Source organism: Agrobacterium sp. ST15.16.055, assembly GCF_027956555.1.
GTDB classification, from domain to species: domain Bacteria; phylum Pseudomonadota; class Alphaproteobacteria; order Rhizobiales; family Rhizobiaceae; genus Agrobacterium; species Agrobacterium salinitolerans.
On sequence record NZ_JAQKGN010000001.1, the window covers coordinates 400,655 to 515,997 of the forward strand.

Genomic DNA, 115,343 nt, shown 5'->3' on the forward strand with positions numbered 1-115,343 from the left:
TGGAAAAAACCATCGTCTATTTCGATGCACTGCTGGCCGGTAAGGCTGTGGCGGAGGCCGTATGAGATGCCCCGCACAATCCTCGTCACGGGCGGGGCCGGATTCATAGGCAGCCACATCTGCAAGGCGCTTGCCCTCTCCGGCTTCAAGCCCATCGCTTACGACAATCTCTCGACGGGTCACGCGGATTCGGTTCGCTGGGGACCCTTTATCGAGGGCGACATTCTGGATCGCGGCCTTTTGAAAGCCACGCTCAGGGAGTTCTCACCGGCCTTCGTCATCCATTGCGCCGCCAATGCCTATGTCGGTGAGTCCGTCGAGGATCCACGCAAATATTACCGGAACAATGTCGGCGGGAGCCTTTCGCTGCTGGATGCCTGTCTCGACCAGGATATCGGCGGGCTGGTTTTTTCTTCCAGCTGCGCCACCTATGGCGTGCCGCCGCAATTGCCTATCCGTGAGGAGACGGCGCAGATGCCGGTCAATCCTTACGGGCGCACCAAGTTGATCTTCGAGATGGCGCTGGAAGATTATGCTGCTGCCTACGGTCTGCGTTTCGTGGCGCTGCGTTATTTCAATGCCGCCGGCGCCGATCCGGACGGTGAGCTTTACGAGCGCCATGAGCCTGAAACCCATCTGATCCCGCGGGCGCTGATGGCTGCGGCCGCAAGGCTGCCGCGATTGGATGTCTTCGGGGCGGATTACGACACCAGCGACGGCACCTGCATTCGTGATTACATCCATGTCAGCGATCTGGCCGACGCCCATGTTGCCGCCGTCAATTATCTTGCCGATGGCGGAGAGACGCTGCGCGTCAATCTCGGTTCCGGGCACGGTACATCGGTCGGCGATATCATCCGCGCGATCCACCGCGTGACGGGGCAGGAGGTTCCGGTCCATTTCGGCGCACGGCGCGCCGGCGATCCGCCGGCCCTGTTTGCGGATATAAAGCGTGCGGAAGAGACGCTCGGCTTTATTCCGAAGCGTTCGGATATCGACACCATCATCCGCACGGCAGGTCCCGGCTTCGGACTGGAGGTGCGGTCATGAAGATCCGTTCCGCCGCTTCCGTTCCATCGGCCCGTTCGGTCGCGGTTGCCAGCGACCTGAGGATGCAACCGGTCTTCACCGGCTGGAACCGGTTGGCCTATCGCCTCGGCATCGGTGGTTGGCTGGTGACGCTCGCCTGGTTCTGGATCTGGTGGCTTGATCGCGACCGCGTCATCGACTGGCCCTATTACACCGTCGTCACGATCACTCTGGCGTGGATCACGCTTCTGCCGTCCTACTTCATCTTCATCTTCCTGAATGCAAGGGTCGTGGACCGGCGCTCCCCTCTGCCACGGGGCAGGGTGGCGATGGTTGTCACCAAGGCGCCGTCGGAACCCTTCGCGGTGGTGCAAAAGACGCTTCTGGCCATGCTCGATCAGAGAGGGCTGGAATTCGACGTCTGGCTTGCCGATGAGGCTCCCGATGCGGATACGCTGAAGTGGTGTGGTGCGCACGGCGTTTTCGTTTCCACGCGACAGGGCGTTGCCGAATATCATCGCAAGACCTGGCCGCGGCGCACGCGCTGCAAAGAAGGCAATCTCGCCTATTTCTACGATCGTTACGGTTACGAGCGTTATGATTTCGTCGCTCAGTTCGATGCGGATCATGTGCCGGAGCCGGAATATCTCAGCGAGATCATCCGTCCCTTTGCCGATCCGAGAGTTGGCTATGTTTCGGCCCCGAGCATTTGCGACGCCAATGCCAGTGAAAGCTGGGCCGCGCGCGGCAGGCTTTATGCCGAGGCTAGTCTGCATGGCGCGCTGCAGCTGGGTTACAATAATGGCTGGGCGCCTCTGTGCATTGGTTCGCATTATGCCGTGCGCACGAAAGCCCTGTGCGAGGTCGGCGGTCTTGGCCCGGAGCTTGCCGAGGATCATTCCACCACGCTTCTGATGAACGCCGGCGGCTGGCGCGGCGTCCACGCCGTCAACGCCATCGCCCATGGCGACGGCCCGGTGACCTTTGCCGATCTCATCGTGCAGGAATTCCAGTGGTCGCGTAGCCTGATGACTATTCTGCTGCAATATTCAAGGCACTACGTACCGAAGCTGCCTGCGCGCCTGAAGTTCCAGTTCCTGTTTTCGCAGCTCTGGTATCCGCTGTTTTCCGGCTTCATGGCGCTGATGTTCTTGCTTCCCGCTGTTGCGCTGATACGCGGCGATGTACTGGTCAACGCATCCTATCCGGCGTTTCTGGCGCATTTCCTGCCGGTTTCACTAATCATGATCGTCTTTGCCTTCTTCTGGCGGGCCACGGGCGCATTCCGTCCGCACGATGCGAAGCTTTTCAGCTGGGAGGCCATGGTATTTCTGTTCCTGCGCTGGCCCTGGTCGCTGATGGGGGTGCTGGCGGCGATACGCGACACGATCCGTGGCGACTTCGTCGATTTCCGCATCACGCCCAAGGGCATGCAGGCAAAACCGCCGCTACCGCTGAGGGTTGTCGCGCCTTACATCGTACTGGCGGCGCTCAGCCTTGCGGCCATGGTTCTGGCGCCCCGTGAAAACGGGGCGGAGGGTTTCTTCATCTTCGCCGCCATCAATGTGGCGATCTATTCGGGCCTCTGCGTGTTTCTGCTCATCCGTCATGCCACGGAAAACGGCTTGCCCAGGCTGCCGGCATTGCGCGGTGGAGCGACTGCCGCAGCCTGCTCGTTGCTGCTGGCGGCGGGAAGTGCTGTAGAGCTCAGTTCCCATGCAATCGGCGGCCTGGAAGCTCTGTCGCATGGGCAGCCCTATGTGAGTTTTACCGAAACGCGGTTCACGGTCGCCGGCGCGGGTGTGGAAGGTGCGAGATCGGTGCGTCTGAAACTGCGCATTACCGTACCGGGCTTGCGCGAACCGCAGGAAATGCAGGCGGAACCCATCGTGACGCCGCCGCCAGCGGTGGCGCCCGGAGAGATCATGCTGGCCGACAATAGGGTCGGACAATGAAGGAGGAGGCTGTGATGAAAACAACAATAAGCAAATGCGGATTCTCCGCTTTCGTACTCTGTCTTGCGGTGGTCTTGCCAAGCGCGGTCCATGCTGCAGGCGGCACGAAGACGCCGAAACCGCTCAGAACCAGCGAGGTCGTGAAGATGTACTTCGATAAGACCTGGAAATGGGAAACGGGCGGCGGACGCTTCATTGCCGAAGACCGCAAATTCATCGCTGCGACGCAGGAAAAGGGCCAGAAATCCACCGGTAAAGGCCGCTGGACTGTCGACGCCAACGGCACGCTCTGCATGCGCGCCACCTGGAAAAGCGCCGCGGGCAAAGGCAAGGCCGATACCTGTTTCGATCACGGCCGCATCGGCAAGGTGATCTACCAGCGCAAGCAGGGCGGGCCATGGTACGTGTTCCGGCACAACCCGCCACGCCCAGGCGATGAATTCCTCAAACTCGTCCGCAAGGACGATGTCACGCCGAAGATCGCCGCATACGACAAGGCGATGAGAGCAACAAGGTAGGGAGTAAGGTGTCATGCAAATAACAAGAAGAAAACTTCTGTTCGCAGGTGGTGCCGCCGCAGCCTTTACCGCCGGCATGTATCCGGTGCTCAAGCTCGACGCACAGGGTGTAGCCCCCATGACGTCGACGGGCATGAAGACGCTTGCCGACAAAAGACCGACATTGCATGCGGACGGTATTCGTTTCGGCGCATACGATCCGCACGGCGATTTCACCGGCCAGGCCGGGGTGGCGACGGAACATCTGTTCCTGCCCTGGGAGGACGTGGATCTCGACAGTCTGGCGCTTGCGGATGCCTATGCGATGGAACGCAAGCGCAACGTGCTGATCACGGTCGAACCCTGGTCCTGGGACGTAAACTGGCGGCTCACCTCCGACGAATTGCGCCGTAAGGTGATGAGAGGCGACTACGACCAGAATATGCAGGCGATCGCCGCGCGCATGTCTGCGATGAAGAGCCCGCTGATCCTGCGCTGGGGACAGGAAATGGAGGACACGTCCGGCCGCTTCTCTTGGTCGGGCTGGAACCCGCGTGATTACATCGCGGCCTATAGACGTATGGTGGACATGACCCGTAAGGCGGTTCCCGGCGTCAAGGTGATGTGGTCGCCCAAAGGTATGGATGGTCTGCGGGCTTATTACCCCGGCGACAGTTACGCGGATCTTGTGGGTCTTTCGGTCTTCGGTCTCGAGGAGTACGATAAGATCGAATATGGCGCGCCGCAGACCTTTACCGACCTGTTGCGCAAGGGCTATGGACTTGTCGAAAACTTCAACAAGCCGGTCTGGGTTGCCGAATTGGGCTATGAAGGCGGCGATTCCTATGTTCGTCCGTGGATGAACGACGTGACGCTGAAGCAGGCGGATTTTCCAAAACTGGAAGAAGTCGTCTATTTCAATGACAAGGATGTTCATCCCTGGCCGCACAATCTCGGCAGACCTGATTGGCGCGTGGTCAGACCGGCCAAGGTTTGATTGCCATCGATACCAGCGAGCGGCGATGCCGCTCGCCCGCAGCTTCGATATTATTGATCCGCTGAAAGCACCGCCTCCGCCTCATAGATGGCGCAGGCGATGTGATAGAAGGTGCTTGCCGGCGCCGGCTCATCGAGCATCGGCTTATCCGCTGGCCATTTGTCGAACCACAGGCCCTTGACCGTGGTGTCGAGGAAAGGTTGCAGCGCGCCGATGGCGCTGAGACCGGAGGCGAGGTAACGCTGCCGCTCCTCGCCGCTCGTGACGCTCGCAAGCCGTATCGCCGCTTTCAGCCATTCCGTCTGCGGCCATAACCGCGCCAGCCCGTCATGCACCGAAAAATCGTCGTAGAGGCTCATCACCGCCACCTTGCGGCGCGGGCAGATGCCATGTTCTTCGCCGATCTGGAACAGCCGTTTTGCCTTCCTGATCGCCTCATCGTTTTCACGCAGGGCCCCCCAGCGCACAAGAAGCCAGGCCCATTCGAACTGGTGGCCCGGCTCCATGATCCGGCCTTTGTCGCTGTCATGGGGTGTCCAGTCATGGGCGAAGAACTCGCGCAACCCGCCATTGCCGCCATCGATGAAGCGGGTTAGCGCCAGACCGGCGATCTCATCTGCAAGCGCCGACCACGGGCCGTCCGGATCCTGCACCTCCCAGGCCAGCATCGCCTCGAAGAGATGCATATGCGGATTGGAGCAGAGCGGCGTGCGCGGCGGGTTCGCCTCCTCGAAACCTGCGACCGGATGTCTGTAGTCACGTTCAAGGATGGCGAGGATATCAAGCGCCCGGTCGCGCATCTCGTCCCTGCGCTCGGGAAGACTTGCGGCCGCCTGCGCGGCGGCGAAAAGCGCAAAAGCCTGATTGTAGAGATCGAAGGAGGGATCGATCAGCCTGCCGGTCTGGTCGGCAAGGTTGCCGTAAAGGCCGTTTTCAAGGCGATAGACCTTCTCGAACCAGGAAAGCCCGTGCTGGAGCGCGTCTTTCCACGGCCCCTGCCAGCCATGCTGGCCGGCGGCAGCGAAACAATAGGCCTGGCGCGGCTGCACGCGGGCGCGGCGGTCATCGGAAAAAATCGGTTTCGCATCCTGACCGAGACGCTCGTAAAAGCCGCCATCCGGGCGGGCCGATCCCGCCTCCCACCACAGGGGTAGGGCGTCCTCATCCAGCCATTTGCGTAATGTTCCGATCTCTTCGGCAAGCGCCTGCGCGATGCTCGGAAATTGCAATGTCATACGTCAACTCTCTGTTTTTACAGTTGAATAAAAAAGGACCAATAAAAATACGTCATCATGGAGCCAAGTAGACCATGGGACATATTGCGCTGCAACCGCAAAAATTATCGATCTCTATCCAAACTAACCGATAACAAGGCAGTCGGTTCCGTCGTCTCATCGGTGGGTCGATGCACGCTGTTGATTCGAAAGACCAAAATGTCAGAAATTACAACGCGAGTTTGATACTTCCTAAATTTCGTATTGCTTATTTGATCCCCTCCCGTATTTCGTAACAATGGTCTGGTCATTAGTGATTCGGTCTCCTTTTAACCTGGGCGGCGTTGGGGAAATAAAGGGGCGCAAGGCAGTGAGATTTTCTGCCTTTACTTCATTGCTGTTCTCCGTTGCGGTTCTTTCGGGCTGCAATACTCCCGCGGGCGTTCGGTCCTTCGGGGGCGCACAGATGTTGTCTCCGTCCGAGGCGTTGGTTTTCCCGCCGCCCGGTGGTCCCGAAATCGTGACCGTGGTCAACCGCACATATTCCAACGCCGTGGCGCAGCAGGTCATTTTGCGCTCTGAGGCCGCGACCCCCGGGCAGAACTATATCAAAGCCGAGTTTTTCGGTCCGCAAAAGGCAGGGGATACCGGTGGCGATGCGCTGACTTTTTCCGGTTTCAGGGCATCTTCCGTTGCGCGGGAGATCCGGTCCGAGTTTCCAGGCCAAAACATCGCCATGTCAGCAAATTACCTGCAGAACGGTTATGGCGCGTTCGCCTATGCCGCCGGCAGCGGCCGTGGCGACGATACCTGCCTTTATGGCTGGCAGGACATACGCTCGCCGGAAAGCATGCGGCAGGATTTCCGCAATCTCGGGCGCATCAAGGTGCGGCTGCGCCTTTGCCAGTCAGGCGCCAGTGTCGAGCGGCTGCTGGCGGTCATGTATAATTACACGATTACCGGCGCCTACGCCTCGCCAGGCTGGAACCCTTACGGCACGCCGCAGGCGGTGGATAAAAATCTCGGACGGCCGGGCCACCCGGTCTATCCCGTAGAGGCGGATGAGGTGCCCATGCGGCCCGGCGGCGAGGTGACCGCGAGCGTGCCGACCCGGCCCGTTCGTCGCACGGCTGCCGTTGCGCCGCCCGCCCAGCCGGAACCGCAGCCACTTCCGCCCGTTGCTGCAGTCAGTATCCCGTCGCCCGCATCGGCTGGCGCGCCCCTCCAGCCTGCAAGGCCTACGGTGGCGGGCAGGCGCGTCGATGGTGCGCCGGCGGATGGCGGCCGGCAACCATCGCAAGTCCCGCAGGTATCCATTCCGTCGCCCGCATGTCTGTCCGGTTCGGGGGTGACGCCAGGATGCAGGTGATCGCCGGAACCAGCGGGAAAGAGCACGCCAAGGCGAAGATCGCAAAAAATCCGGGCCGAAATTCCGGGTTGGGAAGACAACGGAAAGTTTCTAGATGAGCAAGGCCATCACAATCATTGTCTGGTTACTTGTTTCGGTTTGCGTTCTGGCCATCGTCACGATGCCGGTCAGCCTGCAGACGCATCTGGTCGCCACGGCGATTTCCCTCATTCTGCTGGCGACGATCAAAAGTTTCAACGGGCAGGGGGCTTGGCGTCTGGTCGCGCTCGGTTTCGGCACGGCCATCGTGCTGCGCTATGTCTACTGGCGCACCACCAGCACGCTGCCGCCCGTCAATCAGCTTGAGAACTTCATTCCCGGCTTTCTGCTCTATCTGGCGGAAATGTATAGCGTCATTATGCTGGCGCTCAGCCTCGTCATCGTATCGATGCCGTTGCCGTCGCGCAAGGCGAGGCCCGGTTCACCCGATTACCGGCCGACGGTGGATGTCTTCGTGCCGAGCTATAACGAGGACGCGGAGCTTCTCGCCAATACGCTCGCAGCGGCCAAGAACATGGATTATCCGGCCGACCGGTTTACCGTCTGGCTGCTGGACGATGGTGGCTCGGTGCAAAAGCGCAACGCCAGCAATATCGTCGAGGCGCAGGCGGCGCAGCGCCGCCACGAGGAGTTGAAGAAGCTCTGCGAGGATCTCGATGTGCGTTATCTGACGCGCGAGCGCAACGTCCACGCCAAGGCCGGAAATCTCAATAACGGGCTTGCCCATTCGACCGGCGAGCTCGTGACCGTGTTCGACGCCGACCACGCGCCCGCCCGCGACTTCCTACTGGAAACGGTTGGCTATTTCGAAGAGGACCCGCGGCTCTTTCTCGTCCAGACGCCGCATTTCTTCGTCAATCCCGATCCCATCGAGCGCAATTTGCGCACCTTCGAGACGATGCCCAGCGAAAACGAGATGTTTTACGGCATCATCCAGCGCGGCCTCGACAAGTGGAACGGTGCATTCTTCTGCGGCTCGGCCGCGGTGCTACGGCGTGAGGCGTTGCAGGATACCGAAGGGTTCAGCGGCGTCAGCATCACGGAAGATTGCGAAACGGCCCTGGCGCTGCATTCGCGCGGCTGGAACAGCATTTATGTCGACAAGCCGCTGATCGCCGGGCTGCAGCCGGCCACCTTCGCAAGCTTTATCGGCCAGCGCAGCCGCTGGGCGCAGGGCATGATGCAAATCCTGATCTTCCGCCAGCCCCTTTTCCGGCGCGGTCTCTCCTTTACGCAACGCCTCTGCTACATGTCGTCGACGCTGTTCTGGCTGTTTCCGTTCCCGCGCACCATCTTCCTTTTCGCACCGCTGTTCTACCTGTTCTTCGACCTGCAGATTTTCGTGGCTTCCGGCGGCGAGTTTTTGGCCTATACGGCGGCCTATATGCTCGTGAACCTGATGATGCAGAACTATCTCTATGGCAGCTTCCGCTGGCCGTGGATTTCGGAACTTTACGAATATGTACAGACGGTTCACCTCCTGCCCGCCGTCGTTTCGGTGATCTTCAATCCCGGCAAGCCCACCTTCAAGGTGACGGCGAAGGACGAATCCATCGCCGAGGCGCGGCTTTCGGAAATCAGCCGGCCGTTTTTCGTCATTTTCGCGCTGCTGGTGGTGGCAATGGCCTTTGCAGTTTGGCGCATCTACAGCGAGCCTTACAAGGCGGATGTCACGCTCGTGGTCGGCGGTTGGAACCTGCTCAATCTCATCTTCGCGGGCTGTGCGCTCGGTGTCGTCTCCGAGCGCGGCGACAAGTCGGCGTCGCGGCGCATAACGGTCAAACGGCGTTGCGAAGTCAAGCTCGAGGGCAGCGACGCCTGGGTGCCGGCTTCCATCGATAACGTGTCTGTTCATGGCCTGCTGATCAATCTCTTCGACAGCGCGACAACCATCGAAAAAGGCGCCACAGCCATCGTGAAGGTCAGGCCGCATAGTGAGGGCGTGCCGGAAACCATGCCTGTCAACGTGGTGCGAACGGTGAAGGGCGAGGGGTTCATCTCGATCGGCTGTACGTTTTCGCCGCAACGCGCCGTCGATCACCGCCTGATTGCGGACCTGATCTTCGCCAATTCGGAACAGTGGAGCGAATTCCAGCGGGTGCGCCGCAAGAACCCCGGCCTTATACGCGGCACCGCCATCTTCCTGGCGATCGCGCTCTTCCAGACGCAGCGCGGCCTTTATTATCTGGTCCGGACGCTTCGGCCTGCGCCCAGAGACGTCAAATCTGTCGGAGCGGTAAAATGAACGGCCGTAAACCCATCCGGGATTCTCTGGCAATATTGGTATGGGGAGCCGTCGCCACGGGCGCTATGGCGCAGTCGTCCCCTTTCGACATGTCGCCGGAACGGCCCACCCAGACTGCTCCGACACCCGAGCCGCCTGCCGCACCGTATCAGCTGCCGCCTGCCCAGATGCCGGCCCAGTCGTCGTTTCAGCCATCCACCCCGCCGCCATTTGCCGTTCAGCCCGCGCCGCAGTCGCAGCAGAGCCCCGCCGTTCCGTCGCCGCCGCCTGTTGCGGCTCCTCCGCGTCAGGAGGGCGCAGGACCTGCTCCAGCACCGTCGCTCAACGCCGACAGCCGCCGACGTTACATCCTGCCCTATGAAAAGCTCAGCCTTTCCGGTGAGATGGATCGGCGGCAATGGAGTATCTACCTGACGCCGGAACAGGTGAACGCCGCCGTTTCGCTCAATATCGGGTATCAGAACGCCATTGTCGTCGCGCCGGAAAGCTCGAATTTTCAGGTCAGCCTGAACAATGTCGCACTGGATCCGGCGCGTATCGAAGCGCCCGACAGCGAAGGCAATGTCTCCTTGACGATTCCGCCCGGTGTCTTGCAGGTCGGCTCTAATGTCGTGAGACTGGGCGTACAGCAACGCCATAGAACCGATTGCACGATCCAGTCCACCTATGATCTGTGGACCGATATTGACCCTGGCAATACCTATATCGGCTTTAATGCGGATGTCGCCGGAAGCTTTACCAATATCGACGATATTCAGGCGACCGGGCCGGATGGCAAGGCGATGACGTCGATCGAGATTGTCGCACCGGCACTCGGAAATCCGGCATTTGCGGATTCTCTCCTGCGCCTTTCACAGGCGCTGGCGCTCCGAACCCAGATGCCGAACCAGACGATCCGCTTCGTGGCTGCTCCTTCCCCTGAACGCAAGGCGGGCACGCTGACGGTCTTCGTCGGCACCGCCCGTGAGATCGCCGGGATCGCAGGAACGCTGCCACCCGAGGCTTCGGCAGGCGCTTTCGCCGGCTTCGGCGCTGCCGCGCCGGGCGCTCTTTCTCCGCTTTTTGTGAGCGGTCCCACCTCTCAGGCGGTGCAGGCGGCAATTGAAACGTTGTTTTCGTCGATATCGCGCACCCCCGGTGCGCAGCGAACGACTTTTTCGACCCGCAGCTGGCATGCGCCGGATGTGCCGCTCATCATGTCTGATCGTCGTATCGCGCTTTCCGAACTTGGTCTCGAAAGCACCGAATTTGGCGGGCGGCGTTTCCGCAACGAATTTTATGTCGGCATGCCGGCTGATTTTTACGCATCTGCCTATGGTGAGGCGTCGCTTCTCCTCGACGCCGCCTACTCGTCGCAGGTACTGCCGGGCAGCCATGTCGATATCTACGTCAATGACCAGATAGCCTCGACCGTGCCGATTTCCAACAATGGCGGCGGCATTTTCCGGCATCTGCCGATCAATGTGACGATGCGTCATTTCAAGCCCGGGCCGAACAAGGTGACCATCGAGGCGGTGTTGATGACGGCACAGGATCAGGCCTGCGCCCCCGGCGCGCCCGCCAGCGCGACGCCGCGTTTTGCATTGTTCGACACGTCGGAACTTCATATTCCGGACTATGCGCAGATCGGCCGCAAGCCGGATCTCGCCGCGATGGCGGGGGCCGGACAACCCTATCGGACCGGCGGAGCACCTGTTGCCCTGTCACTCGACCGTTTCGAAACCGATACCATGTCTGCGGCAGCGACGCTGATCAGCCGTCTGGCAAGCGTGGCGGGGCATCCCATCGACATTGAGACTGTCGCCTCGCCACTGGTGATCGGCGATCGCGACGCGCTGTTCGTCGGCACGATTTCGCAGTTCCCGCAGGCATTGATCGGCCAGTTCAATCTCGTTTCCTCCAGCCAGATCTCCTGGAAAATGGGAACCGGCGTCCAGCCGCCCGCCCAAAGCAGCGATACCCTTTTCAACGACTGGCGCGAGCGGGTGGATGGCGGTGTCTGGGAGGGGCAGGTGTCCTCCCTCGAGGAGTGGATGAAGCGGAATTTCGACCTGAGTTCGGATACGCTGCGCTTCCTGCCGGCAGCCGAGCAGCTCTATGCGCCGCCAAGCAATGTCTCCTTCATGCTGGCCCAGGGGCTGAGCCCCTCCGGCGAGGGGGTGTGGACGCTTGCCACTGCACCGACTTCAGCCGAACTTCGTGACGGGATGGCGGCGATGACACGGGAAAACCGCTGGAGCGGCGTGAGGGGACGTGTTGCCGCTTACGATGCCGCTGCCGAAAAGCTGGAGACAGTGGAGGTGGAGCGGCCTTATTTTTACGTCACACGGGCGTTTTCCCTTTCCAACTGGAGGCTGATCGCCGCCAACTGGTTGTCTTCCAACGTTCTTTCCTATTCGCTGGCGTTCATCGGTTTCGTGTCTCTCCTTGGCCTCGCCACTTTCGCGATGCTGCGCATGATGGGACGGCATAGATGAAGAGCGGAATTTCGAAACTGGCCGGTATTTTCTTCCTGTCCATGATGACGATGATTGCAGGTATTTCCGTCAGCCGCGCCGCTTCGGTTTCGCCGGAGGCGTGGTCCGCCTATAAAGGCGCGTTTCTCGATCCCGGCGGCCGCGTCATCGATACGGGCAACGGCAATATCAGCCATAGCGAAGGCCAGGGCTACGGCATGTGGCTTGCCGTGCTTGCCGACAACCTGTCCGACTTCGAGCTGATCTGGAGTTTCACGCGCACCGAGCTTTTGGTGCGTGACGACGGGCTTTCCGCCTGGAAATGGGATCCGCGCATCAAGCCGCATATAACCGATATCAACAACGCCACGGATGGCGATATTCTGATCGCTTATGCGTTGGCGCTGGCGGCAGGGCAATGGAACCGGCAGGATTATGCCGAAGCATCGGCAGCCATCGCATCCGCCATTCTCAAGAAGACGGTGGTGCGACGCGGCGGGCGAACCCTGCTTTTGCCGGCGGCCAGCGGTTTTAACGAGGATGACCGGGAGGACGGGCCAGTGCTCAATCCTTCCTATCTGATTTTCGAGGCCTTTCCGGTACTCAATCTTGTTGCGCCATCGCCGCTTTGGAAAGCCATTGCCGATGACGGTGCGGCGCAGATCGAGACATTCGCTTTCAGCGATCGAAAACTGCCGGCCGACTGGGTATCGGTGAAGACGAAGCCGCAGCCAGCATCGGGCTTCCCGCCGGAATTCGGCTATAATGCGGTGCGCATACCGCTTTATCTGGCAAGGGCGAATATGGGATCGCCGGTGCTGCTTGCCCGGCTGAAAAGCGGCATGACGCTGGAAAGCGGCGCTGCCGGAACCTTCGATCTGAGGAGCGGCGCGGTCAAGGATGTCCTGTCCGATCCCGGCTATCGCATCATCCCGGCGCTCGCAGCCTGTATCGGCGGCGGGCCGGCCGTTTCCGCCGAACTTAAGAATTTCCAGCCAACACTTTATTATCCTTCCACATTGCATCTTCTGGCATTGTCGTTTCTGGCAAGGAATAACGGGGAATGCCGATGAACAAGCCACTGTCGACCTCGGCTCTCATTCTGCTTCTTATAGCGCTCGCCGCCTTCCACTGGCGTGACAGCATCCTCGGGCGGGTGTCGGACGTGCATACCTCGGCGGTCGGCGACAACCGGACGACGCAGCGTGTTTTGTCGACGGCGGCCAATCCGGCGCAGATAAATGCTTTCGTCAAGAACCGTGAAATGGCGCAGGTAACGCAGCCCGAGACACCGCCGGTGACGGTGCCGGCGACCGATCCCTTGCCGGTCACGCCGTCTGCCGGGCAGGCGCCGCAAACGAAGACGACGCAGGCACCGGCCCCTCGTGCCACCCAGCCTGCCTCGGCCGATATGCCCGAGGTCGATTTGAGCGCATTGCGCTATTTCGCGGCGAGGGGCGATACACAGCGTCTTCAAGCCGAAATCGCGCGCCTGCGCGCGCTCTATCCCAACTGGACGCCGCCTGCCGATCCTCTCGCCATTCCCGAAAACGGCGATCCTCAGCTCGACGCGATGTGGCAGCTTTATACCGACGGCCGTTATGCCGAGGTGCGGAAAGCGATTGCCGACCGCCAGCAGGCGGAGCCCGGCTGGCAGGCGCCCGACAATCTGATGGGCATGCTTTCCCTTGCCGAAGCGCGCCAGCGCCTCGTTAATGCTTCCGATCTCAAGCAATATGCAACAGTGGTGGATACAGCTGCCAACAACCCCGGCCTGCTGACCTGCGGCGAGGTCGATGTGCTGTGGCGGGTTGCCGATGCTTTCGCCAATACCGACCGGATGGGACGGGCGCGCGACGCCTATCTCTACATTCTCAACAATTGCACTGTCGCCAGCGACAGGCTCGCCACCGTGCAGAAGGCATCCGCGCTTTTGCCGGCGGAAATGATGGACGAGCTGCTTGCCAGGGAAAAACCGGGTGTGGACGGTCAACTGGAATTCGAACCGGTCAAGAATGATCTCGCCCGTCAGTTCGTGGCAAAGGCAGGGGAGAAGGAGGGCGTCAATGTTCCCTCGACCTATGTGATGCGGCTTCAGCGACTTGCCGAGACCGACAAGCTTGCAAGCGACGCCCTGCTGCTCGGCTGGTACAATATCCGGCAGAAGAACATGGCGGAGGCGGAAAAATGGTTCCGCAAGGCGCGGGAAGAAGAAGACAGCGCGTCGGCGTCGCAGGGTCTGGCGCTGGCGCTGATCGACCGTAACGAGCCGCGTGAGGCCGAGGACGTCATGTATAAATGGCGCAACGCATCCGACGAAGCGCTTGCGACCTATCTCGCCGCAACCGCCAATCTTCTGGCGCTGGAGCCGCCGGTCGTTCTACCTCCCGATGTGCTGCAACGTATCGCCGCCGAAACGGTGGCGCGCAAGGATGCGGCGACGGCGCAGCAATTCGGCTGGTACTCGCTTGCCTTCCGGCAGACGCCGCTCGCTTTGCAATGGTTCAGTACGGCCCTTGGCTGGAAACCCGATGATGAGCCATCAGCCTACGGCATGGCCGTCAGCTATCACGATCTTCGCAATCTTGCCGGCCTGCGCGGCATCCAGCAGCAATGGGGAGGCCGTTCGCAACGTATCGCCGATGTGGGAACCGCGCGCATGGTGGATCAGTCCGGGCAGGCGGTTGCGGCACAGGTGACGCCGCCGCCCCTGCAGGCCAATGCCCCGCAGGGGGAAACGGCGGTGGTGTATAATCCACCCGTCGTCCAGCAACCTGAACCTTCGCGCAAGCAGGCGCGCCGCGTAGTGCAGGTGCGAAGGGAAACAAGCGCCGCATCGCGCCCACGCTCCTGCGTTGCCTATCCCGATCCGCAACGTTTGCCGCCACAGCAAGCGCTTGATCTCGGTTGGTGCCTGATGGAGACGAACCGGCCGGCGGAGGCTCTCAAAGCTTTCGAATCCGCGATAGAAAGCGGTCAGTCCAATGTCAAAAGCGATGCGGCCTATGGCCAGAGCCTTGCCTATCTGCGCATGGGCTTGACGGACCGTGCAGCCGTCTCGGCAACGAAGTCGCACATGGATCGCCCGCGTGCGACGGAACTGCAAGTCGCGATCCTTGCCGATCGAGCGGTTTCCGCATTCGGGTCGAAGCGATATGTTGAAACTCTTCTCCTGCTCGATCAGCGCGCGCGGCTGGCGGATGAACGCACTGACCTGATGGTGCTGCGCGGTTATTCCTACCTCGCCATGCGCCGTTATGGTGAGGCCGCCCAGATTTTCGAAAGCCTGACGGCTATCGGAAACAAGGATGGTATCCGCGGGCTGGCTGCGGTGCGCGCCGCCCGGCCGAGCAACGGCCCCCAGGGCGGCTGACGTTCGGCTGATCGTGGCTGGATGTCTTCGGCCGCTGCTATTTTGCGTCGGACAGGTTGCGGATGATGCGCATGAAAATGCGCGCGCCGGTGCCGATCAGCGCATCCGGAAAGTCGTAATCCGGATTGTGCAGGTTGGGATAATCCCGGCCTGCGCCGAGAAAGAACATCGCCGATGACGAAACGGCGCGAAAGCGGCCGAAATCCTCGGAAGCCCGCATGGGCAGCGCCTCCGAACCGTGGGAGATTTTTTCCTCGTCGAGCGCGCGCCGGATGTGCCCGACCGCGTCAGGCGCGTTTTCGCAATGCAGGAAAATATCGTCATAGGTAATATCGAGCGTCAGCTTCTGTTCGTCCGCCGCCTTTTTTGCCAGCGTTTCCGCAGCCTCGCAGAGTTTTTCCATCCGGTCGTCGGTCAGTGTCCGGAGTGTCGCCCAGATTTCAGCATCGGCTGGGGAAATGCCGAAGGCGGCTTCGCCCATCGCGGCATGGGTGATCGTCACCATGGAAAAATCGGGTTCGGGCGGGAAACCGGAGCCCAGTTCGGCCAAGGCCGGCATCAGCCAGGATATTGCCTGCATCGGGGAAATGCCATGTTCGGGCGAAGACGCATGCGCGGTCTTGCCGGAGAGGCGGAATTTGACCCCGCGTGACGCGCAGTTGACCGGACCTTCCACGACGCTGACATGGCCGAAAGGAAGGCCGGGGAGGTTGTGAAGCGAAAAGGAATAATCCGGCTTTATCTGCCCAAAGTGCGGGTCGGCGAGGACGGCGGCGGCGCCCGCGCCGGTTTCTTCCGCCGGCTGGTACAGAAGGATGACGCGGCCGGTCTCCGGTCGCTGCCGAGAAAGGCCGAGCGCCAGCGCCGTCAGAATGGTGGAGTGGCCGTCATGGCCGCAAAGATGGCCCTTGCCGTCGGTGCCGGAGCGGTATTCGGCGTTACTCTTTTCGTGAATGGGCAGAGCATCGAGTTCCGAACGGATCAGAATCGCCGGGCCGCTTTTGCCGCTGTCATAGACCGCAGCTACGCCATGGCCGCCGAGAGCGGTGAAAAGCTGGTCGGGCTGCGCCCGCTCGAGGAAAGTGCGGATGCGCCGCGCCGTTTGCTTCTCCTCGCCGGAAATTTCCGGATGACGGTGCAGATCATGGCGAAGCTCAATGAGATCGAGCATGTCCTTGGTGGTCAGAAACATCAAACATCCTTGCAAGTCGACCGGCCGGTTTTTCCTGCCGCAACTTACAGGGCGTTGCCTTTAATGCAAAACCTTTGGCGGGCGCCAGCGCTTGCCTGCCGCTTTCGGCTTGATGGAGAGCGTGACGACATCGGCCGGCAGCGGAACCTTCGCCTTTGCCAGTTCCAGCCGGGCAAGGGCTGCACGGGCCTTTTCCGCATATTCCAGATGGGCTGCATCGTCCGAGTGATAGTGCTGCAGCCTGTCGAGGATTTCCGCACCTTCCATCGTTCTTTCAGCGGCAATCAGCGCCACGGCGCATTTGTAAAGCGCTTCCCGGTGGAAAGGCGCGCGGTTGGTCACCTGGCGGAAGGCCTCGGACGCCTCGTGGTAGTGCTGCTGCGCCAGCCGCGCCTCGCCGATACGCAGCCAAAGGACGACGGGTTCCTGCCCGGCGGCCAGAAGGCTGAGAAAGGCGATTTCGGCCTCCCGGAATTCGCCCCGGTCGAACAATAGATTGGCGAGCCCGAATTGCGCGCCGAGATGGTCCGGCGCCGCAGTCAGTACCTGCGCGAAGGCAATATTGGCGGCCGCCTTCTGGCCTGCCTTATAGAGCTTGAGGGCCTGTTCGTAGACAAAACGGATGCTGCGCGGGTGAAGCTTGCCGCCGAGATTGTCGCCCGAGCGGGTGCGGAACAGCGTGCAGCTCAGCTTCTGTTCCTCCGGCCCGAAGAAATATTTGTAAGGCTCGTTACCGCGCAGGAAATCATAGGTTTTAAAACCCTGCTCGATTGCCCTGCGAATGCAATGGCCGTGCAGCACGAGGCCGGGGGAAGGGGTCTTCCAGTTTTCGTCGCGGCCGGTAATGTAGAACAGGACCGATTTCTTCTGGCGGTCGATGATATTGGCGAGTGCCCCCAGCGGCTGTTCGCCGAACCACAATACCGGTACTTCCAGATCGCCACGGATATAGACATCCATCAGCATCTGCCGCGTCGCGCCGATCAGAAGCTCCGTGCGTTCCTTGCCCTTATGCGGCGCCCAGCGGATGCGCCAGAAATCGAACAGGATGTCCATATCCCGCCTGATTGTTTCCCGCGTTGCAAAGGTGATGCGATATTCGTCGCCGCCCTCCACTTTTCTCAGGAAACGCCTGAGCTTCTGCCGGGTCTGGCTGCTCATATGGCTGTCGAGATAGCCGTCGAACGTCTCCGGCAGGGTCACGACCGGGCAGATGCAATTGTTAATGTTGTAGGGGTTGGTCGGCATGTTGTCGCGAAACATGACGAGCGGGCCCTGAAGTGCGCGGATCATCGCGTCGCGGCGTTCCGGCGGGCCGCAAAGATAATCGAGCTTCAGCTCGGTCCAGTTCTGTTGCCGTATGTATGAACAGAAGCCGGCGACTGCGCGATTTTCATAATCCGGCAGGGTGATGAAACCGGTGTAATCCGCCGCCGCATTGCCGGCCATGACGATGCTGTCGTGGAAGCGTCCGGTTTTTTTGTCCGGTTCGGTGACGATGCGCAGCGGGAAAAACGCCACATAGGGCGAGCCTTCCTGTCGTTCGCGCAGCGCAAGAATGAACCAGCGCCTGCGGCGCGGCATGTAATCCCTGAGCCACCCCCAAGAGAGGAAATGCCGGGCATGGGGATCGGCCATGAACACCGCATCCCAGTTTTCGCGGATCGCCTCGAAGCCGGCGTCCGTGTCGATGATATCGATGCGCATTCTTGCCCCCTCCCAATACTGATCACACATTCGGGAGGCTTCATTTTATGGGTAAACGGTCGGCTTCAAATATTCCATTCGGGTGAAAGCCGTGCATCAAATGGGATTAGCCCGTCGCCGATCCACCAACGCCGCGCCGCGACAAAAAAGACCTTGTCAGCCGGTGGCGGCGCTCTAACATGCCGGGCTGAATGCGCGGCCGGCTCAACGGCCCGCGTGGCACAGGAGTTCTCATATGGCTGTTCCTTTCATGCTTTTGACCGGCGCCAGCCGCGGAATAGGGCACGCCACCGTCAAGCTGTTTCAGGAAAAAGGTTGGAGAATTCTGACCGTATCGCGACAACCTTTCTCCGAGGAATGCCGTTGGCCGTCTGCGCGGGAGAGCCATATTCAGGCCGATCTGGAGGACCTGTCCCGCATTGACGATCTGGCGAACGAGGTGCGCTCACGCCTGCCGGAGGGAAAGCTTGCGGCGCTTGTCAACAATGCCGGAATTTCGCCGAAGGGGGAGGGCGGTAGCCGCCTCGGTGTCATGGATACGACGGCGGAAATCTGGACGCGGGTGCTGAACGTCAATCTCGTTTCGACGGCGCTGCTCGCCCGCGCGCTTTTGCCGGAATTGGAAGCGGCAAAGGGTTCCATCGTCAACGTCACATCGATTGTCGGCTCACGGGTGCATCCTTTTGCCGGCGTGGCTTATGCCACGTCGAAGGCGGCGCTTGCGGCGCTGACGCGCGAACTGGCGCATGAGTTCGGCCCGCGCGGCGTGCGCGCCAATGCGATTGCGCCGGGCGAGATCAACACCGCCATCCTTTCGCCCGGAACGGCCGAACTGGTGGAAGCCCAGGTGCCGCTTGGGCGGCTCGGCACCACGGCCGAGGTGGCGCAGACCATCTATTTCCTCTGCTCGGAACAGTCGAGCTACATCAACGGCGCGGAAATTCACATCAATGGCGGCCAGCACGTCTGACGCGCCGAGAATCAACCAAAAATGGAGCCTTTATCGATGACCATTCTGCCGAATTCCGTCGAGGCACGCGATATCGCCTATCAGATGCATCCGAACGTCAATCTGCGCAAATTCGAAAAGACCGGCGGTCTGGTGATCGAGAGCGGTGAGGGCATCTATGTCACCGACAGCAGCGGCAAGCGCTATATCGAGGCGATGGCGGGGCTGTGGTCGGTGGCGCTCGGCTTCGGTGAGCAGCGGCTGGTGGAAGCGGCCACGAAGCAGATGCAGAAGCTGCCCTATTACCACACCTTTTCCTATAAGACGCACGGCCCGTCGGTCGATCTCGCCGAGCTACTGATCGAGCTTTCACCGGTGCCGATGTCCAAGGTGCATTTCACGTCCTCCGGCTCCGAGGCCAACGACCTGGTCGCCAAGATGGTCTGGTATCGCTCTAACGCGCTGGGCAGGCGAGACAAGAAGAAGATCATCGGCCGCATCAAGGGGTATCATGGCGTAACCATCGCCTCGGCCTCGATTACCGGCCTGCCGCGTAACCATGAAAGTTTTGACCTGCCGCTGGACCGGATGTTGCATACGGCCTGCCCCTCCTATGTGCATTTCGGAAAGGAAGGGGAAAGCGAGGGGGATTTCGCCGCGCGCATCCTGAAAGAGCTTGAGGATCTGATCCTCCGCGAAGGCCCCGAAACGATTGCCGCTTTCTGGGGCGAGCCGGTCATGGGCGCGGGCGGCGTTCTTTTGCCGCCGGAAGGTTATTGGGCGGGCGTGCAGGCGATCCTGAAAAAATACGATATTCTGCTTGTGGTGGATGAGGTGATCTGCGGTTTCGGTCGAACCGGCAAGATGTTCGCCTGCGAGACCTATGGCATCGAGCCGGATGTGCTTGTCGTCTCCAAGCAGATTTCGTCGTCCTACATGCCGCTTTCGGCGATCATCATGAACGACAATTTCTACCAGCCGATTGCCGACGAATCCGACCGTATCGGCTCTTTCGGCCATGGTTACACCGCCTCCGGCCATCCCGTCGCGACGGCTGTGGGACTGGAAAACCTGAAGATCATTCAGGAGCGCGATCTGGTCGGGAATGTCGCCCGGCTGGAGGGCAAGTTCCTTAGTCATCTGAAGGCGCTGGCCGATCACCCGCTCATTCATTCCTCGCGCGGTATCGGCCTGATCGGCGCGCTGGAGGTGAAGCCGTGGGAGCGCATGAAACCGGGCGATACGACGCTGGCGCTGGCCGCGGCCATCGAAAGCGAAGGCGTCATCACCCGGCCGATCGGTGAATCGATCTGCTTCTGCCCGCCGCTGATCATCACGGCCGAGCAGCTGGATGAGCTGTTTGCCGGCGTCAGGCGCGGTCTCGATAACGCACTGGCGGCAAAGGGCTGATTGCTTCCCAGCGCTTTTTGAAGTCTCAATGACAAAAGCCCGGCGCATCCAATCGATGCGCCGGGCTTTCTGCATGCGCCTGCCCGGAGAAAACCGCGACAGGCAGGACCTTGGGAGGTCGTATTATTCGGCGGGCTGAACCGAAGCCGGCAGAGAATCCACATCGGCAATGCTGGTGAATTCCTCCTTGCCGCTCAGGACGCGCGCGAGCTGCTCCTGATCCAGTTCGCCTTCCCAGCGGGCAACGACGATCGTGGCGACGGCATTGCCGACGAAGTTGGTGAGCGCGCGGCATTCCGACATGAAGCGGTCGATACCGAGGATCAACGCCATGCCGGCGACTGGAACCGAAGGCACGACCGAGAGGGTTGCGGCCAGCGTGATGAAACCAGCGCCGGTGATGCCGGCAGCGCCCTTGGAGGAGAGCATGGCCACGAGCAGCAGCAGGATTTGTTCACCGAAGGACAGGTGGATACCAGTCGCCTGTGCGATGAAGAGGGCGGCCAGCGTCATGTAGATGTTGGTGCCGTCAAGGTTGAAAGAATAACCGGTGGGGATGACGAGGCCGACGACGGAGCGCTTGCAGCCTGCCTTTTCCATCTTGCTCATCAGGCCCGGCAGGGCGGCTTCCGAAGACGAGGTGCCGAGAACCAGCAGCAGTTCTTCCTTGATGTAGCGGATAAGCGCGACGATGGAGAAGCCGTTATAGCGGCAGACAGCGCCGAGGACTACGAACACAAACAGTGCGGACGTGATGTAGAAGGTGCCGATCAGCATGGCGAGGTTGGTAACCGACGAGATGCCGTATTTGCCGATGGTAAACGCCATCGCGCCGAAAGCGCCGATGGGGGCGGCCTTCATCAGGATCGCGACCAGCTTGAAGATCGGGTACATGAGAGCGTGCATGAAATCGGTGACGGGCTTGCCCTTTTCGCCGACGATGCCAAGCGCGATGCCGAAGAGCACCGAGAAGAACAGCACCTGCAGGATATCGCCGCTGGCGAATGCGCCGACGATGGTGGTTGGGATGATGTTCATCAGGAAGCCGGTGATGGTCTGCTCATGGGCCTTGTCGGCGTAGGTCGCGACGGCCTTGGCATCCAGCGTCGAAGGATCGATGTTCATGCCGGCGCCCGGCTGCACGGTATTGGCGACGATGAGGCCAACGATAAGCGCGAGCGTGGAGAACACCAGGAAGTAGATCATGGCCTTGCCGGCCACACGTCCAACCTTTTTCATGTCGTTCATGCCGGCGATGCCGGTTGCGACGGTGAGGAAGATGACGGGGGCGATGATCATCTTGACGAGGCGGATGAAGCCGTCGCCGAGCGGCTTCAGCTGTTCGCCGAAAGTCGGGTAAAAATGGCCGAGTGCGATACCGGCGATGATGGCCACCAGAACCTGAAAATACAGGTGCTTGTAGAATGGCTGCTTGGCGTGGCCTGCGGCCACGGCTGTCGTATCGATCATGTTTTTTCCTCCTCGGCCTCACCCTGCCTTGATTGGCCTCCCGGGATCGCCGTGTCGTTGACGGCGTCGCGCCGATTGCGGAGTCATGTGCAATACGCATGCCAGACTTGATTATTTGCTGTAACTGACTGATTTCAAAAGTAGTTTTTATTGAAGCCTCGCTGGCTCACGGCCATTTGTGCGGAATTCCGGACAAAATATCTTGATGTCTGTGCGTAAATCCGCACAATCATCCCATGACCTATCAGGATCAGGCACCTCATTCCCAGGCGAAGCGACGGGCGCAATGGCTGGCGCTGGCGGGCCTGTGGTTGCTCGTCAGTCTTGGCGTTCTGCTGGTGGCCGATGAGTTCGCCCGCAATCAGGCGCTGCGCATGGCCGGTTCCGAGGCCGCCACGGATGCCGAACTGAAGATCGCGCTCCTGAATGTCGCGCTGGAGCGGCCGCGCGCCATTCCCCTTGTCCTCTCCGGAGATCCCGATCTTGCCGCCGCGCTGGATGGCGGTGGTGCTCCCGCTCTCGACCGGTTGAACCGCAAGCTGGAAGGCCTGATCGAAGGCACGCAGTCCTCGGTGATCTATGTCACCGGGCCGACCGGACTGACCATCGCGTCGAGTAACTGGCGGCAGGACGACAGCTTTGTCGGCTCCAATTATGCTTTCCGCGAATATTTCCAGGCGGCGATGAAGACCGGCATGTCCGAACATTATGCGCTTGGCAATGTCAGCCGCCGACCGGGTCTTTATATCTCCCGCCGCATCGATGCCGCCGACGGGCGGCCGCTTGGCGTCGTCATTGCCAAGGTTGAGTTCAATCGGCTTGAGACCGACTGGAACATCGGAGGCAAACCGGTCTATGTGGTCGACAGAAACGGCGTCGTGTTGATGACCAGCGTGCCGGAATGGCGCTTCAAGACCGTCGCACCTATTGACGAGGCGCAGCGGAAAATCATTTCCGAGAGCCTGCAATTCGGCAATGAGGCGCTTTCAACGCTGCCGTTTCGCGCAGCGCGGCGAGCGAGCGAGGGCGTTCCGCTCATTCATGTCGATGAACCGGGGAGTGCGCGTGGCGATTATCTGCGGCTGGAAGTGCCGGTGCCGACGACATCATGGACGCTGCATTATCTCCAGCCTGTGGCGCCGACGCTGAACGCCATAATTCGTGAGGGCAGGGTGGTGGCGCTGGCGACGCTGATGCCGCTGATGGCGCTTTCGGCCCTTTGGCTGTGGCGCAGGCACAAGGCGCTCAAGGAAAAAGAAGAGGAGCAACGCGCCCGCGCGGAGCTGGAAATGAAGGTGCAGGAGCGCACCCGCGACCTGACGAAAACACGCGATCATCTACAGGCCGAAATTACCCTGCATGAAAAGACCACCGGCGAGTTACGCAATGTGCAGCACGAGCTGGTGCAGGCCAACCGTCTTTCCATTCTGGGCCAGGTGGCGGCGGGCGTGGCGCATGAAATCAACCAGCCGGTGGCGACCATCCGGGCTTTCGCCGATAATGCCCGCACGTTGCTGAAACGCGATCGTCTGGCCGAAGCCAATGAAAATCTTGAAGATATCGCCGCTCTCACCGAGCGTATCGGCACGATCACCACCGACCTCAAGATACTGGCGCGCAAGGGCCGCACCGCCGCCGAACCCGTGAGTGTCAGACTTGTCATCGAAGGTGCGGTCGTGCTGTTGCGCAGCCGTTTCTCCGGGCAGATGGATGCGCTGGATATCGCCCTGCCGGATCAGGATCTGAAGGTGCTCGGCAGCCGTATCAGGCTCGAACAAATCCTCATCAACCTCCTGCAAAACGCGCTGGAAGCCACGGAAACGATTGAGACGGCGCGTGTCGAGGTGCGGGTGCGGGAGGAGAGCGACATGATCGTGATTTCGGTCAGCGATAATGGCACCGGCATTCCGGAGGCCATCCGCGCCCAGCTTTTCTCGCCCTTCAATACATCAAAGGAAAGCGGTCTCGGCCTCGGTCTCGTCATTTCCAACGATATTGCTTCGGATTATGGCGGGCGTATCGAGGTGGCGAGCAGCGAGGCGGGCACATGTTTTTCCGTATTTCTGAAGCGAGCATGACATGACGGTGGATGGAACCATATTCCTGGTGGACGACGATTCCCAACTGCGCAAAGCGATGGTGCAGACGCTGGAACTCGATGGATTGCCGGTCACTTCCTTTTCCAGCGCCGAGCAGGCGCTTGCGGCCCTGAGCGAAGATTTTGACGGCATCATCATCACCGATGTGCGTATGCCCGGCATGACGGGTCTCGAATTTTTCGACCATGTCCGCAAGATCGATGCCGACCTGCCGGTCATCCTCATCACCGGTCATGGCGATGTGCCGATGGCCGTCGATGCACTTCACAATGGCGCCTATGATTTCATCGCCAAACCCTTTCCCGCTGAACGCATGGTGGAAAGCGCGCGCCGGGCGCTGGAAAAACGCCGCCTCGTGCTGGAAAATCGGGCGCTTCGCCGGGCGGTGGGACAGGCGGAGGACGATCTGCCGCTGATCGGGCAGACACCCGCCATGGAGCGCCTGCGGACCACGCTTCGGCACATCGCCGATACGGATGTGGATGTGCTGGTGGCGGGCGAGACGGGCAGCGGCAAGGAAGTGGTGGCAACGGCGTTGCATCGCTGGAGCAAGAAGCGCGCGAAGGGCAATTTCGTGGCGCTGAATTGCGGTGCGCTGCCAGAGACGGTGATCGAAAGCGAGCTTTTTGGTCATGAGCCGGGGGCTTTTACCGGTGCGCAGAAAAAGCGTGTCGGCCGCATCGAACATTCGAGCGGCGGTACGCTGTTTCTCGACGAGATCGAAAGCATGCCGCTTGCCGTTCAGGTGAAGATGCTGCGTGTTCTGGAAATGCGTGAAGTTTCGCCGTTGGGTTCAAACGAGGAGAGGCCGGTCGATATTCGCGTGGTGGCGGCGGCAAAGGTGGATCTCGGCGATCCGGCCGAACGCGGCAGCTTCCGCGAGGATCTCTATTACCGGCTGAACGTGGTGACCTTGTCCATTCCGCCGCTGCGCGAACGCAAGGCGGATATTCCACTCCTGTTTTCCCATTTCGTCACCAAGGCTGCCAACCGCTTCAACATGCCGGTGCCACAAATCAGCGCCGGCACGTCCCGCCGGCTTCAGGAGCATGATTGGCCGGGCAATGTTCGGGAACTCGGGCATTTCGCCGAAAGGGTGGTGCTGGGCCTGGAGGCGGAACCGGCGGCTACCTCCGCTTCGCAATCCGCTATTCCCGCTTCCGGCACCCTGCCGGAGCGCATGGACGAGATCGAGGCCAATATCATCCGTGAAACGCTGGAGCAGTCGAACGGAGACGTGGCGGAAACCATCGCAACGCTCGGCATCGCCCGCAAGACCTTTTACGACAAGCTGCAGCGCCACGGCATTAGCCGGGCGGATTATGTGAAGAGCGGTACGGCGTGAGGTAGCGCGGGGCGCTCATGGAAAAGCCGCGGACGTTTCTGTCCGCGGCCTGACAATAACGGGAGTATTTATGTTGGCGGTCTTCCCGATCAACCCGCTACGCAGAAATGGCGCTGACCGTCGTTACCGACATAGGTGCCGGACCGGCTGTTGAAGCTGCGATAGCGCTGCGAGCAATAATCGTACCAGGCATTTGTCCAAGGCTCGATGGTACGGTACGTCCGGCGCGGCTGGTAATAACCGGGATTGGTGTCATAGACCGGCTGGGCGCGGTAAACCGGTGCCGGACGATAGACCGGAGCGGGGCGATAAACCGGCTGTGGTGCCGGCTGATAATAGCGATAATCCGGCTCTTCATACACGTAGCTCGGCTCATAACGACGGGGCGGGTCGATATAGACGCGCTCATCGTCCACCGGCGCCGGGCGCGCCATTGCCGAACCAACGGCGACACCGGCGGCAAGACCGAGGACGCCACCCAGAATGGCGGCGTCGCGACGGTCGTGGCGATCCCAGTCGCCGGCGGATGCGCTGCTGAAGGGAGCAATGGTAGCGGCGGCGACAGCGATTGTCAGAACTGTTTTAGCTGCGAAGGACGACATGGTGTTTTCTTCCATCCAAGTGGCAAGGCGCTGCCAGCTGCAAATTCGATGGTTAAGGAAATACAGCCCGGCTGCTGAACGGGCGCTGAATGAATTGTGGCGGACGGGCGGCGGCCCGCAATTCCTGTTTGCGCGCGCCGTACTTCGCGCTAGAACTCAGGATGAAACAGGACGCACCGATGAGCCTTTCCCACATAACCGTCAATCCCGATTCCACGCATGAAGACCGTGCCCAGGCCATTCGCGATACGCTGCGTGACGCCATTGTCGACCGGCGGCTTGCGCCGGGGACAAAACTGTCGGAGGCGGAAGTCGGAACCCTGTTCGAGGTGAGCCGCACGGTGGTGCGGGCAGCGCTTCAGATGCTGGCCTATGAGGGGCTGGTCAAGGCAGAGCGAAACCGGGGCGCTTTCGTATCCAACCCGACGCCGGATGAGGCGCGACAGGTTTTTGCCTCGCGCCGGCTGATCGAACCCGGCGTGGTGGATGCGGCGATAGAAAAAATCACCCCTGCGGCGGCGAAGAAGCTGAGGGAACATCTGGTCGAGGAAAGCCGCCACCAGCTTGAGCGCGGCCCCACCGCCAGACGTGCGGAGATCAAGGCGTCGGGCGATTTTCACCTGATGCTCGCCGCGCTTGCCGGCAATGCCATTCTCGAGAAATTCATGGATGAGCTGGTGGCCCGTTCATCGCTGGTCATTGCGCTTTACGGTCGCTCGGGTGTCTCTAGCTGCGGCCATAATGACCATGCCGACCTTCTGGATGCGCTGGAGGCGAAGGATGCGGCAAAAGCCCGTGCGCTGATGCTGCGGCACCTCGACCACATCGAAGCCGATCTCGACCTTCGCATGAAGGAAGGGTTGGCGCTCAGGGACGCGCTGGCGCTTTGATCGCCGCCTGTCCCGCCTTGCCGGCGGGAAGGGGCTTTTCTGTTCCGCCTCAGGCGGCGTAGCGGCTGATGGCCAGGTCGTGTGTATCGATCTCCGGCTTGTTCCCGCTGATCAGGTCGGCAAGCACCCGGGCCGAGCCGCAGGACATTGTCCAGCCGAGCGTGCCGTGGCCGGTATTGAGATAGAGATTGCTGTAGCGGGTGGCGCCGATGACAGGCGTGCCATCGGGCGTCATCGGGCGCAGGCCGCACCAGAATTTCGCCTGGTTCTGATCGCCGGCGCCGCCGAACAGGTCTTCCACCGAATGGGCGAGCGTTTCCTGGCGTGCGGCCGGCAAATCCTTGCTGAAACCGGCAATCTCCGCCATGCCGCCGGCCCGGATGCGTGAGCCGAGACGGGTGATCGCCACCTTGAACGCCTCGTCCATGACCGTGGAAACGGGCGCGCGCTCCTCTTTCACGATTGGAACCGTGATGGAGTAACCCTTGACCGGGTAAACCGGCAGAGTAAGGCCAAGCTGGCGCAGGAATTGCGGCGAATAGCTGCCGAGTGCGGCGACGAAAATATCGGCCTCCACCAGCCCCCGGGTGGTTTCCACGGCCTTGATGCGTCCTGCTTCAACGATGGGGCGCATGATGCCGGTATCGTAAAGGAAGGTAACGCCGGCTTCTTCTGCCATACGGGCAAGTTCAGTCGTGAACATGAAGCAATCGCCGGTCTCGTCGCCGGGCAAACGCAGGCCGCCAACGATCTTTTCCTTGGCGGGGGCAAGGCCGGGTTCGATGGCGGCGCAGCCGTCGCGGTCGAGAATCTCGAAAGGCACGCCGCCCGCCGTCAGCACGTCCACATCCTTGCCGATGGCGTCGAACTGTTTCTGGGTGCGGAACACCTCCAGCGTGCCCTGCATGCGCTGGTCATATTCGATGCCGGTCTCTTCGCGAAGCGCCATCAGGCAATCACGGCTATATTCGGCAACGCGCACCATGCGGCTTTTGTTGATGGCGTAACGCGCCGAGGTGCAGTTGCGCAGCATCTGGCTCATCCAGCGCCAGGCGGCCGGGTCGGCGGTTGGGCGAATGATCAGCGGTGCATGTTTCATGAACAGCCATTTCATCGCCTTCATCGGAATGCCGGGGGCAGCCCAGGGCGATGAATAACCGGGGGAAACCTCGCCGGCATTGGCAAAGCTGGTTTCGAGCGCTGCGGCCGCCTGGCGGTCAATCACCGTCACCTTGTGTCCGGCTTTGGCCAGATACCAGGCAGATGTCACGCCGACGACGCCGGCTCCGAGGATAGTGACGTTCATGATCGTCTCACTTGTGATTGACTGATATTGAAGCGGTTGTCGGGCACATGCCCGGCTGAATGTAGCTGCGGCGGTAACGGCGGCCGAGACCGGTCAGGATCTCATAGGCAATCGTGCCCGCATCCTCGGCAATGTCTTCCAGTGTCTGGTCCGGCCCGATCATCTGCACAAGGCTGCCCTGGGTCAATGCCCCCTCGGGCAGGGCGGATATGTCGAGAATGATGCTATCCATCGAAACGCGCCCGGCAATCGGCAGACGCACGCCATTATACCACGCTGCACCGCGATTGCTGAGCGAACGCGGCAAGCCATCGGCATAACCGGCAGCGATTGTCGCCAGCCGTGTCGGACCGCTCGCCGTAAAAGAGCCGCCGTAACCGACCAGCGAGCCAGCGGGAACGGTGCGGGTCTGGATGACGGCGAGATCGAGACGGACGACCGGCTTCATCGGGTTGGGGCCGGCAGCGGAAGGCGCACCGCCATAAAGCGCGATGCCGGGGCGCAGTAGAGCGTTATGATAGTCGTTGCCGAGAAAAATACCGCCCGAATTGGAAAAACAGACCGGCGTCTCGGGAAAGGCGGTGGCGGCCTTGCGCATCACGGCAAGCTGTGCGGCATTGGAAACATGATCCGGCTCGTCGGCGCAGGCGAGATGGCTCATGATGAAAGCGATCCCAATTCCATCGAGCTGCTGCGGCTGGGCGGAGAGGAATTCAAGCTCTTCGGGGGAGAGCCCAAGGCGGCACATGCCGGTATCGATCTGCACGGCGGCGGTGAGTGTCTTGCCGAGCTTTCTGGCATGGCCTGACCATTGGGCGATCTGTTCCAGCGAGTTCAGAACCGGTGTGATGGCCATGGCGGCGCAGGAGGTCTCGTTGCCGGGCTGCAGACCATTGAGGACAAAAATCTGCGCTTCTGCCGAAAGCCGGATCCTGAGTGCGAGCGCCTCGTCGATGTGGGCGACGAAAAAATTCCGGCAACCCGCCTCGAACAGGGTCTGTGAGACGATATCCGCGCCGAGGCCATAAGCATCGGCCTTCACGACCGCCGCCGTTTGCGATGCGGGGGCCAGGGCGGCAAGGCTAAGGTAGTTGTCCCGCAATGCGCCGAGATCGATGGTCAGCTGGCCGCTTGCACCACCGGCTGCCTGCTGGCGGCTGATCTGCATGTCCATGGTCGTTCACCCTCATTTTTATCCCATGAGGGTATTGCAACGATTGTCGAATTTCTTGGCGATTGTTCGAATAATATGCGACAAATTACATAATAGAGCAATTTTACTCTCATTATTGGAATTTCCTATGTCGTCACTCGATGCGACTGACCGCCATATCATCCGTCTGCTTCGGCTCAACGCCCGCATCAGCAATGCGAAACTGGCAGCAGAAGTCGGGCTATCTGCGTCCGCCTGCCTTCGCCGCGTCGATATTCTCGAGCGGGAAGGGATCATCCGCGGTTATACGGCGCTGACCAGCGGCCTTGCTGGCGGCGAGGTGATTTCGGTCATCGTGCAGATTACGCTCGACCGCCAGACGGAGGATTTTCTCAACCGTTTCGAAAATGCGGTGCGGCGATATCCGGAAATCCGCGAATGTTATCTGATGACAGGAGGATCGGATTATTTCCTGCGCTGCGAGGCGGAAAGTGCGGGGGATTTCGAGCGGATTCACAAGGAAATCCTGTCGAAACTGCCAGGGGTTTCGCGCATTCATTCGAGCTTTGCGATCAGGAATGTGCTGGCGACGCCGAAGGCGCGGTAGTGTATGCGGCCACCCCCCTCTGTCCTCGCGTCACTACCCCCACCACCGATAAAAATGATGCACTGGCCCCCGCCCGTTCCCAACAGCAAGGCCCCGCCCGGCATCGAGCGCCCCATTCAGATAATCCTTCGAAAGCTCAACCGCCTCCCTTAACTCATATCCCTTTGCAAGATGAGCCGTAATCGCCGCCGCCAGTGTGCAGCCGGTGCCGTGGTCGTTTTTCGTCTCGACCCTCGGCGCGGAAAGCGCCTGCATGGCGCCATCCGCAAACAGATAATCCGTGCTCTCAGGCCCATCACCATGGCCGCCCTTGATGAGCACGGCTTTTGTGCCCGCCTTCAGGATCAATTCAGCCTGCTGGGCGATCTCGGTATCCGTCTTCGCCATGGAGGTCCCGGTCAGCAGCGCCGCTTCCGGCAGGTTCGGCGTAACGATGGTCGCGAGCGGCAGCAAGTCGCGCCGCAATGTCTCGATGGCGTCTTCATGCAGCAGCCTGTCACCGGAGGTCGCTACCATGACCGGGTCCAGCACCACCGGTTGAGATTGCCCCCGGAGCCGTTCCGCGATGGCGGCGATGGTTTCGATCCGCGATACCATGCCTATCTTCACCGCATTGATGGCGAGATCGGATAATACCGCATCCATCTGCGCAATAATGGTGGCGACCGAAACATCCTCGACCGTCGTCACGCCTTTGGTGTTCTGGGCGGTGATGGCAGTTATGACGCTGGCGGCATAGGCGCCGAGTGCGGAGAAGGTCTTGATATCCGCCTGAATACCTGCGCCGCCGCCGCTGTCGGAACCGGCAATGGTCAATGCAATGGCTGTCATGGCTGTCTCGCTTTCAGCGTGGCGTCAATTGCGGAGCGGAAGTCCTTGGTCGCGCTGGCAATATTGCCCGCGCGGAAAATGGCGGAAATGACCGCGACACCATCTGCGCCCGCCTCGATGACGGGCGGCACACGCGCAAGATCGATTCCGGCGATAGCGCCCACCGGCATATCCGGCCTCCACTCCTTCAAAAGGGCGCGCAGCGTGGTAAAACCGTCTATGCCGACCGGCTTGTCCGGATTGACCTTGGAAACGGTTTCGAACACGCCGCCGATGCAAGCATAATCGACGGGCATTGAGGCTGCCCGTTCGGCATCAGTGCGATTCTTGACGGTGAGGCCGACGATCGCCTTTTCGCCGAGAATGCGCCTTGCGGTTTTGGCGTCCATGTCGTCGGCGCCGAGATGCACTCCATCGGCGCCCGAGGCGAGGGCCACATCCACCCGGTCGTTGATGACCAGCGGCACGCCGGTGCCGGCGATGGCCTCATGGATGGCGCGGGCGTTTTCGATCATCTCCCGCGTCGAGCCGTGCTTGTCGCGATATTGCAGAATAGTCGCGCCATTGAGTGCGGCTGCCAGAGCAAGCTCCGGCAGCGGCGCGACATCGCTAAGGCTTGCGTCGACCAGCGCGTTGAGGCGGTAATCAACCTTATTCATGCTCTATCCTCGCGTGATTTGTGACGTCCCCGGCGGAAATCTCGGAAAGCGCATCGAGAAACGCCGGTTCGAAGGTGCCGGGGCCTCCGGCGTGCTTGGCCGCAAGTTCGGCGGAAACGCCGGTGACGGCAAGGGCGGCGGCGGCCGCTGTCAACGCGTCCTTTTCCACCGCCATGAAGGCGGCGATGACGCCGCCCGAAAGGCAGCCCGTTCCCGTCACCTTCGCCATCCACGGATGGCCGTTGACGATCCTGACGCTGCGGGTTGTGTCGCTGAGGTGATCCACAGGCCCGGTCTCGATCCTCACCACATCAGGCACATTGCCGATCAGGCTCATTTCGGCGTGATTACCGCGCACGATAGTCGGGGAAAGTGCGATGAGTTCGCGCGCGAACTCCAACCGCGACGGTGAGTAGTCGCAATGCACGGGGTCGACGATCCACGGCTTGCCGGATGCATTGGCGATCTCGATCGCCAGCCGGATGACCTTGCGCCGTTCGGCATCCAGCGTGCCGAGATTGACAGTCAGCGCATCTGCCTTGGCCACGAAACTCTCGATTTCCTCGAGCGAGGTGGTCATGGAAGGAATGCCGCCGACGACGGTGATGCCGTCTGCGGTGAATTTCTGCACCACGGTGTTCATCAGGCAATGTACGCGCGGGCGCGTGTTGCGCACGCGCTCCAGTATGTCGGCGGCCTTTGTTGCTGTTGGATAAGTCCTGGTCATGGCTGTTGCAGTTCCACGGCAATGTCGTCCGCCGCCGGCGCCTGCTTGATCAGCTGCATCTCCTGCATGAAAGCCCCGAAACGGGCGTAACGCGCGCGGTCGAGTGCGGCGGGGCGCTTGGCGAAGCGCGGCAGCGTATCGAAGAAGGCCTGTTTGTTCAGCGCGTCATCAAGGTTCGGATAGGCCTTGATGAAAAGCTGCCAGGCTTCCTGCGGGTGGTTGGTGATGAAGATCGCTGCCTGTTCCACCGCGGAGAGGAAACGCGGCAGGCGGCCGTCTTTTACGAGATCGCGATGGGTGACGAAGATCAGCTCGTCATAGGCCGGCACGCCATGTTCCTCCGGGAAGAAGGAGCGGCCTTCATGTCCCTCTAGCTTCATCTGCGTCAGCTCGAAATTGCGGAAGCCACCCAGCGTGGCATCCACCTTGCTGGCGATCAGCGACGGCGAAAGCGAGAAGTTGACGTTGACGAGTTCGACATCGTCCTTCGTCAGCCCGTCCTTTTCCAGCATGCGCTTCAGCATGGCGTCTTCGAAGCCGGAAACGGAAAAGCCGACCTTCTTGCCTTTCAGGTCCTTCAGGCTCTTGATCGGACCATCGGCCAAAACGGTGACAGTGTTGAGCGGGGTTTCGACCAGCGTACCGAAACGCACGAGCGGCAGGCCGGCGTCGTGATCGAGATAGAGGTTCGGCTGGTAATGCACGCCGATATCGGCCTGCTTTGCCGAGACGAGGCGCGGCACGGCGGAGGGGTCTGCGGGCGGAACCAGTTCCACCTCCAGCCCGGCATCGGCAAACAGGCCGCGTTCCCTGGCGATCACCATCGGCGCATGATCCGGGTTCACGAACCATTCGAGCAATATGGTGAGCTTGTCGGCCGCCTCAGATTGCATGGGTGCTAGTACGCTTGCCGCTGCGACGACGAGGGAAAGAAGAGTTCGTTTCATGGTGCCGAAAGTCTCCGCAAGTATCTGAAAGGAATGGTGTGTTCTGTTTCCTTGGCCCAGGGAGCCAGATTGGCTGTCGATAAGTCGACGACAAGCCGCAGCAGCACCGCCATGACGGCCAGAATGGTCATGGCGGCGAACATGGTGTCGGTCTGCATGCGGGCATTGGACTGGATCATCACAAACCCGAGCCCGGCCGATGCGCCCACCCATTCGCCGATGACGGCGCCGAGCGGGGCAAGCGGCGCGGCGACCCTGAGGCCTGAAATCAGCGAGGGCAACGCCAGCGGCGCACGCAACCGGGTAAGGATCTGCCAGTGGCTCGCCTCAGTCAGCGAGGCGGCGTCGAGGATGGCGCGATCGGTGCGGTTAAGGCCATCCGTGAAAGCGGAGGCGACGGGGAAGAATATGATGATAGCCGTCATGACCACTTTCGAAGCCATGCCGAAACCGAACCAGAGGACGAGGATGGGGGCGAGCACGAAGACCGGAAAGGCTTGCAACACCAGAACCATGGGCCAGACGAGACGGCCGAGGCGCGGGATGGCGGCAATGGTGAAGGCGACGACAATGCCGCCGGCGACGCCCGCCACAAGCCCGAGGGCCATTTCGCCGAGCGTTACCAGTGCCTGCCCGAACAGGAAGCCCGGCTGACGCCAGAACGCGCCAGCGACATCGGCGGGCGATGGCAGGATATAGCGGGGCGGTGAAAACAGCCACGTTCCCGCCTGCCAGAAAACCAGCAGAAGACCGACTCCGTTCAGTGCATGGGTGGCACGCATGAGCCGGACCTCAGACGCAGACGCACCGTGTGCGAAGGGCGGAAGGTTTCAGCATCGTCACTCGTCTCCAGATGTGGCAATCTCGGAGATCAGGCAAAGCGAAGAAGAGAAAGGGCGGCGCCCCTTGGGCGCGACAGTTCCGTTCCTACGCCGGCATGACCCGGATCAGGTTCAAGGGTCCGGCTCAACGCCATCTCAGCACCGTCTGGTGCTCCCCTCGGAAGAGATTGTTTTGTAGGACATGATCTAAAAATGTCAACGGCCTCCGCTGACAGATCATGGGTCGTATATATATTACTTAAATATAGTTATTAGTAATACCGAATTTATTGTAAATTAGTTATATCGATAAACTATATCGCAACGGCACTCAAATAAACCTCATCCGAATTCTGATAATTCGGAGATGAGCTTGAAAAACATCTGGCGGGACAAGTCTGGAAACTTTGCAATTCTTAGTGCTCTGTTGATCATACCGATCGTCGGATCTGCCGGCGTTGCGCTGGATGTCGTTCGGGCCATGAGCGTGAAATCCGATCTTCAGATGGCAGCGGACTCTGCGGCTCTGGCCGTGGTTGCGGAAAGTTCAGCCAGTGCCGAGGCTGCACGGCGAATGGCCAGCAACGGCGTCATTTCGGTCGGAAAGGAAGAGGCTGAGGCTTTTTTTCACAGCAATCAGCGAGGGAACCCGGAATATCGCCTATTGGCGCTCGATGTACAGGTGAAGAAGAATGGCACCGTGATCGAATCGTCAGTGAGTTTTAAGGCTTCGCTTAATACAACGCTCTCCAGAGTACTGGGAAAGGATTTCCTGACTGTCTCCGGCAGTGCAACTGCCAAATATGAGACGGAAACCTATACCGATTTCTATCTGCTGCTCGATAACTCGCCTTCCATGGGTGTCGGCGCAACGCCCGCCGATGTGGCAACAATGAAAGTTGCCCTCGGTTGTGAGTTCGCCTGCCATCTCTCATTGCCAGACGGGTCTTCCAATCCCAACAGCAGCTATTTCCGGCTCAGAAACAAGGATCCGAAGGCCCGAGGTTACATAAACGCGACGACGCGCATTGACGTGGTCGCAAAGGCAACCGCAAGCTTAATGGATACTGCCGAGGACACTCGCAAAAGACCCGACCAGTATCGCATTGCGGTCTATACTTTTGGAAAGACAGCAGAGGATGCCTTTTTTAACAAAGACCTTCCGGAAATTGTCTCGCGCACCTCGGATTTGCAGGGGGCCAAAAAAAAGGTCAAAGAAATTGAGTTGATGTCAGTTCCAGACCATCATTACAAAAGCGACCAGCATACGAATTTCGACCGTGCACTGACGAGAATCATACCGAAGATGGGAACATCGGGGAATGGCGCGAGTTCCGCTACACCTGAAAAAATCCTGTTCTTCGTGTCGGATGGCGTGGCCGATGCTGCAAAGGCCGCATGTACCAAGAAAAAGATTTGGAATGGACGCTGCCAGGAACCCATAGACACCAAGCTGTGCGACAACCTCAAGAAACAAGGATTCCGTATCGCCGTGCTTTACACGACGTATCTGCCGCTTCCTGATAATCCTCACTACAAGAATTGGATCGCACCATTCGAAACGGAAATCGGCCCGCGCATGCAAGCCTGCGCCTCCCCTGGCCTGTTCTTCGAGGTCAGTCCTTCGCAGGGCATCAGCGAGGCCATGTCGGCGCTTTTTAAAAAGGCGATCAGCTCGCCACGCCTGACCAACTGATGACCATCATAGCGGAAGGCTGGTTGGATCGGTATTTAGTTATTTAGGAAATTAGATTTATCGAAAATTAGTTATCCTTTGAAACTGCCCTTCAACATTCTTTTTCTAAGTTCTGTCTCCAAAAGCGCTATGGGGGCAGATTTGAAAAATATCTGGCAGGATAGATCAGGAAATTTCGGAATTCTAACTGCTTTGCTTTTGGTGCCGCTCATCGGTACGGCCGGCGTTGCGCTGGATGTGACTCACAGCATGGCCGTAAAATCCGATCTGCAGATGGCAGCGGATGCCGCAGCCCTTGCGGTGGTTGCCGATACATCGTCGAGTGTTCAAAAGGCGAAGGAAATGTCGGGCGATGGCGTCATTTCGCTCGGCGCTGATGACGCCTCCGCATTCTTTGAAAGCAATGAGCGGTCCAATCCCGATTACAAGCTTCTGTCTCTGGATGTGTCGGTGACCAAGCACGGTAACGCGATCGAATCCTCGGTCAGCTTCAAGGCTTCCATTGACACGACGCTTTCACGGATACTCGGGGAGGATCTGATTACCGTTTCGGGCAAGGCGACCGCCAAATACGAGACGGAAACATTCAGCGACTTCTATGTGCTTCTTGATAACACCCCCTCAATGGGCGTCGGCGCGACGCCAACCGACGTTGCCACCATGGTCGCGAATACGAGCGACAAATGTGCTTTCGCCTGTCACATCGTGAAAGACGGTGTCGTGGATACGAACAGCTATTATTACAAGGCGAAAAGTCTCGGCGTGACGACGCGCATCAATGTGGTCGCAAAGGCAACAGCGAGCCTTATGGACACGGCGAAGTCCATGCGCAAAAGCAGCAATCAATATCGCATGGCAGTCTATTCCTTTGGAGAGAAAGCCGAAGATACGAAGCTGCTTGAGGTCGTACCGCTCACGTCGGATCTGGCGACGGCGAAGAAGAAAGCCGCTGAAGTTGATCTCATGTCTATCCCCAAGCAGGGATTCAACAACGACCAGCAGACGGATTTCGACCGGGCACTGACCCAGATCGGGGACAAGATCGGCACCTCCGGCACGGGCGCGAGTTCGGCGAGCCCGGAAAAGATCGTCTTCTTCGTGACCGATGGTGTCGGCGATAGCTATAAGCCATCGACCTGCACCAAAAAAACGACGAGCGGCCGCTGTCAGGAACCGATCGACGTCAAATATTGCACGAAGCTGAAAGAAAAGGGTTTTCGCATCGCCGTGCTCTACACCACCTACCTGCCGCTGCCGACCAATGACTGGTACAATAGCTGGATCAAGCCGTTTCAGCCGGAAATCGGCACACGCATGCAGTCCTGCGCTTCTCCGGGCCTGTTCTTCGAAGTTAGCCCGTCGCAGGGCATCAGCGATGCGATGACCGCGCTTTTCAAGAAGGCCATAACATCACCCCGTCTGACGGGGTGATGACAGGGACGACCTCGGCTATCGTTCAGTTGATTGTGCGAAGCTGCTCAAACAGCGGACGATGGCTGCTATCTGCACGATAGAACACCGCTGGTTCGCCGAGCGGCGCCGCCACGGTGACGTTGTGTCCGCCGGGATAATGCGCACCGCTCCACAGGTGTACCCATTCACCGTCGCCCGGAAGATAGAGCGAGCGTTGCGTTTCACCCGCTTTCCACACAGGTGCGACAAGTATGTCCGGCCCGTAAAGATAGCAGTCCTGAATCGCAAAGGTCTGGCGATCATTTTCGTAATGCAAGAAGAGCGGACGTTGCACCGGCAGGCCTGTTCTTGCCGCTTCCGCGGAGAGCGATTTCAGATAGGGGGCCAGCGCGACATAGATGGATGTCATGCGGGCGAAATGGGAAAGAACCGTTTCATCCTGATCGATCTGGAGATTGTCGCGCGGCCGGTTGCCCTCGTGGGTGCGCATGACCGGCGTGAAGGCGGCCATCTCCGTCCAGCGCATGATGAGTTCCGCTGTGCGGACATTGCCGAACAGGCTGGTGTAACCGCCAATGTCGGAATGGTGATAGGCATTGCCCATGAGGCCGGAGGAGAGCGCGCCGCAGATGACGGTGACAAGGCCGTCATGACGGGAGAAGTCGACCGACTGGTCGCCGCCCCAGATAAGCGGGCAATGGGCCTGCACACCGGTGAAGCCGGCCCGCATGAAGAACAGTGCTTCACCGGTCTTGCCCCGATTTTCGACGCCCTTCGCGTTGACCTCGGCCCAGAGCGTTGGCCAGGCATTGTGCATCAGCTTGGCATCGACGCCGTTGGACAACGTGATGTCGATCGGCAGATATTCGCCGAAATCGGCCATCCAGCCGGAAAGGCCGAAATCCAGCATGTTTTTGCCGATGATCTCTTCGGCGAACCAGTCGGCGGCGGCCGGATTGGTGAAATCGACCACGCCGCAATCGAACTCGCCGAAATCCACCAGCGCCGTTTTGCCATCGGCGTCGGTTGCGAAATAGCCGGCTTTTTCGGCGACCGGGAAAAGCGGGCCGTCGACGCAGAGATAGGGGTTCACGTAACCGAGGAAACGAATGCCCTGATCGGCAAGCTCGGCAATCTTCTGGCGCAGATGCGGGTAGCGGGTCTCATTCGCCTGCCAGTCCCAGAACAGACGGGCGCCGAAGGATGTCTGGCGCAGACCCACCCAGTCCTCGCACCACAGGCCAGACACCTTCGTTCCGGCCGCCAGGATTTTCTCCAGTCTGGTGAAGGAGTTGACGCCGTCCTTTAACCCTATGATCGCACCGCCATAAATCCATTCCGGCAATTCCGGCTGGCGGCCGAACCGCAGTGAAAGCGCAGACACGATATCGGTGAAATGATCGCCGGCGAAGAATTCGATCTTTTCTGGGATGGCCCAGATTTCGATCTCATGGAAATCGTCGTTGCGGAAATCGAAGACCGAATAGGCGCTTGTCTCCACGTGCAGGGCGTATTTGTGCGACGACAGGTAAGTCGGCTGCGGGTAGTTGGTATTGTAATAATCGCCACCCGCCTTGCCGCTGACATCAGACTTGAAAGTGATTTCGGTGGTCTTGTCGCGGCCGACCCCGGGCTCGGAGGTCCAGAGCGGGAAGCGCCGGCCGCGCATGTCGAAATAGGACATCTGCTCGCCGCCGCCCCAGACATGCTCGTCCGCCTCCGCGACGGCGCGCAGCCAGAGGCGGTTGAGCGTCTCGTCCATCGCCGTCAGCCTGATAGCGTTGCCGTCGAGCGTCAGGCGAAGGCGCGGCGCCTGTCCTAGCGCGGATGAGAGCGTGACGCTGTCGCCACTCACCTCGGCATGGCGCAGGGCCGTTCTCTCGATGACATAGTCTTCGATATCGAAATTGCCGCGATACATATCCATTCGTTCCTTGCCGAAACCGGCAAAGAAGGCCGGGTTTTCGGGCGAATGGGAAAGGATGGTGCGATTGCCGATCGCAAGCGTGAAGCCGTCTTTGGTCGTTTCGAAATGCATGACTTACCCTTTTAGCCCTTGAGACCACCGGCGGTGAGACCCGAGACGACCCGTTCCTGGAAGATGACGATCAGGATCGCAACCGGCACGATGCCGACCACCAGCGCTGCCGAAATCACCGGCCAGGGGAAAGCGAACTCACCCTGATAGAGTTGGATGCCGACGGGCAGGGTACGCAGTGCGGGGTTGGAGTTGAAAGAGAGCGCCAGCAGGAATTCATCCCAGGCATTGACGAAGGCAAGAATGCCAGCAGTAAAGACACCCGGCGCGCAGAGTGGCACGACGACCTTGAACAGCGCGCCGATGCGGGTGCAGCCATCGATCATGGCGGCGTTTTCGAGATCGCGCGGAATGCTTTCGAAGAAAGAGACGAGCATTAGCGTGCAGACCGGAAGAGAAAGGACCGTGTAGGGCAGGATCAGTGCCGTCCAGCTGTTGAGCAGGTTCAGCGCGCGCATGATTTCGAACAGCGGTACCAGCAGCGTCACCAGTGGGAAGGTGGAAACGGCGATGATGAGCGACAGGATCAGCGCCCGGTATTTGAGGTTCAACCGCGCCAAGGCATAAGCGGCCAGCACTGAAATCAGGATGGTGAGCGCGGTGGAAAGCAGTGCCACCATGAAGCTGTTGAACAGGAAGAGGTGCAGCGGCTGGTCGGAAAAGGCCTGCATGTAATTGGCGAGCGTCGGCGCATGCGGAAACCAGGTAATGGGTTTCGCGGTCAATTCCGCTTCGGTCTTCAGCGATGTGAAGAGGATCCAGATCGCGGGGAAGAGGCCGTTCACCAGAAGAATGGAGGCGGCGATGAAACGCAGCGGCTTGCCGGAGAAGAAGGAGGACAGACCGGAGGAGGTGGCAACGGTGCTCATGGGATCAGTCCTTCGTCCTGATAATGCGGAGGTAAACGGCGGTAACGCACATGGAAAGCGCAAACATCATGACCGCCAGCGCCGAACCGTAACCCAGATCGAGGAAGGAAACGGTGTTCTGGTGGATATACATGGCAAGCGTCGTGGTGGATGTGCCGGGGCCGCCGCCTGTCATCATGTAAGGAATATCAAAGGTCTGCAGCGCCGTGATGGTGCGGAAGATGAGCGCGACGACAATCGAGGGCTTCAGAAGAGGCAGGGTGATTTCGAAGAATTGCCGGATTTTGCCGGCGCCATCCACATCAGCCGCCTCATAGAGCGAACGCGGAATGGTTTGCAGGCCGGCAAGGATCATCAGCGCCATGAAGGAGGATGTCTTCCAGATGATCGTCAGGCAGATGGCCGCAAAGGCCCAGTTCGGCGAATTGAACCAGATGATGCCTTCGAAGCCGAAACGGTTGAGCACATCGTTGACCACGCCATATTCGTAATGGAAAAACCATGCGAAGATGAGGCCAGCAAAGGATAGCGGCAGCGCCCACGGGATCAGCAGCGAAAGCCGCATCGGCCACTGCATGGAAAAAGGCAGGTTGGCAAGCAGTGCGAGACCAAGGCCCATGAACAGCGCGCCCGGTACGGTGATCAGCGTGATCAGAACCGTATTCCAGGTCGTTTCCCAGAAAATCGGATCATCGAACATGGCGGTATAATTTTCAAAGCCGATAAATTCCGCCGGCAGCCCTGAGGTCAGCGAAAGGCTGAAAAAGGAGGTATAGACGAGCCGCGCCACCGGATAAACGATGATGAGCGACAGCAGGATCGCTGCGGGCGCCAGCAGCAGCACGGCCAGCGACCGGTCGCCGAGATCGAGCCAGCGCGTCCAGCGCGGCAGCTGCTTTTCGTCCACCCGGACCATGGTTCTTTCCGGCATTGTCACGTCTGCCACTCCCGCAACTGGATTCACGTCGTCGTCTCCCGATCGGACCGGTTCTTATCCGGCCCGTTTATCGCGCCGTTCAGGCGGCTTTATTCCTGTCAGTCGAAACAGCCGGAAAGGGCATGGCGCGCATGCCGCCTTCCGGCCTGAAGTTTAGCGCAGAACGCGCCGCAGACGGCTTTCCATCTGCTTTGCACCATCCTCCGGTGTCATCACGCCGGCAAGAACGCCATTGACGGTGGTGCGGATCGTTTCGCTGACCTCGTTGTAACGCGGGGTAACCGGACGGGCCTTTGCCGTTTCAACGACGGGCAGGGCGTCCGCGAACCACGGGATCGTCTTGGTCACATCCGCATCCTTGTAGAGCGCGGCATAGGTGGGCAGAAGTGCTGCGTTGATCGCCATGAACTTCGACACATCCTGACTGGAGAGATATTCCACCAGCTTCTTGGCTTCATCCTGCTGTTTGGAATAGGCCGAAACGCCGAACTCCCAGCCGCCGAGGCAGGTCGTCTGCTCGCCGCCCTTGACGGCCGGCAGACGGGCAACGCCGACCTTGTCGTTCACCTGTGATTCCTTGCCCTGGAAATGGGTCCAGGCGTAGGACCAGTTGACGGCGAAGAGAACCTTGCCGGCCTGGAATTCCTTGCGGGTGTCGTCGGTCGCGACTTCCGAAATATTCTTCTTGGAAATGCCTTCGTCGACAAAGCTCTTCCAGAGCTTCAGGGAATCCACCGCTGCCTTGTTGTCGAAATTCAGCTTGCCGTTTTCAACCAGCGACTTGCCCTCGCTCCAATAGGGCAGGAGGAAGGTGCAGACCGCGCCTTCGATCGCCTTGCCCTGGAAGGACAGGCCCTGAAGTTCGGGGTTCTTTTCGCCTTCCATGACCTTCTTGGAGGCTTCCTTCAGCTCGTCCCAGGTGGTCGGCGGCTCGATGCCGTATTTGTCGAGCAGGTCTTTGCGGTAATAGAGGAACATGGAGTCGGCAAAAGCGGGCAGCGCCACGATTTTGCCGTCTACGGTATTTGCTTCGGCGTAGGTCGGCAGATAGGCCGACATGTCCTTGCCTGAGAAATCGCTGGTCCAGCCAGCGGTGGCGAACTGCGCGGGACGGATGACGTCGAGCATCAGCACGTCAAGGCTCGAATCCTTGGCCGACATGACGGTATTGAGATATTGCGCCTGCATTTCCGAGGTGTTGCCGCCGGTCTCGATGACCACTTTCACGCCGGGCGTCTTCGCTTCATATTGATCGAGCGCCTTGCGCCAGACATCCGGCTGATGCTGGCTGGAAACGAAGATCTTCAGTTCGGCATCGGCAAAGGCCTGTCCCGAAAAAGCGAGCATGGTTGCGCAAAGCGCAGCACCCATGAGAGCTTTGCCCCTGGTGGTTTTAAATGTCATGTGTTCCTCCCATTATTAAACCTGTTGGCCGCAGCGTCTCTTCGCCCGGCAATCAGTGAATCGAGCGTTCCGTCGCGGCGTCGAAAAGATGAACCTTGGACGGATCGACACCGATCTTCAGTTCCTCATTCGGAGCAGGCCGCAGATGCGGCGGCATACGTGCGGTCAGCGCCGCATCGCCGAGGCTGAAATGGACGAGCGTGTCCGAGCCGAGCGGTTCCACCACCTGCACCTTGACCGCAAGCTGCGTGTCAAAGCCCTCGACGGTGCCGAAATGTTCCGGGCGAATGCCGACGATGACTTCACGCCCGTCGAGGCCTGTTTCGCGGGATGGTCGGATGGCGGTCATCGGCAGGGAATTGCCGTCGGAGAATGCCAACCGGTCGCCGCTCACCTTTGCGCGGGCGAAGTTCATCGCCGGAGCCCCAACGAAACCGCCGACGAACACGCTTTCAGGCCGGTTATAGACCTCGTCAGGTGTACCGACCTGCTCGATATCGCCGCCGCGCAGGATGACGATGCGATCTGCAAGCGTCATGGCCTCCACTTGGTCGTGGGTGACGTAGATGATGGTGGTGCCGAGCTGCTGATGCAGGCGCTTGATTTCCGTGCGCACCTGTCCGCGGAGTTTAGCGTCGAGGTTGGAAAGCGGCTCATCGAACAGGAAGACCTGCGGGCGGCGCACGATGGCGCGGCCCATGGCCACACGCTGGCGCTGGCCGCCGGAGAGCTGGCCGGGCCGCCGGTCGAGAAGGTGCTCGATGCCCAGCATCTTCGCGGCCTCATCGATGCTGGCATTGGCCTGCGATGCGCTGACACCGCGCACTTTCAGGCTGAAACCCATGTTTTCACGCACCGTCTTGTGCGGATAAAGCGCATAGTCCTGAAACACCATGGCAATGTCGCGCTCACGCGGCGGCAGCTTGTTGACAACGCGGTCACCGATCTTCACTTCGCCGCCGGTAATGCTCTCCAGCCCCGCGACCATGCGCAGCGTCGTGGATTTGCCGCAGCCGGAAGGGCCGACGAAGACGACGAATTCGCCATCGTTGATTTCAAGGTCGATGCCCTTGACGATGCGAAGCGCACCGTAACTCTTGTCCAGCTTGCGCAGGCTGACCGAAGCCATATTTTCCTCCTCACGACCGGCGCGTCCAGAATTCGAATGGACGCCATTGCCGGTATCAACCTTCAAGTTCCACGCATCGCATCGTCGAGAATCGATCCCGATTGTCTGGCGATATCGTGGGATGGCGAAACGCCTGTCTCCCTGAGGTCGTGATATTACCTTTCATAAAAAGGAAATCAATAGTGTATCAATTTTATTTCTGACAGAAATCAAAAACTATTAACCCGTTGATTAAAAGAAATATAACTGCAAAATCAGCTCGACGGCAGGCTGCTGCTTGCTTGCCTCCCGTCAAATTCTTTCATCTATGTGGAGCACGCGAAATTTGCGCAGTCTCAACGTATGCGTGAAACGTATCGTGCGACGGTATGGTCGAACCAGGTCCATGAAACTTCGGCCACCGCGCCATCCTGCGCTTGGCTAAGACGCAACACGCGCGGCACCAGTGCGCCTGATTTCTGACCGAAGACCTCGGGCGTCCATTCCGGTACTTCACCGAGATCGATGCGATCCTCCGCCTTCGATATCCAGAGATTGAGGCGGGTGCGGTAATAGAGGTAGAGGGATTCCGACATGTTCTCGATGGCGATGGTGTCCACGTAAGAACCGTCCAGCCAGATCTCCTCGATGGCCGCGGGTTTGCCGGCGATGCGCCGCATGCGTCTTATCCTGTGCCCTTCGGTCGATGTGCCGAAAGCGGGCAGGTCAGCGGGCTTGGCAAGGCGCGCCACATCCAGAACCTCCGCCGTCGGCAGGCCGCCGCCTTCGATCAGTTCAAGCCGGAAGAAGGCGTAGACGCTTTGCGGATCGCTGACGGCGCGAATGTAATTGCCGGAGCCCTGCACGCGCTCCAGAAGGCCGCGCTCCTGCAGTTCAGCAAGCGCCTTGCGCAGCGTGCCGACGGCGATGCCGAGATCGGCCGCCATGTCGCGCTCCGGCGCCAGCTTCTCGCCATCGATCAACCGGCCCGCCGCCACTTCGCGCACCAGCATTTCGGCGATCTGCATATACATGGGCAGGCTGCCGCCAGTGTGTTTCATATACCGTTTCCTCCCCCGAAACAAAAATTGATACATCATTGATTTACATATTTCTTGATGTTATGCAAGAAAAACGAGAGCGGCCCTGAGGAGGAATTGCATGACCGTCGTACCCGTTACATCCGCTGATCTCGATGCTGCCGAGGTCTCCTGGTTTTCCGCTTTGTGTTCCGATGATTACGCCTATCTTGGCGTGCCTGACGGTAGCTTGCGTTCCAGTTTCGAACATTGTTCCGATATCGTTAAAAAGGCCGAAGAACTCGGTTTCCGCAATATCCTCTGCCCCTCATCTTATCAGGTGGGGCAGGATACGCTGAGCTTCGTCGCCGGCTGTGCGCCGATCAGCGACCGCATCAATTTTCTTGCTGCTATCCGTTGTGGCGAAATGCAGCCGATCATGCTGGCCCGTACGGTAGCGACGCTCGACCACATGTTGAAGGGCCGCCTGACGCTCAACGTCATCAGCTCCGATTTCCCCGGCGAAGTGGCTGATAGCGCCTTTCGCTACAAGCGCAGCCACGAGGTCGTTGAGATTCTGCGCCAAGCTTGGACGCGTGACACCATCGACCATGACGGCGAAATCTACCAGTTCAAGGGCGTCTCCACCGAGCCGGCACGGCCCTACCAGCAAAATGGCGGACCGCTCCTTTATTTCGGTGGCTACTCGCCGGATGCGCTGGAACTCTGCGGCGCGCAGTGTGACGTCTATCTGATGTGGCCTGAGACGAAGGACCAGCTGGCGGATCGCATGCGCGCCGCCAACGAGCGCGCCGCCGCCCATGGCCGCACGCTGGATTACGGCCTGCGTGTCCATATGGTGGTGCGCGATACCGAACAGGAAGCCCGTGAATATGCCGAGCATCTTGTCTCGAAGCTCGATGACGAGTACGGCCAGCTTATCCGCAACCGCGCCCATGACAGCGGTTCGCTCGGCGTATCCCATCAGGCGCGCGCCCGTGAACTCGCCGACAAGTTCGGTTATGTCGAACCCAATCTATGGACCGGCATCGGCCGGGCGCGTTCGGGCTGCGGTGCGGCGCTGGTCGGTTCCACCGACAAGGTGCTTTCGGCGCTGGAGGAATACCAGAAGATGGGCATTCGCGCCTTCATCCTGTCCGGTTATCCGCATCTCGATGAAGCGGAGCACTTCGGCACCAAGGTTCTGCCGCAGATGAAAACCTGCTCCCTGCCGCATGCCTACGGCCGGGTGCCTTCTGAAACGCCAGCGACGCCGCTCGGCAACGGGGAACGCCACTGATGGAACGTATCGCTCTTTCTGACAAACTCGAACTCAGCCGCATCGTTTACGGCATGTGGCGCATCGGTGACGACGCCGACACGTCACCAGCCCATGTTCAGGCGAAGATCGAGGCTTGCCTCGCGCAGGGCATCACCACCATGGATCAGGCCGATATCTACGGCGGATACACGGCGGAGGCCATTCTCGGCGCCGGCCTGAAGGCTGCGCCGGGACTGCGCGACAGAATAGAAATCGTCACGAAATGCGGCATCGTCGCGCCGGCCGGCCGCCACGCCGCCGCCCGTGTCAAACATTACGATACGACGGCCGGCCACATCAATGCTTCGGTCGAAGCCTCGCTACGTGACATGGGAACCGATCACGTCGATCTGCTCCTCATTCACCGCCCTGACCCGCTGATCGATGCGGAAGAAACCGGTAAGGCGCTCGATGCGCTGGTGGCTTCCGGCAAGGTCAAGGCAGTGGGCGTCTCAAACTTCCGCCCGTGGGATTTTTCGCTGCTGCAATCGGCCATGAGCAACCGGCTCGTGACCAACCAGATCGAAATGAGCCTTCTTGCCACCGATACCTTCACCAATGGCGATCTGGCTTACCTGCAGGAAAAGCGGGTTTCGCCCATGGCATGGTCGCCGCTCGGGGGCGGTTCGCTGTTCTCCGGCGCGCATGGGGGCACCATGGCTGCCTTGCAGCGTATCGGCAAGGAACAGGGCGTCGATGCGACGGCTGTCGCGATTGCCTGGCTGCTACGCCATCCGGCAAAGATCGTGCCGGTTCTCGGAACCAACAATCTCGAACGCATCAGAACGGCGGCCGATGCGCTCCGCGTGACGATGGACCGCCAGACATGGTTTGAACTCTACACCCTTGCGATTGGAAAAGAGGTGGCGTGATGACAGTGGCAGAGGCAATCAAGATGCCCAATGAGCATGTATTCGTTCCCGGCGGCGAAAACAGCCGCAGTTTCCGCAATGCGCTCGGCGCTTTCACGACAGGCGTCACGGTGGTAACCGCCACCACGCCGGAAGGTCCGATTGGCATGACGGTCAATAGCTTTGCGTCGGTATCGCTCGATCCGCCGCTGGTTCTGTGGTCGCCGGCCAAAAGCTCGTCGCGTTATGAGGCCTTCAACGGCGCCACACATTTCGCGATCCACGTACTGAGTGCCGATCAGGATGTGCTGAGCGCCCGGTTCACTCGTAATGGCCGTGCTTTCGACGATCTGGATTGGGAGCTGAACGACGAGGGCGTGCCGGTCATTCCCGGAACGCTCGCTCGTTTCGAATGCCGCCAGGCGGCAGCCCATGATGCGGGCGATCACACGATCATCGTCGGAGAAGTTCTGCGCGCAGCCCATCGTGACGGGGACCCTCTATGCTTTTCAGGCGGAGCCTTTGGCCGGTTTTCGCGGCAATAAAAGAGCCTGGCTGGATTTTCATAGTCGCTGGCGAGGCTCTGTTATTGCAGCCGTAGTGCCGCGGCGGGTTTCGAGGCGCTGGAGCGCCTCGAAAATCTGCGTTAAGCGGCAACTGATTCCGGTTCGCCGGGCCCTTCCGGCTTTTGCGGTTCGGTGTTTTTTTCCGCCTTTTTCCGGCGGGAAAACACCCCGGTGAGGAATTGGCCGAACCGGTCCATTTCCACGAAGATGACGGGCGTGATGAACAGCGTCAGCAATTGCGACACGATGAGGCCGCCGACCACGGCGATGCCGAGCGGCTGGCGCAGTTCCGAACTCGCGCCCGAGCCGAGTGCGATGGGAAGTGCCCCAAGCAGCGCGCAGAAGGTCGTCATCATGATCGGCCGGAACCGGCGCACGCAGGCCTCGTGAATGGCGGTTGCTGGTCGTTCCGCTTTTTCGCGTATCAACTCCACCGCAACATCGATCATCATGATCGCATTTTTTTTGACGATGCCGATCAGCATCAAAAGGCCGATCAGCGCGATGATCGAAAAATCCATGCCCATCACCTTCAGCGCCACCAGCGCGCCGAAGGCGGCGGCCGGCAGTCCGGAGAGGATGGTCAGCGGGTGGATGAAACTCTCGTAAAGCACGCCGAGAACCACATAGATGGTCAGCACCGCTGCCAGAATAAGGATGCCGGTATTGCCCTGGCTCTGCTGGAAGATCGCCGCCGTGCCGCCATAGCTGGTGAAGACATCCTGTGGCAGACCTATCGTGCTCTTGATCTGGTCTATCCGGCTCGTGGCATCGGACAGCGCCACCCCATCCGGCAGGTTGAAGGAGATGGTGGTGGAGACGAGCTGGCCCGTCTGGTTGATGGTAACAGGCGCCTGCGTGCGGGTAAGGGTGGCGAAGTTGGAAAGCGGAACCAGAACCCCGGATTTTGCCGAAAGAATGTTGATATCGCTGAGGAAATCGTCATTCCAGGGTTTGGAACTGTCGAATTCCACAATCACGTCGTAGCTATCGCCAGTAGACTGGATTTGCGCCGCCGTATAACCGCCGAAAGACATTTCCAGCGTCTTGCGCAATTGGTCATTGGTAATGCCGAAGGCGGCGGCCTTTTCCGGATCAACGGAGATCGTGGCGGCGATCGCACCGTTCTGGGCGTCGGAAGTGACGGAGGTGAAGGTGTGGTCGCGACGCATCGCGTCCATCAGCTTATTCGACCATTCGTTGGTCGTGTCGGCATTCAGACCCTGAACGACGAGCTGGTATTGGCTGGCGGAGCTGCGCCCGCCAAAGCGCAGGCTCTGCTGCGGATTGATATAGGTGCGGATGCCCGCCACTTTCGATGTGGCCTGACCCAGTTCCGCCAGCACCTGGCTGAGCGGCGCCCGCTCTTCCTTGGGCTTCAGTTCCACGAACATCGAGCCGTTGTTCAACGGATTGCGGGAATTGCCGCCGACGATAGAGGTGACGTGCACGACGGCTGGATTCTTGCGGATCTGATCGGCGACCTGCGCCTGGAGATCTCGCATCGCCGTATAGGAAATATCCTCACGCGCCCGTGTCGAAACCGAAAGACGTCCGATATCTTCCTGTGGAAAGAAGCTGGAGGGCAGGGTTTCGAAGAGATAGAGCGACGCCGCGACCGAAGCGAGAAACGATGCCAAAACGATGCGACGGTGAGAGAGGCACCAGCCGACGGCGCGGCCATAGGCGCGCAGCGTGCGTTCGAAACCCGCATCGAACCAGCGGATGATCGCAGGTGGTCTGGAGGAGTGGCCGGAGAGGCGCGAAGCGAGCATCGGCGTCACTGTCAGCGAGACCAGCGCCGAGGCCATGATAGCCAGCGTGACGACCATGCCGAACTCGTTGAAGAGCCTGCCGATAACGCCGCCCATCAACAGAATGGGAATGAAGACGGCCACCAGCGAGATTGACATGGACAGAATGGTGCCGCTGACTTCCGCCGCGCCCTGCAAGGCCGCCTCGCGCATGGGCAGGCCTTCTTCATGCAGGCGCAGGATGTTTTCCAGCATGACGATGGCGTCATCCACCACCAGCCCCACCGATAGCGTCAGCCCGAGCAGCGAGATGTTGTCGATGCTGTAGCCCAGAACATACATCATGCCGAAGGCGGTGATGAGAGACAGGGGTACTGCAAGACCGGGAATGATGGTCGCCGTCAGGTGCCCGGTGAAGAGATAGATGACCGCAACCACCAGCCCGATGGTGAGAAGCAGGGTGAACTGAACGTCTGAGATCGCATCCTTGATGGCGGTCGAGGCATCATTCATGACGTTGATATTGACGGAGGGCGGCAATTGCTGGTGAAGCGCCGGCAGCTTCGCCTTGATGGCGTCCACGACGTCGACGGTATTGGCGTCCGGCTGACGCTGCACGGCGAGAACGATCGCCTGTTCGCCATCGAACCAGCTGCCGGCATTGGTGTTGTCGATGCTGTCGGTGATATTGGCGATATCGCCGAGATGGATCGGCGCGCCATTATTCGTCGAGACGACCAGCGAGCGGAAGGCGGCCGCATTGGTGCGCTGGGTATCGGCCTCGATCGTCAGGCGCTGATTGTCGGTCTGCAAGGCGCCAACAGGCACCTGATTATTCGCCTGGGCGATGGCCGTGGTGACGGTGTCGACGCCAAGCCCTCTTGCCTGAAGCTGGGCCGGATCAAGGCCGATGCGCACGGCATAGGTTTGTGCACCATAGATGCTCACCTGCGCGACGCCTGAAATTGTGGAGAGAAGCGGTGAGATGATGTTTTCGGCGATCTCATCCACCTTGCTGGTCGGCATTTCCTTGCTGTTGACGGCGAGCAGCAGCACCGGCGCATCGGCCGGGTTGGTCTTGCGATAGCTCGGCGTCGTCGTCATGTTGCTTGGCAATTGCCGCTGCGCGCGGGAAATTGCGGCCTGCACATCGGCCGCCGCGGCGTCGATATCGCGGTTGAGATCGAACTGCAGCACGATCGAGCTGTTGCCGAGCGTGTTGGTGGCGCTGATTTCGCTAACGCCGGGAATGGTTTCGAACTGCTTGACCAGCGGCGTGGTGACCGATGTGGCCATGGTTTGCGGCGAAGCGCCTGACAGCGACGAGGAAACGTTGATCGTCGGAAAATCCACCTTCGGCAGGGCGGCGACGGGCAGCAGGCGGAAGCCGGCAAGCCCGGCGAGCACCAGGCCGATGGCGAGAAGTGTGGTGGCGACGGGGCGGTTGATGCAGAAATTAGGAATCATTGGCCGCCAACCTGTACCTGCGGAATATTGGCGGCCAGATTGGCAGCCGCACCGCCCTTGTCGGAGAATTGCTCGACAACCGTCTGGCCGTCGGCAAGTTCGGATTGACCTTCAACGATGATATGTTCGCCACCATTGAGGCCGCTTGTTATGGCGGTGAGATTGCCATTCGAGCGGGCGACTTCCACCGGCGTCATGTGGGCATGATGCTCACTATCGACGGTATAGACGAAATTGCCCTTCGGTCCGGGGCGCACGGCGACTGTCGGCACCACGATCATTTCATCCCCCGAGACGAAATGGGCCGTGACGTTTACCGACTGGCCGGGCCATAAAAGACCGCGATCGTTCTTGAACTCCGCCTTGGCGAGCACCGTGCCGGAGGTCTGGTCCACCGTATTGTCGTAGAACCGCAGTACGCCGCTCATCGGTTCGCCTCCCGTCGCCGCGGGGTCGACATCGACTGCGGTATCCTTTGCCACGCCTTCACGAAGTTGCGGCAGGTAGCGCTGTGAAAGCCGGAAACTGACCGAGATCGGGTCATATTTGGTGATCGTCACGATGTTGACGCCCGCACTGAGATAGGCGCCGGGGCTGACCGTGATATCGCCGAGCCGCCCATCGAACGGGGCGCGGATTTCCATATGTTCGAGCGCCACCTCATCGGATGCGAGCGTTGCCTTGTCGGCGTCGGTCTTGGCACTGGCGCTGTCGCGCGCTGCCCGTGCCTGATCCAGTACCTGTTGCGATTCAGCACTTTGCTTGACCAGATTAGCGGCGCGCTGGAAGGCGGCCTCGGTCTGTTCCAGCGTTGCCTGATCGGCGGCGATATTGGCCTTGTCCTTGTCGACGGCGGCCCGTGCGATGCGATCATCCAATTTGAGGATCAGGTCGCCCGCCTTGATATGCTGGCCGTCCTTCGCGCTGATCTCCGTGACGAGACCAGCCTGAAGCGGCGCGATATTGGTGATATCGGCCGCAACCGCCCAGCCCGTCGCCTTTGCATCCATCGGCAACGTCGCTTTGCCGACGGCGATGGTGCTGACCGTGGGTGGTCCACCGTTACGCCGTCCGCCGCCCTGCCTTTGTCCCTGCTGCCGGGCCGGTTGGCCGTTCTGGGAGGACTGCGCCGCCGTTTCGGCGTCGACCTTGGGAGATACGCTGGCAAATTGCTTGAGATAGGGAATTTGATCGAGCGGCAGGCGATCCTTGAAATACCAGGCACCGGCGGCTGCGATGGCAAGAACGCTGAGAGCGGTCCAGAAACGTTTCATCTGACGATTCCGCGTAATGAGAGCGATACATGTTTCCCGAACATGTGCGGCAAGCCTTGGGAGCAGCTTTCCCCCACAAGACACCCAATGCGTTGCGAAATCACCTTAAACTTTTGTAATGGCGGTGATGATGACCGTCGCCATATCCCCTGTCTTTCAAGGGCGGACGGCTTCGGTTCCTGCCCCAAGGCAATGTTTGATCACCTTCCGGTTCACCACTGGTTCCGGCCAAGGAAAAAGCCGCCTCCTTTCCGGGGCGGCTTTGGGATGAACGGCGAAACGCCGCCGTTTAAAAGGCGCGGATGGCGTTGCGGGTCGCAAGAACGTCCTCGGCGACATTGCCCGTCGTTGCCGGTACGGAGCCGACGAGATCCAGGAACTTGTAAAGTTCAGTGGCCTGCGAGTTGGTGACATAGATGATGTCGCGATCCTGCATCGGGAACTTCGTGGCGGCGAAGAATGTCGATGGATCGCGCAGATTGGCGCGGAAGATGACCGGCACGTCCTGTCCGGGGAACTTCGACGTATTGATGCCGAGCTTCACGAGAAGATCGCGCTTGACGATACGATAGACATAGACCTGAGCCGGGTCAGCGCGGGAATCGAGCAGTCCGCCCGCTTTGCCGAGTGCATCCGACAGCTTGAGATCGGCATCCTCGAACTCGAAACGCCCGTTGAGACCAGAAGCACCGAAGGCAAGGTAGGTGCGGCGTTCACGCTCCACCATGATCGTGTCGCCCGGAACTACATAGATGTTCTCGGACGGCGTGCTGACGAGGTGGTTGTAATTGACGCGGGCGGTCTTGCCGCGGCGGATCAGCGTGACATAGGATTCGATATTCGGAGCGCTGAGGCCCTTTGCGTAGGAAATGACGTCGAGAACCCGATCGCCCGCTTCCGAAAGCTGAACCTTCGTCGGCTCCTTGACGTCGCCCAACACGGAGGCCTGTGCGGAGCGGCTGGAAATCTTGGTGATGAGAACCTGCGGCTCGATGGCGCGGTTGGCGAGCCGTTCCTCGATTTCGCTCTGCACATCTTCGACGTTGCGGCCGGTGGCGCGAATCTTGCCCGCATAGGGAACGCTGATATTGCCTTCCCGGTCCACGGTCTGGTTCGGCAGGCTGATGAAGTTGCCGGGACGGCTGCCGGCGTCGTTTGGAATGAAGAGGCCGCCGGCCTGGCTTTCAAAAATTGCAACCTGCACCACGTCACCGACGCCCATCGGCAGTGCCGGAACGCCGCCCTTGCCGCCGCCGAAACTGCCGAGCAGGGTAGTTGTTGTGGTGTCGCCGACGTAATTGAGGACGGCGCTGTTGATGTCGAGCAGCGCGTAGTCGACACCGGCGGTTTTCTGCTTGTCCTTGGAGGCGAATTTCACCGAAGCGTTAGATTCGATCGAGGCTGCATCGGGGCCGGAGGCTGCGGTAACCGTGCAACCCGCCAGTGCTGCAGAGGCAAGCATAATCGAAACATTCAATAAACGCATTTGGTCCTCGAAATGAATGCCGTCCGAAAAGCAGAAATAATTCGGACATCGTATAAGTTTTTAAAAATAAGCACTTCATAAATGACACCGGTAAAGGAAATCCAAACCGGCATTACATCCGTTCAGCGGAATCGCATCCCGGGATGTTTACGTCCTCTGTCAGGCATATGCCTAATTTCAGACGATGCTTCAAGTTCATCATCGTTCAACTGCGCCGAAAAATTCCGGGCGAGGCGCGATGGTCGAACCCCAGACGGTGTCAGTATTGTTGCGCTTCAATATTCAGTTGGACGCCATCATCTCTTCGATTGCTGCATTGCGCTAGTGCAGTTTTGTCACGCCTGCGCGGTTTCTTTCGTTATTGAATTTCGTGAAGCCCAATCATTTATTTTATGGATTTTTTTATGCATCCGTCATGCCCGTTCAGCCAGCGCGAAATTCACGGTATCCGCGAATTCCCGCAGGAAACGTTCGCGGGAGAAGCGGGCGGCGTTGTTGATGCAGGCGTTCTTGTCGAAGCGGTCGGAATTGTCGACGAACTCCTGTACGGCGGCGCAGATCGCCTCCGGTGTCTGCTCCCCGAAGTAAAGGCCGGTCGGATGGTTGGAGGAGCCGAGCGGGACGACGGTTTCCAGTACGCCGCCCTTGCCGTAGGCGATGACCGGTGTACCGAGCGCCTGGGATTCGACGGGTACGATGCCGAAGTCGTCTTCTGCCGCAAAGACGAAGGCCTGGGCCTCGGCCATATATTTGTGAAGCTCTTCATTGCCCACGAAACCGAGGACTTCGACATTCGGCGCGGCGATTTCGCGGATGCGTTTCATGTCCGGACCGTCGCCGATGACGACCAGCCGTTTGTCCGGCATCGTTGAAAAAGCCTCCACGATAAGGTGTACTTTCTTGTAGGGCACCAGCCGCGACGCCGTGACGAAATAGTCACCTTTAAGGTCGGACGGGGAGAGATGAGACGTGTCCACCGGCGGATATATCACGGTGGAATCGCGGCCATAACACTTGCGCACCCGGTTGCGGATGAATTTGGAATTGACCGTCATCAGGTCGACGCCGTTGGCGGTGCGAATGTCCCACATGCGGATATAGTGAAGAACAGCGCGGGCGATCCACGAGGTGAAGCCGCGCGTCAGTCTGGTCTCCTTGAGATACTGGTGCTGGAGGTCCCAGGCGTAGCGTATCGGGCTATGGATATAAGAGACATGAAACTGGCCCGGGCCGGTGATGACGCCCTTGGCGACCGCATAACTCGAGGAAATAACGAGGTCGTAGCCGCTGAGATCGAACTGTTCGATGGCGAGTGGCATCAGCGGCAGGTAGGAGCGGTATTTTTTCCGGGCGAAAGGCAGCTTCTGGATGAAGGAGGTGTTGACGGGACGGCCGCCGAGAAAGCCGCGATCGCGCTCGCTCATGAAGTCGACAAGGCAGTAAAGATCCGCGTGAGGATAAATTTCAAGAAGGTTGTGAAGCACCTTTTCGGCCCCGCCTCTGTCGGTGAGCCAGTCATGCACGATTGCCGTCTTCATGATTTCCTCAATAATTTCAACGTAATAAAAATTAGTTTTCCGCCATGGAATAAAGTTTGGCGGTATAAAGTATCAGGTCTTTCTGCAGCCCTTGAAAACACGGCTGACGGCGTCAAATAGCGTAACGATTAATAAAAATGCGCAGGTATGTCTGTGGTGGCGTAGCGTTTCCGCTCTTTAATAGCACTTTGTTCGCAAATGCGAAATATCCAACCTTGTTAATTCCCTTTCTTCCTTTGCAGTCAAGCGCCGGTCGTCATTCCCTCTCTTCCAGCCGGAAAAGATGGATATCACGGCGCACCGTTTTTTTGGCGAAACTCCCGTTTTTTCATTACCTTAAACGATGCCGCCACCTTTCGCAAAGACCTGTCTTGCGTTTCGCCGATCATGGAAACCGATCATCGGGCCGCATTGTCATTGACAAGGCGTCTTATCGAGATATTCTGTTATAAAGATGCATATAACATAATAATGGAACACATAAGAGCTGGGAGCTTGACCATGAGACGTAAACTTGCATTTCTCGCCACCGCCGCTTTGCTGCTTGCGCCGGGTGTGATGATGGCTGCGGAGAAGGGCGGCGTCATCAATGTCGCCACGATCGGCGAGCCGCCGACCCTCGACCCCATGGCGTCTACCGCCGATCTGGTCGGCATCGTCACGCAGCATATTTTCGAAACGCTCTATACCTTCGACAAGGGTTGGAAGGTGACGCCGCTTCTGGCGGAAAGCTTGCCCGAGATCAGTGCGGACGGCAAAACCTACACGATCAAGCTCAGGCAGGGCATCAAGTTCCATGACGGCAGCGACATGACGTCTGAAGATGTCGTCGCCTCGCTCGGCCGCTGGATGAAGGTCGCCTCGCGCGGCAAGCAGGCAGCCGGCTTTATCGACAATATCTCCGCGCCGGATGCCGGAACGGTGACGATCGCTCTCAAGCAACCCTATGCGCCGCTCGTCTCCCTGCTCGCCTTCAATAATTCGGCGGCGATCATCCTGCCGGCTGAAAAGCAGGCGGAGCCGATGGCCGAATTCATCGGCACCGGTCCCTATATGCTGAAGGAACGCAAGGCCGACCAATATATCCAGCTCGTGCGCTTCGATGGCTACAAGTCCCGCGATGGCGAAAGCGACGGTTATGGCGGCGCACGCCATCAGTATCTCGATGAAATCCGCTTCGTTCCGGTGCCCGATCCGAATACCCGCGTCGAGGCCGCCGTTTCCGGCCAGTATGATTACGTCGATTCCATTCCGGTGGAATCCTTCGGCAAGGTGAAGTCATCGTCGGCCTCGCAGCCGCTGATGCTGAAGCCTTTCGGTTATCCCGTCTTCGTCTTCAACACGAAGGAGGGGCTGTCTTCCAAGCTTGAAGTCCGCAAGGCGGTGACCGAAGCGCTGAACATGGAAGACATGCTGGCGGCCGCTTTCGGCAGCACGGATTTCTACGCGCTCGACGGCGCCTATTATCCCGATAATTTCTCCTGGCATTCCGAAGAAGGCGTCGAGGGCAATTACAACGTCGGCAATCCGGAAGCCGCCGCCGAGAAACTCAAAGCCGCCGGTTACAACGGCGAACCTCTCCGCATCCTCACCAGCCGCCAGTATGAGTTCCATTACAAGATGGCGCAGGTCGCGGCGGAATATCTGAAGCTTGCCGGTTTCAAGGTGGATATGCAGGTGGTGGACTGGGCGACGCTGACGCAGCGCCGCGCCGACCCGAAACTCTGGGATATATACATCACTCACAGCCCCTTCCTGCCGGAACCGGCGCTGATCGGCGCGCTCTCCACCGGCTCGCCGGGCTGGTGGGATACGCCGGCGCGCAAAGCCGCGGTTGACGCCTTCACTTCGGAAGCCGATCCCGACAAGCGTATCGCGCTCTGGGCCAATGTGCAGAAGACGATCTATGCTGAGCTGCCGCTCATCAAGATAGGCGACTTCAATGCCGTGGCGGCCAAGTCCAACAAGCTGGAAGGCGTCGATCCGGCTCCATGGCCCTACTTCTGGAATGCTTCGGTTACGAAATAAGGCCGGTTTGGCAATCGGGTGCCGGGTATTGCATCCGGCACTCTGTCGCCACGGATCTAGGGTCCTTGCCGCTCCCCTCATTCCTGTGCTCGTCACAGGAATCCAGCTGACGCGCGTCTGCGTGGCGAGAAGAGTCCTTTCAGCCCAAGGACTTGGGCTGGCTAGATTCCTGTGACGAGCACAGGAATGAGGGTGGAGTATAAGGCGGACGTGAGAAGAGAACGCTCGATTTTACTACCGTGAGTGCCGGAATTGCTGGCGCTCATCGACACCATTCAACCGTCGCCTGATAGCGGCAATCACGCGCCTTGGAGCCTTCATACGTGATACGGTATATTTTCCAGAGACTTGCGGGAATGATCGTGGTGATGTTCCTCGTCGTCACCATCGTCTTCGTCATCTTGCGCGTCACGCCCGGAGACCCAGCCGCCGTGATGCTGGGGCCGGACGCCTCGGCGCAGGATATTGCCGAGCTTCGCACCCGGCTCGGTCTCGACCAGTCGCTCGGCGTGCAATATGTCTATTATATCGGCCAGTTGCTCAAGGGCGATCTCGGCCAGTCGATCTTCCTCAACATGCCGGTCGGCTCAGCACTTCTGGACCGGGCCGAACCGACGTTTTTCCTGACGATTTTTTCGCTGCTGATTGCCAGTGTCATCGCGCTCCCCATCGGTATCTATGCTGCTTACCGGCGCGGTTCCTTCGTGGACCAGGCCGCGACCACCATCGCAATGCTGGCGGCGAGCATTCCGAGCTTCTGGCTTGGCCTGATCCTCATGCAGGCCTTCGCCGTGCGGCTCGATATGTTTCCGGTATCGGGTTATGGCGGACCGGGCGCAACCTTCCTCGAGCGCATGTATCACCTGACCCTTCCGGCAATAGCGCTCGGCCTCGTTTCCTCCGCCCTCATCCTTCGCTTCACCCGCGCCTCGATGCTGGATGTTCTCGGCGACGATTATGTCCGCACCGCCAGAGCCAAGGGTGTCAAGGAGCGTCGCGTGGTGATGAAACATGCGTTTAAAAATGCGCTCATCCCCATCCTCACCGTTCTGGGTCTCACCGCCGCCGTGCTGATTTCCGGCGCTGTCGTCACGGAGACCGTCTTTGGCCTGCCGGGTGTCGGCAATCTTGTCGTCTCCGCCGTGCTCCGGCGCGACTATCCGGTCATTCAGGGGGCACTTCTCGTCATCGCCGGGCTTTACGTGCTCATCAATTTTGCAATCGACATGCTCTATTTGCTGGTCGATCCGAGGGTTCGTTACTGATGGCCGATATTGTTTCCACCGCCCCCCCGGCACGCAACCCCACCATCCTGTTCCTTCGGCGTCTCCTGAAGCGCAAGACGGTCGCCGCCGGTCTCATCGTGCTACTCGTCTTCGTGCTGTTTGCGGTTCTCGCACCGATGATTGCGCCCTATTCACCGTCGAAACTATCGATTGTGAACCGCCTGAAGCCGCCGAGCGAGCTTTACTGGTTCGGCACCGACGAGTTCGGCCGCGACGTCTTCTCGCGCACCATCTATGCCGGAAGACTGTCGCTTCTGGTCGGTGCCGCCGTGGTGGCGCTTTCGGCGCTGATCGGCATCACGCTTGGTTTGCTCGCCGGTTTCTTCCAAAAGCTGGATACGCCAATTGCGCGGCTGATCGATGCGATGATGGCCTTTCCGGATATTTTGCTGGCGATTGCGCTGGTGGCGGCGCTCGGCCCGTCGCTGACGACTGTCATCATCGCGCTCGCCGTGGTTTATTCGCCTCGCCTTGCCCGCATCGTGCGCGCCTCGACTTTGGTGATCCGCGAATTGCCCTATGTGGAAGCGGCCAGGGCGCTCGGTATTTCCACCTTCCATATCATGACGCGGCATGTGCTGCGCAATCTCGTCTCGCCGATCCTCGTGCAATGCACTTTCCTTTTCGCCAGCGCCATGCTGGCCGAGGCCGGCCTGTCGTTTCTGGGGCTTGGTGTCAGTCCGGAAATTCCCACCTGGGGAACCATGATCTCCGCTGGCCGCCAATATATCGGCCAGGCCGACTGGATGACCTATTTCCCCGGCTTTGCCATCATTCTTTCCGTGCTGTCGCTGCAAATGGTCGGCGACGGGCTGCGGGACATGCTCGACCCAAGACTGCGAAGGGATCTGTAATATGTCGTCCGGCGAACAGGCGAAAGCGCCTCTTCAAGCTCCCATTCTTCTCACCAATGTCAAACCCGTCGGTTTCGGAAAGGGTACATCACAGGCTTCGACCGATATTCTGATTGGCGGCGATGGCAAGATCGCCGCGGTCGGGTCTGCCATCCAAGCGCCCGTTGATGCGCGGCGCATCGATGCCAAGGGCGCCTTCATCTCTCCCGGCTGGGTGGATCTGCATGTGCATATCTGGCACGGCGGTACCGATATCTCCATCCGCCCCTCCGAATGCGGGGCCGAGCGCGGCGTGACCACGCTGGTGGACGCCGGTTCGGCGGGCGAGGCGAATTTCCACGGTTTCCGGGAATATATCATCGAGCCCTCGAAGGAGCGCATCAAGGCCTTCCTCAACCTCGGCTCCATCGGTCTCGTCGCCTGTAACCGCGTGCCGGAACTGCGCGACATCAAGGATATCGACCTTGACCGCATCCTTGAGTGTTATGCCGAGAACAGCGAGCATATTGTCGGCCTGAAGGTGCGGGCGAGCCATGTCATCACCGGCTCCTGGGGTGTGACGCCGGTCAAACTCGGCAAGAAGATCGCCAAGATACTGAAAGTGCCGATGATGGTGCATGTGGGCGAACCGCCGGCACTTTACGACGAGGTGCTGGAAATTCTCGGCCCCGGCGATGTCGTGACCCATTGTTTCAACGGCAAATCGGGTTCCAGCATCATGGAAGACGAGGACCTGTTCAACCTCGCAGAACGCTGCGCAGGCGAAGGCATTCGGCTTGATATCGGCCATGGTGGCGCGTCTTTCTCCTTCAAGGTGGCGGAAGCGGCGATTGCACGCGGCCTGCTCCCTTTCTCGATCTCAACGGATTTGCACGGGCATTCGATGAATTTCCCGGTTTGGGATCTGGCCACCACCATGTCGAAGCTGCTGTCGGTCGATATGCCTTTCGAAAATGTGGTCGAGGCCGTCACCCGCAACCCGGCCTCCATCATCCGTCTCGATATGGAAAACCGCCTCGACGTCGGCAGCCAAGCCGATTTCACGGTTTTCGATCTCGTCGACGCCGATCTGGAAGCGACCGATTCCAATGGCGACGTCTCGCGCCTGAAGCGCCTGTTCGAGCCGCGTTATGCGGTCATCGGTGCGGAAGCGATTGCCGCCAGCCGTTACATTCCAAGGGCGCGCAAGCTGGTGCGCCACAGCCACGGTTACTCCTGGCGTTGAACTCCACTGGAACGGCGAAGGTCAGTCCTCCGCCTTCCGCAGGCATTACGGGATACCCGTCCCGGCATTATGAGGAATTTGCGTGAAACAGTCTTCGCTCGACGCAGAAGGGCGGCTTTCGCCCTATGACCGGCTCGCCGCGCTCGGCATCTCCCTGCCGCCGCCGCCGCCGCCGATTGCCAATTTCGTCACCCATGTGGTGGAAGGCAACATGCTTTATCTTTCGGGGCAGGGGCCACGGGAGGAAAACGGCCATCTTTACGCCGGCAAGGTGGGCGGGGAAATCGGGCTGGAAGAGGCCTATAATCACGCACGGCTCACCGGCATCAACCTGCTTGCCGTCATGCATGAGGCGCTGGGGGACCTGTCGCGGGTGAAGAAGGTGGTCAAGCTGCTCGGCATGGTCAATGCGGTGAGCGATTTTCGCGATCACCCGAGCGTCATCAATGGCTGCTCCGATCTCTTCATCGATGTGTTCGGCGATGCGGGACAACATGCCCGCTCCGCCGTGGGTTTCGGCTCGCTGCCAGGCAACATCACCGTAGAGATCGAAGCAATCGTCGCGCTCAAAGGGTGAGGCCGTTTAATGGTTGCGCCAGCCCATGAGTTTTTCGATCCGTTCTGCCGAAACCCTGACCTGTTCGGTGTAATGGTTTTCGTCCGCCAGCACTTTCTGTTCCGGCAGCACGATGGAAATCGTCGCCACGCATTCGCCCCTGTTGTCGCAGATCGGCGACGCGATGCAGGCGACGGCATAATCGGATTCGGCGACCTGGATCGACAGGCGGTCATGGAAGGCGGCCGCCGCCGATTGCGACAGGGTCTCGGGATTGATTTCCGCACGGCCTGTCGGCGAGGTGCGGGCACAGCGGCGGAAAAGCTCGACGCGTTCCGCCTCCGGCAGATGCCCGACGAGCAGGCGGCCGGACGCCGTCCAGTTCAGCGGAACGCGGGTACCGACGCGCGACGCGACCTGAAAGTGGCTCGGACCATCGGCCATGGCCAAGACCAGCATATGGTCGCCGTCGCGCCCGCAAAGCTGCACGGTCTCGCCCGCATGACGGCACAGATCGTGCATTTCGTGGGTGGCGACACCCATGAAATCCAGCGAACGGGCATAGGCAAGGCCATAATGGTAAAGCCGCGCGCCAAGCCAGATGTTGCCATCGGCATTGCGCGCCAGCATGTTCTTTTCAACGAGATCGTCGATGATGACATAGACGGTGGAAAGCGGCGCCTTGATGGCCTTGGCAATCGCGTAAGCACCGGCGGGAGAACCGGTTTCGTAAAGATAATCAATCACCTGAAGAGCGCGGTCGATGCCGCTGACGCGCGAGCGCTTGGCCGCCTTCGCGTTCGCGTTTTCGGCGGCGTCGGACAGGGCGGTTGAAGGCGTTTCGTCCAGTTTATGGGCGTCCAATTTTGGCTCCTCATGAATTTTGAGAAGCTATTACATTATTATGGCATATGTGTCGATGCCCATCGCATCGCAAAGGACAGGAGAAATGCATGACCGAGGATATCAGAAGCAGGATCGGCCTTCGCCCGGTCATCAACGTCTCGGGCACCATGACCTCGCTCGGCGCATCGATTGTCGTTCCCGAGGCCGTTCAGGCCATGGCGGACATCCTGCCACAATTCGTCGAGATCAATGATCTGCAACGCAAGGCGAGTGCGATCATTGCAAGGCTGACGGGCGGCGAGGCCGGTTTTGTCACGGCCTCCTGCTCGTCCGGCATCAGCCTTGCGGTGGCGGGCGCGATCACCGGCAACAATCTCTTGGCCATCGAAAAGCTGCCTGACGTGACCCCGGAAAAGAACGAGGTTCTGGTGCAGATGGGCCATGTGGTGAGCTATGGCGCGCCGGTGGATCAGGCGATCCGGCTTGGCGGCGGCAAGGTGGTGCTCATCGGGCAGGCGACATCGACCCACCGTTTCCACATGGAAAACGCCATCACCGAAAAGACGGCGGCGGCGGTCTATGTCGTCTCGCATCACGTCGTTGATTATGGCTTGCTGCATCTTTCCGAATTCGTCGAGATCGCCCATGCCAAGGGTGTGCCCGTCATCGTGGATGCGGCCTCCGAATATGATCTGAAGCTGTTTCTGGCCACTGGCGCGGATGTGGTGCTCTATTCCGGCCACAAGTTCCTCGGCGGCCCGACTTCCGGCATCGTCACCGGCAAAAAGGAGCTCGTGCGCAACGCCTTCCTGCAGAATATGGGCGTCGGTCGCGGCATGAAGGTCGGCAAGGAAAGCATCTATGGCGTCATGGCGGCGCTGGAAGCGTGGGAGAAGCGCGATCATGCCGGCATTCGCGAGCGCGAAACCGGCTATCTCAACCTCTGGAAAAGGACGCTGGACGGGCGCCCCGGCGTGACGGCGCTGATCGAGCCTGATCCGACCAACAACCCGCTCGACCGGCTGCGCGTCATCATCGATGCCGAAGAAGCGCATATCACCGCCTGGGACCTGACGACGGCACTTGCGAAAGGCAATCCTCCCATCATTACCCGCGATCATGAGGTGGAACACCGCTATTTCTATCTCGACCCCTGCAACCTGCATCCGGGCCAGGAAACCATCGTGGCTGCGCGTCTGACGGAAGAGCTGGATAGGGCGCGCGCCTCCAACGAGGTGATTGCAACGCCGTTCGAAGACCGCAGCCGCCACCGTTTCGACGGCATGCTGCGCTGGCCGGACTGATTAAGCGAGCGGGTGCCGCGAGTTTCTTCTCCCCGAGGGGGAGAAGGTCGCGGCAGCGGGATGAGGGGGCGCCCTTGCCGGATTTCGGAAACGGTGCCCCCTCATCCGACCCTTCGGGCCACCTTCTCCCCGGCGGGGAGAAGAAACTCGGGGCAACCGCCCGCCCAAGCATTGCAACCAGAATAAAGAAAAGGGAACGATCATGACCATGCCGCAGTCAGCACCGCTTGGTGCCGAAGATGCCGTGCTCTCCGTCCGTAATCTCACCACGTCATTTCACGTGGATGGCGGCTGGAAACCGGTGGTGCGTGATATTTCCTTCGATGTCGGTCCGGGCGAGACCGTCGCGATCGTCGGCGAAAGCGGCTCGGGCAAGAGCGTGACATCGCTCTCCATCATGCGGCTGCTGGATCGGGAAAGCAGCAGGGTTCAGGGTGAAATCCTGCTTGGGCGTCGCAACCTGCTCTCCCTTTCCGAGGACGCCATGCGGCGGGTCAGGGGCAACGAGGTTGCCATGATCTTTCAGGAGCCGATGACCAGCCTCAATCCGCTTTTCACCATCGGTGACCAGATTTCCGAAGCTCTGTTGTGCCATCAACCGATGTCGAAAGCGGATGCGCGGGCAGAGACGGTCCGTCTGCTCGAAAAGGTTCGTATCCCTTCCGCCGCCTCGCGTTTCGATGAATATCCGCATCGCTTTTCCGGCGGCATGCGCCAGCGCGTGATGATCGCCATGGCGCTGGCGTCCCGGCCGAAGCTGCTGATTGCCGACGAACCGACAACGGCACTCGATGTCACGATTCAGGGCCAGATTCTTGATCTCATCAAGACGCTTCAGGAAGAGGAGGGCACCTCCGTCCTGTTCATCACCCATGATATGGGCGTGGTGGCGGAAATCGCCGACCGCACCGTCGTCATGTATCGTGGCGAGCAGGTGGAGGTCGGCGCGACGGCCGATATCTTCCATCGCGGCAAACATCCCTATACTCGGGCGCTTCTGTCCGCAGTTCCCGTTCTGGGCTCGATGAAAGGCGAGGAAAGACCGCTCCGTTTTCCCATCGTCGACACCACCACCGGGGAAACGCAGGAGCCGGCGCGCCCCGCCGACACCGTCAACGCCGCTGCACCGCCCGTTCTCAAAGTTGAGGGGCTGACCAAGCGTTTCGACATTCACTCCGGTCTTCTGGGGAGGCTCAGCGGCCGCGTACATGCGGTGGAAAACGTGTCCTTCGATCTCAGGGCCGGGGAAACATTGTCCCTGGTTGGAGAAAGCGGCTGCGGTAAGTCCACCACCGGCCGCGCCATCATGCGGCTTATTGAGCCGGATGCGGGTTCGGTCGAGGTCAACGGCGAAAACATTCTCGCGCTCGACAAGACGGGCATGCGAGACATGCGCAAGACGGTTCAGATGATTTTTCAGGACCCCTTCGCCTCACTCAATCCGCGTATGACGGTAGGCGCGGCGATTGCCGAACCTTTTCTCGAGCACCGTATGGGAAGCGCCCGCGAGGCGAGAGATGTGGTGGCGGACATGCTGGGGAAGGTTGGTCTCTCGCCAGATATGGCTGCGCGTTACCCGCATGAATTTTCCGGCGGCCAGCGCCAGCGCATCTGCATCGCCCGCGCGCTGGCATTGCAACCGAAGGTCATCGTTGCTGACGAAAGCGTTTCGGCGCTGGATGTTTCGATCAAGGCGCAGGTCATCAATCTGATGCTGGATCTGCAGCAAAGCCTTGATCTCGCCTTTCTGTTTATTTCCCATGACATGGCGGTGGTGGAACGCGTCAGCCATCGTGTCGCGGTGATGTATCTGGGCGAGATTGTCGAAATCGGTCCGCGTGCGGCTGTCTTCGACAACCCGCAGCACGATTATACCCGCAAGCTGATGGCGGCAGTGCCGGTGCCGGACCCGGGCCGTCGCAATACACGACGCGGCGTTGCGAATGACGAGTTGAAAAGCCCGATCCGCGCGGTCGATCATGTCGTTACGCCACGGCAGTATCGTGAGGTTTCGCCTGGCCATCTTGTTGCCTGCTGACGGATCGGGCGTCTTCAGCAGCGTTTTCCCGTTCGCACCGGCAGATAGTTCGATTCTCTCGTTCGGAAGCTTTACAGGTGCGAGCATTTTTCTATACCGCTTCTGGCCGTGCAGCAGGGATGACGCGCGAAAGGCAGCCGGATGGCGATACTGGAAAAACAGGGGCGCTATAGCTTCGAGAGGGTGGCCGCGACAACTCTGTCGCGCTTCGACAGTGCGCTCGGTGCGGTTGCCGCCGCGCTTCTCGCCGCGCTGCTCGTGGTGGTTCTGGTCAATGTCATCCTGCGTTATCTCTTTCACACCGGCTTCATCGGTTCGGAAGATCTCGGCATATGGCTGAATGTCGCCATGATCGCGGTCGGCGCGCCGCTCAGCCTCAAAAGCGCGCTTGCCATGCGGCTCGATGTCTTCGTGCGGTTCCTTCCGCAACGATTTCGCGCGGCGACCGAAATTCTCGCAGATGCCTTTTCTTTCGTCGCCGCACTCATTCTTGTCTTCGGCGGTGTGCAGATCGCGGCGATGCTGGGCGGCACGTCGCCTACACTCGGCCTGCCGGAATGGGTGCGTTTCGGCTTTCTCGGTGCAGGCGGCGTGCTGATCCTTCTTTATCTGGCGCTTCAGCGTGTCAGCGAAGGCAAGGCGTTTGCCGTTCTCGCATCTCTCGCCATCGCTGCCGTGGCCTATGTCAGCCTGCCGCAACTCTTCATTGATACGAACCTGCCGCCGAGCCTGTTTCTGGCGTTGACGGCGGCTGCGGGGCTGGTGCTGGCCGCGCCGCTTGCCCACGCCTTCCTTACCGCCGCCTATGTGGCGATCGCCTTCGGCAGCACCTTGCCGGAGCCGGCCATCGTTTCGTCGACGGTAACCGGCATGTCGAAATTCCTGCTGCTTGCCGTTCCTTTCTTCCTGCTGGCAGGGAGCCTGCTGACGATATCCGGTGTTGCCAGTCAGCTCGTCCGTTTCGCTGCCTCCGTCGTCGGTCACCGCCGGGCAGGTCTGGCGCAGACGACGCTTCTGACCAGCGTGCTGTTTTCCGGCGCATCCGGCTCATCTGTCGCCAATGCCGCCTTCGGCGCGTCCACCTTCCAGCCGGAACTCGTCAAACACGGCTATCCGCCGGCGCAGGCCGGCGCGATCATCGCCGCCACTTCCGTGCTGGACAATGTCATTCCGCCCTCCATCGCTTTTCTCATCCTCGCCACGGCCACCAATCTTTCGGTCGGTTCGCTGCTGGTCGGCGGCTTCTTCGCCGGCGGGCTGATGGCAGCCTGCCTCGGCGTGGCGATCCATTTCAGCGTGCGCAGCGACGATACCTTGCCGCGCGCGACGGGGGCTGAGCGCTGGCGCTCGGCCGTCGCCGCCATACCAGCCTTCGGTCTTGGCGTAATTGTGGTAGTCGGTATTCGCATCGGCATCGTCACCACCACGGAAGCCGCCGCCCTTGCCGCACTTTATACGCTGCTTCTCGGCTTCGGTTACCGGCTGGGCGCGGGCCGCATTTTCGCGACCTTCCGACAGTCGGCGGGTGAGGCGGCGGCCATCGGTCTTCTGATCGGCACGGCGGGGCCTTTCGCCTTCCTGCTGGCGGTCGACAATGTCTCCGGCCTTGTCACGGACTTCGTCACTTTGCTCGGCGGCAGCAAGATCGCGGTGCTTCTGCTCTCCAACCTCATTCTGCTTGTCGTCGGTCTGGTGCTGGATATTGGTGCTGCCATCCTGCTGTTCGGGCCGATCCTGCTGCCTGCTGCCGTCGCGGCCGGCATCGATCCCATCCATTTCGGTGTCATTCTTGTGGTCAATCTGATGATCCATGGCCTGACGCCGCCGCTCGGGATGCTTATCTTCGTGGTCAGCGGCGTCACCCGCATTCCGGCGACAGCGCTTTTCCGGGCGGTCATTCCCTATCTCGTCTCGCTTCTCGTCGCCCTTGCCATGTTATGTGTCTGGGCCATAGTCTTCTAAGTCAGGGTTTTCGTCATGACCTTTATCGACCGCCGTCATTTCCTCAAACTCTCCGCTCTCGGCGTCGCGACGCTTGCCGCACCTGGTCTGGTGCGCCCGGCGCATGCCAGAACCCGCAGCCTCACGGTTGCGTCGTTATTTGCCGACGACAAGCCGGAGACGAAAATCTGGGTCAGGATCAGCCAGCTGGTGGAGGCGAAATTGCCTGGCCGTTTCCGTTTCAACATCGTCAAAAGCGGTGCTCTGGGTGGTGAGAAGGAAGTGGCGGAAAACATTCGCCTCGGTTCGGTTCAGGCCAGCCTCTCCACCGTCTCTTCCCTGTCAGGCTGGGTGCCGGAACTGCAGATCCTCGATCTGCCTTTCCTGTTCCGTAATAGTGAGCATGTGCGCAAGGTGGTGACGGGCGAGACCGGCGAAGAGCTGAAGGCAAAACTTGCCGCGCAGCAATTCATTGCCGCCGATTTCATCAATTACGGTGCTCGCCATCTTCTGGCGAAGGAGCCTGTGACCCGCGCGGAACAGTTGAAGGGTAAGAAAATCCGCGTCATCCAGAGCCCGCTGCACACCAGATTGTGGAGCGCCTTCGGCACCACGCCGGTCGGTATTCCGATCACCGAGACCTATAATGCGCTGGCGACCGGTGTGGCCGACGCCATGGACCTCACCAAGTCCGCCTATGCCGGCTTCAAGCTTTACGAAGTCGTTCCCTATATGACGGAAACAGGCCATATCTGGGCCTCGGGTGTCGTCTATTACGGCGCGACCTTCTGGAACCAGCTGGATGACGAAGAAAAGAAGGTTCTTTCGGAAGCCTCCAGCGAGGGCGCACAATATTTCAACCAGCTGATCGTCGAAGACGAAACGAAGTCCGTTGAGCTAGCGCTCTCCAAGGGCGGCACGGTGCTGCAGCCGGAAGCACTGGATGAATGGCGCAAGGGTGCGCAGGATGTGTGGCGGGATTTTGCCGGAACAGTCGGCGGCATCGACAAGATTAAGGCTATCCAGTCAGCCTGAGATTGCTGGATCGAAAATGAAAGGGGAAGGCGCGGAAGCGCCTTCCCCTTGTTGTTAGCGGATATCCTCAGGCAGAACGTCCGAAGGGATGTTCTGGTAGGAAACCGGGCGCATGAAACGACGGATCGACATGGTGCCGACCGAAGTTGCGCCGAAGTTCGTGGAAGCCGGGTAGGGGCCGCCGTGAACCATGGCTTCGGAGACTTCCACGCCGGTCGGGAAACCGTTGGCGAGAACGCGGCCGGCCTTGCGCTCGAGGATCGGCAGCAGCTTGCGGCCGAGTTCGGCGTCACCTGCGTCGAGATGCAGGGTGGCGGTCAGCTGGCCTTCGAAGCTCTTGGCGACTTCAAGCATTTCTTCCGCGCTATCAACCGTCACGATCAGGCCGAGGGGTCCGAAGACCTCTTCTGCAAGTGCATGGTTGGCAACCCAATCCTTGCCCGAAACGCGGAACAGGTACGGCGTCGCATTGCGCAGGTTGCAGGTGGTGGTCAGAACGTCGCGCACGCCGTTGCCGGCAGCGATGCGGTCGCGGCCATCACGATAGGCGGCAGCGATGCCGTCGGTCAACATGACCTGCGGGCCAACTTCAGAAAGTGCCGCACGGGCAGTCTCGGCAACCGCATCCGCCTGCTCGGAGAGAATGACGGCAATGCCCGGGTTGGTGCAGAACTGGCCCGCACCCATGGTGAGCGAACCGGCCCAGCCCTTGGCAATGGCTTCGCCGCGGTTGGCAACCGCTTCCGGCAGCAGGAACATCGGGTTGACCGAACCCAGCTCTCCGAAGAAGGGGATCGGCTCGGGGCGCTGGGCGCAGAGATCGAACAGCGCGCGGCCGCCGGCGAGCGAACCGGTGAAGCCGACCGCCTTGATGCGCGGATGCTGAACAAGAGCGGAACCGACATCGCGGCGGCCGCCCTGGATCAGCGAGAAGACGCCGGGATGCAGATTGTGCTTCTTGACGGCGGCGAGAACCGCTTCGGCAACGATTTCACCGGTGCCGGGATGGGCGGAGTGGCCCTTGACGACGACGGGGCAACCGGCAGCCAGAGCCGCTGCGGTGTCACCACCGGCCGTGGAGAAGGCGAGCGGGAAGTTCGACGCGCCGAAAACGGCGACAGGTCCGATCGGGCGCTGCATCAGGCGGATATCCGGGCGCGGCAGCGGCTGGCGATCCGGCAGCGCTTCGTCGTGGCGACGGTCGAGATAGTCGCCCTTGCGGATATGCGACGCGAAAAGACGCAACTGGCCAACGGTGCGGCCACGCTCGCCCTGCAGGCGTCCGGCGGGCAGACCAGTTTCGGACGAGCCGATTTCGGTGATGGCGTCGGCGCGGGCTTCAATCTCATCGGCGATGGTATCGAGGAATGCGGCGCGTTCTTCGCGGGTGGTGTAACCATAGCTCCAGAAGGCGTCTTCGGCTGCTTCACAGGCTGCATTCACCAGATCGACGGTGCCGACCGAAAAATCGAAAGCTTCGCCATGTGCAGGCTCGCTGCGGAATTTTGCTTCCGTTGCGACCCATTCTCCTGCAACCAGATGTTTGCCGTGCGGCTTGAAACTCATTGTGCTCTTCCCTGAAAATCTGATCCTGTGTGGAAAATCCACCCGACACCGTGACGTTGCACCGAAAGGCGACGGCATAAAACGCCATCAGCCGCGATCCTCGCCCGGTTGCCATCTGCCTTAGCCCGTGTGGGGCCTGAGCGAAAGCCGGTTTTTCAACTATCTGACCAAAAAGTGTGATTAATGGGGCGAAGCGTGAAAAAGACCCGCTTCCGTTTACACGTACGGCGCTTTATTGTGACGTCATGATGACAAATAGATTTCCGAAATATGTCGCCTGGTCGGTTCTTCTGCTGATCTTGATCGTTACAGTTTGCCCTATCGGTTTTCGTCCGCACACGCTGACGACGGTGGGCCTGGACCGCGCCGCGGCCTTCGCCTTCTGTTCTGCCGCTTTCGTGCTCGCCTATCCGCGTTACTGGCTGGCGATTATCGTGGCAGGCATTGCGGCGGCTTTCGGTATCGAGGCGCTGCAATTCCTCTCGCCCACCCGCCATCCGCATCTGATGGACGCTATCGTGAAAGCCGCCGGCGTCATTGCCGGCGGGCTCACGACTTTTTCCTACCTGCTGTTCAGGGCGCGGCTGGCTGCAGGCTGACGGAACGCCTACAGCCGGGAACATTGTTCAGCGTGTCCCACCCGCCAGCCCGAAATGGCTGTGCGATAACGTGCGTTCGATACCACGCAGCTCAGCCAACCCCTTCAGCCGGCCAATGGCGGGGTAACCGGGCTGAGCGCCGCGCGTCAGGTCGTCGAGTATTTCCTGACCGTGGTCGGGCCGCATCGGAATGGTATGGTCGTCGCGGCCCTCCGCCCGGCGACGGGCCTCTTCGGTGACGAGTGCGGCGATGACGGCGACCATATCGGTTCCGCCCTCCAGATGTTCGTCCTCGAAGAAGGAGCAGGGAACGGTATCGGTATCGCGCGTCACATTGCGAAGATGCACAAAATGGATGCGGTCGGCAAAACGGCCGGCGATGAAGGGCAGATCGTTATCGGCGCGCGCCCCGAGGGAGCCGGTGCACAGCGTCACGCCATTGGCGCGGCTGTCGACCTCAGACAGCATATGGGCGTAATCCGCCTCCGTTGACAGAATGCGCGGCAGGCCGAGCAGCGGCCACGGCGGATCGTCGCCATGGGCGCAGATGTTGATGCCCACCTCCTCGGCAACCGGCGTCACCTCGGAGAGAAAGTCGACCAGATTCTGCTGCAAGTTTTCGCGGTCGATGCCGTGATAGGAACGCAGTTTCTCCAGAAGCTGGGCGAGCGTGTAACCATCCGCCGAGCCCGGCAGACCGGCACCGATATTGCGACCGAGCGCGGCGATCTTCGTATCCGGCATCTCGGCAAAACGTTTTACCGCTTCCTCCAGCAGCCAGTCCGGATAATCGGCCTTTGCGTCAGGGCGTTTCAGAATATGAATGTCGAAAGCGGCGAAATCGGCAAGATCGAAACGCATCGCCCTTGCGCCATGTCTGGTTTCCCAGCGCAGGTCGGTGCGGGTCCAGTCCAGCACCGGCATAAAATTATAACAAACGGTGCGGATGCCGGAGGCGGAGAGACGGCGCAGCGTTTCCTGCCAGTTGGCGATATGGTTTTTCCAGTCGCCGGTCTGGGTCTTGATATCCTCGGAAACCGGCACGCTTTCCACCACGTCCCAATAAAGCCCACCCGTCTTGATTGCTTCATGTCGTTTGGTGATTTCGTCCACCGGCCAGACATCGCCGGTGGGGATGTGATGCAGCGCGCTGACGATGCCTTCCGCGCCCGCCTGAGCCGCATCCTGAACCGTGACCTTGTCGACCGGACCGAACCAGCGCCATGTATGTCTCATCTTTGATCCTCAAATGTCAGTCTGCGGAAAATGTCAGCTGCACCTTGCAGGCGGCGGAGCGGTCCCCGGCCTGTTCGAATGCCGCTTTCGCCTCACCAAGCGGGAAGCTGTGGGAAATGATCGGCCGTACATCGATTTTGCGGGAGGAGATCAGCCCCGCTGCGACGGCGAATTCCTCATGAAAGCGTTGCGAGCCGCGCCAGAGGATTTCTTTTCCCACCAGCGCATTGAGCGGGATGGTAATGTCACCGGTCACACCCACCTGCACGATGGTGCCGCGGGGGCGCACGCAGGCGAAGGCGCTGCGGAGCGCGGGACCGGCGGCGGAGCAATCGAAAATGACGTCGAAATAACCCTTATTGTCCTGATAGGGCAAAAGCGCCTCGGCGTCTTTCGCGACATTGATCGTGCGGTCGGCGCCCATGGCGGGAGCGCGTTCCAACGCTGCGTCGGTGAGGTCGGTGGCGACAATGGTGGCCGCACCGGCATGGCGGGCGGCCGCGATGGTCAACAGACCGATGGGGCCTGTGCCCGTCACGAGTATGTTTGCACCTTTCAGGTCGCCGGCCTGGGCCACGGCATGCAGGCACACCGCGAGCGGCTCGGTGCAGGCGGCTTCTGCCGGTGAGGTCTCGTCTGAAAATGTCGCGCATTGTTTTGCCGGAACTACCAGCCGGTCGCGGAACATGCCCTGTTCATGTGGCAGGCGCATGGCGCTGCCCATGAAGCGCATCTCAAGGCAATGGATCGGCTGGCCCTTCAGGCAGAAATGGCAATGGCCGCAAGGCTGGGAGGGATTGACGGCGACGAGCTGGCCAATGGCAAGCCCGCTGACGCCGTCTCCCAGCGCCCGCACATGACCGGACGCCTCATGCCCGCAGATGATCGGTTCGCGCACCCGGACCGGGCCGAAGCCGCCATCCTGATAATAGTGGAGATCGGAACCGCAGATGCCGCCCGCCGCCATGGCAAGCAGCACTTCGCCGGGTCCCGGTGCGGGAAGGTCCTGCATTTCGACGCGAATGTCCTTCTGGCCGTACAGGCGTGCAACGCGTGTCTGCATGACGAAATCCTTTCGAATGCGTGGAGTGTCGAAGAAACTGCGCGGCGCGGACCGCGCAGTTTCAGTCCGCTCAGCGGATGAGGCCGAGCTGGGTCGGCAGCCAGAGTGTGACCGACGGAATGAAGGTGATCAGCGCGAGCGCCACCAAAAGCGGGATCATCCATGGCAGGATGGCGAGCGTGGTGCGCTCCACCGACATTTTCGAAATGCGCGACAGCACGAACAACACCATGCCGACCGGCGGGGTCAAAAGACCGATCATCAGGTTCAGCGTCACGATCAGGCCGAGATGGACGGGGTCGATGCCGTAACGGGCGGCGACCGGCATCAGGATCGGCACCAGAATGCTGATGGCGGCAATGGTGTCTAGAAAGGCGCCGACCACCAGGAGCAGGATGTTGACGATGATGAGAAAGGTCCACCAATTATCGGTCATCGCGAACATGAAGTCCGAGAACATCTGGGCCGCCTGACTGACGGTCAGCAGCCACGCGAAGATCGACGCCGCCGTGACGATGAAGAGAACCGACGCCGTGGTTTCTATCGTGTCGAAGCTTGCCTTGGCCAATGTCCTGAAGGTCATGGTGCGGTAGCGCACCAGCCCAAGGAAGAGGGACCAGAGAACCGCGGCGACCGCCGCTTCGGTTGGCGTGAACCAGCCCATCGTCATCCCGCCGATCAACAATACCGGCGTCATCAGCGCCATCACGGCGGAGAAATCGTAATACCAGTCGAGCGCGACGAGCACGGCGAGCCCGATAAGGACCGCTATATTGATCGACAGTCCGGCAAGGATCATCAGATAGACAGCGACCGGGAAGCTTAAGACGATCACCACTTCCATGGAGGCGGAAAGAAGCTGCTTCAGTTCGAAGGGCGTGTCGGAGCCCCAGCCTTTGCGTTTGGCAAAAATATAGACTGTCAGCATCATCAGCGCGGTCATGACCACGCCGGGAATGACGCCGGCCATGAACAGCGCGCCAATCGAGGCATTGGCCATCATGCCGTAGATGACAAAGGGCAAGGACGGCGGGAAGATCGGGCCAAGCGTCGCCGAGGCGGCGGTGACGCCGACAGCCGCATCGACCGGATAACCATGATCCTTCATCGCCTTGATCTCGATTGTGCCGATGCCGGCGGCATCGGCGAGCGCGGTGCCTGACATACCGGAAAAAACCACAGAGCCGATGATATTGACCTGCGCCAGGCCGCCCTTCATCCATCCGACGAGCGCCAGCGCGAAGCGATAAATGCGGCTCGTCACCCCGGCGATGTTCATCAGATTGCCGGCGAGGATGAAGAAGGGAACGGCGATGAGCGGAAAACTTTCGACGCCGGCAATCATGCGCTGGGCTGCGATGATATCGGGGGCAACACCATAAAGCACAAGATAAAGCAGCGAGCTGACGGCCATCGACACGGCGACGGGCGTACCGATAATGAGAAGCAGAAGAAATGAACCGATAAGCAGGAGCATGGCCTAAATTCCCTGTGTGCTGACGGCTTCCTGAGCCTTTTCACGCACGGTTTTTTTGCCGGTGATGTCCTTGATGAAATTGTGCAGGGCACGCAGGAACATCAGCGCGAAAGCGGCGAAAACGGTATAAAAGACGATACCGCGCGGCAGATCGACCGTGACCATGCGCTCATCGCCGACGATTTCCAGATAACGCCACATCAGCCAGGTGATGTAGGCGAAAAAACCAATGGCGACGAGATCGACAATAAGCTCCAGAATCCGCCCGACGCGTTTCGGCACGAAGCGGTAGATCAGGTCGACGTGGATATGGCGGAACATGCGCACGCACATGACCGAGCCGAGGAAGACGACGACAACGAGGCAATTGGCGGCAATCTCCTCCGTCCAAGCGAAACTGTCGTTCAATACGTAACGGGTGAAGAATTGCAGGAAAACACAAAGGCCCATGCCCCAGAAGACGGCAAGCGTTATCCAGTCTTCCACCGCATAGGGTGAAAGATCGACAGGGCTGTTTTCTTCCTCGAAGGCATGCGCCATTTCTTCCACGCTGACGGGCGCGTGCTGCTTGTCAGTCATTGGCTGGAACTCCAGTGGGTCTCGGTCGGCGATATCCCGACGCCGGAAATGGCGCCGGGATAGGCTCAAACATCACTTGATGGCGCGGATGGCTTCCCAGTCGGCCTTTTCGTAACCGAAATCTTCAAGCTTCACCTTTTCGACCACGTTTTTCTCGAAGTCGGCCTTGTCGACGTCCGCGACGGTGATGCCTTTCGATTTGAACTCATCAACGAGCGCCTTTTCACGGGCTTCGATTGTCTTCGTCGTGCGGGCCGCGGCTTCCTGCATCACTTCGGTGAAGATTTTTTTATCCTCATCCGAGAGGCTCGCCCAGCGTGTTTTGGAAACCAGCGTGTTGAGATGGTCAACGATATGACCGGTCAGAACGATGTTCTTCTGCACCTCGTAGAACTTCTTCGCCTCGATTGTCGTCAGCGGGTTTTCCTGAGCCTCGACGGTGCCGTTCTGAAGCGCCAGATAAACTTCCGCAAAGGCGATCGGCGTCGTATTGGCGCCGCAGGCGCGCGGCATGGCCAGATAGGCAGGCACATCGGGAACGCGCATTTTCAGCCCTGCCATGTCGGCGCATTTTTCAATCGGCCGGTTGGAGGTTGTATGACGCGTGCCATAATAGCTGACGGCGACGATGTGGTTGCCGGTCTTGTCCTCGTAGCCTTTCGCGAGCTTCTTGAAGACATCGCTCTTGGTATAGGCGATCAGATGGCTCGGATCGCGGAAGATATAAGGAAAGTAAGTGACGCCGATCGGCTTGTAGTCACGCGCCGCGAAGCTCGATCCGGAAATGATGATATCGACGGTGCCGAGTTTCAGGCCCTGGTTGATATCTGCTTCCTTGCCAAGCTGCGAGGCCGGAAACACATCGATCTTGTAGCGGCCGTCCGTGCGTTTGGCGATCTCTTCCGCAGCCCAGACCGAATCCGTGTGGAACGGCTCGGAGGTTTCGTAGACATGCGCCCATTTGAGCGCGGTCTGCGCCTGCGCCGCGAGCGCGGAAAGCAGGATGGCGGCTGTTGCACCCATCAAAGTCGACAATCTGATTTTCATTCTTAACTCCTCCCGAATTAAAGCCAGATTTCTCATTTTTCCCGTCGCCGGTTGCGGCGCGGTCACTCTTCTCCGATCGTTTCCTCCCCGAAACTCTCGGAAAATCTCTTTTGCGACAGCATCAGATGCTGCCGCATCGCCTCACGCGCGCCTTCCGGGTCGTTGGCGGCAATAGCGTCGCGGATTGCGCGGTGTTCCTGAACGGCAAGGTTCCATGTATGCGGCCCCTCGAAATAGCTGGCGAGCTTTTCGAAAAAGGGTGACAGGCTACGCTCGTCATAAATCAGGCCGGTAAAGCGATTGAGTGCCGAATTGCCGATGATATCGGCGATGGCGGTGTGGAAGGCCCTGTCGAAATTGAGTGCCTGTGGCGAGCTGTCGAGCGCGCCGGCCATGCGTTCGATGATATCATCGAGCTTGGCGATGCATTCCGGCTTGGCAAGCCTTGCCGCTTCCTCCGCAATTGCGCTTTCGATGATGCAGCGCGCCTGCAGGATTTCGAATGGCCCATGCGCATCCGGCACCGGTGGCTTTTCCTTGGCCTGCTTGCCGGCTGCGCTGACATAAACGCCCGAACCCATGCGGATATGGATATGGCCTTCCACTTCCAGAACGATAAGCGCTTCGCGGACCGTCGGCCGCGATACGCCGAAGCGTTCGGCAAGATCCCGTTCCGCCGGCAGGCGCTGGCCTTCGGTCAGTTCCCCGCTTTCGATGAGCAAACGAATTTGTTCCGCGACCAACCGGTAAAGGCGGCGCGGCTCAAGAGCCACAAACATGATATCCTCCCAGCGCGAAGGTCTCCCCCCATTCGCGCAAGCGGTAAGATGGTCTTACCAATTTCATTAGGACGCATTTATGCCGGGCTGTCAATTAGCCGCTTTGCAAAAGTCTGCTGTTATATGGAAATGGCTTTTTCAGGCTTTATTGCTCGTCAGCCTCAGGTTGCGGTTCTCCCCGATGACCGCGCTCACCTCGCCATATCCGCCAATGGAAAGATGAGAGGTTTCCATCGGGTGGGAGTGGGTGACGTTAATCACCACGACCGCAGCCCCCATTCGCTCTCCAGCCTCAATGCCTGCGGGTGCATCCTCGAAGACAACGCACATTTCCGGGGCGACACCCAACCTGTCAGCGGCCTTGCGGTAACCTTCAGGATCGGGCTTGCCGTTGACCACATCGTCTGCACAGATCATGACGGCCGGAGGGGTGATGCCCGCGGCAGCAAGCCGGCGTTCAGCCAATTCGCGCACAGCCGAGGTGACGATGGCCCATTTACTTGCCGGCAAGGTCGCAAGAAATTCTGCCGCACCCGGTATCTGGATGATGCCATCCACATCGTCCATTTCGGCACGTAATATCATGTCGGCTTCTGCGTCGATATCAAGGCCGGGAACCGCTTCGCGACGGATGACCTCGGAGGCGCGCATGCCGTGAATGCGCTGAAGAAAGGCGTCTGGCTCGATGCCATTCGCGACGGCCCATTCCCGCCAGACGCGCTCGACGACGGCGATCGAATTGACGAGCGTTCCATCCATGTCGAACAGGAAGGCCCCAAAGTCTTGCGAAAATATACGGTTCTGCTGGGGGACTTTGCTGTGCATCTCATTCTTCCGTTGAAACTGTCGGGGCAGCCCGTGTCTATCTTATATGGAGACTTAACGGAATCGATTTTCCGAAGGAGTGGTCGATGAAGGCGTAAGGGAAGGTAGGCGACGTTGTATCAGAATCGGGCAACCATGATTCCGCTAAAACACGCGGCGGGCGCGGGCTCGGTCCAGAACACGCCCGACATGACCCCAAGTCAGCCTCCTGCAAGGATGGCATGTCATCATGAGCGTTCATAGGGTTCAGAATGTTGTGTAATCAAAGGGGTGGCACGGTTTTTGAAAGTTCCTTTAAAAGAAATTCACAAGGGAATTTTCTTAACGCTTTCGTCCATTTAGGTGCGGCGTTAACCATTTGTTAACCATATTCGAGGTACCTAATTGTCAACGATTTGTTTACCAAGATGACCAAAGTGCTAACAGACCAGCGTTCGATCCGTATCAAAGGCCGCTCCTTCCTCGCAGTCGTGCTGTCTCCCGAATCTCCGGTCGATCAATGGCTGGAAAGGCTGGATGATCTTGCCGCCCGTTCGGCGGGCTTCTTCCTCTCGCGTCCGGTGGTCCTGGATGTGTCGGAACTGTCGCTCGACAAGGCGGGGCTGAAGGAGCTGCTGGCGGCGCTGACGGAGCGCAATGTCGGCATCATGGGTATTGAGGGCGTTCGCCCCTCGATGATCGAGCCGGGTATGCCGCCGTCGCTGAAGGGCGGAAAGCCCGCTTCCGATGTCGAGGTTGAGCCGGTCGCCATCGCCGCCGAACTGCCGGAGGAAAAGCCGCGCGCTGCCGGTGAGGTCAGGGCCGTGGTGCAGTCGCTGGTCATCAACGAGCCGGTTCGCTCCGGCCAGTCGATCATGTTTCCCGAGGGCGACGTGACGGTCATCGGCTCGGTCGCCTCGGGGGCGGAAATCATCGCTGGCGGCTCGGTGCATATTTACGGCGCCCTGCGCGGTCGCGCCATGGCCGGTTCGCTTGGAAATGTCTCGGCGCGCATCTTTTGCCGCAAGCTCGAAGCGGAGCTTCTGGCCATCGACGGGGTCTACAAGGTTGCCGAAGACATTGACGACAAGCTGCGCGGCCAGCCCGTTCAACTCTGGCTGGAAAACGATACGATCAAGGCCGCAAAGCTCGGCTGATAATATAGAAACGAACAGGAACAGGAGAGCCATATGGGGAAGGTAGTCGTTGTAACTTCCGGCAAAGGCGGGGTCGGCAAGACCACCTCGACCGCAGCGCTTGGCGCCGCACTGGCGCAGAATAAAGAGAAGGTCGTGGTCGTCGATTTCGATGTCGGCCTGCGCAACCTCGATCTCGTCATGGGTGCTGAACGCCGGGTGGTTTACGATCTCGTCAACGTCATCCAGGGCGATGCCAAGCTGACGCAGGCGCTGATCCGCGACAAGCGCCTCGAGACGCTTTTCCTGCTGCCCGCCTCGCAGACCCGCGACAAGGACAATCTGACGCCGGAAGGTGTCGAGTGGGTCATCAACGAGCTGAAGAAACATTTCGACTGGGTGATCTGCGACAGCCCGGCCGGTATCGAACGCGGCGCGACGCTGGCCATGCGCCATGCGGATGTGGCCGTCGTCGTCACCAATCCGGAAGTCTCCTCGGTGCGTGACAGCGACCGCATCATCGGCCTGCTTGATTCCAAGACGCTGAAGGCCGAGCGCGGCGAGCGCATGGAGAAACACCTGCTTCTGACGCGTTACGATGCTTCCCGCGCCGAGCGCGGCGACATGCTGAAGGTCGATGACGTTCTGGAAATCCTTTCCATTCCGCTGCTCGGCATCATTCCCGAAAGCACGGATGTGCTGCGGGCCTCGAACGTCGGTGCGCCCGTCACGCTGGCGGACGCCCGCTGCGCGCCGGCTATGGCCTATTTCGACGCCGCTCGCCGTCTGTCCGGCGAGGATATTCCGGTGGTCATCCCGGGTGAGAAGCGTGGCATCTTCTCCAAGATCTTCGCAAGGAGGGCTGCATGAGCATCTTCAGTCTCTTCCGCAAACAGAAGTCGGCACCGCTTGCGCGCGAGCGTCTGCAGGTGCTGCTCGCCCACGAAAGGGCGTCATCGGGCTCCGATCTCGTCGCCATTCTCAGGGAAGAAATTCTCGCCGTCATCGCCAAGCATGTGCAGATCGACAATGACCGGGTGCATGTGAAGATGGATCGCGACGAGCATGTCTCCATTCTGGAGATCGATGTCGAAATCCCGCTCGGCGCTGACCTGCGCGCTGCCTGAAGACATTTTACCAAAGACGGATGCCGCCCGCCTCCGGGCGGCTTTTTATTCCGCTGTCGTGTCGACGGGGTTGCGAAAGGTTTCCTCCAGGTCATCTGGCAGCGGGCGTTTCAGGTTTATCCCGTTCGGCGGGATCGGCGTGTTGAACCATTTGTCGTAGATTTTTTCGATTTCGCCGCTGGCATAGATTTCGCCGAGCGCCTCGTTGACGGCGTCGCGGAAGCCGGTATCGCCGTGGCGGAGCATCAGGCCATAGGGCTGCGGCGGGGCGAGATATTCGTCCGAGATGACGTAGTCTTCGGGCTTGCCGGTTTCGGCAACGAAGGATCGCAGAAGTATATCGTCCATGACGAATGCCGAGGCGCGGTTTTCCGTCACCATGTCGAAACTGCCTTCCGTGCTGTCATTTTGCAAAACCGCGACGTTCAGACCCAATTTGCGATTGAGCACGTTGAGTTGGGTGATGTTGATGGTTCCCGTCGTCACCACCACCGTTCGCCCGGCAAGATCGGCGACAGTGTTCAGACCGCTCGATTTCAGCGCCACATAACGGGTGCCGGTGATGAAGTGGCTATAGGAGAACCACACGGCCTTGCGCCTTTCTTCCGTATTCGTGCTCGCCACGCATTCCATGTCCATCGTGCCGTCATTGAGAAGCATGATGCGGTTGCTGGGCGTGCGTTTGACGAACTCGACCTTCAGTTCAGGCAGGCCGAGCTTTTTCTTGATGGAATCCGCCACCCTCAGGCACAGTTCTATGCTATAACCGATAGGCTCCGTCCCGGCGCCGAGATAGGAGAAAGGGATGTTGCGATCGGCATAACCGAGCTTGATCGTGCCGGTTCTGGCGATGGTTTCAAGTGTCGGCGGTTGGGCGTCCTCGCTCACCGCCTGAGCGGGAAGAAGACTTGAAAAAACCAGCATAAGCCATAATGTCGATCTCTGCATCGCGCATCTCCAGCCAAAATAATCCGTCAAAACATTTTCATGAAAATCGATACGGGTTGGCGCCTTGCGCGCTCAGTCCTGGTATTCGCTCGGATGTTCGTACGCCTGTTTCAGAGAGGCGGCCATCGGCAGGTTCAGGTTCATGCCGTTTGGGGGAATGGGCTTGGTGAACCACTTTTCATAAAGGCCATGAATGACCGGCCCGGTGAAAATGTGCCGAAGGCTTTCATTGACCGCCGCCTTGAAATCCGGGTCGTTGCGGCGGAAAACCAGGCCATAAGGTTCGGGTGCGCTCAGCGTTTCCTCGGAAAGCGCATAGAGGTCCGGATTCTCTGACGTTGCCGCCAGCGCCGCAAGCAATATGCCATCCATGACAAAGGCGGAAGCCTTGCCGGAAACCACGAGTTCGAAGGCCTCCTCATTGGTTTTCGTCGGCATAACAGAGATATTGAGGTTCTTCGCCCGGTTCACGGCGTTGAGTTGCTCGATATTGACGGTGCCGGAGGAGGATGTGACGGACCGCCCGGCGAGATCGGCAAGGCTTTTCAGATTGTCCTGCTTGCGAGAGAGAAACTGCGTTGCGGTCATGAAGTTGGGATAGGAGAAATCCACGATCTTGCGGCGTTCGCTATTGTTGGTCGTGGCCGCGCATTCAATATCGATCTGCCCGCTGCGGACAAGGATGAAACGGGTCGCGGGCGTCGCCTTGACGTATTCGAGTTCGATCCTGTCGAGCTTCAGCTTCCTGCGAATATCTTCGCTGATCGCCCGACAAAGATCGGTCGAGAAGCCGGTGACCTCACCATTCGGCAATTGATAGGAAAAGGGCGGTTCTGCCTCGCGATAGCCGATGCGGATCTTTGCGGTTTTGGCAATTTGCTGAAGCGTATCGCCTCCACCTGCTGCCTGAAGGGGCGTGATGGGAACAAGGCATGCGAGGAAAAGGCAAAATACTGAAAGACGCATTTCATGTCCTCTGGGCCGGGAGCCGGTTTCTCAAATGGCTTTTTGTGGTGGGCAATAGGTTTCCTGTGTCGGTAGACCGGGATCCCCGAATTCATCCTGCGTGATCGAAGTTATGACGGCGCGGTTCTTCAAAATACGGGCAAGCGGGGCGGGCGCGGCAAAATAATAGCCCTGCGCTTCGTCGCAGCCGGAAAGCTTAAGCGCTTCCACCTGCTCCCTGTTTTCAACGCCCTCGGCGGTAACCTTCAGGCCGATCTGTTCAGCCATGTCGATGACGGTGTTGACAATGGCGGAACACATGGGATTGGACGGCAGGCCGGAGACGAATTCCCGGTCGATCTTTATCTTGTCGAAGGCGACATGGGTCAGCGTGCTGAGCCCCGCATATCCGGTGCCGAAATCGTCGAGCGCGAGGCGCACGCCCCTTTCCTTCAGCAGTTTCAGGATCCGCGTGCTGTTGTCGCGCTCCAGCATGACCGTTTCCGTGACTTCCAGTTCAAGCCGTTCCGCCGGTAAGCCGGATGTTTCAAGTGCCCGGTCCACTATCGGGACGATGTCGTCATTGCTGAGCTGAACGGCGGAAAGATTGACAGCCAGCCTGATATCCTTTGGCCATGTCATGGCATCCATGCAGGCTTGTCCCAGAACCCATTCACCCAACGGCTTGATGAAGTTGTTTTCTTCGGCAAGCGCAATGAAGCGGTCCGGTGCGATGAGGCCAAGCTTGCTATGCCGCCAGCGGGCCAGCGCTTCATAGGCAACGATGCGACCGCTCTGCAGATTGACGACCGGCTGGTAATGCAGCTCGAATTCCTGGTTTTCGAGTGCCGATTTCATGTCTATTTCCAGCGCATGCTTGTGCTGCGCCGCCATGTCCATGCCGGGCTCGTAAAAGACGAAATAGCCGCAGCCCATGGATTTCGCCCGGTAAAGGCCGAGATCTGCATGTTGCAGAAGCTGCGTGGCGGATGTGCCGTGGCCCGGAGCGCAGGCAATGCCGATGCTGGTGTCGATGCTGATATCGCTGCCTTCCAGACTGAAGCTGCGCGAGACGGCATGCACTACCCGCGCGGCCAGCATCGCGGCATCGCTCTCGCAGTCGGCATTTGCCGATTGGATGATCGCGAATTCGTCGCCGCCGAGACGGCTTACCATGTCGTTTTCACCAAGTACGGCGGAAATCCGCGAGGCCACCGCCACCAGCAGGGAATCGCCGGCGGCGTGGCCCAGCGTGTCATTGACGGCCTTGAAGCGGTCCAGATCGAGCAGCATGACATTGAACGGCTGGCCTGACGCGGCAAGCTGTTCGAGACGGTTTTCCAGCGTCTTCATCAGCAGGACGCGATTGGGCAGCCCGGTCAGCGCATCGTGATGGGCCATATGCTCCAGCTGCTGCGCCATATCGCGAATCTGCCGCAGGCGTCCGCGTTCCAGAACCGCCTCGCGCAACGTTTCAATGGCGGTAGCCATGTCGCCGATTTCGTCCCGCCGCTCCTGAAATGGCGTGGCGACATCCGTTTCCTCGCGGGCGATCCGAAGCGTCGCCTGCACCAGCGCCGGGACCGGTTTGAGGAAATGCCGGGCGATGACGGTCACAAGTGCGCCGGTGATGGTCAAGACCACGATCAGGGCGGCGAGCGAATTATAGATCAGCTTGCGCTGCGCGCCATAAAGCGCGTCCGAGCCGCCAATGCTGACGGCGACCGCGCCGATGGGTTTCTTCGTTTCCGTGCTGATGATCGGCAGCAGGCCGATATAATGGCTGGATTCGCCGATGGTCGCAAAACCGGTGGAAAAACGCGCGGCGACCGCATCGCGGGAAAAGATGGGATCGGTCGCGAGCGGCTTTTCATCGTCGTCCGTGGCGTTGTCGAAGGCCGCCGCGATCTGCCGGAAGCCGGAATCCGCCTCGTCATAACGGAAAAGCCAGACGGCATTCTTGGTCTGTGCGCCGATAAGCGCGAGAACGTCGCTGGGGTTGAAGCCGGTGACGAGAATGGATTCGTCGTCGCCGATGGGTTTGTCGGTCAATATGCCGTTGACCTGCCCGTCGGCATCGGCGGTAACGCTGACATAGGTATAGATGCTGCGAAGCGTGGCGCTGGCGATCTGCGAATTGACGCGGGCCTGGTTGAGCCATTGCTCGCTGGCGGCGGCGACGAACATATACCAGCCGACAAGCGCGCCGATGCTATAGGAAAAAATCACGCCGCCAAGGAATATGAGGGTTATCTTGCTGGCGAGCGAGCGCCGTCGCGAAAACCGGCCTGGTTCCGGCTGCGTTGGCGAGCGAAGCGTGTGGCCCGGTTCAACCTGTCTATCTGTCCCGCGATAGGCAGTCTCTTCCATTCGCGATAGTCCCCCGCGATGTCGCGTTATAATTGTTTTATGGAATTTTATAGGGCATGCATTTCAATGCTGTCTGCTAAATAATTCAACAAAGTTTAGATGCGATTAAGAATTAATCCCTCTTTTTATAGTCGTAGCTTATATAAGAGGTGTCGCTCTTGCACCTTAGGTTGAAAAAATCGGGGGATAGAGATGAGCCGTTAAGGATAAACTCCAAAATTCTGCGATCTCCGCCAAGTTTCCCGATCCGGTATGTCTGTCATCGATAGCGCAGCGATTGGCCTTGCCAACTGGCCGATAAACGGCATCTTGTGCGCAACATGCTGCTTTCAGGAAAGATATCATGGCTCATAAAGGCAAAAACATCGCGCAGCTTTCCGTTCTCCTCCAGAGCGGCCACCTCGATCCGCGTGTCGTGGTGGAAGAGACGCTGGATGCGATCGGCGGAAGGGACGATCAGGCCGTTTTTGTCGAGTTGACGGCAGCACGGGCGATGTCGGAGGCGGAAGACGCGGCAAAACGAATTGGTGAGGGTCGTTCTAGGGGTGTGCTCGATGGTATTCCGGTGGCCTGGAAGGACCTCTTTGACCTTGAAGGCATGGCGACCACGGCCGGCTCGACGGTGCTTGCGGACGATAAGCCTGCGTCTCGTGACGCGGATGTGGTGACGTCGCTAAAACAGGCGGGCATGATCTGCATCGGCCGCACCAATATGAGCGAGTTCGCGTTTTCCGGTCTCGGCATTAATCCGCATTACGGCACGCCGCGCAATCCTGCTTCCACGGATGGTCACCGTCTGCCGGGCGGCTCTTCGTCGGGTGCGGGCGTCGCCGTGGCTGCCGGCCTGGTGCCGGTGGCGATCGGCACTGATACCGGCGGATCGGTGCGTATTCCCGCCGCTTTCAACGGCGTGGTCGGTTACAAGGCGAGCCGCGGCCGTTATTCGATGCGCGGCGTTTATCCCTTGGCGAAAAGCCTCGATTCGCTCGGGCCACTCACGCACACCGTACAGGATGCCATTTGGGTGGATGCCGCCATGCGCGGTAAGGCGGTTGCCGATCTCACACGCGCGCCTCTTTCCGGCCTGGCGCTGGTGGTGCCGGAAACGGTCTTTTTCGAAGGCATTGAAGATGGCGTGGCTACCACCTTCGAGCAGGCGGTGGAACGTCTTGTCCGCGCCGGTGCTTCGGTGCGGCGGCAGGCATTTCCGATTTTTTCGGAGTTGTTCGATCTTATCAGGGAAAAGGGCGCGCTGGTGACGGCGGAAGCCTTTGCCCTGCACAAGATACGGCTGGAAGGTGCGGATGCGGCGCGCATGGACCCGCGCGTGGTTGCGCGAACGAAGCTCGGGGCGAATATTTCCATGCCTGATTATATCGCTATCAACGAGGCGCGCGAACGCATGACGGCGGCGTTTACCAACATGATCGACCGGCAGGAGCTGCTGGTATCGCCGACATTGCCGCATGTCGCGGCCAAGGTTGCGCCGCTTCTCGATGATGACGATGCCTTTTTCGCCATGAATGCGAAAACTCTGCGCAACACCCAGATCGGCAATTTTTTCGATCTCTGCGGCGTTTCCATCCCCTGCGGAAAGGGCGATGCAGGCATGCCGGTCGGCCTGTTGCTTTCCGGTCTCCATGACACGGACGACCATGTCCTGGGCGCGGCGATGGCGGCGGAAGAGATTATTCGCGGCTGAGGAAAGGAAAAGGCGGCCTTGTTTGGCCGCCTCTCAACGTATGCTTCAACGCGCCGCCCAGTTGGCGCCGCGGCGGAACATGGTTTTCATCTGCGGCACGGAAAACTCCTTGGCCTGATGGCCGAGCGCGGAATAAAAGACGCGGCCCTTGCCGTATTTGCGTTTCCAGACCACCGGCATGACCACACCGTCGATCCACCAGGCATGGTCGCCGGTGAACTTGGTTGTCGCCAGCACCTCGTTGGAGGGGTCGACATGCATGTAATATTGCTCCGACGTATAGGGGAAATCGGAAATCCCCTCCATCAGCGGGTCGTCGGGGCGGGTGATGTTGACATGGTAGTCGATGATATTGCCGGGATGAGCGACCCATTGTCCGCCGATCATGAACTGATATTCCACGCATTCGCGAAAACTGTCTCCCGCACCGCCATGGAAACCGGCAATGCCGACGCCGTTTTCGACGGCGGTCGTCAGGTTCTTGATTTCTTCCTTCTCGATCTTCGACATGGTGACAATAGGTACAACAAGGCTCAGATCATGCACCGAAGGATCTGCAAAAGCCTCCGTTGAGTGCTCCACATAGACCTTGAAGCCATCCTCTTCCAGAATGTCCTTGACGATGGTGGCGCATTCCTGCGGTTCGTGGCCGCTCCAGCCGCCCCAGACGATGAGTGCTTCGCGCATTTATTTCCTCCTCGGGATTATTTGCCGAGCTGGCCGTCGACCAGCGATGTTTCGAGCGGGGCAGGGCGCTCCGCCTTGGTGGTGATGGAAACGGTGGTGCCGGTGTCCGATGCCGTCTGGAAGGCTTCCATCACCTCCAGCACATGCAGGGCAAGATCGCCATTGGCGCGGTGCGGGCGGTTCTCGCGGATGGCATGGGCCATGTCCGCCACGCCGATGGACCGGTAATTGCCGTCGGCATAGGGGGACGACAGCGCCTGCGGCTCGAACTCGCCGCCCTTTTTCAGCAATTGCACCTCGCCGCCGAAATGGTTGGGATCGGGCACGATCAGCGTGCCTTCCGTGCCGTAGAGTTCCAGCGGTACATGTTTGTGGCCGGCTACATCGAAGCTCATGCCGACCTGAACCACAGCGCCATTTTCGAAAGCGAGCACGCCGGAGACATGGGTGGCGACATGAACGGGAATTTTTTCGCCATTCTTCGGCTCGCTGGTGATGAGGCGCTCATTGCGTGGCGCAATGGCAAAGCCTGCCACCTTGGCGACCGGGCCGAAGAGGTTGACGAGATCGGTGATGTAATAGGGTCCCATATCCAGCATTGGCCCGCCGCCAACCTCGTAATAGAAGGCGGGGTTCGGGTGCCAGCGTTCATGGCCGGGGCACATGAAAGTGGCCGTTCCGCCGACTGGCTGACCAAGTACGCCATCGTCGATCAGCCGGCGTGCCGTCTGGTGGCCGCCACCGAGGAACGTATCGGGAGCCGAACCAATTCGCAGGCCCTTTGCTTTTGCCGCATCCGCAAGGCGCTTGCCTTCGGTGAAATTGATGCCCAGCGGTTTTTCGGAATAGGCGTGTTTGCCGGCGTCCAGCGCCCGCAGACCCACTTCCACATGTGCCTTGGGGATCGTCAGGTTGACGATGATTTCCACCGACGGGTCGGAAAAAAGCGCGTCGACGCTCATTGCCTGAAGGCCGAACTCGTCCGCTCGCGCCTTCGCCACGTCCTCGTTCATATCCGCAAGACCGCGAATGTCGAGAATGGGAAACGACGCCATGGCCTTGAGATAGGCGCTGGAAATATTGCCGCAGCCTATGATGCCGATGCCGACCTTGTTCATATGATTCCTCCCGTAAATTAGAAATGCCTGGGCCTGTGCTCAAAATAGCGGGTTAGAGCGCCGGTCCCGTGGTGTTCCATGGCGATTCGTAAAGCTCGTAGAGCGCAACGGCCGCAGCGCCCTGCGCCCATAATTCGTCGCTCGCAACGTCGAAAACCAGCTCCGCGACACCGGCCAGCGAGGGCGGCACGGCGGCGTTGTAGCTGTCGCGAATGCTGGCGATGAAGGGTTCGCCGAGTTCGAGGCTGGAGCCGGTGATGATGACACGCGGCGGCGCAAACAACGTGACGATATTGGCAAGCGTCAGGCCGAGCGCTGCGCCGGCGCGCGAAGCGGCCGCGATGAGGTCGTTGTCTTCCGCCGCAATCAATGCATGGGCATGCTGCATGCCGCGACCGAGCCGGATCGCCTCGGCAAAGCGCCCATCCGCCGGGCGGGAGCCTAAAATGGCGTTCTCGCCTGCCTGGCTCGCGAGCCGTACCGTGCCTTCAGTGGCAAGACCGATGACGAGGTCGCCGAGATTGTGGCTGAGGCCACCGGCACCGCGAAACAGCTGGTTTTGATGCAGCACGCCAAGCCCAAGCGTCTGTTCGAGCGAAATCAGCACCATGTCTTCGAGATCACGCGCGTGGCCGAACCAGTGATGGGCGAGCGTAATGGCGTGGGCATCGCTTTCGATGATGGTCGGCGAATTCAGCCGCGCGGTCATTTCCTCGGCGAAATTGACGTTCACCTCCCGCAGGATCGGGCTGCTGCGGATTTTGCCGGTGCGATGTTCGATGACGCCGGGTAGGCCAAGACAGACCATGTCCACATCTTCGAGTGAAAGACCCGCATCGACCACACAGCGCCGTACTCCGTCTTCAACGAGATCGGCGATAACGCCGATCGGCTGGCGATCGACACGGATTGGAAGAGCGAGGGTGGAAAGGACATTGCCGCAAAAATCGGTGACGACGAAAACCATACGGTTGGCGGCTATCTTTGCCCCCACGACGCGAGCGGCATCCGGGTTCAGCTCCAGCATCACGCGCGGTCTTCCGCGTCCACCTTCCGTCCTGATGTCGCCGAGATGGCGGGTGAGAATCAGCCCATCATCCAGAAGAGAAGCGGTGATGGCGGAAACGGTCGTCGTGGAAAGCTGGGTGCGTTCGCTGATCTCCACCCTGGAAATCGGTCCATGCCGGCGGATGCTGTCGAGCACGCTCAGCCTGTTGATCGCGCGCATCAATTCTGGGTCTGCGGTCTTCATGGGGTCCTGCTGCGATCAATGCCGTTGCCTCCCGATTTATATCGGAATACGGATTAAATAACGGGGTGAGGGTGGGGTATGTCAAGCGCCAAGCGCAAAAAATCGGCATTGTGCCTTGACAATGAGCGAACCCTGATATGAATTAATCCGCATCGGGGAATAAATGAGGATATCCCCAGGGAGGATCACCATCATGACGATTTGGCACGCAGGCGCAAGCCTGAGCGGCAAGCTCGTAAGCTTTGCCACAACGACAAGTATTGCTCTCATGCTCGGCGCAGCAAGCGCCTCGGCCGCGACGGTCGTAAAATGGATGCATGTGGAACTGGACCCGAAATCCGTGGCCGTCTGGGAGGAGATCGCCAAGGAATACGAGGCCAAGCACCCCGATGTCGACATCCAACTGCAGTTCCTCGAAAACGAGGCCTTCAAGGCGAAGTTGCCGACGCTGCTGCAATCCAACGACGTGCCCGACTTCTTTTACAGCTGGGGCGGCGGCGTCCTTGAGGAGCAGTCTAAGACTGGTGCGCTGAAGGATCTGACCGAGGTTTTCGATGCCGATGGCGGCAAACTGCGCCAGGCCTATAATGCGTCTGCAATCGACGGCCTGTCCTTTGACGGCAAGGTCTGGGCCGTGCCTTATCGTGTCAGCCTTGTCAGCTTCTTTTATAATAAGGAACTGTTCGCCAAGGCAGGTGTGAAGGCCGAGGATATCAAGACCTGGGCGGATTTCAGCGCAACCGTCAAGAAGATCAAGGACGCGGGCATCGTGCCGATTGCCGGCGGCGGCGGAGAAAAATGGCCGATCCATTTCTACTGGAGCTACCTCGTCATGCGCAATGGCGGGCAGGCCGTGTTTGATGCCGCCCGCAAGGGCGAAGGCGAAGGCTTCATGGACCCTGCCATCATCAAGGCGGGTGAGCAGCTGGCCGAGTTCGGCAAGCTTGAACCTTTCCAGCCCGGTTATCTCGGCTCCACCTGGCCGCAGGCGCTCGGCGTCTTTGGTGACGGCAAGGCTGCAATCATTCTCGGCTTCGACAATACCGAAGCGAACCAGCGCAAGAATGCCGGCGACGGTAAGGGTCTGGCCCCTGAAAACATCGGGCGCTTTGCCTTCCCGGTTGTCGAAGGCGGTGCCGGCAAGGCCACCGATACGCTGGGCGGCCTGAACGGTTGGGCGGTCACCAAGAATGCGTCCAAGGAAGCGATCGATTTCGCCACTTTCCTCACCAGCAAGGAAAGCGAAGAGAAGATGGCGACCGCCGGTATGATCCTGCCGGTCGCCACGGGTGCAGCCGGTGCGGTGAAGAACCCGCTGTTGGCGGATTCGGCCAAGCAGCTCGCCGCCTCCACCTGGCACCAGAACTTCTTCGATCAGACGCTCGGCGCCGCCGTCGGCCGCGTCGTCAATGATATTTCGGTCGAGATCGTATCCGGCCAGATGACCGCCGAAGAAGGTGCCCAGCAGATTCAGGACGCATTCGAGCTGCGCTGATCTGACGATTTCCATGGCAGCGCCGCGAATGTGCGGCGCTGCTTATCTGCCTCCATGAAAGCGGATAGAGATGACGGATATTTCCATGACTTCTGCGTCCATGCCGGCGCGTGGCGCGACAAAGGGTAGGCGCAAGCGGAGTTCAGTCGCGCATGATCGGGCGCTGACCCTATTGGTGTTCCTGCCGCCCGCGCTGCTACTCTTTACCCTGTTCGTCATCCTGCCCATGGGTGAGGCGGCGTGGTATAGTCTTTATCGCTGGAACGGTTACGGCACACCGACCGATTTTGTCGGTCTGAAGAATTTCCAGGTCCTGTTCGGCAATGCCGCCTTTTCACAGGCTTTGCTCAATAACGGCCTGATCATCCTCATCTCGATCCTGATCCAGATACCGCTCGCCATCTGGCTTGCCATGATGCTGGCGCATCGCATTCCCGGCGTCGTTGCCTTCCGGTTGGTGTTCTTTCTGCCTTACGTTCTGGCGGATGTTGCTGCGGGTCTGATCTGGCGCTTTGTTTATGATGGCGACTATGGCCTCTTTGCCGCGATTTCCAACTTCTTCGGATTCGCCAATCCTTACGTGCTGGCCGACAGGGATGTGGCGATCTATGCCGTGCTCGGTGTCATCGTGTGGAAATATTTCGGTTTCCACATGATGCTGTTCATCGCGGGCCTTCAATCCGTCGACAAGAATGTACTGGAAGCGGCCGAAATCGACGGCGCGTCCGGCTGGCAGAAATTCCGCTACGTCACGCTGCCGATGCTCGGCTCCACGGTTCGCCTTTCCGTCTTCTTCGCGGTCATCGGCTCGCTGCAACTGTTCGACATGATCATGCCGCTTACCGGCGGTGGTCCATCCAACTCCACGCAGACCATGGTCACCTTCCTCTACACTTACGGCGTCATGCGTATGCAGCTGGGCCTTGGCAGTGCGGTGGGCGTTGTTCTTTTCGTCATCTGCGTGACGCTCGCCTTCGGTTACAAAAGGATATTCATGCGCCATGACTGACACATCCACTTCCGTGCGCATGCCGCTGCAAACCAAGCTTTATCTCTATATCTCGCTGAGCCTGATCGCGGCCGTCGTGCTCATTCCGCTTCTGACGACGGCCCTTGGCGGCTTCAAGACGCTGGGAGACCTGCGCGTCAACCCGTTCGGTATCCCGGCCGAATGGCAATGGGCCAATTACGGCGATATCCTGCTTGGCAAACGCTATTGGCTGCAGATATTCAATTCGCTGGTCATCGCATTGCTGACGGTCTTTCTCACGCTGACCGTCTCAGCCATGGCCGCCTTTACCTTCGCGCATGTAAAATTCTTCGGCTCGTCCTTCCTGCTCAATTATTTCCTGCTGGGGCTGATGTTCCCGGCGGCCACGGCCATCCTGCCGCTGTTCATCCGCATTCGCGATTTGGGCCTTCTCGACACCTATTGGGGTGTGGTGCTGCCGCAGGTGGCTTTCGGCCTTGGCATGAGCATTCTTCTGTTCCGCAACTACTTCCGCAATTTACCGGACGAGTTGTTTCAGGCAGCCTTTGTGGATGGCTGCGGGTATCTGCGCTTCTTCTGGCACATTTCCGTGCCGCTTTCGCGGCCGATCGTGGCGACCGTTGGCATCGTCTCTTTCGTCGGGAGCTGGAACAGCTACATCCTGCCGCTCATCATGCTGAATTCGGAATCGAAATATCCCTGGCCGCTCGGCATCATGGTGTATCGCGGCGAGTTCGGCACGGAATGGCAGCTGGTTCTCGCCTTCATCACGCTGACGATCCTGCCGACAGTCATCGTCTTCTTCCTCGCACAGAAACACATCATCGCGGGTCTGACGGCCGGTGCCGTCAAATCGTGACATGAAAGGAGCAAAATATGGCTTCCGTCGAACTTAAGGATATCCGCAAGTCCTATGCCGCGCTCGATGTCATTCACGGCATCTCACTCGATATTGCCGATGGTGAATTCATCGCGCTGGTCGGCCCTTCGGGTTGTGGCAAGTCCACGCTGTTGCGCATGATCGCGGGGCTGGAGGAAATCACCGATGGGGAGATTCTCATCGGCGACAAGGTGGTCAATGGCATGACCCCGCGCGAGCGCAACATCGCGATGGTATTCCAGTCCTATGCGCTTTATCCGCATATGACAGTGGCTGAAAACATGGGCTTCAACCTGAAGCTTGCCGGCCAGCCGAAAAGCGTGATTGAAGAGCGCGTTGCGGAGGCCGCCCGCATGCTCGATCTCGGAAACCTGCTAGACCGTAAGCCCTCGCAGCTTTCCGGCGGCCAGCGCCAACGTGTCGCCATGGGGCGCGCCGTTGTGCACAATCCGGCCGTCTTCCTGTTCGATGAGCCGCTTTCAAACCTCGATGCCAAGCTACGCGTGCAGATGCGCAGCGAAATCAAGGCGTTGCACCAAAAGGTCGGAACGACCTCGATTTATGTCACCCATGACCAGATCGAGGCGATGACTCTGGCCGACCGGGTGGTGGTGCTCAATCAGGGCCGTATCGAGCAGCAGGGTACGCCGCTCGAACTTTACAAGACCCCCGCCAATCTCTTTGTCGCCGCCTTCATTGGCTCGCCCGCGATGAACCTGATCGAGGGTGTGGTGGATGGCGAGGGCGACCAGCCTGCCGCCCGGCTGAAGGATGGGACGGCGATCCGCATCGCCGCTGACAGAAAGGTCAAGCGCGGCCAGTCGGTCACGATCGGGCTACGCCCGGAACATATCGGTTCGGCGATCGGCGGAGATATCTCGCTTACGGGCAGAACGGTACTTGTGGAGCCAACCGGCGCACAGACCCATGTGGTCTTCGAACTCGCAGGCGATCAGGTCACCGCAGTGGTGGATGGCGAGCAGCTGGTGAAGGTCAATACACCCTTTGCCGCCAGCGTTCATCATGAGCGGGTACATGTCTTCGACAGGGCGAGCGGGCTCGCGCTCTAAGCGCCCCCAATGTTTTGATGGAATGCTGAAATTCTCTTGCCCTTTCGCTTTTGGGGCTTGTCTGAAAATAACGAGCGGTTAGCTTGGCGCTTGGGATCGAAGCGGGTTACCGCGCAACTGTATCGATGCAGGAGGAGATTTTAATGAGAACGATCAAGGGACCGGCGCTTTTTCTCGGCCAGTTCGCAGGCGATGCCGCACCGTTCAACAGCTGGGACAGCATAACCAAATGGGCGGCTGAGAAAGGCTATATCGGCGTGCAGGTGCCGACCTGGGCAAGCCAGCTGATCGATCTCAAAAAGGCCGCGGAATCGAAGGATTATTGCGACGAGTTCGCCGGTGTCGCGCGCCAGAATGGCGTGGAAGTCACCGAGCTTTCCACTCACCTGCAAGGTCAGCTCGTCGCAGTTCACCCGGCTTATGACGAGGCCTTCGATGGTTTTGCCGCACCGGAAGTGCGCGGCAACCCCAAGGCGCGCCAGGAATGGGCGGTGGAGCAGGTAAAGTTTGCGCTGAAAGCCTCAAGAAATCTCGGCATCAAGGCACATGCGACATTCTCCGGCGCGCTTGCCTGGCCGTTCGTCTACCCGTGGCCGCAGCGCCCGGCTGGTCTGGTGGAAACGGCCTTCGACGAACTGGCGAAACGCTGGACCCCGATCCTCGATTATGCCGATGAACAGGGCGTAGATGTCTGCTACGAAATCCATCCCGGCGAAGATCTGCACGATGGCGTGACATTCGAGATGTTTCTGGAGCGCGTGAAGAACCACAAGCGCGCCAACATGCTCTACGACCCCTCGCATTACGTGCTGCAATGCCTCGATTATCTCGACAATATCGACATATATAAAGACCGTATCAAGATGTTCCACGTCAAGGATGCGGAGTTCAATCCAACCGGACGGCAGGGCGTCTATGGTGGTTATCAGGGCTGGGTCAACCGTGCCGGCCGGTTCCGCTCGCTCGGTGACGGGCAGGTTGATTTCGGTGCGGTCTTCTCCAAGATGGCGGCCAATGATTTTGACGGCTGGGCCGTGGTTGAGTGGGAATGCGCATTGAAACACCCTGAAGACGGCGCCCGCGAAGGGGCGGAATTCGTCAAGGCGCATATCATCCGCGTCACGGAAAAAGCCTTTGACGACTTCGCATCCAGCGGCACCGACGATGCGGCCAACCGCCGTATGCTTGGACTTTGAGAGCATTGCAGAGGAAACATTATGGCTATTGAAGGAAAGACAACCGACAAGGCGAACAAGCGGATTCGTCTTGGCATGGTGGGCGGTGGTTCGGGTGCCTTTATCGGTGGTGTTCACCGCATGGCAGCAAGGCTCGACAATCGTTTCGATCTCGTGGCAGGGGCCCTGTCCTCGACCCCGGAAAAATCCCTGGCTTCCGGCCGTGAGCTGGGGCTCGATCCCGAACGATGCTACGGCTCTTTCGAGGAAATGGCCGAAAAAGAAGCGCTGCGAGAGGATGGCATCGAGGCGGTGGCGATCGTCACCCCAAACCACGTCCATTATCCGGCCGCGAAGGCGTTTCTGGAGCGCGGCATCCATGTCATCTGCGACAAGCCGCTGACCTCCAATCTGGAAGACGCCAAAAAGCTGAAGGAAGTGGCCGACAAGGCGGACGCCCTGTTCATCCTGACGCATAACTACACTGGCTACCCCATGGTACGGCATGCGCGGGAACTGGTGGAATCGGGCGCTCTTGGCACGATCCGTCTGGTGCAGATGGAGTATCCGCAGGACTGGCTGGCGGAACCCATCGAGCAGACGGGCGCCAAGCAGGCCGTCTGGCGCACCGACCCGGCGCAATCGGGTGCGGGTGGTTCCACAGGCGATATCGGCACGCATGCATATAATCTTGGATGCTTCATTTCCGGCCTGGAAGTCGACGAACTGGCGGCGGATGTGCACACCTTCGTCGAAGGCCGCCGGCTGGACGACAACGCGCATGTGATGCTGCGTTTCAAGGCGAGGGATGGCAAGCAGGCGGCCAAGGGGCTGCTCTGGTGCAGCCAGGTTGCGGTCGGTCACGAAAACGGGCTGAAAGTTCGTGTGTATGGTGACAAAGCCGGCATCGAATGGACGCAGGCTGATCCGAACTATCTCTGGTTCACGAAGCTCGGCGAACCCAAGCAGTTGATCACCCGCGGCGGTGCAGGCGCCGGGGCTGCGGCGGCGCGCGTCACCCGCATTCCATCGGGCCACCCGGAAGGCTATCTCGAAGCGTTTGCCACCATCTATACTGAAGCGGCCCATGCCATTGAGGCCAGCCGCGACGGCTCGGCGCTGGACAAGGCGGTGATTTATCCGACCGTCGATGACGGGGTAAAAGGCGTCGCCTTCGTTACGGCCTGCGTCGAATCCGGAAAAAAGAACGGCGGCTGGGTGAAGCTGTAAGATTGGAAACGACCCTGGCCGCGCATTTCTTCTCCCCGCCGGGGAGAAGAAACAAGCGGTACGGGCTCGCTCCTTCGTTATCGCCTGGTCTCAAGGCTCAAGACTATTGATAAGAGCTAGGAGACATCGACTGCACCCGTTGCGTTACGGGGCAACCGTCCTCGATCTTGGTCCAGGACGAAACGTTGAGCTTCATCTCGCAACGTGCGAGATAGGAGCCGCCATCGACCTTCAGGCAGGATGTCTGGCCGAGTTCGAACATGGCACCGCGATTTCGGCATTTGCAATTGTGGGCATCCGCCAAAGTCGGAATAAGGGCCATGATCAGGCCGAATATGAGTACTCCAGAACGCATGGCTGAAGCTCCAAAGGATATCGCGCTAGATTACTCCTCTCCGAAGGCATAGTCAAAACGTCTTCCCTCCGAGAAGCCCGCGTCGGAAGGCCCATAATAGTCACTGCAAACTTCTCCGCTATTACCCGATCAGAATCGCCCTGATATCATTCACATTCGTCAGGGTCGGTCCCGTGACGACAAGGTCTCCTGCTGCATTGAAAGCGGTGTAGCTGTCGTGGCTCATGAGCGACTGGCGCGGATCGACACCGGCTTTGCGCATGCGGGCAAGCGTGTCCGGTGTCACCACCGCACCTGCCGCATCCTCCACGCCGTCTATGCCGTCGCTGTCGCCGGCAATGGCCCAGATGCCATCCGCACCCTTCAGCGTCAGCGCAAGGCTCAGCAAGAACTCCGTGTTGCGACCGCCCTTGCCTGCCGGTCCCTTGCCGCCAACGCCCCTGTTCAGCGTGACCGTGGTTTCGCCGCCGGAGAGCAGGACGGCCGGGCCTTTGACCGGAAGGCCCTTGCGGCTGGCGGAAAGCGCGATGCCGGCCATGACTGCGCCGACATCTTTTGACTCACCCTCCAGTGAATCTCCGAGGACGAGCGGCGTAAGCCCAAGTTTCACTGCCTCATCCGCTGCCGCCTGCAGGGCGAGCGAGGGGGCGGCGATGAGCCGGATATCTTCCGCGATTTCGCCCGCCTTCGGGGTTTCCTCGCCTTTTTCCAGCACCTTGCGCACGTTTTCGGGAAGATCGAGCGCATAACGGGAGACGATTTCCCGCACGGTTTGAATGTCACTCGGATCGGCAACCGTTGGCCCGGAGGCGATCTCTGAGGGGTCGTCACCCGGAACGTCGGAAATCAGCAGTGAAACAACCTTGGCGGGTTTGGCGGCCAGCGCCAGCCGTCCGCCCTTGATGCGGGAGAGGTGTTTGCGCACCGCATTCATTTCGGAAATCGTCGCGCCGCTGGCAAGCAAGGCACGGTTGACAGCCATCTTGTCCGCAAGCGTCATGCCTTCGGCTGGCGCGACCATCAGTGCCGAACCGCCGCCGGAAATCAGTGCGATCACCATATCGTCGGCGGTGAGCCCTTCGACTGCGGCGAGAATGCGTTTTGCCGCTTCCGCGCTCTTCTCGTCGGGCACGGGATGGGAAGCCTCGATGATTTCGATACGCGCCGTCGGCACGGCATGTCCGTAACGCGTCACCACCACACCTGAGAGCTCCACATGTGGCCATGCCGCTTCAAGCGCTGCGGCCATGGCGGCGGAAGCCTTACCGGCGCCCACGACCACGCAACGCCCTTTGGGCGGGGAGGGGAGGTGGTGTTGCAGCACCTTTGCCGGATCGGCGCTGGCGACTGCGGCCATGAAAATGCGGTTGAGAGCGTCTCTTGCGGAGGTGTCGTTCCATGCGGTCATCAGGTCATGCTCCAAGCCAGAGGAAGCCGAGCGCAAACAATGCCGGCAATGCCTGAATGAACAGGATCTTCATATTGGCAGTGATCGCGCCGAAAATACCGGCGATCAGAACGCAAGTCAGGAAGAAAACCTTGAAGCTGAGCCCGTCATCGCCCTGTGTGAGCCCATAGATCAGCCCGGCTGCGAGAAAGCCGTTATAAAGCCCCTGATTGGCGGCAAGCACTTTTGTCTGCCGGGCGAAATCCGCCGAGAGACCAAAGGCTTTTCGGCCGGCCGGCTTTTCCCACAGCAGCATTTCCAGAATGACGATGTAGATATGGATCGCCGCAACCACGGCAATCAAGATGCTGGCGATCATCGGTGGTTCCTCCAAACCATGATGTCCGTTGCCTGCGGCTGTCGGGGGAAAACAGGCGGCGAGCGGACAATTCCGTTTTAACGATGGGGCAGAGCGCCGCAAGGCCGGAATCCTCTCTTCCCGTGCAAACTGTTGAAGAGCGCCAACCTGTTGCTTGACTCTTTACCGAAATAGGAACAAAACAAGAACAATTAAGATGAATAACCGGAATTGAAACCTGTCATGCCATGCAAAAGCGCGCGGATCAGTTGCTCCTTGTCGAAGAGCTGCGTGAAAGGCTGGAAAGGATCGGTAACGGCGCTCCGCGCCTGCACGAAACTTTGCCTTTCGGCGTGGATGCCCTCGACCATCACCTGCCGGGAGGCGGGCTAAAGCTCGGCTGCCTGCATGAGGTGAGCGGCGGCGGCAATGGCGCTGTCGATGGCGCGGCGGCTGCCCTTTTTGCGGCCGGTGTGGCGGCAAGGCTTTCCGGCAAGGTTTTATGGTGCGTCACCCGACGGGATCTGTTCATGCCGGGGCTGACGCAGGCGGGCCTGTCGCAGAACCGGCTCATCATCGTTGAATGCCGCGATGAGAAAGGCGTGCTCGATTGTTTCGAGGAGGGCCTACGCTGCAATGGTTTCGGCGCGGTGATGGGCGAACTGGCGAAATTGCCGATGAACGCCTCGCGACGGCTGCAGCTGACGGCGGAAACCTCTGGCGTTACCGGCATCGCCATCCGCCGTTTCAGGCGTCCGGCCGATGCGGCGCTGTTCGGCGAGCCGACCGCGTCCGTTACACGCTGGCGGATTTCCGTGCGGCCCTCTTCGCCTTTGCCGGTGCCGGGGGTGGGCAGGCCGCGCTGGTTTCTTGAACTCTTGCGATGTCGCGGCGGCGAAAGCGCCGAATTTGAAGTGGAAGCCTGTGATGCAAAGGGTCGTCTCGCTCTACCTGCCGACATGGCCGACGGATCGTTTCCGGCGTCTTTTGGGGCAGAACGCGCCGCCGGCTGAAACGCCGCTGGTCATGATTGGCCGCCAGGGCAGCCGCCGGCTGGTGCTGGCGCTCGACAAGGCGGCAAAGGCGGCGGGCATCCGCCCCGGCACGCCGGTCAGCAAGGCGCAGGCGCTGGTGCCGGGTCTTCTTATGGAAGATCTGGACTCGGCTGGTGATGCCCGCGCCCTTGAGCAACTGGCCTTTCATTTTTTACGCATCTACGCCCCCATTGTCGCTGCCGACCCGCCGGACGGGCTGGTGCTGGACACAGCGGGTGCTGACCATCTGCACGGCAATGAGACGCTGATGCTGAGCGGCATGGTCAACCGCCTGCATGCCGCAGGCTTTGCCGCCCGCGCCGCCATTGCCGATAGCTGGGGGGCGGCTCATGCGCTGGCACGTTTCAGCCGTGAGGAAATCAGCATCATACCGCCGGGTAGCCAGAGAGCGGCGATCAGCGGCCTGCCGCTTTCTGCGCTGAGGCTGGAGGAGCGTATCGTTTCCGGGCTGAAAGTGCTCGGCTTCCGCAGCATCGGTGAGCTTGCCGAAGCCCCGCGCGCGCCGCTGACCCTGCGTTTCGGCCCCGAGCTTGTCCGCCGTCTCTCCCAGGCTTTCGGAGAGATCGGCGAACCCATCGAACCGGTGCGGGTGGCCGAGCTGGTGGAGGTGCGGCGCGCCTTTCCCGAACCCATCGCAGCAGCGGAGACGATTGCCCGTTATACGCAGAAGCTCGTTGTTGACCTTTGCGCCGCGCTGGAAAAGCGCGGTCTTGGTGCTCGCCGGGTCGATCTGGTGCTGCACAGGGTCGATAGTGGTCTGCAGGCCATAAGGGCGGGCACATCAAGACCGGTGCGCGATGTCAAACAGCTGGTTCGGCTTCTAACCGACCGGATCGACACCATCGATCCCGGCTTCGGCATCGAGATGATGGTGCTGACCGCCACCCATGCCGAACCGCTTCTCGCCGCACAGGCCCGATCCTCGCTTCTGGAGGAGGGGCGTGCGGACATCGCCGATACGGTCGATGTCATCCTCAATCGTGGCCACAGGGTCTATCGTTACGCGGCGGTGGCGAGCGATGTGCCGGAACGCTCCCTTACCCCCGTTGCGGCGCTTGCGCCAGAAGATAGGCTCGGCTGGCCTGGCCACTGGCCGCGTCCGGTCCGGCTTTTTGCAAGGCCGGAACCCATCGAAACGCTGGCGCTGCTGCCGGACCATCCGCCGCGTTATTTCCTCTGGAAGGGCGTGCGCCACAATGTGCGGCGCGCCGACGGGCCGGAGCGGGTGTTCGGTGAATGGTGGAAACGCGACCGGGAAAAGGCCGCCGTGCGCGATTATTTCACGGTGGAAAATGAAAGCGGCGAGCGCTTCTGGATTTTCCGCTCCGGCGACGGCGAACATGCCGAGACCGGTTCGCAAGGATGGTTCATCCACGGGGTCTTCGCATGAGTACGCCGCGTTATGCCGAGCTGCAGGTGACCACGCATTTTTCCTTCCTGCGCGGGGCCAGCTCCTGCGATGAATTGTTCGAACAGGCCAAAAATCTTGGCATCGAGGCGCTCGGTATCGTGGATCGCAACAGCCTTGCGGGCATTCCCCGCGCTTACGAAGCCGCCAATAATCATGGCGTCCGCCTCGTCATCGGCTGCCGGCTCGATCTGGATGACGATATTTCCGTGCTTGCCTATCCCATGGATCGCCAGGCCTACGGCCGTCTTTGCCGGGTGCTTTCCGTTGGCAAAAAAAGAGGCGGCAAGGGCAAATGCCGGCTGACATGGGACGATCTCGTCACCTATGGCGAAGGACTGATCGTCGTGCTGCTCGCCGATCTGGCCGACGATCTCTGCGCGCTTCGCCTGCGCCGGCTCAAGGCTGCTTTTTTCGACCGCGCCTATATGGCGCTCAGTCTCAGAAGGCGGCCCAACGACCAGATGCGGCTTTTCGAACTGTCGAACATGGCGCTAGCCGCAGGGGTGCCGACCGTGGTGACCAATGATGTGCTGTTTCATGTGCCCGAGCGCCGCATGCTGCAGGATGTCGTCACCTGTATCCGGCACAATTGCACCATCGATGAGGCGGGGTTCCGCCGCGAGCGCCATGCCGACCGTTATATGAAACCGCCGGAAGAGATGCAACGGCTGTTCGCCCGTTACCCCGAGGCGCTCTCCCGCAGCCTTGAAATTGCGAAACGCTGCAAATTTTCGCTGAAAGAACTGGTCTACCAATATCCCGAAGAGCGCAGCCTGCCGGGGCTGACGGCGCAGCAGGCGCTGGAAAAGATGGTGTGGGAGGCGGCGCCGGGGCGGTATCCGGATGGTTTGCCGGATAAGGTGGAAAAGGCTTTGCATCACGAACTTGGCCTGATCGGCAGGCTGGAATATGCTCCCTATTTCCTGACGGTGAATGCTATCGTTCGCCATGCACGCTCGCTGGATATTCTCTGTCAGGGACGCGGCTCGGCCGCCAATTCGGTGGTGTGTTACGTGCTTGGCATTACCGCCATCGATCCCGTCAAGGTCGATCTCCTGTTCGAACGTTTCGTTTCCGAGGAGCGACGCGAACCGCCGGATATCGATGTGGATTTCGAACATCAGCGGCGCGAGGAGGTCATCCAGTGGGTCTATGATACCTATGGTCGCGACAAGGCCGCGCTGTGCTCGGTCGTCACCCGTTATCGCGGCCGCGGGGCGTTGCGCGATGTCGGTAAGGTTCTGGGTCTGCCCGAAGATTTGACGAAACTGCTATCCTCACAGGTCTGGCGCTGGAGCGAAGGGGTGGATGAGAAGCAGCTCAAGGAGCTGAACCTCAATATGGAGGACCGCCGCCTGAAGCTTGCATTCGAGCTTGCCAACCAGCTTGTTGGTACGCCGCGCCACCATAGCCAGCATCCGGGCGGCTTTGTTCTGACCCATGACCGGTTGGACGAGTTGGTGCCGATCGAACCTGCTGCCATGGACAAACGGCAGATCATCGAATGGGACAAGGACGATGTCGATATCATGAGGTTCATGAAAATGGACTGTCTGGCGCTCGGCATGCTCTCCTGCATGAAGCGCGGCTTCAACATGCTGGAAGAACGTACCGGTGATAAGTACGATCTCGCTACCGTGCCGCAGGATGACGATCCCACCTATGAGATGATCCAGAAGGCCGATACGCTTGGTACCTTCCAGATCGAAAGCCGGGCGCAGATGTCGATGCTACCGCGGTTGAAGCCGAAGATATTTTACGATCTCGTCATACAGGTCGCGATTGTTCGCCCCGGCCCCATTCAGGGCGATATGGTGCATCCTTATCTGCGCCGCCGTGATGGGAAAGAGAAAGAGCATTACCCTAAAGAGGAATTGAGAGGGGTACTCGGCAAGACGCTCGGTGTGCCGCTGTTTCAGGAACAGGCCATGCGTGTCGCAATCGAATGCGCCGGTTTTTCACCCGGCAAGGCGGATCAGTTGCGCCGCGCCATGGCAACCTTCAAGAATGTCGGCACCATCTCCAAATTCAGGCAGGATCTGATCGATGGCATGGTGGAGCGCGGTTATGAGAAAGAATTCGCCGAACGTATCTTCAAACAGCTCGAAGGTTTCGGCAGCTACGGTTTCCCTGAAAGCCATGCGGCTTCCTTCGCGCTGATTGCCTATGCCTCCTCATGGCTGAAATGCCATTATCCAGATATTTTCTGTACGGCGCTTCTCAATTCGCAGCCCATGGGTTTTTACGCCCCGGCGCAGATCGTGCGAGATGCGCGTGATCATGGCGTGGAGGTGCGCCCAGTCTGCGTCAATAACAGCCGCTTCGATTGCACGCTGGAGCCGACGGGCAAACGAGATGTAAATGGCAAGGAGCGTTATGCCGTGCGGCTCGGCATGCGTCTGGTGAAGGGGCTTGCCAACAAGCACGCTGCCGATATCGTCGCCGCCCGGCAGGACCGGCCTTTTGCCTCGGTGGACGATCTCTGGCGAAGGGCGGGCGTTCCGACCGCCGCCCTGGTCTGCCTAGCGGAGGCCGATGCCTTTCTGCCGTCGCTTTCGCTTGCCAGACGCGAGGCGCTCTGGGCCATCAAGGCTCTGAGGGATGAGCCGCTGCCGCTTTTTGCTGCTGCTGCCATCAGGGAAAATGCCGTTATCGAGGAGCTTCAGGAGCCCTCCGTTGCGCTTCGGCCCATGACTGACGGTGGCGAGGTGGTGCAGGATTACGGCCATGTGGGGCTGACCCTGCGCGAGCATCCCATGACCTTCCTGCGCCGCGATCTTTCCCGCCGCCGCATAGTAACCTGCGCGGAGGCGGCGCGTGTGCGGGATGGCACATGGCTGGAAACGGCGGGGCTAGTGCTGGTGCGCCAGCGTCCCGGCTCGGCAAAGGGTGTGATTTTCATGACGCTGGAGGATGAGACGGGCATCGCCAATGCCGTCCTTTGGGTCAAGACCTTCGAAAAATACCGGCGCGTGGTGCTGTCGGCCGGCATGGTCGGCATTTACGGCAAGATCCAGCGGGAAGGCGAGGTGGTGCATCTGGTCGCCCACCGGCTGACCGATCTGTCGCAGGCGCTGGCCAGTGTGGGCGAGCGCAACCGCGCCTTTCCCCTGCCGCATGGGCGTGGCGACGAGTTCCACCATGGCACGCCGCCGGAGGATCATCGCGCGTTCCGCAAACGTCCCCAACCTGTCTTGGAGAATGATGACACGGTCGAGCGGATAAAGGTCATTTCACGCAATTTCCACTGAGAAGCTTTTAAGCCGCATCTTCCAACCCGGCCGCATCTTTCCTGCGAAACTGGCTCGGTGGCGCACCGAGCACCCGTTTGAAGGCCCGGCTGAAGGAGGCTTCGGAATCGTAACCGAGCTTTTCTGCCGCCACCGTCACGCGCATGCCTTCGCGCAGCCAGAGCCGTGCCTGATGCATGCGTACGCGCACCACATAACGCGCCGGGCTTTCGCCCACTATGCGGGTGAAGCGTTCCGCGAAACTGGAACGGGATGCACCCATAAGCGAGGCGAGTTCTTCCACGCTCCAGTCTTTTTCTGGGTTGAGATGAATGGCGGCCAGTACCCGGCCGAGTTCGGGATTGCGCACGGCGGCGAGCCAGCCGCTGGAATCGCCGCAGCCATGTTCCACCCATGTGCGGATCAGGGTTGCGGTCAGCACATCGGCAAGCCTTGCCAGAATACCGCCTGCGCCGACGCGGTTCAGCTCCACCTCGCGCGCCATGGCGTCCAAGAGATGGGGAATTGCCGGGTCGCTTTTGGCCAGATCGCTGGTCAGCATCACATCCGGCATCAGCTGCAACAGCGGGTGCAGATTATCCATATTGAACCGCATCGAGGCGGTAAAGGCCACGGTATCGCCGCCCGCGCTGGCGCATTCCATATCAAAAATGCCCTGGCAAACTTCCTTTTTGCCAAACCTGTCAAAGGAAGAGGGCGTCACATTCTCGCCGCTGGCAAGCACATGGGCGTGACCCCTCGGCAGAAGCACGGCATCGCCGCATTTGAGCGTCTGCCATTCGCCGGAAGGTTTCTGCAGTTTCGCCTGACCGACGCCGATGAAATGAAACCGTGCGGCGTCCTGTTCGGGAAAAGCCGTCGCCCAGGGTGTCGCCATGCGGCAACGGCCGTATTCCACGCCGTCCAGTCTCAGGCCACGCAGCATCTCGGTCAGGGCATCATTCATGGCAGCTCTCAAAATTCGGACGATCGGTTAAGGAATTTTTATTTTATGGCATGAAAACGCCTGGATGTCACGTGCTGCGTGAAGAGCGGCCTGCGAAGCGGGCCACTGTGGTTCCGTGCCGGAGGGGGCTCTAAACCGTCTTGATCGCGTTCTGCGTGCGGTCCTTGCCGACCTCGATCACGTGACGCATAGCCTTTACCGCCGCATCCGCGTCACGCGCCGCAATTGCATGCACGATGCGCAGATGGTTGGAGGCGATTTCGGCGATGGTGCCCGTCGAAGCGGCTGGCGACGACAGCTGGAAGGAGATGGCCAGCGCGGCTTCAATCAGGCCGCTTGCCGAGCGCATGAAGGGATTGCCGGACATATGCGCCACGGCAAGGTGGAATTCGAGATCGACTTTGGCGATGCTTTCGGGCGTATGTTTCGGATTGTCGAATTTGGCGGCGATGACATAGAGGGACACGATGTCGTCATTGGAGGCCTGCAGGGCCGCTGCGGCTGCCGCCGCCGGTTCCAGCGCCAGGCGGATTTCCGCCAGATGCTTGACGAATTCCTGGTCTATGCCGGCCTCGCAGCGCCAGCCCAGTACATCCGGATCGAAGAAGTTCCAGCTCGAACGGTCGAGAACGCGGGTGCCGACCTTCGCTTTGGGCTCCACCAGTCGCTTCGCCGCCAGCGTCTTCATCGTCTCGCGCAGCACTGTTCGCGAGACGCCGAAGCGCATGGAAAGCTCCGCGTCGTTGGGCAGCAGGGAGCCTTCCGCAATTCTGCCCGAAACGATGGCGCTGCCGAGTTCGGAAACCACATGGGCGTGGCTGTTCCGGCGTTTTCGCCCGCTAATCGTCGTTTCGAGCAGCCCCAAGCAAGCCTCCCTTGGCAATTATGCCGGATGCGGTCCGGCCAGTCTCCTGTTTGAATACCAGATGATTGCGCGCTGCAACACGATGAAGATGAAAAGCAGCACACCGATGACGATTTTCGTCCACCAGGAAGAAAGCGTTCCGTCAAAAACGATGTAGGTCTGGATCAGCCCCTGTATCAGAAGGCCGATGAAGGTTCCTGCCACCAACCCCGTGCCGCCGGTCAAAAGCGTGCCGCCAATGACGACGGCGGCGATGGCGTCGAGTTCCACCCCCACCGTCGCCAGCGAATAACCCGACGAGGTGTAGAGCGTGTAGACGATGCCGGCGAGGCCGGAGAGGAAACCGGAAAGCGCATAGATGCCGATGGTCGTCGCCCCGATCGGCACGCCCATCAGCTCTGCCGATTGCGGGTTGCCGCCAAGCGCGTAGACATTGGCGCCGAAGCGGGTGCGGCTGGCGATCAACATGCCCGCCGCAAAAACGAGGAGCATCAGCATGGCCAGTGCCGTCAGCCTGCCGCCGCCGGGAAAGCGATAATAAAAGCCCTGTATCGCATCGATGAAGGGATGCGAGATCGGCACAGACTGGGTGGAGATGAGGTAAGCCGCGCCGCGCGCCAAAAACATGCCGGCCAGCGTCACCACGAAAGGCGGGATCGACAGGAAGCGGATCATCGCCCCCATCAGGCAACCGAACAGCGTCGAGACCGCCAGCACGATGGCGAAGGCGAGCAGCGGATGGATATTATAGGTGCCGACCATCACGGCTACGAAGACGCTGGTAAAGGCGATGACCGAGCCGATGGAGAGATCGATGCCGCCCGACAGGATGACGAAGGTCATGCCGACGGCCGCGATGCCGAGAAAGGCGTTGTCTGTCAGAAGATTACCTATCACCCGTGTCGAGAACATCGCCGGATATTGCAGCACGCAGAGGAAATAGGCGACCACGAAGATCGTCAGCGTGGTGAGGAAGGGCAGGTTGCGGCTATGGATCATCGCGCGGTTCCTTCCTTGGTCATGCCATCGGCGGCGGCCGGTTTAGCGTTTGGCTTGGGTGGTCTGACGAAGCCCAGCACCGTGATGATTGCTGGCGATTGCAGCGTCAGCACGACCATGATGATGCCGGCCTTGATGATGAGGTTGAATTCCGGCGGAAAGCCCGAGACGAGGATGCCGGTATTGATGGTCTGGATGATGAGCGCGCCGATCAACGAGGCGGTAATGGAGAAGCGCCCGCCATTCAGAGAGCCGCCGCCGATGACCACCGCCAATATGGCGTCCAGCTCCAGCCACAGGCCGGCATTGTTCGCATCCGCGCCGCGAATATCCGCGGTCACGATCATGCCGGCGATGGCCGCGCAGAGGCCGGAAACGGCATAGACGAAGAACAAGAGGAAGCGCGCCTGAACTCCGGCAAGAGCTGCGGCGCGGCGATTGATGCCGGTCGCCTCGATCAGGAAACCAAGCGCGCTCTTGCGCACCAGAAGGCCGACCAACAGCGCCGCCGCCACCCAGACGATGACGGGCAGCGGGATGCCTGCGAACGAGCCGGAGCCGATGGCGGCGAAGCTGTCATTGTTGAAGGTGAGAATGACGCCTTCGGTGATGAGCTGGGCGATGCCGCGTCCCGCCACCATCAGGATCAGGGTGGCAATAATCGGCTGAATATCAAGAAGGGCGACCAGCACGCCGTTCCACAGGCCGCAGGCAATGCCCACCGCAAGTGAGATGACGATGACCGAGGGAATGGAATGGCCATTGCTGATCAGCGTGGCTGCAACCGCGCCGCAGATGGCGATGACCGCGCCGATGGAAAGATCGATGCCCTTGGTGGCTATGACCAACGTCATGCCGATGGTCAGCAGAGCCACGGGAGCGGCGCGCACGAGAATATCCACCAGACTGCCATAGAGTCGGCCGTTCTGGAACGAAACATGCAGGAAACCCGGAGAAATGATTGTAATCGCTGCCAGAATGATGAAGAGCGCGGCAAGCTGCGGAGCAAGTCGTTTGAAGCGTCGTGTCATTGCTGCCATCATGCCGCCTCCGTTTTCGCCGCATCGGCAATCGCTCGCATGATGTTGTCGGCGGTCAATTCGCCGCCCTTCAATTCGCTGACATGGCGGCGGTCGGACAGTACGACGACACGATGGGCGACGGCGGTCAGTTCTTCCAGTTCGGAGGAGATGACGACGAGCGACATGCCCTCGCTGCAGAGTTTTTCGATCATTTTCAGGATTTCCGCATGCGCACCGATATCGATGCCGCGTGTCGGCTCGTCGAGGATCAGAAGCCGGGGATGGGTGGCGAGCCAGCGCGCCAGAATGGCCTTCTGCTGATTGCCGCCGGACAGGAATTTGATCGGCCGTTCGGGGTCGGCCGGACGGATATCGAGCGATTTGATGAAGCTTTCGGCAAGTTCCGCTTTTTGCCGGCGGGAGAGCGGCCGTGCCCAGCCCTGCCGGGCCTGCAGCGCCAGCGCAATATTATCGGTGACGGAAAAGTCGCCGATGATGCCGTCTGTCTTTCGTTCTTCCGGACAGAAGCCGAATCCGGCCGCTATCGCGGCCTCGGGCGACGAAATCGCCACCGGTTTTCCGTCTATCGTCGCGTTGCCGGTATCGGGACGATCAATGCCGAACAGCAGAAACGCGGTTTCCGTTCGGCCGGAGCCAAGGAGACCGGCGACGCCAACGATCTCGCCTGGGCGGATGCCGAGATCGAAAGGGGCGATGCTGCCGCGTTTGCCGTAACCTTCGAAACGGATCGGGGGTTCACCGTCGATAACGGTATCGTCCGCCGCCTGATGTTCCTGGGTGATGTGCTGCATTTCGCGACCCAGCATCATCGCAATGAGTTCGGATCGCGGCAGACTGCCGATATCGCGCGTGCCGACGAGGCGACCATTGCGCAGAACCGTGACGCGGTCGGCAATATCATAGACCTGATTGAGGAAATGGGTGATGATGATGATGCCGATGCCGCGCGCGCGCAGGTTTCTCAGCACCCCGAACAGCATTTCGACCTCGTGGGCGTCGAGGCTGGCAGTCGGCTCGTCCAGCACCAGCACCTTGCCGGAAAGATCGACGGCGCGGGCGATAGCAATGATCTGGCGGATGGCGACGGAATAGCTGGAGAGCAGGGCGTTGACGTCGATGGAAAGACCATATTGCGTCAGCAGCGCCTGTGATTGCTTCTGCATTGAGGCGCGGTCGATCATGCCGAAGCGGTGGGGCTGGCGGCCAAGAAAGAGATTTTCCGCAACCGTCAGGTTTTCGAGAAGGTTCACTTCCTGGTAGACGGTGCCGATGCCGAGCGCCTGCGCCTCGCCGACATTGGCGGGCGTAATTTCTGCGCCCTCCAGAAAGATCGAGCCGCTGTCGCGGTGATAAACGCCGGTCAGGATTTTGATGAGCGTCGATTTGCCCGCACCGTTTTCGCCGAGAAGCGCGTGGATCTCGCCACGTCCGAGCGAAAAATCAACGCTATCAAGCGCTGTTATCCCGAGAAAGGATTTGCCGATGGCGCGTGCTTCCAGAAGTGGTGCCGTTTCGGACATAGAGCAGTTTCCGTATTGCAATGGGTCTCGCCACGAGGGCGCAGAATGATCACATAAAGCGAGCGGTGGCCGCTCGTTTCTTCTCCCCGCCGGGGAGAAGGTGGCCCGAAGGGTCGGATGAGGGGGAAACATTGCCGGATTTCGGAGAGCTTGCCCCCTCATCCCGCTGCCGCGACCTTCTCCCCGGCGGGGAGAAGAAGCAGGCCACACCCGCTCGCTCCATGAAATCATTCAGTATCGGATTTTCGCCCGTCGTTTCACAACCGAAAGAAACGGCGCAGCTCCTGCGCCGTTTCCCCGAAGAAATGGCTTAGTAGCCCAGGCCCTTCTTCGCCTCGTAGACCTTCATCGGGTCATCGGACGCCGTGTAGAGCTTGGATTCGGTCTGAATCCACTTCGGCGGCTCCTTCTTGTCCTTCAGATAGGCTTCAAGGGCGTCGAAAGCGGGTCCCGCCATGTCAGGCGTGAGTTCGACGGTGGCGTTGGCTTCTCCGGCCGCCATGGCCTTGAAGATGTCAGGCACCGCGTCGATGGAAACGATCTTGATGTCGGTTCCGGGTTTCAGGCCGGCTTCCTTGATCGCCTGGATCGCCCCAACGGCCATGTCGTCATTGTGGGCGTAGACAGCGCAGATGTCCTTGCCGCCGCCTTCCGCCTTGATGAAGCTCTCCATCACTTCCTTGCCCTTTGTGCGGGTGAAGTCACCCGTCTGCGAGCGCACGATCTTGATGTTGGCGTGGGAAGCGATGGCCTCTTCGAAACCCTTCTTGCGGTTGATGGCGGGCGAAGAGCCGGTCGTGCCCTGCAATTCCACAACCTTGCAATCCTTGGAGCCGACGTCCTTGACCAGCCAGTCGCCGGCAACCTTGCCTTCGTGAACCTGATCGGAGGTTACGGCCGTCAGGTAAAGATCGTCAGGAGCCTCTATCTGGCGGTCGAGCAGGATGACAGGGATTTTTTCTTCCTTGGCTTCCTTCAGCACGGCGTCCCAGCCCGTTGCGACAACGGGTGCAATCAGGATCGCATCGACGCCCTGCGCAATGAAGCCGCGAACGGCCTTGATCTGGTTTTCCTGCTTCTGCTGCGCGTCGGCGAACTTCAGCGTGACGCCGCGCTTCTCCGCCTGCTGCTTGGTGACGGTGGTTTCAGCCGCGCGCCAGCCGGATTCCGAACCGATCTGCGAGAAGCCGACGGTCAGCGATTGTGCGGAAACACTTGATGCAAGGCACAGCGAAACGGCGACAGTAACTGTCGCGAGAGCTTTTCTCATCTTAATCCTCCCAGAGATGATGTCAGCGTGACGCCAACACTATGAGCATATAGTAATACTCTTGAAAAGAGGCATTTTCGAATAATTGAATTTTCGGGCACGATATTCATTTGCAAATTTTAGCATTTAACCTGTAATATCAATTAGATGTTTAATTCGAGTTTATCGTTTCGAACGATCTTGTCTGCCGCGCCTTCTGGTGTCGCCGCGCTTGACAGCGTATGATTTTATCTAATAGTAATACAAATAAGAAAGCGATTTTTGCCGGAATTTTCGCGCCCCCTGGACGAAATTTAGTCGGCAAAAGAGGGAGGGAGATTCCGTTGCGTAATCCCGCGATGGGCGTAAATGCCGAAAAATATTCGGTTAAAGCCGAAGTGCAGCTCGATGCCACTCGTCTGGGCTCACTCTGTCGGTTATGCGTGATCTCCGAAACGCTGATTCCATTTTCCTTGTGCGCAACATAAGCTTGTCGCATTTCGTAATATTTTACCGTTGGCCACTTCCGGCTGGAGACCCGCATCATGACGACATCTGATAATCTTCCTGCAACTCAGGGCAAGCTGCGTTCGCGCGCGTGGTTTGACAATCCCGCGAATGCGGACATGACGGCGCTTTATCTCGAGCGCTACATGAACTTCGGTCTCAGCCAGGCCGAACTGCAGTCCGATCGCCCGATCATCGGTATCGCGCAGACGGGCTCCGACCTTTCCCCCTGCAACCGCCACCACCTGGAGCTGGCAAGCCGCCTGCGTGAAGGTATCCGTGAAGCCGGCGGCATCGCGATTGAATTTCCCGTGCATCCGATTCAGGAAACCGGCAAGCGCCCAACCGCCGGTCTTGACCGCAACCTCGCTTATCTCGGCCTCGTGGAAGTGCTTTACGGTTATCCGCTCGACGGCGTCGTCCTGACCATCGGCTGCGACAAGACCACGCCTGCCTGTCTCATGGCGGCGGCCACCGTCAACATTCCGGCCATCGCCCTTTCCGTCGGCCCCATGCTGAACGGCTGGTTCCGGGGCGAACGCACCGGTTCCGGCACCATCGTCTGGAAGGCGCGCGAACTGCTGGCGAAGGGTGAGATCGATTACCAGGGCTTCGTCAAGCTCGTCGCCTCGTCGGCTCCCTCCACCGGTTATTGCAACACCATGGGCACGGCAACGACCATGAATTCGCTTGCCGAAGCGCTGGGCATGCAGCTTCCGGGCTCCGCCGCCATTCCGGCGCCTTACCGTGACCGTCAGGAAGTCTCCTATCTTACCGGCCTGCGCATCGTCGAAATGGTGAAGGAAGACCTGAAGCCTTCCGATATCATGACCAAAGACGCCTTCATCAACGCCATCCGCGTCAACTCGGCCATCGGCGGCTCCACCAACGCGCCGATCCACCTGAACGGCCTTGCGCGCCACGTCGGCGTCGAGCTGACGGTGGATGACTGGCAGACCTATGGCGAAGACGTGCCGCTGCTCGTCAACCTGCAGCCGGCCGGCGAATATCTCGGCGAGGATTATTACCATGCGGGTGGCGTTCCCGCTGTCGTCAACCAGCTGATGACCCAGGGACTGATCATGGAAGACGCCATGACGGTCAACGGCAAGACCATCGGCGACAATTGCCGTGGCGCGATCATCGAAGACGAGAAGGTCATCCGCCCCTATGAGCAGCCGCTCAAGGAGCGCGCCGGCTTCCGCGTTCTGCGGGGCAACCTGTTCTCCTCCGCCATCATGAAGACGAGCGTGATCTCGGAAGAGTTCCGCAACCGTTACCTCTCCAACCCGAACGATCCGGAAGCCTTCGAAGGCCGTGCCGTGGTGTTCGACGGTCCGGAGGACTACCATCACCGCATCGACGATCCGTCGCTGAAGATCGACGCCAATACCATCCTCTTCATGCGCGGCGCCGGTCCCATCGGATATCCGGGTGCGGCGGAAGTGGTGAACATGCGCGCACCGGATTATCTTCTCAAAGAAGGCGTCAATTCGCTGCCCTGCATCGGCGATGGCCGCCAGTCCGGCACGTCGGGCAGCCCGTCCATCCTCAACGCTTCACCGGAAGCGGCGGCCGGCGGCGGTCTCGCCATCCTGCAGACGGGCGACCGCGTTCGCATCGATGTCGGCCGCGGCAAGGCGGATATCCTGATTTCCGGCGAGGAACTGGCGAAGCGTTACGAGGCGCTTTCCGCCGAGGGCGGTTACAAGTTCCCCGACCACCAGACGCCATGGCAGGAAATCCAGCGCGGTATCGTCAGCCAGATGGAAACCGGCGCGGTTCTGGAACCGGCCGTGAAGTACCAGCGCATTGCCCAGACCAAGGGCCTGCCGCGCGACAACCATTAACATCCATCGTCGGATTTGCGCGGCCTCGAGGTTTTCCCGGGGCCGCTTTTCGTTTGGTTTGACGGTAAACTGAAAATATCGAGGTTACGGCGCTTGTCTGGCGCAGTAGCCCACGCGCCCCGTAGCGATGAGGCAACGGAAAACCTATTTTGCCGATGGTTTAAAAGCTTGCCAGGCAGGCGTCAGATCACCGGGTAAAGCGACCAGAAGAACAGCTCATATTCCTTATCGCGGTCGTTATCGTGCGACTCGTCGTCGGGTCTGCGCGGCGTTTTGTCCTGAAACTCGGTCTCCACCCGCTCCTTGACGACGGGCATCCTTCGGCCGATGCCAAAGAGGTCAAAGGAGAGCATGTTGAAACCTGCTACCATGGCCATTTCCCTTCTTCACGCGAGTTAACAGTGTGTTAAGTTTCGCGCGTTGCCATGATTTCGTCAAGATTGGCCGGGGAATTTGTCTACCATTTTTAACGACAATGCCGTGACTGACATTTCAACGCCGCAGGATTCGGCGCAATGAACGTTTATCAGGGGCGTTGAACGCCGTTCGCAGGAGAGTCAAAATAGTTTTTTTCGGCCGCTTCCAGCGCGGAATCGGTATCTGCGGCATGGCCGAGGCTTTTCAGGGCGCTGGAGAAGGCCGCGATATTGGCTTTCACAGCCTCCGGATGCGCCCGCCGACCGGTGTGATTGAGCCTTATCAGTCGTTCAGCGCCGGGGCCGACACCGTAAGAAAGATCTGCGCCCTGTTTTTTGGATGCAGCCGCGAGAAAATCTCCGGCTTCCACTGTGTCCGGCAGGATCGCCGTGGAAACGAGGGCGGAGGCGTGCGCCTCCTCCACCCAGGTCCGGATACCGAGCGCCCTGATGCCGTTCCGGGTGGCCGCCGCCGCTCTTTCGTGGCGTTCATTGGCGGATGCCAGACCTTCCGCCTCTATCCTGTCGAGGGCGGCCTCCAGCGCGTAGAATTCCAGCGGAGCGGGCGTTCCGGGCAGCGCGCCGCGGCCGGCATCGAGCCAGAGTTTTTTCTGGTCCAGAAGCGAGAGCATGGAGTTTTCCGGCGCCCTACCATGCGAAAATAGATCCCACGCCCGTTCACTGATGGAAATGGCGGAAACCCCGGCCGGGCCTGCCAGCGCCTTTTGCGGGCCGATGACGGCAATATCGATGCCCAGCCGGTCGACCTCGAAGGCATGGCCGCCAATGGACGCCACGGCGTCGACAAGGGTCACGATACCCCTTTGCCGAGCGAGCGCGGCAATGGCGGGCAGGGGGTTGAGAATGCCGCTTGCCGATTCCGCATGGACGATGGCGAGAAGATCGAAGTCCGGGCCCTCGTTCAGCGCCCGCTCCACCTCCTCCAGCGTGACCGGCTTTGCGGGACTGGTTGTCAGGTTGCGCACCGTCGCGCCGCCTCTATTGAGCCAGCCGCCGAACCATGCGCCATAGGGGCTGGTGACGATGTTGAGCGCTCTAAGACCCGGTCGGGCAAGGCTCGTCGCCGCCGCCTCGAGTGCCAGCACGGCTTCCGCCTGTATGAGAAGGACGTCGTTGCCCGTGCCCATCAAGGCTGCCAGTCGATCAGCCAGAATGGCGTAACGCTCCGCGGGAAAAGCGGGTGGGTCAAGCAGCAATGCATAATCGGGAACGGGCATGTCTTTTCCTTACGTGGCAATGGTCAGGCGCGGTGCGGCGTCGATCAGGGTTCTGGCGGTCGAGGATTGCGGCGCCGAAACGATATTTCCCGTCCTGCCGATTTCAACGATCTGTCCCGCTTCCATGATGGCGACGCGGTGGCAGACGGCGCGGATGACCGCGAGATCATGGGAGACGAAAATACAGGAAACGGCCGTCTCCCGCTGTATTTCCACCAGCAGTTCGAGGATTTGCCGGCGAACCGAAACATCGAGCGCGGAGACGGCCTCGTCCAGAATGAGAAGCGACGGTTTGAGCGCAATAGCCCGTGCAATCGCGACACGCTGTCTTTGGCCGCCGGAAAGCTCGAAGACCGAGCGGCCGGCATAGCTGGCGGGCAGGCCCACGCGCTCGAGAAGACGGTGTATTTCCGCCGCGCGGTCGCGTCTTTTCACCATACGATGGATGCGCAGCGGTTCACCGATGGCATCCTCGACGCTGGCGCGCGGATTGAAGGCGCCATGCGTGTCCTGAAACACCATCTGCATATGTCGGCGGGCGGCGCGAAGCTTGCCTCCGTCAAGCGCCAGCCAGTCACGGCCTTTGAAATGGATCGTGCCTCCGTCGGGCGGGATCAACTGCATCAGGATGCGCGCCAGCGTCGATTTCCCGCAGCCGGAGGGACCGGCAAGTCCCAAGGTCTCGCCGGGCTGAAGCGAAAAGGAGATGTCGGAAAGCGCCGCCACTGTTCTTGCGCCGGTGCGATAGGTTTTCGACAATCCGTCGACCCGCAGAAGGGCTTCGTTCATGACGCGGCCTCGCTGATGAACGGCGGAGTGGAGAGATCGAGATAATCGGCAAGCAGCGCGCGCGTATAGTCATGGGCAGGCGTGGAAAGCACCCGCCGCGTCGGGCCGTGTTCCACCAGCAGCCCCGCGCGCAGAACCGCGATCTCGTCGGCAAGGCTGGAGGCAAGGCCGATATCATGGGTGATGAACACCAGCGTTTTGTTTTCCCGCCGCACCAGATCGTCCAGCAGCATGGCGATGGCGGCCTGGCTGACGGTATCGAGCGCGCTCGTGGCTTCGTCGGCGATCAGGATCGAAGGATTGGCGGCAATGGCGGCGGCAATCGCCACGCGCTGCCTCTGGCCGCCGGAAAGCTGGTGCGGATAGGCGGCAAGCAGGTGGGAAGGATGCGGCAGCCGCACCCGGTCCAGAAGGTCGCGGGCAAGATCGCGCGCCTTCCTCCACGACAGATCGAGATGCCGAACGGCGCCTTCCGCCACCTGTTCGCCGATGGTGAGAACCGGGTTCAGCGTCGCGCCGGTATCCTGAAAGATCGTACCGATATCGCGCCCCGGCTGCGGCCTGCCGTGAAACAGGCCGCTATCGCGGCTCCAGGAAATATCGCCGGAAACCCGCGCATTGCCGGGAAGAAGACCGGCAATGGCTCTGCCGAGCGTGGATTTTCCCGAACCGCTTTCGCCGATGATCGCCAGCCTCTGCCCCTGCCGGATCGTCAGCGAAACAGTCTGCAGTGCCGGTGCATCGCCCTCCGCATAAAAAACGCTGAGATCGTCGATCCGGCATAGCGCATTTCCGCTCATGGCTCTTGCCTCCTCGTCGCCATCGCCCTGTTGACGCCTTCTGCGAAAAGATAAACGCCGAGAACGGTGACCAGAAGGCCGATGCCGGGGATGACAGATAAAAACGCGGCCGAGCGCAGGACGTTGCGTCCTTCGGCAATCATAGAACCCCAGGTGACGATATTGGGATCGCCAAGTCCGAGGAAGGACAGCGCTGCTTCGGTGAGAATGGCGGCCGCGACGATGATGGCGGCCAGCGCCAGAACCGGCGGCAGGGCGTTCGGTAAAATCTGCCGGAAGGCGATT

At 59.9% G+C, this 115,343-nt stretch carries 96 protein-coding genes and 1 riboswitch (2 of these 97 running past the window's edge); of the genes, 45 read left to right on the plus strand and 51 right to left on the minus strand.

The window, feature by feature from the left end; translation table 11 throughout:
• The 5 genes in view from PL599_RS01915 to PL599_RS01935 are tightly spaced (at most 14 nt apart) and all read left to right on the plus strand, a layout consistent with a single transcriptional unit that may run on beyond the window.
• Nucleotides 1-65 carry the 3' end of a UDP-glucuronic acid decarboxylase family protein gene (locus PL599_RS01915; RefSeq protein WP_269824167.1) on the plus strand. The gene continues 958 nt to the left of window position 1, outside the view, so 65 of the gene's 1,023 nt are visible here — the last part of the coding sequence; its start codon lies off the left edge, out of view; the stop codon is at nt 63-65.
• Nucleotide 66: 1 nt separating this feature from the next.
• Nucleotides 67-1,050, plus strand: coding sequence for a UDP-glucose 4-epimerase GalE (galE, locus tag PL599_RS01920; protein ID WP_077984338.1), 984 nt, complete (start codon nt 67-69; stop codon nt 1,048-1,050).
• Nucleotides 1,047-2,984 (plus strand): glycosyltransferase family 2 protein, encoded by a 1,938-nt coding sequence (locus PL599_RS01925; RefSeq protein WP_416172491.1) that lies wholly within the window; start codon nt 1,047-1,049, stop codon nt 2,982-2,984. The genes galE and PL599_RS01925 overlap by 4 nt, the downstream gene beginning before the upstream one ends.
• A 14-nt stretch (nt 2,985-2,998) precedes the next feature.
• Nucleotides 2,999-3,502, plus strand: a complete 504-nt coding sequence (locus tag PL599_RS01930; RefSeq protein WP_269824166.1) for a DUF995 domain-containing protein — start codon at nt 2,999-3,001, stop codon at nt 3,500-3,502.
• A gap of 13 nt (nt 3,503-3,515) precedes the next feature.
• Nucleotides 3,516-4,478 carry a glycoside hydrolase family 26 protein gene (locus PL599_RS01935; RefSeq protein ID WP_077984336.1) on the plus strand — a complete coding sequence of 321 codons (963 nt, stop codon included), beginning with the start codon at nt 3,516-3,518 and terminating at the stop codon, nt 4,476-4,478.
• A gap of 50 nt (nt 4,479-4,528) precedes the next feature.
• Here PL599_RS01935 and PL599_RS01940 read toward each other — a convergent pair whose 3' ends face one another.
• A complete protein-coding gene (locus PL599_RS01940; RefSeq protein ID WP_142911908.1) occupies nt 4,529-5,713 on the minus strand; it encodes an AGE family epimerase/isomerase in 1,185 nt (394 codons plus the stop codon).
• A gap of 445 nt (nt 5,714-6,158) precedes the next feature.
• Here PL599_RS01940 and bcsN point away from each other — a divergent pair, with 445 nt between their 5' ends.
• The 5 genes from bcsN (at nt 6,159) to PL599_RS01965 (ending at nt 15,174) form a co-directional block, all read left to right on the plus strand.
• Nucleotides 6,159-7,061 carry a cellulose biosynthesis protein BcsN gene (gene bcsN, locus PL599_RS01945; RefSeq protein WP_269824165.1) on the plus strand — a complete coding sequence of 301 codons (903 nt, stop codon included), beginning with the start codon at nt 6,159-6,161 and terminating at the stop codon, nt 7,059-7,061.
• A 94-nt stretch (nt 7,062-7,155) separates the two neighbouring features.
• Entirely contained in the window at nt 7,156-9,345 is a 2,190-nt protein-coding gene (bcsA, locus tag PL599_RS01950) for a UDP-forming cellulose synthase catalytic subunit (protein WP_142911906.1), read from the plus strand.
• Nucleotides 9,342-11,822, plus strand: a complete 2,481-nt coding sequence (locus PL599_RS01955) for a cellulose biosynthesis cyclic di-GMP-binding regulatory protein BcsB (protein ID WP_271358783.1) — start codon at nt 9,342-9,344, stop codon at nt 11,820-11,822. The genes bcsA and PL599_RS01955 overlap by 4 nt, the downstream gene beginning before the upstream one ends.
• The gene (locus PL599_RS01960) at nt 11,819-12,874 is read left to right on the plus strand and encodes a glycosyl hydrolase family 8 (RefSeq protein ID WP_269824163.1); all 1,056 of its coding nucleotides are present in this window, start codon (nt 11,819-11,821) and stop codon (nt 12,872-12,874) included. The genes PL599_RS01955 and PL599_RS01960 overlap by 4 nt, the downstream gene beginning before the upstream one ends.
• Nucleotides 12,865-15,174 carry a tetratricopeptide repeat protein gene (locus PL599_RS01965; RefSeq protein WP_269824162.1) on the plus strand — a complete coding sequence of 770 codons (2,310 nt, stop codon included), beginning with the start codon at nt 12,865-12,867 and terminating at the stop codon, nt 15,172-15,174. Before PL599_RS01960 ends, PL599_RS01965 begins: the two co-directional genes overlap by 10 nt.
• 37 nt (nt 15,175-15,211) lie before the next feature.
• On the opposite strand, the gene PL599_RS01970 is transcribed toward PL599_RS01965, so the two are convergent.
• Together PL599_RS01970 and PL599_RS01975 are read right to left on the minus strand one after the other, a co-directional pair.
• The gene (locus PL599_RS01970) at nt 15,212-16,366 is read right to left on the minus strand and encodes an amidohydrolase (protein ID WP_269824161.1); all 1,155 of its coding nucleotides are present in this window, start codon (nt 16,364-16,366) and stop codon (nt 15,212-15,214) included.
• A gap of 60 nt (nt 16,367-16,426) precedes the next feature.
• Nucleotides 16,427-18,073: a GNAT family N-acetyltransferase gene (locus PL599_RS01975; protein ID WP_269824160.1), complete on the minus strand. Its 1,647-nt coding sequence runs from the start codon at nt 18,071-18,073 to the stop codon at nt 16,427-16,429.
• Between the two features lie 235 nt (nt 18,074-18,308).
• Here PL599_RS01975 and PL599_RS01980 point away from each other — a divergent pair, with 235 nt between their 5' ends.
• Together PL599_RS01980 and PL599_RS01985 are read left to right on the plus strand one after the other, a co-directional pair.
• The gene (locus tag PL599_RS01980; protein WP_162520330.1) at nt 18,309-19,043 is read left to right on the plus strand and encodes an SDR family NAD(P)-dependent oxidoreductase; all 735 of its coding nucleotides are present in this window, start codon (nt 18,309-18,311) and stop codon (nt 19,041-19,043) included.
• A 36-nt stretch (nt 19,044-19,079) separates the two neighbouring features.
• Complete coding sequence (locus PL599_RS01985; RefSeq protein WP_269824159.1) at nt 19,080-20,432, plus strand: aspartate aminotransferase family protein; 1,353 nt, start codon at nt 19,080-19,082, stop codon at nt 20,430-20,432.
• Between the two features lie 123 nt (nt 20,433-20,555).
• Here PL599_RS01985 and PL599_RS01990 read toward each other — a convergent pair whose 3' ends face one another.
• Entirely contained in the window at nt 20,556-21,902 is a 1,347-nt protein-coding gene (locus PL599_RS01990; protein WP_269824158.1) for a dicarboxylate/amino acid:cation symporter, read from the minus strand.
• Nucleotides 21,903-22,138: 236 nt separating this feature from the next.
• On the opposite strand from PL599_RS01990, the gene PL599_RS01995 reads away from it, so the two are divergent.
• Nucleotides 22,139-23,980, plus strand: coding sequence for a sensor histidine kinase (locus PL599_RS01995; protein WP_269824157.1), 1,842 nt, complete (start codon nt 22,139-22,141; stop codon nt 23,978-23,980).
• Between the two features lies 1 nt (nt 23,981).
• Nucleotides 23,982-25,346, plus strand: a complete 1,365-nt coding sequence (locus tag PL599_RS02000) for a sigma-54-dependent transcriptional regulator (RefSeq protein ID WP_269824156.1) — start codon at nt 23,982-23,984, stop codon at nt 25,344-25,346.
• Between the two features lie 89 nt (nt 25,347-25,435).
• Here the strand turns inward: PL599_RS02000 and PL599_RS02005 are convergent, their stop codons facing one another.
• Entirely contained in the window at nt 25,436-25,948 is a 513-nt protein-coding gene (locus PL599_RS02005) for a BA14K family protein (protein ID WP_142911898.1), read from the minus strand.
• A 179-nt stretch (nt 25,949-26,127) separates the two neighbouring features.
• On the opposite strand from PL599_RS02005, the gene PL599_RS02010 reads away from it, so the two are divergent.
• Nucleotides 26,128-26,838 (plus strand): GntR family transcriptional regulator, encoded by a 711-nt coding sequence (locus tag PL599_RS02010; protein ID WP_269824155.1) that lies wholly within the window; start codon nt 26,128-26,130, stop codon nt 26,836-26,838.
• A gap of 49 nt (nt 26,839-26,887) precedes the next feature.
• On the opposite strand, the gene PL599_RS02015 is transcribed toward PL599_RS02010, so the two are convergent.
• Both PL599_RS02015 and alr read right to left on the minus strand, forming a co-directional pair.
• A complete protein-coding gene (locus PL599_RS02015; protein WP_332909358.1) occupies nt 26,888-28,144 on the minus strand; it encodes a D-amino acid dehydrogenase in 1,257 nt (418 codons plus the stop codon).
• 7 nt (nt 28,145-28,151) lie between these two features.
• On the minus strand, nt 28,152-29,318 hold the full coding sequence (gene alr / locus PL599_RS02020) for an alanine racemase (RefSeq protein WP_269824154.1): 1,167 nt from the start codon (nt 29,316-29,318) through the stop codon (nt 28,152-28,154).
• A gap of 127 nt (nt 29,319-29,445) precedes the next feature.
• Between alr and PL599_RS02025 the strand changes: the two genes are divergently transcribed.
• A complete protein-coding gene (locus tag PL599_RS02025; protein ID WP_003500727.1) occupies nt 29,446-29,904 on the plus strand; it encodes an Lrp/AsnC family transcriptional regulator in 459 nt (152 codons plus the stop codon).
• Between the two features lie 33 nt (nt 29,905-29,937).
• Here PL599_RS02025 and thiD read toward each other — a convergent pair whose 3' ends face one another.
• From thiD to PL599_RS02050, 5 genes are read right to left on the minus strand one after another with little or no spacing between them, the layout of a single operon-like run.
• The gene (gene thiD, locus PL599_RS02030) at nt 29,938-30,735 is read right to left on the minus strand and encodes a bifunctional hydroxymethylpyrimidine kinase/phosphomethylpyrimidine kinase (protein ID WP_142911892.1); all 798 of its coding nucleotides are present in this window, start codon (nt 30,733-30,735) and stop codon (nt 29,938-29,940) included.
• Nucleotides 30,732-31,394, minus strand: coding sequence for a thiamine phosphate synthase (gene thiE / locus PL599_RS02035; protein WP_269824153.1), 663 nt, complete (start codon nt 31,392-31,394; stop codon nt 30,732-30,734). The genes thiD and thiE overlap by 4 nt, the downstream gene beginning before the upstream one ends.
• Entirely contained in the window at nt 31,387-32,121 is a 735-nt protein-coding gene (locus PL599_RS02040) for a hydroxyethylthiazole kinase (RefSeq protein ID WP_137411645.1), read from the minus strand. Before PL599_RS02040 ends, thiE begins: the two co-directional genes overlap by 8 nt.
• Complete coding sequence (locus PL599_RS02045; protein WP_269824152.1) at nt 32,118-33,068, minus strand: ABC transporter substrate-binding protein; 951 nt, start codon at nt 33,066-33,068, stop codon at nt 32,118-32,120. The genes PL599_RS02040 and PL599_RS02045 overlap by 4 nt, the downstream gene beginning before the upstream one ends.
• A complete protein-coding gene (locus PL599_RS02050) occupies nt 33,065-33,850 on the minus strand; it encodes an ABC transporter permease (RefSeq protein WP_269824151.1) in 786 nt (261 codons plus the stop codon). Before PL599_RS02050 ends, PL599_RS02045 begins: the two co-directional genes overlap by 4 nt.
• Before the next feature lie 125 nt (nt 33,851-33,975).
• A riboswitch (TPP riboswitch) is annotated at nt 33,976-34,078 on the minus strand.
• A gap of 184 nt (nt 34,079-34,262) precedes the next feature.
• On the opposite strand from PL599_RS02050, the gene PL599_RS02055 reads away from it, so the two are divergent.
• A complete protein-coding gene (locus PL599_RS02055) occupies nt 34,263-35,585 on the plus strand; it encodes a VWA domain-containing protein (RefSeq protein WP_269824150.1) in 1,323 nt (440 codons plus the stop codon).
• Nucleotides 35,586-35,726: 141 nt separating this feature from the next.
• On the plus strand, nt 35,727-37,016 hold the full coding sequence (locus tag PL599_RS02060) for a pilus assembly protein TadG-related protein (protein ID WP_077984373.1): 1,290 nt from the start codon (nt 35,727-35,729) through the stop codon (nt 37,014-37,016).
• Between the two features lie 25 nt (nt 37,017-37,041).
• Here PL599_RS02060 and PL599_RS02065 read toward each other — a convergent pair whose 3' ends face one another.
• The 6 genes from PL599_RS02065 to PL599_RS02090 form a co-directional block, all read right to left on the minus strand.
• Nucleotides 37,042-39,036, minus strand: coding sequence for an alpha-glucosidase (locus PL599_RS02065; RefSeq protein WP_269824149.1), 1,995 nt, complete (start codon nt 39,034-39,036; stop codon nt 37,042-37,044).
• A gap of 11 nt (nt 39,037-39,047) precedes the next feature.
• Nucleotides 39,048-39,905, minus strand: coding sequence for a carbohydrate ABC transporter permease (locus PL599_RS02070; protein ID WP_077984317.1), 858 nt, complete (start codon nt 39,903-39,905; stop codon nt 39,048-39,050).
• A 4-nt stretch (nt 39,906-39,909) separates the two neighbouring features.
• The gene (locus PL599_RS02075) at nt 39,910-40,821 is read right to left on the minus strand and encodes a carbohydrate ABC transporter permease (RefSeq protein WP_162520328.1); all 912 of its coding nucleotides are present in this window, start codon (nt 40,819-40,821) and stop codon (nt 39,910-39,912) included.
• Between the two features lie 174 nt (nt 40,822-40,995).
• The gene (locus PL599_RS02080) at nt 40,996-42,246 is read right to left on the minus strand and encodes an ABC transporter substrate-binding protein (RefSeq protein ID WP_269824148.1); all 1,251 of its coding nucleotides are present in this window, start codon (nt 42,244-42,246) and stop codon (nt 40,996-40,998) included.
• 52 nt (nt 42,247-42,298) lie between these two features.
• Nucleotides 42,299-43,375, minus strand: a complete 1,077-nt coding sequence (locus PL599_RS02085; protein WP_269824147.1) for an ABC transporter ATP-binding protein — start codon at nt 43,373-43,375, stop codon at nt 42,299-42,301.
• 335 nt (nt 43,376-43,710) lie between these two features.
• Nucleotides 43,711-44,415 (minus strand): GntR family transcriptional regulator, encoded by a 705-nt coding sequence (locus tag PL599_RS02090; RefSeq protein ID WP_269824146.1) that lies wholly within the window; start codon nt 44,413-44,415, stop codon nt 43,711-43,713.
• A 100-nt stretch (nt 44,416-44,515) separates the two neighbouring features.
• Here PL599_RS02090 and PL599_RS02095 point away from each other — a divergent pair, with 100 nt between their 5' ends.
• From PL599_RS02095 to PL599_RS02105, 3 genes are read left to right on the plus strand one after another with little or no spacing between them, the layout of a single operon-like run.
• Nucleotides 44,516-45,673 (plus strand): LLM class flavin-dependent oxidoreductase, encoded by a 1,158-nt coding sequence (locus tag PL599_RS02095; protein ID WP_003519880.1) that lies wholly within the window; start codon nt 44,516-44,518, stop codon nt 45,671-45,673.
• Complete coding sequence (locus tag PL599_RS02100; RefSeq protein WP_077984313.1) at nt 45,673-46,566, plus strand: aldo/keto reductase; 894 nt, start codon at nt 45,673-45,675, stop codon at nt 46,564-46,566. Before PL599_RS02095 ends, PL599_RS02100 begins: the two co-directional genes overlap by 1 nt.
• Nucleotides 46,566-47,090: a flavin reductase family protein gene (locus PL599_RS02105; RefSeq protein WP_077984312.1), complete on the plus strand. Its 525-nt coding sequence runs from the start codon at nt 46,566-46,568 to the stop codon at nt 47,088-47,090. The genes PL599_RS02100 and PL599_RS02105 overlap by 1 nt, the downstream gene beginning before the upstream one ends.
• A 101-nt stretch (nt 47,091-47,191) precedes the next feature.
• Here PL599_RS02105 and PL599_RS02110 read toward each other — a convergent pair whose 3' ends face one another.
• The 4 genes from PL599_RS02110 to PL599_RS02125 all read right to left on the minus strand — a co-directional run bounded on the left by PL599_RS02110 (nt 47,192) and on the right by PL599_RS02125 (nt 54,630).
• Nucleotides 47,192-50,332: an efflux RND transporter permease subunit gene (locus tag PL599_RS02110; protein ID WP_269824145.1), complete on the minus strand. Its 3,141-nt coding sequence runs from the start codon at nt 50,330-50,332 to the stop codon at nt 47,192-47,194.
• Nucleotides 50,329-51,606: an efflux RND transporter periplasmic adaptor subunit gene (locus tag PL599_RS02115; protein ID WP_269824144.1), complete on the minus strand. Its 1,278-nt coding sequence runs from the start codon at nt 51,604-51,606 to the stop codon at nt 50,329-50,331. The genes PL599_RS02110 and PL599_RS02115 overlap by 4 nt, the downstream gene beginning before the upstream one ends.
• Nucleotides 51,607-51,895: 289 nt before the next feature.
• Nucleotides 51,896-53,092, minus strand: coding sequence for a polysaccharide biosynthesis/export family protein (locus tag PL599_RS02120; protein ID WP_077984309.1), 1,197 nt, complete (start codon nt 53,090-53,092; stop codon nt 51,896-51,898).
• 413 nt (nt 53,093-53,505) lie between these two features.
• Nucleotides 53,506-54,630 carry a glycosyltransferase family 4 protein gene (locus PL599_RS02125; protein WP_077984308.1) on the minus strand — a complete coding sequence of 375 codons (1,125 nt, stop codon included), beginning with the start codon at nt 54,628-54,630 and terminating at the stop codon, nt 53,506-53,508.
• Nucleotides 54,631-55,131: 501 nt separating this feature from the next.
• Between PL599_RS02125 and PL599_RS02130 the strand changes: the two genes are divergently transcribed.
• From PL599_RS02130 to PL599_RS02150, 5 genes are all read left to right on the plus strand, one after another.
• Entirely contained in the window at nt 55,132-56,658 is a 1,527-nt protein-coding gene (locus PL599_RS02130; protein WP_269824143.1) for an ABC transporter substrate-binding protein, read from the plus strand.
• 323 nt (nt 56,659-56,981) lie between these two features.
• Nucleotides 56,982-57,923, plus strand: a complete 942-nt coding sequence (locus PL599_RS02135) for an ABC transporter permease (RefSeq protein ID WP_269824142.1) — start codon at nt 56,982-56,984, stop codon at nt 57,921-57,923.
• A complete protein-coding gene (locus PL599_RS02140) occupies nt 57,923-58,798 on the plus strand; it encodes an ABC transporter permease (RefSeq protein WP_269824141.1) in 876 nt (291 codons plus the stop codon). The genes PL599_RS02135 and PL599_RS02140 overlap by 1 nt, the downstream gene beginning before the upstream one ends.
• Nucleotide 58,799: 1 nt before the next feature.
• Entirely contained in the window at nt 58,800-60,023 is a 1,224-nt protein-coding gene (locus PL599_RS02145) for an amidohydrolase/deacetylase family metallohydrolase (protein WP_269824140.1), read from the plus strand.
• Between the two features lie 82 nt (nt 60,024-60,105).
• Complete coding sequence (locus PL599_RS02150) at nt 60,106-60,600, plus strand: RidA family protein (protein WP_269824139.1); 495 nt, start codon at nt 60,106-60,108, stop codon at nt 60,598-60,600.
• Between the two features lie 6 nt (nt 60,601-60,606).
• Here PL599_RS02150 and PL599_RS02155 read toward each other — a convergent pair whose 3' ends face one another.
• The gene (locus PL599_RS02155) at nt 60,607-61,443 is read right to left on the minus strand and encodes an IclR family transcriptional regulator (protein ID WP_162520326.1); all 837 of its coding nucleotides are present in this window, start codon (nt 61,441-61,443) and stop codon (nt 60,607-60,609) included.
• An 89-nt stretch (nt 61,444-61,532) separates the two neighbouring features.
• On the opposite strand from PL599_RS02155, the gene PL599_RS02160 reads away from it, so the two are divergent.
• From PL599_RS02160 to PL599_RS02175, 4 genes are all read left to right on the plus strand, one after another.
• Complete coding sequence (locus PL599_RS02160; protein ID WP_271358784.1) at nt 61,533-62,729, plus strand: aminotransferase class V-fold PLP-dependent enzyme; 1,197 nt, start codon at nt 61,533-61,535, stop codon at nt 62,727-62,729.
• Between the two features lie 202 nt (nt 62,730-62,931).
• On the plus strand, nt 62,932-64,767 hold the full coding sequence (locus PL599_RS02165; protein WP_269824137.1) for an ABC transporter ATP-binding protein: 1,836 nt from the start codon (nt 62,932-62,934) through the stop codon (nt 64,765-64,767).
• 141 nt (nt 64,768-64,908) lie between these two features.
• Nucleotides 64,909-66,729, plus strand: coding sequence for a TRAP transporter large permease (locus tag PL599_RS02170; protein WP_269824136.1), 1,821 nt, complete (start codon nt 64,909-64,911; stop codon nt 66,727-66,729).
• A gap of 15 nt (nt 66,730-66,744) precedes the next feature.
• A complete protein-coding gene (locus PL599_RS02175) occupies nt 66,745-67,743 on the plus strand; it encodes a TRAP transporter substrate-binding protein (protein WP_269824135.1) in 999 nt (332 codons plus the stop codon).
• Nucleotides 67,744-67,797: 54 nt separating this feature from the next.
• Here PL599_RS02175 and PL599_RS02180 read toward each other — a convergent pair whose 3' ends face one another.
• A complete protein-coding gene (locus PL599_RS02180; protein WP_173990673.1) occupies nt 67,798-69,309 on the minus strand; it encodes an aldehyde dehydrogenase (NADP(+)) in 1,512 nt (503 codons plus the stop codon).
• Between the two features lie 245 nt (nt 69,310-69,554).
• Here PL599_RS02180 and PL599_RS02185 point away from each other — a divergent pair, with 245 nt between their 5' ends.
• Nucleotides 69,555-69,908, plus strand: a complete 354-nt coding sequence (locus PL599_RS02185; protein WP_162520325.1) for an antibiotic resistance protein VanZ — start codon at nt 69,555-69,557, stop codon at nt 69,906-69,908.
• A gap of 27 nt (nt 69,909-69,935) precedes the next feature.
• Here the strand turns inward: PL599_RS02185 and uxuA are convergent, their stop codons facing one another.
• The 7 genes from uxuA to PL599_RS02220 all read right to left on the minus strand — a co-directional run bounded on the left by uxuA (nt 69,936) and on the right by PL599_RS02220 (nt 76,914).
• Nucleotides 69,936-71,144: a mannonate dehydratase gene (gene uxuA / locus PL599_RS02190; RefSeq protein WP_269824134.1), complete on the minus strand. Its 1,209-nt coding sequence runs from the start codon at nt 71,142-71,144 to the stop codon at nt 69,936-69,938.
• Between the two features lie 16 nt (nt 71,145-71,160).
• A complete protein-coding gene (locus PL599_RS02195) occupies nt 71,161-72,207 on the minus strand; it encodes an L-idonate 5-dehydrogenase (protein ID WP_269824133.1) in 1,047 nt (348 codons plus the stop codon).
• Nucleotides 72,208-72,277: 70 nt separating this feature from the next.
• Nucleotides 72,278-73,684 carry a TRAP transporter large permease gene (locus tag PL599_RS02200; RefSeq protein WP_080796026.1) on the minus strand — a complete coding sequence of 469 codons (1,407 nt, stop codon included), beginning with the start codon at nt 73,682-73,684 and terminating at the stop codon, nt 72,278-72,280.
• Between the two features lie 3 nt (nt 73,685-73,687).
• Nucleotides 73,688-74,263, minus strand: a complete 576-nt coding sequence (locus PL599_RS02205; RefSeq protein WP_269824132.1) for a TRAP transporter small permease — start codon at nt 74,261-74,263, stop codon at nt 73,688-73,690.
• A gap of 72 nt (nt 74,264-74,335) precedes the next feature.
• Nucleotides 74,336-75,310: a sialic acid TRAP transporter substrate-binding protein SiaP gene (locus tag PL599_RS02210; RefSeq protein WP_077984292.1), complete on the minus strand. Its 975-nt coding sequence runs from the start codon at nt 75,308-75,310 to the stop codon at nt 74,336-74,338.
• A gap of 62 nt (nt 75,311-75,372) precedes the next feature.
• Nucleotides 75,373-76,089, minus strand: coding sequence for a FadR/GntR family transcriptional regulator (locus PL599_RS02215; RefSeq protein WP_142911868.1), 717 nt, complete (start codon nt 76,087-76,089; stop codon nt 75,373-75,375).
• 138 nt (nt 76,090-76,227) lie between these two features.
• On the minus strand, nt 76,228-76,914 hold the full coding sequence (locus PL599_RS02220) for an HAD family hydrolase (protein ID WP_077984290.1): 687 nt from the start codon (nt 76,912-76,914) through the stop codon (nt 76,228-76,230).
• A 407-nt stretch (nt 76,915-77,321) separates the two neighbouring features.
• Between PL599_RS02220 and minC the strand changes: the two genes are divergently transcribed.
• From minC to minE, 3 genes are read left to right on the plus strand one after another with little or no spacing between them, the layout of a single operon-like run.
• Nucleotides 77,322-78,050, plus strand: coding sequence for a septum site-determining protein MinC (minC, locus tag PL599_RS02225; RefSeq protein ID WP_162520324.1), 729 nt, complete (start codon nt 77,322-77,324; stop codon nt 78,048-78,050).
• A gap of 33 nt (nt 78,051-78,083) precedes the next feature.
• On the plus strand, nt 78,084-78,899 hold the full coding sequence (gene minD, locus PL599_RS02230; protein ID WP_003506498.1) for a septum site-determining protein MinD: 816 nt from the start codon (nt 78,084-78,086) through the stop codon (nt 78,897-78,899).
• Nucleotides 78,896-79,156, plus strand: coding sequence for a cell division topological specificity factor MinE (minE, locus tag PL599_RS02235; protein WP_077984289.1), 261 nt, complete (start codon nt 78,896-78,898; stop codon nt 79,154-79,156). Before minD ends, minE begins: the two co-directional genes overlap by 4 nt.
• Before the next feature lie 45 nt (nt 79,157-79,201).
• Here minE and PL599_RS02240 read toward each other — a convergent pair whose 3' ends face one another.
• From PL599_RS02240 to PL599_RS02250, 3 genes are all read right to left on the minus strand, one after another.
• On the minus strand, nt 79,202-80,104 hold the full coding sequence (locus tag PL599_RS02240; RefSeq protein ID WP_269824131.1) for an amino acid ABC transporter substrate-binding protein: 903 nt from the start codon (nt 80,102-80,104) through the stop codon (nt 79,202-79,204).
• A gap of 72 nt (nt 80,105-80,176) precedes the next feature.
• Complete coding sequence (locus PL599_RS02245; protein ID WP_137411674.1) at nt 80,177-81,070, minus strand: amino acid ABC transporter substrate-binding protein; 894 nt, start codon at nt 81,068-81,070, stop codon at nt 80,177-80,179.
• A 30-nt stretch (nt 81,071-81,100) separates the two neighbouring features.
• Nucleotides 81,101-83,419: a putative bifunctional diguanylate cyclase/phosphodiesterase gene (locus PL599_RS02250; RefSeq protein WP_269824130.1), complete on the minus strand. Its 2,319-nt coding sequence runs from the start codon at nt 83,417-83,419 to the stop codon at nt 81,101-81,103.
• 343 nt (nt 83,420-83,762) lie between these two features.
• Here PL599_RS02250 and PL599_RS02255 point away from each other — a divergent pair, with 343 nt between their 5' ends.
• Nucleotides 83,763-85,121 (plus strand): amidase, encoded by a 1,359-nt coding sequence (locus PL599_RS02255; protein WP_269824129.1) that lies wholly within the window; start codon nt 83,763-83,765, stop codon nt 85,119-85,121.
• A 45-nt stretch (nt 85,122-85,166) separates the two neighbouring features.
• On the opposite strand, the gene PL599_RS02260 is transcribed toward PL599_RS02255, so the two are convergent.
• Genes PL599_RS02260 through PL599_RS02270 form a run of 3 tightly spaced genes read right to left on the minus strand, consistent with a single transcriptional unit; the run spans nt 85,167 to nt 88,178 of the window.
• The gene (locus PL599_RS02260; protein WP_077984284.1) at nt 85,167-85,808 is read right to left on the minus strand and encodes a ThuA domain-containing protein; all 642 of its coding nucleotides are present in this window, start codon (nt 85,806-85,808) and stop codon (nt 85,167-85,169) included.
• A gap of 17 nt (nt 85,809-85,825) precedes the next feature.
• Nucleotides 85,826-86,926 (minus strand): Gfo/Idh/MocA family protein, encoded by a 1,101-nt coding sequence (locus tag PL599_RS02265; RefSeq protein WP_269824128.1) that lies wholly within the window; start codon nt 86,924-86,926, stop codon nt 85,826-85,828.
• A 52-nt stretch (nt 86,927-86,978) separates the two neighbouring features.
• Nucleotides 86,979-88,178: an ROK family transcriptional regulator gene (locus tag PL599_RS02270; protein ID WP_137411679.1), complete on the minus strand. Its 1,200-nt coding sequence runs from the start codon at nt 88,176-88,178 to the stop codon at nt 86,979-86,981.
• A gap of 193 nt (nt 88,179-88,371) precedes the next feature.
• Here PL599_RS02270 and PL599_RS02275 point away from each other — a divergent pair, with 193 nt between their 5' ends.
• The 6 genes from PL599_RS02275 to PL599_RS02300 all read left to right on the plus strand — a co-directional run bounded on the left by PL599_RS02275 (nt 88,372) and on the right by PL599_RS02300 (nt 95,019).
• On the plus strand, nt 88,372-89,673 hold the full coding sequence (locus PL599_RS02275) for an extracellular solute-binding protein (protein ID WP_137411680.1): 1,302 nt from the start codon (nt 88,372-88,374) through the stop codon (nt 89,671-89,673).
• A 70-nt stretch (nt 89,674-89,743) separates the two neighbouring features.
• Nucleotides 89,744-90,682, plus strand: coding sequence for a carbohydrate ABC transporter permease (locus PL599_RS02280; protein ID WP_271358785.1), 939 nt, complete (start codon nt 89,744-89,746; stop codon nt 90,680-90,682).
• Entirely contained in the window at nt 90,675-91,523 is an 849-nt protein-coding gene (locus PL599_RS02285) for a carbohydrate ABC transporter permease (RefSeq protein WP_077984279.1), read from the plus strand. Before PL599_RS02280 ends, PL599_RS02285 begins: the two co-directional genes overlap by 8 nt.
• Before the next feature lie 17 nt (nt 91,524-91,540).
• Nucleotides 91,541-92,614 carry an ABC transporter ATP-binding protein gene (locus PL599_RS02290; protein ID WP_271358786.1) on the plus strand — a complete coding sequence of 358 codons (1,074 nt, stop codon included), beginning with the start codon at nt 91,541-91,543 and terminating at the stop codon, nt 92,612-92,614.
• 143 nt (nt 92,615-92,757) lie between these two features.
• Nucleotides 92,758-93,810 (plus strand): sugar phosphate isomerase/epimerase family protein, encoded by a 1,053-nt coding sequence (locus tag PL599_RS02295; protein WP_077984277.1) that lies wholly within the window; start codon nt 92,758-92,760, stop codon nt 93,808-93,810.
• A 21-nt stretch (nt 93,811-93,831) separates the two neighbouring features.
• Complete coding sequence (locus PL599_RS02300; RefSeq protein WP_269824125.1) at nt 93,832-95,019, plus strand: Gfo/Idh/MocA family protein; 1,188 nt, start codon at nt 93,832-93,834, stop codon at nt 95,017-95,019.
• Nucleotides 95,020-95,122: 103 nt separating this feature from the next.
• Here PL599_RS02300 and PL599_RS02305 read toward each other — a convergent pair whose 3' ends face one another.
• The 3 genes from PL599_RS02305 to PL599_RS02315 all read right to left on the minus strand — a co-directional run bounded on the left by PL599_RS02305 (nt 95,123) and on the right by PL599_RS02315 (nt 97,140).
• On the minus strand, nt 95,123-95,374 hold the full coding sequence (locus PL599_RS02305) for a hypothetical protein (RefSeq protein ID WP_142911861.1): 252 nt from the start codon (nt 95,372-95,374) through the stop codon (nt 95,123-95,125).
• 121 nt (nt 95,375-95,495) lie between these two features.
• Nucleotides 95,496-96,782 (minus strand): glycerate kinase type-2 family protein, encoded by a 1,287-nt coding sequence (locus tag PL599_RS02310; RefSeq protein WP_269824124.1) that lies wholly within the window; start codon nt 96,780-96,782, stop codon nt 95,496-95,498.
• A 4-nt stretch (nt 96,783-96,786) separates the two neighbouring features.
• On the minus strand, nt 96,787-97,140 hold the full coding sequence (locus PL599_RS02315) for a DUF1304 domain-containing protein (protein WP_077984274.1): 354 nt from the start codon (nt 97,138-97,140) through the stop codon (nt 96,787-96,789).
• Between the two features lie 227 nt (nt 97,141-97,367).
• On the opposite strand from PL599_RS02315, the gene PL599_RS02320 reads away from it, so the two are divergent.
• From PL599_RS02320 to PL599_RS02330, 3 genes are read left to right on the plus strand one after another with little or no spacing between them, the layout of a single operon-like run.
• Nucleotides 97,368-98,132: an ImuA family protein gene (locus tag PL599_RS02320; protein ID WP_269824123.1), complete on the plus strand. Its 765-nt coding sequence runs from the start codon at nt 97,368-97,370 to the stop codon at nt 98,130-98,132.
• Nucleotides 98,047-99,564 (plus strand): Y-family DNA polymerase, encoded by a 1,518-nt coding sequence (locus PL599_RS02325; protein ID WP_269824122.1) that lies wholly within the window; start codon nt 98,047-98,049, stop codon nt 99,562-99,564. The genes PL599_RS02320 and PL599_RS02325 overlap by 86 nt, the downstream gene beginning before the upstream one ends.
• Nucleotides 99,561-102,836, plus strand: a complete 3,276-nt coding sequence (locus PL599_RS02330) for an error-prone DNA polymerase (RefSeq protein ID WP_269824121.1) — start codon at nt 99,561-99,563, stop codon at nt 102,834-102,836. The genes PL599_RS02325 and PL599_RS02330 overlap by 4 nt, the downstream gene beginning before the upstream one ends.
• A 7-nt stretch (nt 102,837-102,843) precedes the next feature.
• On the opposite strand, the gene PL599_RS02335 is transcribed toward PL599_RS02330, so the two are convergent.
• The 6 genes from PL599_RS02335 to ytfQ form a co-directional block, all read right to left on the minus strand.
• Nucleotides 102,844-103,782: an AraC family transcriptional regulator gene (locus PL599_RS02335; RefSeq protein WP_269824120.1), complete on the minus strand. Its 939-nt coding sequence runs from the start codon at nt 103,780-103,782 to the stop codon at nt 102,844-102,846.
• A 130-nt stretch (nt 103,783-103,912) separates the two neighbouring features.
• Entirely contained in the window at nt 103,913-104,647 is a 735-nt protein-coding gene (locus PL599_RS02340) for a FadR/GntR family transcriptional regulator (RefSeq protein ID WP_077984270.1), read from the minus strand.
• Nucleotides 104,648-104,665: 18 nt separating this feature from the next.
• Complete coding sequence (yjfF, locus tag PL599_RS02345) at nt 104,666-105,646, minus strand: galactofuranose ABC transporter, permease protein YjfF (protein WP_077984269.1); 981 nt, start codon at nt 105,644-105,646, stop codon at nt 104,666-104,668.
• Nucleotides 105,643-106,689 (minus strand): ABC transporter permease, encoded by a 1,047-nt coding sequence (locus PL599_RS02350; protein WP_416172490.1) that lies wholly within the window; start codon nt 106,687-106,689, stop codon nt 105,643-105,645. The genes yjfF and PL599_RS02350 overlap by 4 nt, the downstream gene beginning before the upstream one ends.
• Nucleotides 106,686-108,209, minus strand: a complete 1,524-nt coding sequence (locus tag PL599_RS02355; protein ID WP_269824118.1) for a sugar ABC transporter ATP-binding protein — start codon at nt 108,207-108,209, stop codon at nt 106,686-106,688. Before PL599_RS02355 ends, PL599_RS02350 begins: the two co-directional genes overlap by 4 nt.
• A 310-nt stretch (nt 108,210-108,519) precedes the next feature.
• A complete protein-coding gene (ytfQ, locus tag PL599_RS02360) occupies nt 108,520-109,479 on the minus strand; it encodes a galactofuranose ABC transporter, galactofuranose-binding protein YtfQ (RefSeq protein WP_137411691.1) in 960 nt (319 codons plus the stop codon).
• Between the two features lie 524 nt (nt 109,480-110,003).
• Between ytfQ and PL599_RS02365 the strand changes: the two genes are divergently transcribed.
• Entirely contained in the window at nt 110,004-111,815 is a 1,812-nt protein-coding gene (locus PL599_RS02365; RefSeq protein ID WP_269824117.1) for an IlvD/Edd family dehydratase, read from the plus strand.
• Between the two features lie 182 nt (nt 111,816-111,997).
• Here PL599_RS02365 and PL599_RS02370 read toward each other — a convergent pair whose 3' ends face one another.
• The 5 genes from PL599_RS02370 to PL599_RS02390 form a co-directional block, all read right to left on the minus strand.
• A complete protein-coding gene (locus PL599_RS02370; RefSeq protein ID WP_332909357.1) occupies nt 111,998-112,192 on the minus strand; it encodes a hypothetical protein in 195 nt (64 codons plus the stop codon).
• A 149-nt stretch (nt 112,193-112,341) separates the two neighbouring features.
• Nucleotides 112,342-113,469 (minus strand): pyridoxal-phosphate-dependent aminotransferase family protein, encoded by a 1,128-nt coding sequence (locus PL599_RS02375; protein WP_269824115.1) that lies wholly within the window; start codon nt 113,467-113,469, stop codon nt 112,342-112,344.
• 9 nt (nt 113,470-113,478) lie between these two features.
• Complete coding sequence (locus PL599_RS02380; RefSeq protein WP_269824114.1) at nt 113,479-114,258, minus strand: ABC transporter ATP-binding protein; 780 nt, start codon at nt 114,256-114,258, stop codon at nt 113,479-113,481.
• Entirely contained in the window at nt 114,255-115,058 is an 804-nt protein-coding gene (locus PL599_RS02385) for an ABC transporter ATP-binding protein (RefSeq protein ID WP_269824113.1), read from the minus strand. The genes PL599_RS02380 and PL599_RS02385 overlap by 4 nt, the downstream gene beginning before the upstream one ends.
• Nucleotides 115,055-115,343 carry the final stretch of an ABC transporter permease gene (locus PL599_RS02390; RefSeq protein WP_269824112.1) on the minus strand. Its footprint extends 542 nt past the window's final position, so the window shows 289 of its 831 coding nt (coding positions 543-831); its start codon lies beyond the right edge, outside the window — the gene reads right to left on this strand; it ends in the stop codon at nt 115,055-115,057. Before PL599_RS02390 ends, PL599_RS02385 begins: the two co-directional genes overlap by 4 nt.

Coding starts and splice junctions, on each gene's coding strand:
- galE (WP_077984338.1), top strand. CDS start 67: ATGCCCCGCACAATCCTCGTCACGGGCGGGGCCGGATTCATAGGCAGC.
- PL599_RS01925 (WP_416172491.1), top strand. CDS start 1,047: ATGAAGATCCGTTCCGCCGCTTCCGTTCCATCGGCCCGTTCGGTCGCG.
- PL599_RS01930 (WP_269824166.1), top strand. CDS start 2,999: ATGAAAACAACAATAAGCAAATGCGGATTCTCCGCTTTCGTACTCTGT.
- PL599_RS01935 (WP_077984336.1), top strand. CDS start 3,516: ATGCAAATAACAAGAAGAAAACTTCTGTTCGCAGGTGGTGCCGCCGCA.
- PL599_RS01940 (WP_142911908.1), bottom strand. CDS start 5,713: ATGACATTGCAATTTCCGAGCATCGCGCAGGCGCTTGCCGAAGAGATC.
- bcsN (WP_269824165.1), top strand. CDS start 6,159: ATGTTGTCTCCGTCCGAGGCGTTGGTTTTCCCGCCGCCCGGTGGTCCC.
- bcsA (WP_142911906.1), top strand. CDS start 7,156: ATGAGCAAGGCCATCACAATCATTGTCTGGTTACTTGTTTCGGTTTGC.
- PL599_RS01955 (WP_271358783.1), top strand. CDS start 9,342: ATGAACGGCCGTAAACCCATCCGGGATTCTCTGGCAATATTGGTATGG.
- PL599_RS01960 (WP_269824163.1), top strand. CDS start 11,819: ATGAAGAGCGGAATTTCGAAACTGGCCGGTATTTTCTTCCTGTCCATG.
- PL599_RS01965 (WP_269824162.1), top strand. CDS start 12,865: ATGCCGATGAACAAGCCACTGTCGACCTCGGCTCTCATTCTGCTTCTT.
- PL599_RS01970 (WP_269824161.1), bottom strand. CDS start 16,366: ATGTTTCTGACCACCAAGGACATGCTCGATCTCATTGAGCTTCGCCAT.
- PL599_RS01975 (WP_269824160.1), bottom strand. CDS start 18,073: ATGCGCATCGATATCATCGACACGGACGCCGGCTTCGAGGCGATCCGC.
- PL599_RS01980 (WP_162520330.1), top strand. CDS start 18,309: ATGGCTGTTCCTTTCATGCTTTTGACCGGCGCCAGCCGCGGAATAGGG.
- PL599_RS01985 (WP_269824159.1), top strand. CDS start 19,080: ATGACCATTCTGCCGAATTCCGTCGAGGCACGCGATATCGCCTATCAG.
- PL599_RS01990 (WP_269824158.1), bottom strand. CDS start 21,902: ATGATCGATACGACAGCCGTGGCCGCAGGCCACGCCAAGCAGCCATTC.
- PL599_RS01995 (WP_269824157.1), top strand. CDS start 22,139: ATGACCTATCAGGATCAGGCACCTCATTCCCAGGCGAAGCGACGGGCG.
- PL599_RS02000 (WP_269824156.1), top strand. CDS start 23,982: ATGACGGTGGATGGAACCATATTCCTGGTGGACGACGATTCCCAACTG.
- PL599_RS02005 (WP_142911898.1), bottom strand. CDS start 25,948: ATGTCGTCCTTCGCAGCTAAAACAGTTCTGACAATCGCTGTCGCCGCC.
- PL599_RS02010 (WP_269824155.1), top strand. CDS start 26,128: ATGAGCCTTTCCCACATAACCGTCAATCCCGATTCCACGCATGAAGAC.
- PL599_RS02015 (WP_332909358.1), bottom strand. CDS start 28,144: ATGAACGTCACTATCCTCGGAGCCGGCGTCGTCGGCGTGACATCTGCC.
- alr (WP_269824154.1), bottom strand. CDS start 29,318: ATGGACATGCAGATCAGCCGCCAGCAGGCAGCCGGTGGTGCAAGCGGC.
- PL599_RS02025 (WP_003500727.1), top strand. CDS start 29,446: ATGTCGTCACTCGATGCGACTGACCGCCATATCATCCGTCTGCTTCGG.
- thiD (WP_142911892.1), bottom strand. CDS start 30,735: ATGACAGCCATTGCATTGACCATTGCCGGTTCCGACAGCGGCGGCGGC.
- thiE (WP_269824153.1), bottom strand. CDS start 31,394: ATGAATAAGGTTGATTACCGCCTCAACGCGCTGGTCGACGCAAGCCTT.
- PL599_RS02040 (WP_137411645.1), bottom strand. CDS start 32,121: ATGACCAGGACTTATCCAACAGCAACAAAGGCCGCCGACATACTGGAG.
- PL599_RS02045 (WP_269824152.1), bottom strand. CDS start 33,068: ATGAAACGAACTCTTCTTTCCCTCGTCGTCGCAGCGGCAAGCGTACTA.
- PL599_RS02050 (WP_269824151.1), bottom strand. CDS start 33,850: ATGCGTGCCACCCATGCACTGAACGGAGTCGGTCTTCTGCTGGTTTTC.
- PL599_RS02065 (WP_269824149.1), bottom strand. CDS start 39,036: ATGCATTTCGAAACGACCAAAGACGGCTTCACGCTTGCGATCGGCAAT.
- PL599_RS02070 (WP_077984317.1), bottom strand. CDS start 39,905: ATGAGCACCGTTGCCACCTCCTCCGGTCTGTCCTCCTTCTTCTCCGGC.
- PL599_RS02075 (WP_162520328.1), bottom strand. CDS start 40,821: ATGGTCCGGGTGGACGAAAAGCAGCTGCCGCGCTGGACGCGCTGGCTC.
- PL599_RS02080 (WP_269824148.1), bottom strand. CDS start 42,246: ATGACATTTAAAACCACCAGGGGCAAAGCTCTCATGGGTGCTGCGCTT.
- PL599_RS02085 (WP_269824147.1), bottom strand. CDS start 43,375: ATGGCTTCGGTCAGCCTGCGCAAGCTGGACAAGAGTTACGGTGCGCTT.
- PL599_RS02090 (WP_269824146.1), bottom strand. CDS start 44,415: ATGAAACACACTGGCGGCAGCCTGCCCATGTATATGCAGATCGCCGAA.
- PL599_RS02095 (WP_003519880.1), top strand. CDS start 44,516: ATGACCGTCGTACCCGTTACATCCGCTGATCTCGATGCTGCCGAGGTC.
- PL599_RS02100 (WP_077984313.1), top strand. CDS start 45,673: ATGGAACGTATCGCTCTTTCTGACAAACTCGAACTCAGCCGCATCGTT.
- PL599_RS02105 (WP_077984312.1), top strand. CDS start 46,566: ATGACAGTGGCAGAGGCAATCAAGATGCCCAATGAGCATGTATTCGTT.
- PL599_RS02110 (WP_269824145.1), bottom strand. CDS start 50,332: ATGATTCCTAATTTCTGCATCAACCGCCCCGTCGCCACCACACTTCTC.
- PL599_RS02115 (WP_269824144.1), bottom strand. CDS start 51,606: ATGAAACGTTTCTGGACCGCTCTCAGCGTTCTTGCCATCGCAGCCGCC.
- PL599_RS02120 (WP_077984309.1), bottom strand. CDS start 53,092: ATGCGTTTATTGAATGTTTCGATTATGCTTGCCTCTGCAGCACTGGCG.
- PL599_RS02125 (WP_077984308.1), bottom strand. CDS start 54,630: ATGAAGACGGCAATCGTGCATGACTGGCTCACCGACAGAGGCGGGGCC.
- PL599_RS02130 (WP_269824143.1), top strand. CDS start 55,132: ATGAGACGTAAACTTGCATTTCTCGCCACCGCCGCTTTGCTGCTTGCG.
- PL599_RS02140 (WP_269824141.1), top strand. CDS start 57,923: ATGGCCGATATTGTTTCCACCGCCCCCCCGGCACGCAACCCCACCATC.
- PL599_RS02145 (WP_269824140.1), top strand. CDS start 58,800: ATGTCGTCCGGCGAACAGGCGAAAGCGCCTCTTCAAGCTCCCATTCTT.
- PL599_RS02160 (WP_271358784.1), top strand. CDS start 61,533: ATGACCGAGGATATCAGAAGCAGGATCGGCCTTCGCCCGGTCATCAAC.
- PL599_RS02165 (WP_269824137.1), top strand. CDS start 62,932: ATGACCATGCCGCAGTCAGCACCGCTTGGTGCCGAAGATGCCGTGCTC.
- PL599_RS02170 (WP_269824136.1), top strand. CDS start 64,909: ATGGCGATACTGGAAAAACAGGGGCGCTATAGCTTCGAGAGGGTGGCC.
- PL599_RS02175 (WP_269824135.1), top strand. CDS start 66,745: ATGACCTTTATCGACCGCCGTCATTTCCTCAAACTCTCCGCTCTCGGC.
- PL599_RS02180 (WP_173990673.1), bottom strand. CDS start 69,309: ATGAGTTTCAAGCCGCACGGCAAACATCTGGTTGCAGGAGAATGGGTC.
- PL599_RS02185 (WP_162520325.1), top strand. CDS start 69,555: ATGATGACAAATAGATTTCCGAAATATGTCGCCTGGTCGGTTCTTCTG.
- uxuA (WP_269824134.1), bottom strand. CDS start 71,144: ATGAGACATACATGGCGCTGGTTCGGTCCGGTCGACAAGGTCACGGTT.
- PL599_RS02195 (WP_269824133.1), bottom strand. CDS start 72,207: ATGCAGACACGCGTTGCACGCCTGTACGGCCAGAAGGACATTCGCGTC.
- PL599_RS02200 (WP_080796026.1), bottom strand. CDS start 73,684: ATGCTCCTGCTTATCGGTTCATTTCTTCTGCTTCTCATTATCGGTACG.
- PL599_RS02205 (WP_269824132.1), bottom strand. CDS start 74,263: ATGACTGACAAGCAGCACGCGCCCGTCAGCGTGGAAGAAATGGCGCAT.
- PL599_RS02210 (WP_077984292.1), bottom strand. CDS start 75,310: ATGAAAATCAGATTGTCGACTTTGATGGGTGCAACAGCCGCCATCCTG.
- PL599_RS02215 (WP_142911868.1), bottom strand. CDS start 76,089: ATGTTTGTGGCTCTTGAGCCGCGCCGCCTTTACCGGTTGGTCGCGGAA.
- PL599_RS02220 (WP_077984290.1), bottom strand. CDS start 76,914: ATGCACAGCAAAGTCCCCCAGCAGAACCGTATATTTTCGCAAGACTTT.
- minC (WP_162520324.1), top strand. CDS start 77,322: ATGACCAAAGTGCTAACAGACCAGCGTTCGATCCGTATCAAAGGCCGC.
- minD (WP_003506498.1), top strand. CDS start 78,084: ATGGGGAAGGTAGTCGTTGTAACTTCCGGCAAAGGCGGGGTCGGCAAG.
- minE (WP_077984289.1), top strand. CDS start 78,896: ATGAGCATCTTCAGTCTCTTCCGCAAACAGAAGTCGGCACCGCTTGCG.
- PL599_RS02240 (WP_269824131.1), bottom strand. CDS start 80,104: ATGCAGAGATCGACATTATGGCTTATGCTGGTTTTTTCAAGTCTTCTT.
- PL599_RS02245 (WP_137411674.1), bottom strand. CDS start 81,070: ATGCGTCTTTCAGTATTTTGCCTTTTCCTCGCATGCCTTGTTCCCATC.
- PL599_RS02250 (WP_269824130.1), bottom strand. CDS start 83,419: ATGGAAGAGACTGCCTATCGCGGGACAGATAGACAGGTTGAACCGGGC.
- PL599_RS02255 (WP_269824129.1), top strand. CDS start 83,763: ATGGCTCATAAAGGCAAAAACATCGCGCAGCTTTCCGTTCTCCTCCAG.
- PL599_RS02260 (WP_077984284.1), bottom strand. CDS start 85,808: ATGCGCGAAGCACTCATCGTCTGGGGCGGCTGGAGCGGCCACGAACCG.
- PL599_RS02265 (WP_269824128.1), bottom strand. CDS start 86,926: ATGAACAAGGTCGGCATCGGCATCATAGGCTGCGGCAATATTTCCAGC.
- PL599_RS02270 (WP_137411679.1), bottom strand. CDS start 88,178: ATGAAGACCGCAGACCCAGAATTGATGCGCGCGATCAACAGGCTGAGC.
- PL599_RS02275 (WP_137411680.1), top strand. CDS start 88,372: ATGACGATTTGGCACGCAGGCGCAAGCCTGAGCGGCAAGCTCGTAAGC.
- PL599_RS02280 (WP_271358785.1), top strand. CDS start 89,744: ATGACGGATATTTCCATGACTTCTGCGTCCATGCCGGCGCGTGGCGCG.
- PL599_RS02285 (WP_077984279.1), top strand. CDS start 90,675: ATGACTGACACATCCACTTCCGTGCGCATGCCGCTGCAAACCAAGCTT.
- PL599_RS02290 (WP_271358786.1), top strand. CDS start 91,541: ATGGCTTCCGTCGAACTTAAGGATATCCGCAAGTCCTATGCCGCGCTC.
- PL599_RS02295 (WP_077984277.1), top strand. CDS start 92,758: ATGAGAACGATCAAGGGACCGGCGCTTTTTCTCGGCCAGTTCGCAGGC.
- PL599_RS02300 (WP_269824125.1), top strand. CDS start 93,832: ATGGCTATTGAAGGAAAGACAACCGACAAGGCGAACAAGCGGATTCGT.
- PL599_RS02305 (WP_142911861.1), bottom strand. CDS start 95,374: ATGCGTTCTGGAGTACTCATATTCGGCCTGATCATGGCCCTTATTCCG.
- PL599_RS02310 (WP_269824124.1), bottom strand. CDS start 96,782: ATGACCGCATGGAACGACACCTCCGCAAGAGACGCTCTCAACCGCATT.
- PL599_RS02315 (WP_077984274.1), bottom strand. CDS start 97,140: ATGATCGCCAGCATCTTGATTGCCGTGGTTGCGGCGATCCATATCTAC.
- PL599_RS02320 (WP_269824123.1), top strand. CDS start 97,368: ATGCAAAAGCGCGCGGATCAGTTGCTCCTTGTCGAAGAGCTGCGTGAA.
- PL599_RS02325 (WP_269824122.1), top strand. CDS start 98,047: ATGCAAAGGGTCGTCTCGCTCTACCTGCCGACATGGCCGACGGATCGT.
- PL599_RS02330 (WP_269824121.1), top strand. CDS start 99,561: ATGAGTACGCCGCGTTATGCCGAGCTGCAGGTGACCACGCATTTTTCC.
- PL599_RS02335 (WP_269824120.1), bottom strand. CDS start 103,782: ATGAATGATGCCCTGACCGAGATGCTGCGTGGCCTGAGACTGGACGGC.
- yjfF (WP_077984269.1), bottom strand. CDS start 105,646: ATGATCCATAGCCGCAACCTGCCCTTCCTCACCACGCTGACGATCTTC.
- PL599_RS02350 (WP_416172490.1), bottom strand. CDS start 106,689: ATGATGGCAGCAATGACACGACGCTTCAAACGACTTGCTCCGCAGCTT.
- PL599_RS02355 (WP_269824118.1), bottom strand. CDS start 108,209: ATGTCCGAAACGGCACCACTTCTGGAAGCACGCGCCATCGGCAAATCC.
- ytfQ (WP_137411691.1), bottom strand. CDS start 109,479: ATGAGAAAAGCTCTCGCGACAGTTACTGTCGCCGTTTCGCTGTGCCTT.
- PL599_RS02365 (WP_269824117.1), top strand. CDS start 110,004: ATGACGACATCTGATAATCTTCCTGCAACTCAGGGCAAGCTGCGTTCG.
- PL599_RS02370 (WP_332909357.1), bottom strand. CDS start 112,192: ATGGCCATGGTAGCAGGTTTCAACATGCTCTCCTTTGACCTCTTTGGC.
- PL599_RS02375 (WP_269824115.1), bottom strand. CDS start 113,469: ATGCCCGTTCCCGATTATGCATTGCTGCTTGACCCACCCGCTTTTCCC.
- PL599_RS02380 (WP_269824114.1), bottom strand. CDS start 114,258: ATGAACGAAGCCCTTCTGCGGGTCGACGGATTGTCGAAAACCTATCGC.
- PL599_RS02385 (WP_269824113.1), bottom strand. CDS start 115,058: ATGAGCGGAAATGCGCTATGCCGGATCGACGATCTCAGCGTTTTTTAT.